This window comes from Primorskyibacter flagellatus (genome assembly GCF_014638275.1).
Lineage (GTDB): Bacteria > Pseudomonadota > Alphaproteobacteria > Rhodobacterales > Rhodobacteraceae > Pseudooceanicola > Pseudooceanicola flagellatus_A.
On record NZ_BMFJ01000002.1, the window covers coordinates 668,141 to 780,515 of the forward strand.

The following is a 112,375-nucleotide window of genomic DNA, read 5'->3' on the forward strand; positions in this document are numbered from 1 at the left end:
TGGAGGTCACGTTCCACCGCTTCAGGTCCAGCGCAATCGACTTGGAAAGCGCCGCGATCCCCAGTTTCGCGGCGGAGTAGTTCGCCTGCGCCAGGTTCCCGATCAGCCCGGAGGTGGAGGTCATGTGGATCAGCGCCCCGCTCTCCTGTTCCCGGAACTGGTCGGCGGCGGCGCGGGAGGTGTTGAAGGACCCGTAAAGATGCACCTTCACCACCGCGTCAAAATCCTCGTAGGTCATCTTGTGGAAGAAACCGTCGCGCAGGATCCCGGCGTTATTGACCACCGCGTCCAGCCGCCCGAAGGCGTCGACCGCGTCGCGGACCATCTGCCGCGCCGCGTCGGGGTCGCTGACCGATCCGCCGTTGGCGATGGCACGCCCGCCCGCCGCCTCGATCTCGGCCACCACCTTGTCCGCGGCTCCGGCGTTTTCGCGGTCGCCCTTCAGGCTCGCGCCCAGGTCGTTGACCACCACCGAAGCCCCCGCCTGTGCCGCCGCCAGCGCGATGTCACGGCCAATGCCGCCCCCCGCGCCCGTCACCAGCATCACCTTGCCGTCAAGCAGTTCTGCCATGTTCTGTGTCCTCACCTAGGTTGCAGTGTCCGGGCCAGTGCCCCGCATGTCCAAAGTCGCCGTGCCCGTCAGCACGGCAGTCTCACCGTCCGCGTAAACCTCGACCGCATACTCCGCCCCCTCCCGCCGCCGGGCAGAGGCAGTCAGCGCCTGGCCCACGAAGGTCGGAGCGGTAAAACGGATGTCCAGTTCCGCGATCCTGAACCCCGCGCGCGCGACTGCCTCGACCAGCAGGTTCAGCGCCATGGTGCCATGGGCGATCGGCTTGCCGAACGGCGTGGCGGCGGCGAAATCGGCGTCCAGATGGATCGGGTTCCAGTCCTGCGTCAGCGCCGCATAGGCCTCTGCCGTCTCGGGGCCGGGGCGGATACTGAGCGGCGGGATCGTATCGGGAAAGCTCATTTGATCTCCTCAGGCGGCCCAGATCGACAGGATTTCGCCGCGCAGCAGGTCGCGCCCGCCGGCCTCCGCACGGATGCCGAAACCGACCCAGTTGCGCCCCCGCTTCTCCTCTGCCGACAGGACAGAGACGTGGTAGACCACCTCCTCCCCGATCCGGCACGCGGCACCGGAGAACGCCAGTTTCTGCGCAGCATGGACATTGCCCTTGGGGCGCGGCTGGATGGCACGGATGTAGGCCTCCATCATCCCCGCCACGATCAGCCCGTCCGGTGCGGCATCGCCCTGCGGCGCGCCATAGATCGCCGCCCAGCCCGCCACCCGTTCCGCATCAAGCGGGATCGTCACGGTGCCGAAGGACTGTCCCGGTTCGAACCGTGCAAAGGTCCACATCTCATCGTTCATCACGCGCCCTCCGCCGGCAGGATCAGCGCGTCCAGCGCCACGGCGCCGTCCTCTCGCGCCAGCAGGGGATTGATCTCGATGCTCTCCACATTCCCGGCATTGGCCGCCGCCAGCACAGACAGGCGGGAAATCACCGCGGCCACCGCGGCCCGGTCCACGCCCAGCCGACCGCGCACCCCGTCGAGGATCCGTGTCCCCCGCAGCCGGTCCAGCATCCCGAGCGCCTGCGCCTCGCTGACCGGAGCATGGGCAAGCACCACATCCTCCAGCACTTCCGTCAGCACGCCACCGAAACCGACCATCACCATCGGGCCCATGGCCGGGTCGCGCTGCGTCCCCACGATCAGTTCCACCCCTTCGCCCGCCATGGGCGAGACGAGAACGCCGCTGATCCGTGCGCCGGGCACCTTCGCCGGGATCTCCGTCAGCATCCGCGCGGCCTCGGCCCGCACGGCCTCTGCCGTGGCCAGGCCAAGGGCCACGCCGCCGACCTCCGTCTTGTGCGCGATGTCGGGCGACACGATCTTCAGGACGACCGGCAGTCCCATCTCTTCCGCCGCCTCCGCCGCCGCCTCTGCCGACTTGACGACCCGCTCCGGCAGCACGGGAATGCCCGCCGCCGCGAGCCGGGCCTTCGCGGTCGCCTCGTCCATCTGCGCCGCCGCGATGACCGGATCGCCGATCACAGGCAAGGCCGCGTCGCCGCCGTGCCCGAACCCGTCTGCCAACCGCGCCATGATCGCCAGCGCAGAGACCGCGCGCGACGGATCCGCAAAGCACAGCACGCCGCGTTCCTCGTATTCCGAGGCCTGTTCGTCGTTGAACAGCCCGATCAGCGCAAATGGCCTGCCCGACCCCTCCAGAGTTTCAAGCAGCACCTTGCGCAGGCGCGGCCCCAGAACCGGAGACGCGGTCCATGAGGTGAAGAACCCGGTATAGGCATCATAGTCCCCGGCGCGCATCATCTCCGCCAGATACTCCGGGATCAGGTCGAAATCGTTCAGCGCATGCGCCGTGATGTCGACCGGATTGCGCGGAGAGGCAAAGGGATTGCGCTCCAGCAGCTTTGTGACTGAAGCTTCCGGCATGGGCGGTACCGTCATGCCGTGCAGCTCTGCCGCGTCGGCCATCAGCACCCCGGCCCCGCCGGACACCGTCAGGATACCGAGCCGCTTTCCCGTCGGCAGCGGTGCGACAGAGGCGGCGTAGAGCGTGTCGAACATCTCTTCCGTCGTCCGCGAGCGTACGGCACCATATTGTTCGATCACCGCCTGGAAGCTCGCGTCAGAACCGGCCAGCGACGCTGTGTGCGACTGGACCGCGACCGCCCCGACCTCCGACGATCCGACCTTGATGATCGCCACCGGCTTGCCCAGCTCCCGCGCCCGCTTTAACGCCCGGATCAGACGGGGCGCATCGTTCACGCCCTCCATGTAGACACCGATGGCCGTGACGTCGGGCTGGTCGACCATGTGTTCGAGACATTCCGCAACCGTCACGTCGGCTTCGTTCCCGGTGGACACCCAGCCCGACACGCCGAGCCGCCGGGTCTTGGCCATGGACAGCAGATGCGTGCCATAGGCCCCGGACTGGGTGATAAGCCCGATCCCGCCCCGCTTGGGCATCCCGCCCTCAAGGCCCGAGGTAAAGGTCGCGCAGGCCCCGCTCGCCCCGGAATAACAGCCAAGGCAGTTCGGACCGAGAATGCGCATCCCGTGCCGCCGCGCGATCTCCAAAAGCCGCGCCTGCGCCGCCGCGCCCTCCGCCCCCACTTCGGAGAATCCGGCGGAAAAGATCACCGCCGCCTTCACGCCCTTCTGCCCGCAGGCCTCCAGCGTCTCCTCCGCCCGGGCCGCCGGAACCGCCAGCACGGCCAGGTCGACCTCTCCCGGTATCGCGTCGATCGACGGCCAGGCCTTCAGCCCCTGGACCGTCTCCCGCGTCGGATTGACCGGGTAGAGCGGCCCCGAGAACCCCGCCGCCTTGCAGAAATCGACCGGCCGTCCGCCGATCCGTACCGGATCGTCCGATGCACCGATCACCGCGATGGAGCGCGGCGCGAAGAAGGCCGCGAGCGGGCCCGAGCTGTCCTGTACCATCTCCTCCCGACTCCCCCTCAGCCGTCCCGTCGTCCAAAGACGTTCAGTTCGATGAACGCCCCCGCCTCCTTCAGTGCCACCGCCGCCTCCCGCAGCGCGGCCTCCTCGATCTGTTCCGCGATGCTGATGGCCGACAGGCCAAGCCGCGGCGCGCCCTCGATGTCGCGGATCACCACGGCGGCAATGCTGAGACCCCGGAACAGGTGCCCGAAATCAAAGGCATAGCCGTCCACGCGCGCCTGCTGCACATCGTCCCAATAGGCGTCGAAACCCGGATCGCATTGCCAGCGCAGCCCTGCATAGGCGTCGCGCAACGTTTCCCGGTCCAGCCCGCGCACCGCCGCCACGCAGCGCCCCACGGCCCCGACAAGATCCGGCAGGCGCGACCCCGGCCGCATGTCCGCCCGCACCACGTCCACCGGCACCACCCGGTCCGACAGCACGATTCGCCCGTTCGGAGTCACCGTCCACAGCGCCACCAGCACAGCGTGCTCCCGCGCGATCCGGTCCATCACCGGTCGGATCATGTCGCCCGGATTGCGCCCCAGCATCGGCGCGGACAGCTCCAGCACACCCATTCCGATGGCATAACCCTTGGTCTGCTCATCGAAGGTGACCAAACCCTCTTTCGCCAGCGTTTTCAGAATATTGTAGGTCGTGGAAACGTTCAGCCCCGTCTCCCGCGCGATGATCGCCACGCCCTCGGGCGCATCGATCTGGGCCAGCCGCCGCAGGATCTTCACCGCGCTCTCCACCGCGCCGACGTATTTCTGGGGGTCCGGGGCCTTCATGTCATTTTTCTCTTGTCCGAATGGCTTTCGTTATAAAGAATGGAACAAACGACGCAAGCCCCCTCGTGACCGGCCCCGGCCGGAGAGAGCGGGGTAAGGCGCTGTTATTGGGAGGAAAATCTGCATGAGACGCGCGCGGCACTGCGCAGAATCGCCTGTCCGGAGATCCGGAGCATGAGCGCCGGCTGCCTGTCGACACAGCGCGAGGGCGTGACCCTTGTCATGCGGATGACGCAGCCCGACCGCCGCAACGCGCTCTCCGACGAGATGCGCGGAATGATGGTAGAGGCCCTGCGCACCGCCCATACCGACACCAGCCTGCGGTCGGTGGTCATAACCGGTTCGGGCGGGTGCTTCTGCGCCGGCGGCGACATCAAGGGCATGGGCCAGCCGGTCGACATCGCGCTCAGACGGCTGGACGTGGTGCATGACCTGATCCGTCTGATCGCGCTTGGCCCCAAGCCGGTGGTCGCGGCGGTCGACGGCGTGGCCTACGGCGGCGGGATGTCGCTTGCCACGGCCTGTGACAGCGTGGTGGCCACCCCCGGCGCGCGGTTCTGTGCCAGTTTCGGACGTGTCGGGCTGGTCCCGGACATGGGCGCCATGTGGTCCGTCCCCCGCCGCATCGGCGCGGCACGGGCGCAGCGGTTCCTTCAGTCGGGCCGCGAAATCCGCGGGGCGGAGGCGGTTTCGGCCGGGCTCGCCGACATCCTGGCCGAGGGCGACGAGGTAGAGGCGGCGCTGGAGGAGGCCGCCGCCCTCGTTCCAGCTGCCCCGCTGCCCGCCGCGCACCTGCGCCCGATCATCGCCCGTTATCACGGCGACCTCGAGGCGGTGCTTGCAGACGAACGCCGCGCCCAGGGCGCGCTGTTCGAAACCGCGGACCATGACGAGGCGCGCCGCGCCTTTCTCGAAAAGAGACCGCCGGACTTTACCGGCCGCTAGGGGAAGAGGACCCCGCCAGACGCGGCCAGCACCAAAGGGAGGAAAGACAATGACGAAACTGAACAGACGCCAGACCATGGCCCTGCTTGGCGCGGCTGCCGCCACGCCCATGGCCCCTGCGATCCTGCGCGCGCAGGACAAGCCCGCGGGCCTGCCCGACACGATGATCTGGAGCACCTATGACGTCGGCTCCACCGGTTACGTTGAGGCCACCGCCATCGCCGACGCCATGATCAAGAACTACGGCACCCGCGTACGCCTGCTGCCGTCGGGCTCGGGCGTCGGCCGGATCATCCCGCTCAAACAGGGACAGGCCAACACCGCCTGGCTGGCGAACGAACTGTTCTTCGCCACCCGCGGCATCTTTGACTTCGCCAATGCCGACTGGGGCCCCCAGAACATGCGCACGATCTGCGGCCGCCCCGCCAGCTTCGGCATCGCCGTCACCGCGGAAAGCGGGATCGAGTCGATCGAACAGCTCAAGGGCAAGCGCTTCGCCTACGCCGCCGCCAACCCGTCGGTCGCGATCAAGGTCGACACCATGCTCGCCTCCAAGGGCCTGTCCCGCGCGGATGTGGAGGTGATCGAATTCCCCTCCTACGGTGACACGCTGAAGTCGCTGAACCAGGGGCAGGCAGATGCCGTCGGTTCCGCCCTCACCTCTGCAGCCCTGACGGAACTTGAGGCAAGTCCGCGCGGCATCAGGTGGCTGCCCTTCGACCCCGACGACGCCCAGGCATGGGAGAATATGAACAAGATCGCGCCGATCTTCTCTCCTTACAAGGAAACCATCGGCGTCGGCGTGACCGGCAAGGATCCGGTCGACGTGGTCGCCTACAAATACCCGATGGTCACGGTGATGCACGACGCGGACCCGGAAATGACCTACGCCTTCCTCAAGGCGCTGGACGAAAGCTATCCGGGCTACAAGGACGCCGCGCCGATCATGGAAAGATGGGGTATCAAGGACTCCGGCTCCACGCCAATGGACGCCCCCCTGCATGAAGGCGCGATCCGCTACCTGCAGGAAATCGGCCAGTGGACGGACAAGCAGCAGGCCTGGAACGACCGCTCCGTGGCCGAGATCGAGGCGCTGGTTGCCGCATGGCCCGACTTCCTCGCCGCGAACAAGGGGCTTGGCGAGGCAGAGTTCGCCGCCGCCTGGGACGAGGCCCGCGCCAAGGCGACGGCCTCTCTCTGACACCACCGCAACGGTCCCGCGCAGCCGTGCGGGACCGTTTTCCTTCCGAAGGACACCGCCCGTGACCACCGCAGACATCACTCCGCCGCAAAGCCCCATGATGCGCCTGTCCCGCATCGTGGTGATTGTCCTGTCCGTGGCGGGCATCGCGATGACCATGCTGCAAACTCTGCCGATCATCGCACCGGGCATGCGGCCGATCACGTCGGCCTTTTATTACGCGCTGCTCGGCATCTTCCTCGCCGTGGTCTTCCTGCGCTTCCCGGCAGATCGCAACGACCGGCCGCTCTGGCTCTGGCTGGCGGACTGGGCGATGGCGATCCTCGCGCTGGTGGTCTGTCTCTACTTCGCCACCGTCGCGCGCAAGATCATGACGGCAGGCTGGTCCTTCAGCGCGCCGTTCTGGCCGACTGTCGGCGCCTCCATCCTATTCGTCCTGTCGATCGAGGCCGTGCGCCGCTGCGCCGGCCTGCTTCTGGCGCTGGTCTGCGCGACCTTCGGGCTCTACCCGCTGATCGCGGATTCCATGCCCGGTGTCCTCTGGGGCAACCAGTTCAACTGGTCCGGCCTCGTCGCCGCGCACGCCATGGGGACGGAATCGATCATCGGCATCCCCTTCCGCGTCGTCGCAGACCTGCTGATCGGCTACATCATCTTCGGCGTCGTGCTTGCCCTGCTCGGCGGCGGCGAATTCTTCATGGCACTCGCGCTGAAACTGCTTGGCCGAACCCGCGGCGGCCCGGCCAAGGTGGCCATCGTGGCGTCGTCGCTCTTCGGCTCGCTCTCCGGCTCCGTCGTGTCCAACATCATCACCACCGGCACCTTCACCATTCCCTCGATGAAGAAGGCCGGCTATTCCCCGCACTACGCCTCTGCCGTCGAGGCCTGCGCGTCGACCGGAGGCACCCTGATGCCCCCGATCATGGGCGCCGCCGCCTTCCTTATGGCGACCTTCCTCGCTGTCCCCTACGGAGACGTCATCGCCGCGGCCATCATTCCCTCCCTCCTGTTCTACGCCGCGCTCCTGCTTCAGGCCGACTGCTATGCCGCAAGCAAAGACCTGCAGGGCGCGGATGAATCCGAAATCCCCTCGGGCCGGTCGGTGCTGAGGCAAAGCTGGATCTTCGTCCTCGCCCTCGCCGTGCTGATCTACGTCCTGCTGGTCCTGCGGCTGGAAAGCTACGCGCCCTGGTACGCCACCGGGATCATGATCGTCGGCGCGCTGATCGATCCGCTCTACCGCCCGCGCGTCCTCGCCGTCGCGAAGATCGTCGAGGACTCCGGCATCGCGCTCGCCCAGCTTATCGGCATCCTCGCCGGCGTCGGGCTGGTGGTCGGCGCGCTGTCCATCACCGGGGTCGGATCGGCCTTTGCCCGCGAACTGGTGCAATACGCCAACGGCAACGTCTACCTCCTGCTGTTCTACGGCGCGCTGACCTCCTTTGTGCTCGGCATGGGAATGACCGTCTCGGCCTGCTACGTCTTCCTCGCGATCATCCTCGCCCCCGCGCTCGTGCAGGCGGGGCTGAACCCGATGGCGAGCCATCTCTACATCCTCTACTGGGGCATGCTGTCCTACATCACCCCGCCCGTCGCGCTGGCCGCGATCACCGCCGCCTCCGTCGGCAAGGCGGATGCGATGAAGACCGGCTTCACCGCGATGCGCCTTGGCCTGATCCTGTTCATCCTGCCGGTGTTCTTCGTGCTGGAGCCCGCGCTGATCGGACAGGGCGACGCACTGCATGTGGCGCAGGCGGTTCTGACGGCGGGCTTCTCCGTCCTGCTGCTGTCGGCGGGACTGTCGGGCTGGCTCTACTTCTCCGGCCGGATCAACATGGCGGAACGCGGCGTGGTGATCGTCGCCGCGCTGCTCTCGCTCTACCCCGAACCCGTGACCGACCTGATCGGCGTGACCGTGGCCGTGGCGCTGTTCGCCCTGCACCGCTTCCGCCGCCCGGCCACAGCCTGAGAGGACCCGTGATGGTTGACGACGACACCTTCCGCCAGCTTCTCGACACCGTGGAGCGTTTCGCGCGCGAACGCCTGATCCCCGCCGAACAGAGGGTCGAGGACGAAGACGACATCCCTGAAGAGATCGTGCAGGAGATGCGCGACCTCGGCCTCTTCGGCATGTCGATCCCGGAGGAGTTCGACGGCCTCGGCCTCACCACCCTTCAGGAATCCCGTCTGGTCGAGGCGCTGTGCTACGCTTCGGTCGCCTTCCGTTCCCTTGTCGGCACCAACGTCGGCATCGGGTCGCAGGGGATCGTCATGGACGGCACGGCCGAGCAGAAGGCGCATTACCTCCCCAAACTGGCCAGCGGAGAGATGATCGCCAGCTTCGCCCTGACCGAACCCGACATCGGATCGGACGCGGCACATCTGAAGACCACAGCCCGCCGCGACGGCAGCGACTTTGTCCTGAACGGCACCAAGCGCTACATCACCAACGCCGTGCGCGCGGGGGTCTTCACCGTTTTTGCCCGCACCGACCCGGACCGCGACGGCGGCGACGGGGTCTCCGCCTTCCTGTTGCCCGCCGACACGCCGGGCATCACCATCGCCAAACCCGACCGAAAGCTTGGCCAGCGCGGAACCAAGACATCCGACGTGATCTTCGACGACGTCCGCCTGCCCGAGTCCGCGATCATCGGCGGCCCCGGCAACCTGAACCGCGGCTTCCGCACCGCGATGAAGGTGCTGGACCGGGGGCGGGTGCATGTGGCCTCCATCGCCGTCGGTACAGCGCAGCGGATGCTCGACGTCGCCACCGCCTACGCCATCGACCGCAAGCAGTTCGGCGTGCCGATTGCAGACCACCAGTTCGTGCAGGGCATGCTGGCCGAGAGCCAGGCCGAACTGCTGGCCGCCCGCCATCTGGTCCGCGCCACCGCCGACACCTACGACCGCGAGGGGCAGGCCGTCATCATGGCGTCCTCGTCGAAATTCTTCGCCTCCGAAATGGCCTTCCGCGTCGCCGACCGCGCGCTGCAGATCCACGGAGGCGCCGGCTACATGGCCGAATACCCGATCGAACGCCTGTTCCGCGATGCCCGCCTGCTGCGCATCTACGAAGGCACCAGCCAGATCCAGCAGGTCATCATCGCCCGCAGGATGGTCAAGGAATTCACCGGCCGCGCCTGACGCGACCGGCCGCGGGAAGAGGAGCCCGCAAACGCCCGCCCCCGGCATTCAAGGGGCATGAGGAGGAGGAACCATGTTGAAGTCATTGAAGATCACCACCGCCGTCGCGCTCACCGCACTGACCCTGCCCGCCTGGGCCGAGGATCACACCATCGGCGCCCTGTTCCCGCTGTCCGGTCCGAACGCCGTCTATGGCGACGTGTTCATGGCCGGATCGGACCTGGCCGTCGAACACATCAACGCCGACGGGATGCTGTCGGGCACCATGTCCATCGCCTACGAGGACAGCCAGGGCCTGCCGCAGCCCGCCGTGGTCGGCATGACCAAGCTCGTCAACGTGACCGGCGTGCCCTATACCCTGTCGGCCTTCACCGGCGTCTCCAAGGCAATCTCCACCATCGGGCAGCGCTCGTCGGTCGTGGCGGTCAACGGCGGCGGCGTCGGCCCCGACCTCGCCGCGCTTGGCGAATACTTCTGGAACGTCATCCCGCTCGTGAACCTCGAGGTTCGCGCGGTGGTCCCCTACCTGACCGGTGAAATGGGCCTGAAGAAGATGGTGCTCGTCTACATCGACGACCCCTTCGGTCAGGCCATCGAATCCGAACTGGAAACCGCCTTCGAAGGCTCCGACGCCGAACTGGCCGAGGTGCTTTCGGTCCCCGTCACCGCGCAGCAGTTCTCGGGCGTGGCCGCCAAGGTCCGCTCGGCCAAGCCCGACGTGGTCTATGTCGCCAGCTACGGCGCGCAGCAGATCCAGATCGTCAAGCAACTGCGTGACAACGGCGTCGACGCGCAGATCGTCAGCTATTCCGGCTACATCACCCCCGACGCTTTGGCCCTGCCGGAATCCGACGGGATGATCGTGACCGGACAGGCCGTCGACTACGCCAGCGAAGACCCGGTGACCAAACGCTTCGTCACCGACTTCAAGGCCAGGTTCGACAAGGACCCGACCGCCTACAACGTGAACTACTACAACGCCACCCTGCTCTACGGCCTGCTTGCGGCAGCGCTGGAGAAGGACGGCACAGAGGTCACGGGTGAAAACCTTCTCGCCAAGCGGCTGGAAATGAAGACCTTCGATCTTGTCGGCGGCACCGTTTCCTTCCAGGACAACGGCACGCTGCTGTCCCCGATCGAGGTCAAGCAGATCAAGGGCGGCGCGACCGAAACGCTCGATACCGTCGAGATCGGCGGGTAACCCCATGCTGGCGATCCAACTGGCCATAACGGGGCTTCAGACGGGGGCGCTCTACGCGCTGACGGCCGTGGGATTTTCGCTGATCTTCGGATCGACGCGGATCTTCCACTTCGCCCATGGCGCGGCCTTCGTCATCGCGGCCTACTTCTTCTACGCCGCCTTCGGGGCGGGCTGGGGCGTGATCCCGGCCATCGGCGTCTCGGCCTTCGGGGCGGTGGCCTTCGGGCTGCTGCTGGACCGTCTGGTCTACGTCCCGATCCAGCGGCATGAAGGGTCGTTCTTCACGGTCTTCGTCGCCTCCTTCGGGGTCGGCATTGCGGTGCAGAACGTCATCGGCATGATTTTCGGACGCGGCTACGTGACGGTGAACACCACCCTGTCGCGCAGCGTCGAGGTCATCCCGGAGGTCTATGTCTCCCCCCTCGCCTGGATCGCCATCGCCTGCGCCGCCGTCTTCCTGGGCGGCCTTGGCTTCTTCCTCAAGCGCACGCACACGGGCATGGCCCTGCGGGCGCTTGCGGACAACCCGGAGCTGGTGCGCACCTTCGGCCTGAACCCGCGCGCCATCCAGGCAGCCGCCTTCGCCATCGGCTCGGTGATCGTCGTTCCGGCGGCGATCATCACCTCGGCCACGACGGGGCTTTCCCCCGCCATCGGGCACCATGTCATGCTGATCTCGCTGGCCGCGACCATCGTGGGCGGCATCGGGTCGATCCCCGGCACCATGCTCGCGGGCGTGATGCTGGGCCTCGCGGAAAGCCTCGCCCTGCTGGTCGTCGACACGCAATGGACCGAGGCCGTGACCTTCGCGATCCTGTTCGCCTTCATCATCATCCGCCCCTCCGGCCTGCTGGGCCGGGCCACGGCGCACTGAGGGAGGGTCGGATGGAAGCCTATATCTACAACCTCGTGAACCTCATCGCGATCTATTCGATCCTCGCGGTCACGCTGAACTTCATCATGGGCTACGCGGGGATCTACTCTCTCGCCCATGCCGTCTTCTTCGGGCTCGGCGCCTATACGTCCGCCTTCGTGGCGCAGAACGTCAGCGCGTCGATCCTCGTCAGCTTCCCCGCGGCGATGCTGGCGGCCGGGGTCGTCTCCCTCGCCCTTGCCCTCCCGGCCCTGCGGGTACGCGGCGAATACTTCGTCGCCGCGTCGCTTGGCCTTCAGGTCCTGTCGGTCACGATCTACTCCGAATGGAAGGGCTTTACCGGCGGCATCGGCGGCGTGCTGGCCATCCCGCCGGTCAACATCCTCGGCATCGACGTGTTCAGACCGGCCGCCTTCGCGATCCTGTCGGTCACGGTGCTGGTGCTCGTCCTGCTCATCGTCAATGCACTGGTACACTCCAGCTTCGGCCGCAACCTGCGCGCCATCCGCGACAGCGAAAGCGCGGCGGCTTCCTTCGGCAAGAACGTCCCCGTCATCAAGACCATCTCCGTGGTGATCTCCGCCGCGCTGGCGGCACTCGCGGGCGCGCTCTATGCCAGCTATCTCAGCTTCATCAACGTGGAAAGCTTTACGCTCGACACCTCCGTCCTTGTCATGGCCATGGTCATCATCGGCGGCACCGGAACCGTGGCCGGCCCGATCGTGGGGGCGGCGATCCTGCTGATCCTGCCCTCCGTCATCTCCTACTTCGACTTCCTGCCGCAGACTGAAATCGGCTCGCTGCAACAGATCATCTACGGGCTCGGCATGACGCTGCTGATGATCTTCCGCCCCGGCGGCATCGTCGGTCGGAGGTCGGGGACATGAGCATGACCCAGCCTCAGCAGGGCGAAACCCTGATGCAGATCCGCAACCTCGACAAGAGCTTCGGGGGGGTGAAGGCCGTGGACGACGTGACCATGGACCTGCGCGCCGGGATCGTGACGACGCTGGTCGGCCCGAACGGGGCCGGCAAGACCACCTTCTTCAACCTCATCACCGGCAACCTGCCCCGCGACGGCGGAGAGGTCACATGGCTTGGCCGCGACATCGCCGGGGTCAAGCCGCACCGCATCGCCCGCGCCGGGATCATGCGGACGTATCAGGACCTGCGCCTGTTCGACGGCATGACGGTCTGGGAAAACGTGCTGAACGCCACCGAATACGGCGCCTTGCCGATCCCGCTCGGCAGCGCCGCCCGCGCAGCCCGCCGCGAGCGCATCGAACGGGTCCTCGAACGCACCGGCCTGGCCGACAAGCGCAACACCCGCGCGCTCGACCTCGCTTATGCCGAACGCAAGTTCCTGTCGATGGCGCGGATCATGGCGACGGAGGCACGGCTCTGGCTGCTGGACGAACCGGCGTCGGGCCTCGACCCCGCCTCCTACGACCGCTTCCTGACGATCCTGCGGGAGGACGTGGCCGGAGGCGTGACCGTCTGCATCATCGAACACAACCTCGACATCGTCATTGGCATCTCCGACCGCATCGCCTTTCTCGACCGGGGCAAGCTGCTGGCCGACGGCGATCCGCAGACGGTGCTGAACGACCCGGAGCTTGCGAAGATCTACTTCGGAGAACGCACATGACCCCCGTTCCTGGAAAACCCGTCCTCCAGACCTCCACCCTCGCCGCGGGCTACGGTGGCCGCCCGGTGATCTCTGGAATCGACCTTTCCCTGATGAAGGGAGAGGTGCTCTGCATGATTGGTCACAACGGCGCAGGTAAGTCGACCCTGCTCAAGACCATGTTCGGTCTGCTCGCCCCGGGCGAAGGCAGCGTCAGCGTCGACGGAACCGACATGACCGGCCGCACGCCGCGCGACATTGCCGACATGGGCGTCGCCATGGTGCCCGAAGGGCGCGGCATCTTCCCCTCTCTCACCGTGACGGAGATCTTCGCGCTCGGGATGCACGCCGCCCGCGTTCCCAAGGAGGAGCGCGCCGAACGCGTCGACTGGGTGCTGAACATCCTGCCGGTGATCCGCGAATTCATGCATCGCCCTGCCTCCACCCTGTCGGGCGGGCAGCAGCAGATGGTCTCCATCGGCCGCGCCCTGCTGTCGCGCCCGCGCATCCTGCTGATGGACGAACCCTCCATCGGCCTCGCGCCCAAGCTGTTCCAGGATCTGCTGGCCCCGATCCGCACCCTGCAACAGCGCGAGGGCCTGTCGATCCTGCTTGTCGAACAGAACGTGAAGGAGGCGCTCAAGATCTCCGACCGCGCCGTGGTCATGAAATCCGGCCAGTTGATCTGGGAGGGCGATCCGGGCGAACTGTCCGACAACGACCGCCTGATGGAGCTTTACTGATGCCCCTCACCTTCGATGCCCTGATCGCCGAGCGCCGCGCCGGACCCGGTGCGGCGCGCCCCGTTATGACCCCCGAAGGCGGCACGCCCCTGTCGCTGGACGCCTTTGACGCGCTTGTCGGCCGCGCCGCCGCATGGCTGCGCGCGCAGGGCATCGAACGGCATGACCGGGTCGCCGTCTGGCTGCCCAACCACCCGCACTGGCTCGCCCTTCTCTTCGGGGCCGCGCGGATCGGCGCGACGGTGGCGGCGGTCAACACACGCTACCGTACGGCGGAGCTGCATCACATCCTCTCCAGCTCCGGCGCAAAGCTGCTGATCTTCGAAAGCGGCGACCGTCACGCGGATTTCCACGCCATGACCGCCGCGCTCGACCTCGCAACCCTGCCCGATCTCAAGGCACTGGCCGCCATCGACTCCGCCGATCTGCCGCCGATCCAGGGCATCCCCGTCACGCATTGCGATTTCGACGGGTTCGACCCCCTGCCGCCGCAGGACGCACAGCCCTCCGACCCGGTGATCCTCTTCACCACCTCCGGCACCACCAGCAAGCCCAAGCTGGTGATGCACACGCAGGAAACCCTGTCACTGCACGCCCGCTACTGCGCGCCCGCCTACGGCTTCGACGCGCCCGACGCCGCCTATCTCGCCGCCATGCCGCTTTGCGGGGTGTTCGGCCTGAACCCCACGCTCGGCGCCTTTGCCGGCGGTGCGCCGATCCACCTGCTGACCGCCTACGCGCTCGCCCCCGCCATCGGTATCGCCAAGGCGCAGGCGATCACCCATTTCTTCGGCTCGGACGAGATGTTCCGCCAGATGTGGGACGCCGACCGCACCGTCTTCTCCCACGCCCGCATCTGCGGCTTCGGCGCCTTCACCCCCGGCATGGGCGCGACGCTGCGCGGCATGGCGGAAGAGGGCCTGCCCCTTTGCGGGGTCTACGGCGCGTCCGAACTGCACGCGATCTTCGCCATCCAGCCGCCGACACACCCGATCGACCAGCGTCTTCAGGGCGGGGGCCGCACCGCCGGGGGCGACACCGTCTCCGTCCGCGTGCGCGATCCGGAGACCGGAGAGCTCTGCGCCCCGGACCAGCCCGGCGTGCTTGAAGTCAAAGGGCCGACCAACTTCACCGGCTATTTCCGGAACCCCGAGGCCACAGCCAAGGCCGTCGACCCAGAAGGCTACTTCCGCAGCGGCGACGCCGGTTACCTGCGCCCCGACGGCACCTTCGTCTACCTCGCCCGCAACGGCGACTTCCTGCGCCTGTCGGGCTTCCTCACCGACCCGGCGGAGATCGAGGAGGTGCTGGAGTCGGCCGACGGAGTCGCCCGCGCGCAGGTCGTCGGCGTGACCCACGAAGGCCGCGCCCGCGCCTTCGCCTTCATCCTGCCCAAACCCGGCGCCTCCCCCGATCCGGAGACCGTGCGCACCCATACCGCCGACCGTCTCGCCCATTACAAGGTGCCACTCCGCGTCGTCCCGATCGAGTCGTTCCCGGCCACCGAAAGCGCCAACGGCCTCAAGATCCAGAAGGCGAAACTCCGCGACATGGCCGAAGCCCATCTGAAGGACCACCCATGAGCCACAGCCTCTATTACAACGATTTCGAACCGGGCCAGACCTTCACCAGCCAGGGCCGTACGATCACCGAAACCGACCTCACCATGTTCTCCATGCTGACAGGTGACTGGAACCCGATCCACAACGATGCGGAATTCGCCGCAAAGGCAAAGTTCGGCCAGCGCCTGATGCACGGGGCGTTCGGGATCGGCCTCGCCCTTGGCCTGATGCACACGCTCGGCATCTTCGAAGACAGCGCCGTCGCCCTGCTCGACGTGCAGGAGTGGAAGTTCGTCGAACCCGTCTTCCTCGGCGACACCCTGCACCTGAACCTGACGATCCTCGACAAGTCCCTCGGCAGGTCCGGCAACACCGGCCGCATCGGCCGCCGGTTCGAGCTGATCAACCAGCACGGCCGCCCCGCCCATCAGGGCCGCGCGGACGTGCTGGTCCGGGTGAACCCGCAGGCCTAGCCCATCACCTCCGGTGCGATTCCCGACTCCGCCAGCGCCGCGATCTCCGCATCCGAAAACCCCGCCTCCCGCAGCACCGCCTCCCGATGCTCCGCGAAGCCGGGCGGGGGCAGGCGGTAGCTCGCCGGTGTGGCAGCGGGTTTCGCAGGTGCCCCCAGCCCCCGGTAATCGCCGACCTCGACCACCATGCCGCGATGCACGGTATGCGGATGCTCCAGCGCCTCCCCGACGCTCTGGATCGGCCCGGCGGGCACCCCGGCGCGGATCAGCCGCTCCCCGATCTCGGCCCCGTCCTTGTCGGCCAGGGCCGCCTCCAGCACCTCGCGCAATGCATCGCGGTTGATGACCCGGTCCGCATTGGTCGCGAAACGCGCGTCCTGCGCGACCTCCGGGATACCAATTTCGGCACAAAGCCGGGAGAACTGCCCGTTGTTGCCGACCGCCAGATAGACCGGCCGCGTCGCGGTGCGATAGGCGGAATAGGGCGAGATATTGGGATGGTCGTTCCCCGTCAGCTTCGGCATCTTGCCCGACCGGAAGAAGTTCGGCGCATGCGGATGCATCAGCGACACCGCGGAGTCATAGAGCGCCGCCTCCACGAACTGCCCCCGCCCCGTCGCACCGCGATGCACCAGCGCCATCATGATCCCGATCACCGCGTTCAGCCCCGTCGCCATATCCACGACCGGAAGGCCGACCCGCGTTGCCCCCGTCTCCTCCGACCCGTTGACGGACATGATCCCGCCCATGGCCTGAAGGATCGCATCGTACCCCGGCAGCGCGCCAAGGGGGCCGTCCGCCCCGAACCCGCTCACCCGGCAATGGATCAGCCGGGGAAACCGCTCCGCCAGCTCCTCTTCATAGCCGAGCCCCCATTTCTCCAGCGTCCCGACCTTGAAGTTTTCCAGCAGCACGTCCGCCCCGTCGAGAAGGCGCAGCAGAACCTCCCGTCCCTCCGCCCGGCCAAGGTCCAGCGCGATCGCCCGCTTGTTGCGGTTCAGGCCTTCGAAATAGGCCGCCGTGCCGTCGTGGAAGGGCGGACCCCAACCCCGCGTCTCATCCCCCGCGGGCGGTTCGACCTTGATGACCTCTGCCCCGTGGTCGCCAAGGATCTGCCCGGCAAACGGACCGCCCAGAACCCGGCTCAGGTCGATCACCTTCAGCCCGGCGAGGGCACCGGTCACGCTCATTCCGCGGCCTCCAGCATCGGCTCCGCCTCCGCCAGCGCCTGCTCAAGCAACGCACCGTCCCCCTCCGCCGCGCCGTCGGCGAGCGGGTCGCGCGGCAGCAGCTTGTGGCGCAGCACCAGCCCCGCCAGCCGCGCCCGTCCGCCCGAGGCGCCCGAGATCCGCGCCTCCTCCCACGCCATGATGACCGCCGAGGCGACGTTGTAGACAGCGCTCGCCGCCGTCCGCACCTCATCCTCCCGCGCCTTGTCCGACGCCACCGCTTCCATCAGGTCGCAGGCCCGCGTCATCGCTCCGGCCAGTCCGTCCGGGACGGAACCACACTCCGCCAGAAGCCCCTCAAGATGCGCCCGCAAAGCCGCCAGGGCCCCCTCGCGCCGCGTCGCCCGGGCCACGTCCAGCGCGACGATGTTGCTCGTCCCTTCCCAGATCGAGCCGAGGTGGGAATCCCGCAGCACCCGCGCGTCCGAGAACTCCTCGATATAGCCGCAGCCGCCGCGCACCTCCATCGCGTCGCCGGCCACCTTGCGCGCATCGCGGCAGGTCCGGAACTTGAGCAGCGGGGTCAGGATCCGCAGCACCTTCGCAGCCTCCGCATCCCCCGCATCGGCCCGCTGCAGCACCCGCGCGGTGTGGAAGACCATCGACCGCCCCTGCTCCGCCGTGACCAGCATCTTGACCAGCTGCCGCCGCATCAGCGGCAGATCCGCCAGCCGCTTGCCAAAGGCCGTCCGGTTGCGCGCGATGAACAGCGCCTCTGCCACCGACCTCCGCATCATGCCCGCGCTGCGCACGCCGTTCGCCAGACGCGACATGTTGATCATGTCGGTCATCTGCTTGAACCCCTGCCCGGGATCGCCGACCAGATGCGCCACCGCACCCTCCAGCATGATCTCGCCCGAGGCCATGGAGCGTGTCCCCATCTTGTCCTTCAGCCGCAGGATCCGGTAGGCGTTGCGGCTGCCATCGGGCAGGCGGCGCGGCAGCAGGAACAGCGACAGAGCCCCCGTGCCCTGTCCCGCCCCCTCGGGCCGCGCAAGCACCATGGCAAGGTCCGCATCCGGGTTGGAACAGAACCACTTGTCGCCATACAGCCGCCAGCTCCCGTCCGCTTCCTGCCGCGCCGTCGTCTCGATCGCACCGACGTCCGACCCGGCGGGCTGTTCGGTCATGAACATTGCGCCCTGAAAGGCGACATCCATGTCCTGACTGGTAAGCTCATCGAAATACTCCGCCACAAGCTCCGGGTCGCCGAACTTCACCAGCGTCCGCGTGAGGCTGTCGGTCATCGACAGCGGACAGCACAGACCGAATTCCTGCTGCACGAACAGATAGACCAGCGCGTATTTCGCCAGCGGGGGCAGCTTGTCGGGACGCCCGAACACCCCGCCCCTGTGCGACATGGCGGCGAGACCGAATTCCCCGAAGGCGATCTCCTCCATCCGCACGTAAGACGGATGCTTCTCCACCCGCTCTTCCGCCGCACCTGTACGGTTGCGTATGTTCAGCACGGGCGGATTCCGGTCCGCTTCCAGCGCCAGCCGCTCCAGTTCACCGCCAGCCAACTCGCCCATGCGATCCAGCTGCGGCAGCAGCGCCGCCAGCGTCTCCGCATCCAGATAGACCTTCAGCAGCTGCCGCATCGCCGGATCGGCACGAAAGGTGTTCAGCCCGGCACTGTCCGGAATGTTTCTGTGTATCGTCGGCATGGTGTCTCCTCCCTCGGGTCAGGCAGCCGTCAGCGCCTGCGCCCCGCATTCCTCTTCGATGCCGCGACGCAGCATCGCGGCAATCTCCTCCATCCTCGGCAGCACCCGTGCCTCCGGCCCTGCGGCGGTCACGGCGAAATGCCGCTCGCCCCGCTTCACCGGCAGGGCCACCCCGCCCAGGTCTGACGAATAGGCCGACGACGACATGAACCATCCCCGCGCCTGCGACTGCGCGATCTGTCCGCGCACCGTCTCTGCATCCATCGGCGTGTTCCGGTTGTAGCGTACGTAGCGAATACGCTTCAGCAGCGCCTCCCGCTCTGCCCCGCTCATGCGCGACATCAGCGCCTGCCCGGACCCGGTCACATGGATCGGCAGCCGCATTCCGGGGCGCGCGGCATAACGGATCAGCTGAGGGCTCTCCCGCACCTCCAGCATCACCACGTCCAGCCCCCCGGCCCCGGCGATCCAGACGGTTTCCCCGATCTCCTCCGCCAGCCGGTCGAGCAGGCGGATCAGCTCCACCGGCACGGGCTCTGCCGCGGCGACGGCCTGCGCCATCACCTGCCAGCGGGCGGTCGGATAATAGGCCCCCCGCGCCCGGGGTTCATACAGATAGCCCCGCTCCACCAGCGTCGCGACCATGTTGAAGGTCGACGACCGCGGCCAGCCGAAATGCGCGGTCATATCCGCAACCGTCGCCGGCCCCTGCCGTTCGGCAAAGAATTCAAGGATAGACAGCACGTTGTCGGCCTGACGGACCAGCATGTATCACCAAAGTCCATAATGATGGACTTAGGAACCACGATTCTGGACTTTGCGCAACCCTCACCCGCCGCACATGACAAAGGGGCGCCCCGCCAGACCGGCAGGACGCCCCCTTTCAAACCGAGGAAGACCTCAGCCCAGCATGCCCTCGATCCGGATCGGGAAGCGCCGCACCCGCCGCCCCGTCGCATGCCGGATCGCGTTGCCGATCGCCCCCACGGTCCCGACGATCCCGATCTCGCCCACGCCCTTCACGCCAAGCGGGTTCACGTGAGGATCGTCCTCATGCACCATGATGACCTCCAGCCCCGGCACGTCGGCATTGACCGGCACGTGATACCCCGCGAAGTCGGCGTTCATGATCCGCCCAGTCCGACGGTCGAACTTCGCCTCCTCGTGCAACGCGAAGGAGACACCCCAGATCATGCCCCCGAACAGTTGGCTCTCGGCCAGTTTGGGATTGATGATCCGCCCCGCGGCAAAGGCCCCGACCAGACGGCTCACCCGGATCTGGCCAAGGTCCGGGTCCACCTTCACCTCCGCGAAGACCGCACCATGGGAATACATTGCATGGGCCGCCGCCGCCTCGGGCGCCCGCGCCCCGCGTCCCGTCCCGGTGAGCGGAGCACCCCCCGCACGGACGAGGATATCCGCCAGCGCATCGCTCCGGCCCTCGTCGCCCTCGACGAACAGCCGCCCGTCCCGCGCGACGAATTGCGCATTGCCCGCGCCATGCAGGGGTGACTCCGGATCCGCGGCCGCGATCTCTCCCAACTGGCGCACCACGTCCAGACCGGCCGCATGCAGCGCCCCGCCCGCCGTGGCCGTATGGCCCGACCCGCCCGCGACGCCGCCATCGGGCAGCGAAGAATGCCCGGCCCGGAACTCAACCGCATCCAGCGGCAGCCCCAGACTGTCCGCCGCGATCTGCGCCAGCGCCGTCCAGGCCCCCTGCCCCATGTCCGCGGCAGAGGTTTCGACCAGCGCGGTCCCGTCCGCCTTCAGCGTCGCCCGCGCCTGCGCGGCGAACATCGGGGCCGGGAACAGCGCCGTCCCCATGCCCCAGCCCGTCAGCAGTCCCGAAGCGTCGCGCATCGTACCGGGCGCAGAGGGACGCCCGGACCAGCCGAACCGCTCCGCCCCCTGCAAATAGCAGTCGCGCAGGGCCTTTGACGAATAGGGCCTGCCCGTCCCCGGCTCCGTCTCCGCGTAATTGCGCAACCGGAACTCCAGCGGATCGATGCCGGAGGCCTCCGCCAGTTCGTCCATCGCGCATTCCAGCGCGGCGGATCCGGACGCCTCTCCCGGTGCCCGCATCGGCCCCGGCGTCCCGACATCCAGCCGCACCGCCCGGTGCCGCGACCGAAGCGCCCCCGCCGCATAAAGCCCCTGCGACGCATTCGCCGCCGGTTCGACAAAATCGTCGAAGGTCGAGGTCTCCGCCACGTTATCGTGGTCGATCACGCTCAGCCGTCCCTCGCCATCCGCGCCGATCCGCAGCCGCTGCTCCGTCGCGCCGCGATGCCCGACCGGGCCGAACATCTGTTTCCGGGTCAGCGCAAGCTTCACCGGCCGCCCCACGTCCCGCGCCGCCAGCACCGCCAGCACCAGCGGACCCGCCGGGATCGCCTTGGACCCGAAGCCGCCGCCAAGATAGGGGCACCGGATCGTCACGTTCTCCGCCGGGATCCCGAAGTAGCGCGCATACCCCGCGCAGGACAGGGCGAAGGCCTGGGTCGGCACGTCCAGCGACAGGTGATCCCCCTCCCACTGCGCGACGATTGCATGCGGTTCCATCGCGTTGTGATACTGCGCCGCCGTCGTATAGGTCACGTCCACGGACCGCGCCGCCGCCGCATGTCCCGCGTCCACGTCGCCATGCGTGGTATCCGCCGGCTGGCCAAAGCCCTGCCCGGCAACCGGTTCGGACTCCGCATCCGCCAGCGTGACGCGCGGCACCTCGACCGCATACTGCGGGTCCAGCAGCCGCGCGCCTTCCGTCGCCGCCTCCAGCGTCTCCGCCAGAACCAGCGCCACCGGCTGACCGGCATAACGCACCGTATCGTCCTGCAGCACCTCGATCCGGAAGGTGAACATCACCGACTTGTCCGCCGGATCGCCCTGCAACGCGGGACGGTTTGCCGGGGTGATGACCCGGACGACACCGGGATGCGCCTCTGCCGCGACGGTGTTCATTGCGGTGACCCGCCCCCGCGCGATCGCGGCAGGGGCATAGACCGCATGCAGCATCCCCGAGGGACTGTGATCGGCGGCATAGTCCGCGTCCCCGGTCACCTTGGCGATCCCGTCCCGCCGCGTCACCGGCTGGCCGGAGCTCGATCCGAAACGCATGGGTTGAGCAAGTGTATCAGGCATGGACTTTTTCTCCGGCAGGCTCTGCAAAGACAGAGGCGGGAAGCGCGGGCATCCGCGCAGGTGTTCCGGCAGCGGCAAGGCACAGCGCCCGCACCGCCGTCTTCCGGGCAAGGTCGATCTTCCAGGCCAGGTCATCCCCCGGCTCCGCCCCCGCCATGGCAATCGTGGCGGCCCGGTCGAACAGGTCGGCATCCGGCGTCTGGCCGATCAGCACCGCCTCCGCCTCTGCCACCCGCCAGGGTTTTGCGGCGACCGCGCCAAGCGCCAGCCGCGCCTCCGCGATCCGCCCGTGCTCCATCCGCAGCCCCGCCGCGGCCGAGGCCGTGGCAAAGGCAAAGGACGTCCGATCGCGCACCTTCAGGTATCGGGAATGCCCCGCGAACCCGTCCGCCCCGGCGGGCAGGCGCAGGGCGACGATCAGTTCTCCCGGCGCCAGCGCGGTCACCCTGTCCGGCGTATCGCCCGGCAACAAATGGAAATCGGCCATGGCGATCTCCCGGCCACCCTCCGGCCCCTGCACCTCGACCACCGCGTCCAGCGCGGCGAGCGGCACGCAGAAATCCGACGGGTTCACCGCGATGCAGGCCGGGCTTGCGCCCAGCACCGCCACGCCGCCACCGACCCCGCCCTGCGCATCGCAGCCCGCCCCCGGATCGCGCCGGTTGCAGGCTGCACCCGCATCCTGAAAGTACGCGCAGCGGGTATGCTGCATCAGGTTGCCCGCAACCGTCGCCGCGTTCCGCAGCTGGCCCGACGCACCGGAGAGCAGCGCCTCCGCAACCATCGGGAAGCGCGCCGCAAACGCTGCATCGCGGGTCAGATCGGCATTGCTCACCAGCGCGCCGATGCGCACCGCGCCGTCTCCCTGAACGTCAACCGACCGCATCCCCGCGACCCGACCAAGATCAATCACCACGTCCGGCTGCGCGACACCAAGCTTCATCAGGTCGATCAGGCTTGTTCCGCCGCCCAGCCAGACCGCACCGGGACCCCAGGCCGCCAGCGCCTCCGCCACCGTCCGGGGCTGCACGAAGTCAAAACTCTTCATGCCGCGTCCTCCTGGCCGTCCGCCGCCATGCGACGCGCCGCTTCCTGCACCGCCAGCGTGATCCCGTGATAGGCCCCGCAACGGCAGATGTTGCCACTCATCCCCTCGCGGATCCGCTCCGGGTCCTCGGCATCCAGCCCTTCGGAGATCAGCCCGGCCGCGCTCATGATCTGACCCGGCGTGCAATATCCGCACTGGAATCCGTCATGTTCGATGAAGGCTGCCTGCACCGGATGCAGCGCAGCCGCCGTGCCCAGCCCTTCGATCGTCGTCACCTCTGCCCCGTCCAACGTTGCCGCCAGCGTCAGGCAGGAATTCACCCGCCGCCCGTTCACCAGCACCGTACAGGCGCCGCACTGGCCACGGTCGCAGCCCTTCTTCGTTCCGGTCAGGTCGAGCCGCTCGCGCAGCAGGTCCAGAAGCGTCACGCGCGGATCGTCAAGCACGACGTCGCGCGCTGCCCCGTTCAGGGTCAGTGTCATCGAGAGTGGCATGTGCCCCCCTTCCATATCTTTTCGGATGTTCCCCCGCCGCCGCGGCGGGAGACGGTTTGCAAAGGTCCGCCCGGCAGGCGCGCCGGGTCTCATTCCAAGATTGGCGCCCGGCTCTCGCGCCGGGAGAGTTTTTCGGATTGACGCCCGGCCCTCGCGCCGGGACGATGAAATTCGTATGATTGCATCCGGGCACCGATCCGGTGACCGTGACTCAGTTATACGGAGGATGCCTCCGTTTATCAAGGGGGACATGCCGCCTTGGCGGAAACACGCGCCAGAAAACCACGCGCCGACGCCCTGAAGAACCGCGCCCTGCTAATAGACGCAGCGAAGGAAGTGCTGGGAAAAGGTGGCCCGAACGCCAGTCTCGAAGCGGTTGCGCAACGGGCGGGCGTCGGTATCGGCACGCTCTACCGCCACTTTCCGACGCGCGAGGATCTCTTCCACACCGTCTTCCGGCAGGAGATGGAGGAGCTCGCCGACATCGCCGATTCCCTGCGCGGGTCACCCGATCCGTTAGAGGCGATCCGCCACTGGCTGCACAGCAACGTCGCCTTTGTCGAAACCAAGCGCGGGATGCTCGGCGCGCTGTCCATCGTGATGACGGACGAATCCAAGCGGACCTATGCCGACCTGTCCGGCCGCGTCACCTCTGCCGTCAACGACATCCTCGCCAGGGGCCGCGCCTCCGGGCAGATCCGCGACGGCATCACCGCCGAGGACCTGCTCCAGACCATGTACGCGCTCTGCTACGCCCGCCAGCCGGGGCCGGACTGGAAATCACAGGTGCTGCGCCTGCTCGACATCTTCGTCGACGGGCTCGCTCCGACCGCTCAGCCCACGAACGGGTCGAACCCGGCGCGCGCATAGGCCGGGCGCGCGGTCAGCGCCGCCCACCATCCCGCGCATTTCGGCCGGCTCAGCAGGGCATCCGGCGCGATCTCCTCCTCGATCCGCCGCACGAAGGGGGCCGTGGCGATATCGGCCAGCCCATAGCGTCCGCCGATCAGCCCGTCGCCCGCGATCATCCCCTCCATCCGGTCGAGCATCGCCAGCAGGTTGCCCCGCGCCTCGTCCAGCTCCGTCTCCGTGTAGGGATTGCGGGCGGCGCGCCGCCAGGCTTCCTTGCGCTCCTCGCTCGGCACGTTCTTCAGCATCGCCTCGAACTCCGCCTCCGACATCTTCGCCGCCTTCGCCGCCATGCCGTGCCGCCAGTTGAACCGGATCAGGTTGGTGATCAGCCCGTCGACATAGCGGATCCAGTTGCGCATCACCGCCAGATCATAGGGATCCTCCGGGCAGAGCGGAGGCTCGGGAAAGACAGCGTCGATATATTCGCACATCACGCTGCTTTCATGCAGCGGCCGTCCGTCGTGCAGCATGCAGGGCACCACGCCAAGCGGGTTGATCTTCAGGTAAGCCTCCGAATGCTGCTCCTGCGCGGACAGGTCGATCACATGCCCCTCATAGGCGATCCCCTTCTCCTCCAGACACAGCCGCACCCGGCGCGAGGCGCTGGACTTCGGCGAATGATACAGGACGATCCCCATCATCTGCCCTCGAACACGGGCGCGCGTTTCTCGCGGAAGGCATCCCGGCCCTCCCGGAAATCGCGGCTGTTGCGGCATTCCAGACCGATCGCGGCGATCCGCTCCGGGTCCCGCGCGCTCTCGTCCCGCAGCAGGTCCGCCACCGTCTCCTTCGTCGCCCGGACCGACAGGGGCGCGTTCCCGGCGATCACCCGGGCCATCTCCATCGCCGCGGGCCAAAGCGCGTCTTCCGCATAGACATGTTCCACCAGCCCCCAGACCAGCGCCGTCTGCGCATCCACCCGGTCACCCACGTAGAGGATCCGCTTGGTCCGTGCCGGCCCGACAGTCTCTACAAGGCCCCTTAGACCCTGATCTCCGTAGGACAGCCCCAGCTTCGCCGCCGGCACGCCAAAGGTCGAATCCTCCGACGCCAGCCGGAAGTCGCAGTTCAGCGCGGTCATCAGACCACCACCGATGCAGAAACCTTTGATCACTGCGATCGTCGGGATCGGGCAGGCCGCCAGCACCCTCTGCCGGTCGACGAAATCCGTCCCCGTCGGCCGCGGCCCCTCGAACCCGCCAAGGTCCGCGCCCGAAATGAAGGCGCGGCCCCCGGTCCCGGTGAACAGCAGCACCCGCGCGCCCTCCGCCACCGCCGCCTCAAGCGCGGCGACCATCCCGGCGGTGGCCTTTTCGTCCAGCGCGTTGCGCTTCTCGGGGATCTGGATCGCCAGAACGGCGATGCGATCGGCCAGGGAATAGCCGACACGGCCATCGCCAAAGCTCCGGTCCGGGGTCCAGCCGGGGGGGAATGCGGTTTCGCTCATCAGGCTCTCCATCAGGGTTTGAGGACGATCGGCGCGGTGGTCTCGCGCCCTTCCAGACGCCGGTGCGCCTCTGCCGCCTCGGCCAGCGGCAGCACCGCTCCGATCGGCGTGTCGATGTCGTCGGAGGTGAGCGCGGCAAAGGTCGCCACCGCCGCCGCCCGCGCCTCCTCCGGATCGGCGATCCAGCTGCGCAGGGTCGGGCGGGTCACGATGATCGATTTGGAATGCAGCAGCTGCAGGTCGAACTCCCCCACGTTGCCCGACGCCGTGCCATAGCTGATGACCATCCCGCGCGGCCGGATGCAGTCCAGCGACTTGCGGAAGGCCGCCTTGCCGATCCCGTCATAAATCACTTCCGCCCCGACACCGCCGGTCAGCTCCATGACCTGCGGGGCGAAATCCCCGGCGCTGTAGTCGATCGTGGACTCATATCCGAAGGTCTTCGCCAGCGCGGCCTTCTCCGGCGACCCGACCGTCCCGATCATCCGTGCGCCAAGCGCCTTTCCCCATTGTCCCAGCAACAGCCCCATGCCGCCCGCCGCCGCATGCACCACCGCCACTTTGCCCGGCCCAAGCGGATAAAGCCGCCGGACCAGATACTCCGCCGTCAGCCCGCGCAGCAGGTAGCCCCCCGCGACCTCGTCGCTCAGCGCATCCGGTAAAGGAAACAGCCGCGCCGCCGGCACCAGCGTATGCCCGGCGTAGGAATTCCCCCCGATGTATCCGACCCGCGTCCCGGCCCCCGGACCGTCCGCGCCGGGCGTTTCGACCACGCCGACCGCCATATGGCCCATGGTGACCGGAAACGGCTTGGCCGAATGCGGCCCGCCGTGGTCGCCCTCGCGCTCGTAGATGTCGGCGTAGTTCACCCCGATGGCCGTGTTGCGCACCAGTGCTTCGCCCGGTCCGGGGGCGGGAATCTCCACCTCGTCGAGACTCAGAACCTCGGGCCCGCCATGGGCGTGGATACGAATTGCTTGTGTTTTCAAAGTCTTCCTCCCGGGCGTCTCCGTCCGCGCCCGACAAAACCATAGAATCCATTAATGTTCATTTACAAGGTCTTTACGTATACGCAGAATCGCGTAATGAATACATAAAGTGAGGAGGCGAAAGTGGCCAAGGCAAGCGATACCGTCCGGGTGCGTCTGGAACGCGAGATCAGTTCCGGAGAGCTGCGCCCCGGCGATTCCATCGACGAAAAGTCACTTGCCGAACGCTTCGCCATCTCCCGCACCCCCGCGCGGGAGGCGATCATGCAGCTTGCCGCCTCCGGCCTCGTCGAAATCCGCCCGCGACACGGCGCCGTGGTGCTTGGCCTTTCGGCGGACGAGGCCGTCGCGATGATGGAGACCCTCGCCCTGCTGGAAGCCGAGGCCGCCGCACTTGCCGCGCAACGCATGCCCGAGGACGAGGTCGCGAAAATGATCGCGATCTACGAGGAGAGCCGCGACAGCGCCACCCTGCTCGATACCGCGACCTACATCCGGCTCAACACCCGCTTTCACCGCACGATCTATGACGGGGCGCGAAACGAATACCTGAACCGGCTGATCCGACAGACCCGCAAGCGGATGGAGTTCTATCACTCCTCGAGCCTCAACCAGAAATCGCGGCTGGAACGGTCCTGGCACGAACACGGCCGCGTGGTCGAAGCGATCCGCAATGCCGATGTCGACGCCGCGCGCGAAACCATGCGCGACCACATCCTGTCCGGCGGGCGGGTCTATGCCGACCTCGTCGCCGCGCTCAGGACAACCGGGCGGACGAAGGAGGAGACCTGACACCCGCACCACAGCACTCCCCGCCACACGGGCAGGGGCAATAAGCATCATCTAGGGAGGAGACCCAGACCATGAAACGCAGAACGTTTCTGATGACCACAGCAGCCGCGGCCGCGCTGCTGCCGCTCGCGGCCAATGCCGCCAGCCACATGGACGAAAAGATCGCCCCGCTTTACGAGGCCGCGAAGCCCGAAGGCGAAATCACCTGGTACGTTGTCCCGATGGACAGCGAGACCGCCGAACGTGTCGGCCAGAAGTTCACGGAGCTCTATCCGGGCATCAAGGTGAACGTCGTCCGCTCCACCGCGACGGTGGCCTTCCAGAAGCTGAACCAGGACATCGACTCCGGCGTGGCGAACTGCGACGTGCTGACCACCTCGAACGTGGCCCATGCCGAAGACCTGAAGTCCCGCGACCTGCTGCTGAAATATGCCCCGATGCGCAAGGGCGAGGCCCTGGCAGCCTTCCAGGGTGCCGATCCGGACGATTTCTACCACATCACCACCGCCGGCCCCATGGGCATCGTCTACAACACCGACCTCGTCTCCGAAGCCGAGGCGCCGAAGAACTGGCCCGACCTGCTCGACCCGAAGTGGAAGGGCAAGCTGGCGATCGGCCACCCCGGCTTCTCCGGCTACGTCGGCATCTGGGCGGTGAAGATGGAGGAACTCTACGGCTGGGACTACTTCGACAAGCTGCTTGAGCAGGACCCCTACATCGGCCGCTCCTCCATCGACGTGGTGACCACCACCGCCGCCGGGGAAACCGCCGTCGGCGCGGGCCCGATGACCTCCGCCCTGATCTCTGCCGAAAAGGGCAACCCGATGGCCACCATCGTGCCGACCGACGGCATGGTCATCATCACCTCGCCCTCCTGCATCCTGAAGAACGCCCCGCACCCCGAGGCGGCCAAGCTCTTCATGGAATTCCTGCTCGGCAAGGAGATCGCGGAACTGACGGTCGACCAGTTCTCCACCCCGATCCGCGGCGACGTGACCCCGCGCGAAGGCGTGGCGCCGCTGACCGAAGACAACGTCATCACCGCCACCAAGGAACAGATCATCGACGGTGTGTCAGTCACCGCCGAGAAGTTCCGCGACACCTTCGGCATCTGATGACCGAACAGGCGACAACCATTCCGGGGGAGCGCACCAGGCGGCGCGCCCCCCGTTTCGACTGGACCTTCGTGGTCTTTGCCCTGCTGGCCCTGCTGCTGGTGGTCCTTGTGGTCAGCCCCCTGTCGCGGCTGGTCATCGAAAGCTTTACCCATCCGAAGGAAGGCGGCTTCACGCTGCAGAACTTCGTCGATGTCTTCACCCGCCAGCGTTACCTGACCGCCTACTGGCACACGCTCCAGCTGGCCGGGGTCACCGTGGCGATGTCGGTCTTCATGGCCCTGCCCATGGCCTTTGCCGTGTCGCGCACAGACACGCCGGGCCGCGGCATGATGTTCTTCGCCGTGCTCGGCGCCTTCATCATTCCCCCCTTCCTCGGCGCGATCGGATGGATCCTGCTGGCCGGTCCGAACGCGGGCTGGATCAACCGCCTGTGGGAAGGCCTGACGGGATACGAGGAACCGCTGGTCAACATCTTCTCCATGTGGGGCCTGGCCTTCGTCATCGCCCTGAACGTGTTTCCGCTGATCTTCATCTTCGCCACCTCCGCCTTCGACCTCATCTCGTCCGAGATGGAGGAAGCCGCGGCGATCCACGGCGCAGGTCCCCTGCGCACCACATGGCTCATCACCCTGCCACTGGCCCTGCCCGCGGTTCTGGGCGCCTGCATGCTGGTCTTCCTCGAAACCATCGCGCTCTACGGTACCCCGGCGCTCATCGCCATTCCCGCCCGCTTCAACGTGGCGACGACGCAGCTCACAACCTTCTTCGAATACCCGGCGCGCATCGAACTCGCGATGGCCTTCTCCGTCCCGCTGGTGCTTGTCACCATCGTCCTGCTCGCCGCACAGCGCCTGATGCTGCGCGGGGGCACGGTGGCCGTTTCGGGCAAGGGCGGCGCACGCGAACCGATGAAGATCGGCCGCTGGCGCTATGTCCTGCTGGCCCACGGCATCCTGGTGATGCTGCTGGCGGTGGTCCTGCCCGCCGTGATCCTGGTCACGACCTCCTTCTCCGTCGCCTGGGCGAAACCCTTCACCTTCGACAACATGACGCTGCAGAACTTCCACGAGATCCTGTTCGAACAGCAGACGGTGCGCGACGCGATCTGGAACACCTACAAGGTGGCCTTCTCGGGCGCGACGATCTGCACGGTTCTGGGCTTCATGATTGCCTACATGGTGATCCGCAAGATGGTGCCTATGGCGTCGATCCTCGCCTTCCTCACCGTGTCGCCGGTCGCCGTGCCCGGCATCGTGCTGGCGATTTGCTTCTACGCCGCCTACGCGGGCCCGCCGCTGTCGATGTACGGCTCGTCGTTGCTGCTGATCGTCGCCTTCGTCACCCGTTTCCTGCCGATCGCCTTCGTCTCGCTCTCCTCCGGGGTCCGCTCCATGAACCCCGAACTCGAGGAAGCCGTCCGCATCCACGGAGGAGGCCGCTTCCGCGCCCTCACCGAAGTGGTCGCGCCGGTGCTGAAGAAGAACCTGCTCGGCGTCTGGATCCTCGTTTTCGTGATCTGTTCGCGCGAACTCTCGACGGCGATCTTCCTGTCCTCCCACAACAACCGCGTGATCTCGATCCTCACGCTCGATCTGAGCGAACAGGGCGAATACGAGAATCTGGCCGCCATGGGCGTGCTGCTGCTGGTCATCACCACTGCGGTGGTCGCCATCGGCATGCGCTTCCTCGGCCGTGACTTCATGCTGCGAAGGAACTGACACATGACGACCCTGCAACTCCGCGGGCTGACCAAAGCCTATGGCGCGTTCAAGGCGGTCGACGACCTGTCCCTGACCCTGCGCGACGGCGAATTCCTGTCCCTGCTCGGCCCCTCGGGCTGCGGCAAGACGACGACGCTGCGCATGATCGCGGGCTTCATCACCCCGACCGAAGGAACCATCCTGCTGGACGGAGAGGAGATCTCCTCCCCCTCCGGCGTGGTCCCGCCCGAACGCCGCCAGATGTCGATGATCTTCCAGAGCTATGCGATCTGGCCCAACATGACCGTCGCCCAGAACGTCGGCTTCGGGCTCAGGATGAAGAAGCTCCCCAAGGACGAAATCGCCCGCCAGACGGCCGAGGTGCTGCGCGTCGTGCAACTGGATCACCTCGCCGGGCGCTATCCGGCGGAACTCTCGGGCGGCCAGCAGCAGCGCGTCGCGCTCGCCCGTGCCGTGGCGCTCCAGCCCAAGGTGATGCTGCTGGACGAACCGCTCTCAAACCTCGACGCCAACCTGCGAGAGGACATGCGGAGCGAGATCAAGCGCATGCACACCGAATTCGGCATCACCACCGTCTACGTCACCCACGATCAGGCCGAGGCGATGGCGATCTCCGACCGCATCGCCGTCATCAATGCCGGACGTATCGAACAGCTGGACACGCCGCACCGGCTCTATTCCCGGCCGACGACCCGCTTTGCCGCCGAATTCATCGGCCGCACCAACCTGCTCGAAGGCCGCCGCCAGTCCGGCCGCATGGTGTTCGACGGGTTCGACGTTCCCAGTTCGGGCGGGGCGGACGGGGCGCTTCTGGCCTCAGTCAGGCCCCAGAACCTGCGGCTCCTCCCGCGCCGCGACGGGGCTGTTCCGTCCGAACCCGGCATGCTGTTCCTGCCCGGCCGCGTCACCGAACGCATCTTCCTGGGCGAAAGGTGGGACTACGGCCTGACCCTGGCCTCCGGCACCGGCCTGCGCGCCGCCGGCCCGCCCGAGGAGGACTTTGCGACCGGGTCCGAGGTCTGGATCGCCGTCCCCGAAGCGGCCATCATCCCGGTGGAGGATGAACCGATGCGCGAGGCCGCCGAATGACCCAACTTCCCCTCGACCGTTTCAAGGTGCTGGACCTGACCCGGATCCGCTCCGGCCCGACCTGCGTCAAGCAGTTCGCCGACTGGGGCGCCGACGTCATAAAGATCGAACCGCCCGAGGACGCGGCGGGATACGGCAACCGCGACAGCTCCGACTTCCAGAACCTGCACCGCAACAAGCGCTCCCTCACGCTCGACCTCAAGACGCCCGAGGGGCAGGAGGTGCTGGGCAGGCTGATCGACACCGCCGACGTGCTGGTCGAAAACTTCCGCCCCGGCGTGAAGGAACGGCTCGGGCTCGACTGGGACACCCTGCATGCCCGCAATCCCCGGCTCGTGCTCGGCTCCATCTCCGGCTTCGGCCAGACCGGCCCCTATGCGCATCGCCCCGGTTTCGACCAGGTGGCGCAGGGCATGGGCGGGCTGATGTCCATCACCGGCATGCCCGGTCAGGGCCCGGTGCGCGTCGGCATTCCGGTCGCCGACCTCTCCGCCGGTCTCTTCGTCGCCATGGGTATCCTGATGGCCCTGCTCGACCGCGAACGCACCGGCGAGGGACGATGGATCCACTCCTCCCTCCTCCAGGCCCAGATCGCCATGCTCGACTTTCAGGCCGTGCGCTGGCTGATCGACGGGGTCGTCCCGCCGCAGGCCGGCAACGACCACCCGACCGCCGTGCCCATGGGCGTCTACCCGACCTCGGACGGGATGATGAACATCGCAGTGAACGGCGCGCGCATGTGGAAGGACTTCTGCGACGTGATCGACCGCCCCGATCTGGTCGACCACCCCGACTACTGCGGCCCGCGCGAACGCCAGGCCAACCGCGCCCAGCTGAACGCGATCCTCTACGAGATCACCAAGCAATGGACCGCCCACGACCTGACCGAGGCGCTGCTGGCCACCGGCATCCCCTGCGGTCCGATCAACGCCATGGATCAGGTTTTTGCCGACCCGCAGGTCAACCACCTGCCAATCGTGGCCGAGGTCGACCACCCGTCCCGCGGACGGCAGCGCCTGCTTGGCCAGGCCTTCCAGGTCGAAGGCCTCTCGCCGGTCATGCGCTCGGCCACGCCGGACTGCGGCCAGCACACGGATGAAGTCCTGTCGGAACTCGGCTATTCTGCCGACGACATCGCAACTCTGAAGTCCCGAGGCATCGCATGAGCAAACTGGAAACCATCCCGCCCGAACCCGAAGCCGACGGCTACACCCCGCATATCCGGACCGAAATCAGGAACGGCATCGGCTGGATGGTCTTCGCCAACCCCAAGCGTCGCAACGCCATGACCTACACCATGTGGCGCCAGGTGCCCGCCGCGCTCGACGACCTCGCCGCCGACGACAGCGTGCGCGTCGTCGCCCTGCGGGGGGAGGGCACGGAGTCCTTCATCTCCGGCGCCGACATCTCCGAATTCGCAACCCGCCGCTCCACCCCCGAACAGGTCGCCGAATACGACCGCGTCGGGACGGAGGCGAATGCCGCCATCGTCGCCTTCCCCAAGCCGACCGTCGCCGTCGCGCGCACCTGGTGCGTCGGCGGGGGCGTCGCGACCGCGCTTGGCTGCGACCTGCGCATCTGCTCCGCCGACACCCGCTTTGCCGTGCCCGCCGCGCGGCTTGGCCTTGGCTACCGCTACTCCGGCATCAAGGCGCTGGTGGATGTCGTCGGCCCCGCCAACGCGCGTGAGATCTTCTTCACCGCCCGCAAGTATTCGGCGGAGGAGGCGCTCTCCATGGGCCTCATCAACCGCATCCTCCCGGTCGAGGACTTTGACGCCGCCGCCGAAGCCTACCTCTCCGACATTGCCGGCAACGCCCCCCTGACGATGAACGCCGCCAAGCTGGCGATCCGCGCCGTCACCCAGGACCCCGGCCAGCGCGACATCGACGCGATCAATGCCGCCGTGCAGGCCTGTTTCGACAGCGAGGACTACATCGAAGGCCGCGCCGCCTTCGCCGAAAAGCGCGCGCCGGTGTTCAGGGGGCGGTGAACCGGTCACCGACATCTGTCTGACTGGCTGCTGCAAAACGATCCTCTCCCGGCTGCCCCTGCGCGTTTCCGGGAGACTGTTCCTGTCGTTTCCGTTCGAACCCAGACGGTAAGGCCGCGCCCTCCCGGGGGGAGAGTCGGGCGCGGCCCGGGCTTGCAGCCCGCGCCATGGCCGGTGGTTTGCGTTGCGAGGAACAATCATCCGGTCTCAACGCTGCTAACCGAGGACGACTCGGTACTGCCGCTCGCCGGCGTTTGAGGGGCGGTGAAAATCTAACGTCCCACGCAAAGATCAAAGCACCCGCCCGGCGGCACGCCGGGCAGCGCCCGACCGCCCCCCTGGGCGGGCGCTTCGCTTCCGCCCGCGGTCGGCCGCTGCCCTTCGACTTGACCACTGACCTGTTGCCGGTGGACCCCGCCGCAGACCCACCCTTTACCCCCGCCCCCGCCGCCACTATCACCGCCCTGCACCAGCAGCAGGACCGCCCCATGACCAGACGCAGACTCAAGGTGATCGGCATCGGGGCCGGCAATCCCGAATACATCACCATCCAGGCGGTGAAGGCCCTGCAACAGGTCACCACCTTCTTCATCCCGCTCAAGGGCGACGACAAGGCCGACCTCCACCTGCTGAGGCGCGAGATCTGCGAACGCTACATCGACCACGACCGCTACCGCATGGTCGACTTCGACATTCCCGACCGCGCCCGCGACGGCGCCTACCGCAGCGATGTCTCGGACTGGCGCGCCGCCGTCCGCGCGATCTACCTCCGCCTGCTGACCGAGGAACTGGGCGAAACCGACCTCGGCGCCTTCCTCGTCTGGGGCGACCCGTCCCTCTACGACGGCACCATCGGCATTATCGAGGACCTGCGCGCCGCCGGGATGGAGATCGAGTACGAGGTCATTCCCGGCATCAGCTCCGTCTCCGCCCTCGCCGCCCGCCACCGTGTCGCGCTGAACCGGATCGGTCAGCCCTTCACGGTCATGTCCGCCCGCCAGCTTGAAAAGGGCCTGCCGGAGGAGGGCAACGTCGTCGTCATGCTCGACACCCGCGACGCCTACCGCGATCTCGACGCCGATCTCGACATCCACTGGGGCGCCTATGTCGGGACGGAGGATGAGATCCTGCGCGCCGGACGGCTCTCCGACCTGCAGGACGAAATCACCGATCTCCGCAAGAAGGCGCGCGCCGAAAAGGGCTGGATCATGGACAGCTACCTGCTGTCCCGCCGGTCAGACCCCAAGGACTGACCCTCAAGACTGGCCCTCAGAAATCCAGATCGGCGTAATGCGCGGGGGGCGGGAACCCCGCGACCACATCCGCAAGGATCGACCGGAAGGCCGGGCGCGACTTGATCTTCGCGTACCAGTCCTTCACGTTCTCCGACCGGTTCCAGTCCACGTCCGAGATATAGTCGAGCGAAGACAGATGCGCCGCCGCCGCGAAATCCGCCAGCGTCATCACGTTCCCCGCCAGCCAGCGCCGGTGATCCAGCAGCCAGGCCATGTAGTCGAGGTGGAACTTGATCTTCTGCGCCCCGGCCTTGATGTTCTTGCTCTCGGGATAGCCCTGCTTCATCAGCTTCTTGTTGACGCGCTCGAACAGAAGGTTCGAGGTGACCTCCTTGTGAAACTTGTCGTCGAACCAGCTGACCAGCCGCCGCACCTCCGCCCGCTCTGCCGGGGTGGTCGGCATCAGCGGCGGATCGGGATAGACCTCCTCGATCCATTCGCAGATCGCGGCGCTCTCCGCCATGAAGACCCCGTCCACCTTCAGCACCGGCACCTTCCCCGCCGGGTTGCGGCGCAGGAAATCCGGGTCGCGTTCCCAGTAGCGTTCCTCGACCAGCTGGCATTCGATCCGCTTCTCGGCCAGCGACAGGCGGACCTTGCGGCTATAGGGGGACAGCGGGAAATGGTAGAGGGTCAGCATGTTGGCTCAATATATATGGCTTCACCAGTCTCTGCCCGCTCGGGGCGGGAAATTCAATCCTCGAAGCAGGCGGCACGCCCGTCGGCGCGGATGGTTGCCGCACCGTCCCGGATCGACGCCGCCCTGCGGTTGACGAACTCTGTCGGCCTGCTGGCCGAACGCTGCTTGGGCGAAGGCAGCACCGCCGCCAGCAGCGCCGCCTGCCGGTCGCTCAGCTTGCCGGGCGTGGTGCCGAAATAGTGATGCGCCGCCGCCTCCACGCCGAAGACGCCCTCGTCGAACTCCGCCATGTTCAGATAGACCTCCAGGATGCGCCGCTTGGTCCAGACGGTTTCCAGCACCGGGGTGATCAGCGCCTCCAGCGCCTTCCGGACCCAGCTCCGCCCGTGCCAGAGATAGACGTTCTTCACCACCTGCTGCGACAGGGTCGATGCGCCGCGGTTGCTGCCCGCGTCGATCGCCTTGCGGATCGCGTCCATGTCGAACCCCCAGTGCGCGCAGAAATTGGCATCCTCCGCCGCGACGACAGACCGCGCCATCACCGGGGCGATCCGGTCGAAATCCACCCACTGCCGGTCGATGGAGCCAAGCCGCAGCTGTTCCTGCTTCATGTAGATGCCGGTCTGCGGATTGACGATGGCATAGAACCCCACGCCGAACAGGATCACGCCCACGGACAGCAGCACGACGCGCAGCATCCAGCGGCGCAGCCAGCGCATCGGCTGGAAGCGTGGCTCCTGCTTCTTTTTCCTGCTCCGGGAGCCGGGCTTGTACCGCGGCGCTGCCTGTTTCGCCATGCGCGCAGTCTACGCGACCGCAGGGTCCAAGTGAATCGCTAATCGCGGCGCGGCAGTCCCGCCCGGTCGAGCGCCCGGAACATCGCCCGCACCCGCCCCTTGCCCGCCAGTTCCACCGCATCCCCGTTGCGCAGCCTCAGGCGTGGCGCCCCGCCCTCTCCGGTCTCGACGTGATGGATCATCCGCACCGGGATCCGCCGGTACGGCCCCTGCGGGTCGATGATGATCTCCGCCTCGGTGATCCAGAGATGCACCCGCGGCCGCATCAGCAGCAACAGCGCCCCGCCGATCTGAAGCGTCGCCGCCACGATCCACAGCACCCAGAGCTGCCACCCCGGCAATCCCGGCTCCTGCGCAAGCCACGCCGTCAGCCCCGCCCCGCCCGCGATCAGGGCGAGCTTCGGCGGCGTCCGCAGGGCCGAGCGGTGTTCGTAAAGGAGTCGCATCGCGGCGGACAGTAACGGGCACGGGGGGAGGACGTCGAGACGGAGCCGGGCACCCCCCGCCGGACGGACGCCAACCTCACGACTTCACCGGGGTCAGCGTGATGACCTCGCTGTTGCTGCGGCAGGAATTCGGCGCCCCGTCGACGCAGCCCGTGGTGGTCTGTTCAAGCCGGTAGACCTTTCCCTCCTGCTCCGTCAGCGTATAACTCCCGGTTCCTGTCCCGCTGAACCCGCCGCCCGAAAACGTATAGCTCACCGTGCCAGCCAGCGGCCCGCTTGGCGCATAACTGAACACGACATTGGCCCCCGGAAACACCCCGTCCAGCAGGAACGGAGAGTCGATCCTCGCCACATGCCCGCTCACCGTCATGTAGGCCCCGCCGCCGCTTGCCTCCCATCCGGGCGGGCAGGCGGCATCCATCATCTCCCGCGCGATGATCCCGGAGGCATCCCAGAAATCCTTGATCGGCACGCTGCCCTCACTGACCGCCAGCACGTTGCCCGAGGCCCGGTCGCGCATCGTCATCCTCCAAGAAAACGCATCCGGCGTGTCGCTGACCGTGCCCTCGATCAGCGCGGTTGGTTCCGGCGGCATCCTGTGCATGGTGACCGTGGCCGGGTCGATATAGCGGCTCTGTTGCAGCTGGAATTCCTTCAGGATGTCGGCCCGCCGCCGCCATTCCAGGATCCCCATGTCGCAGTCCGCATACGTCGGATCCTCGTAGAGCATCTGCACCATGTCCGTGATGATCAGGTCGCCGATCCCGCGCCCGAAATGGAACATGTCCGGGCTGCCGGTGCCGCTCGTCTCACCGACGGACACGCGGAAGGTCTTCGGCGTCAGGGGACGCAACCCCTGCGCCAGCGACGCCCCCGCCAGAACCGCGACGATCAGGCCAGGGCCGATCCGCCGCGCGCATGTCTTCCACCCCATGGCCGACTCCCCCAAGGCTGACCGCGTGGGCTCAGGTTACCGCGTCGCTCTGCATCGGCGCGTCCCGCCGCGACATCGGTGTCGTAATCCGCGTGACCGGAACGGCACGAAAAAGCCCCGCACGATGGCGGGGCTGTTCCGTGGTTCGGCCGCAGGATCACTCCGCCGGCATGGCCTTTTCCTCGACCGTAAGCGGATGCGGAATATGGATCAGCATCTCCTTCGGGCAGATCTGGAGGAAGTGGTCCTTCTCCAGATCCCAGTTCTGGATCAGGTCGGCGGCCTTGCGGCTGCCCGTTTCCGCCGCATGGCGTTCGATCAGCCCTTTCAGCTGCGTCTCCCAATGCGGCACCGTGACCGGGCAGGTCACAAGCGTCTCGGGGTTGAGCATGTCATGGGCCTTGCCCTCCGGATCGTAGAGATAGGCCATCCCGCCCGTCATCCCCGCCCCGAAGTTCGGCCCGATGGAACCGAGGATCACCGCAACCCCGCCGGTCATGTATTCACACCCGTTCGACCCGCAGCCCTCGATCACCACCTTCGCGCCGGAGTTGCGGACGGCGAACCGCTCGCCCGCCCGACCCGCGGCAAACAGGTGGCCGTCGGTCGCACCATACAGCACCGTATTGCCGATGATGGTGTTTTCCGACGCGACCAGCGGGCTTTCCATCGGCGGACGTACTACGATGGTGCCGCCCGAGAGACCCTTGCCGACATAGTCGTTGGCCTCTCCCATCACCTCGATCTTCAGGCCGGGCGCGGCGAAGGCGCCAAGCGATTGCCCGGCAGAACCCGACAGCTTCACCGTCAGGTGATCCGGTTGCAGCGCGTTCTTCATGCCGAAGTTCCGCACGATATGCGACGAGGTCCGCGTGCCGACCGACCGGTGCGTGTTCTGCACCGCGTAGGACAGCTGCATCTTCTCCCCGTCCTTGAGGAAGCGGGCGGCGTCGCGCACGATCTCCTCGTCCAGCGTGTCAGGCACCGGGTTGCGCGGCTTTTCGCGGTTGTAGACGATGTTCTTCGATCCATCGACCGTGATCAGCAGCGGGTTGAGGTCGAGGTCGTCAAGGTGGTCGGCCCCGCGGGAGACCTGGCTCAGCAGGTCGGCGCGGCCGATCACCTGATCCAGCGACTTCGCCCCGATGGAGGCGAGGATTTCCCGCACCTCGGTGGCGTAGAAGGTGATGAGGTTCACCACCTTGTCCGCCGTCCCGGTGAACTTCGCCCGCAGCGATTCATCCTGCGTGCAGACACCGACGGGGCAGGTGTTGGACTGGCACTGGCGCACCATGATGCAGCCCATGGCGATCAAGGCGGCAGTGCCGATGCCGTATTCCTCGGCCCCCATCATCGCGGCCATGACGATGTCGCGGCCCGTGCGCAGCCCGCCGTCCGTGCGCAGCGTCACGCGGGAGCGGAGGTTGTTCATCGCAAGGACCTGATGCGCCTCGGTCAGGCCCATCTCCCACGGCAGACCGGCGAATTTGATCGAGGTGCCGGGGGACGCCCCGGTGCCGCCGTTGTGGCCCGAGATCAGGATGATGTCGGCCTTCGCCTTCGCCACGCCCGCCGCAATCGTTCCGACGCCCGAAGACGCGACGAGCTTCACCGTCACCTTCACCGTCGGGTTGATCTGCTTGAGGTCGTAGATCAGCTGCGCAAGGTCTTCGATCGAATAGATGTCGTGATGCGGTGGCGGAGAGATCAGCGTGACCCCTTCGGTCGAATGCCGCAGCCGCGCGATCAGTTTCGTGACCTTCATGCCCGGAAGCTGGCCGCCCTCGCCGGGCTTGGCGCCCTGGGCGACCTTGATCTCAAGCTCCTCGCACTGGTTGAGGTATTCCGCCGTCACGCCAAAGCGCCCGGAGGCCACCTGCTTGATCTTGGCCGAAGGGTTGTCGCCGTTCGGTTCGGGCGTGAAATGCGCCGGGTCCTCGCCGCCCTCGCCGGAGTCCGACTTGGCGCCGATCCGGTTCATCGCGACGTTCAGCAGCTTGTGCGCTTCGGGCGACAGCGCGCCGAGCGACATGCCGGGGGTGACAAAACGCTTCCGTATGGAGGTGATCGATTCCACCTCTTCCAGCGGGATGGCGGGGCCGAGCGGCTTGATCGCCAGCAGGTCGCGCAGGTGGATCGGCGGGTTGGCGGCCATGCGGGCGGAGTACTGCTTCCAGATCTCGTAGGACGCGCGGTTGCAGGCGGATTGCAGCATGTGCATCGTCTGCGCTTCCCATGCGTGCGTCTCGCCGGACTTGCGCGCCTTGTAGAACCCGCCGATCGGCAGCACGTCGAGGCCGGAGAGCCAGCCCTTCTGGTGAATGCCCGCCGCCTTCTTCTGGATGCCCGACACCCCGATGCCGGAGATGCGGGAGGTCATGCCGGGGAAGAATTCCGCGCACATGGCGCGCGACAGGCCGACGGCTTCGAAGTTCAGGCCGCCGCGGTAGGACGACACGACCGAAATCCCCATCTTCGACATGATCTTGAGCATGCCCTGATCGATCGCCTCGCGATACTGCGCGACGGCCTCGGTCAGGGTCATGTCGAGCAGGCCGCGCTTGATGCGGTCGGCCAGCGTGTCTTCGGCCAGGTAGGGGTTCACGATGGTCGCGCCGCAGCCGATCAGGACAGCGAAGTAATGCGGGTCGATGCATTCCGCCGTGCGCACGCCAAGGGAACAGAAGGTGCGCAGGCCCTTCTGGGTCAGCCAACTGTGCACCGCCGAGGTGGCGAGGATCATCGGCATGGCGACGCGGTCCTCACCCTGCGTGTGGTCGGTCAGGATGATGTGACCGCCGCCGGAGCGCACGGCCTCCTCCGCTTCGGCGCGGATGCGGTTCAGGCCGCGGCGCAGCGCGTCCGGCCCTTCCTCCACCCCGAAGGTGCAGTCGATTTCCGACAGGCCCGCGTTGAAGTGGGTCTTCATCTCCTCGAACTGGGCGTTGGCGACGAAGGGGCTGTCCAGCACGAAGATCTCCGTCTGGGATGAGCTTTCGTCGAGCACGTTCTTCAGGTTGCCGAACCGGGTCTTGAGCGACATGACGCGGAATTCGCGAAGCGAGTCGATCGGCGGGTTCGTCACCTGAGAAAAGTTCTGCCGGAAGAAATGCGACAGCGGGCGGTACTTGTTGGACAGCACGGCAGAGGGCGTGTCGTCGCCCATGGAGGCCAGCGCCTCTTTCCCGTCCTCGGCCATCGGGATCAGGACCTGCTCCACCTCTTCGATGGTATAGCCTGCCGCGATCTGCCGCTTGCGAAGGTCCGCGCCCTCGTACATCGGCTTTTCGACGACGTTGGCGAGCTCCTCGTCCAGATCGGTGATCTTGCCGACCCATTCCCCGAAGGGCTGGGAGGCGGCGAGTTTGTCCTTGATCTCCTCGTCGTGGTAGAGCTTGCCGGACTTCATGTCGACGGCGATCATCTGCCCCGGTCCAAGTGCGCCCTTCTCGCGCACCGTGCCTTCGTTCGACGGCACCATCCCGGCCTCGGACCCGGCGATCAGCAGGCCGTCACCCGTCACGACATAGCGCATCGGACGCAGCCCATTGCGGTCGAGCCCGCCGCAGACCCAGCGACCGTCGGTCATGGCGAGCGCGGCGGGGCCGTCCCACGGCTCCATCACGCCGTTGCAGTAGGAATACATGTCGCGCCACGCCTGCGGCAGTTCGATGGCCTGCTTGGACCACGATTCCGGCACCAGCATGGTCTTGGCCATGGGGGCGGAACGACCTGCGCGCACCAGAACCTCGAACACCGCATCCAGCGCGGCGGAGTCCGACGACCCCGAGGGGATGATCGGCTTGATGTCTTCCGCCAGCTCACCGAACGTGCCGGAGGCCATGCGGATTTCGTGGCTTTTCATCCAATTGACGTTGCCCTTGATGGTGTTGATCTCACCGTTGTGGGCAAGCATGCGGAAGGGCTGGGCGAGCCACCACTGCGGGAAAGTGTTGGTGGAATAGCGCTGGTGATAGACCGCGAAGGCGGATTCGAAGCGCGCGTCCATCAGGTCGGGGTAGAAGACGGCGACCTGTTCGGCCAGCATCATGCCCTTGTATATGATCGACCGGCAGGACAGCGACGCGATGTAGAGCCCTTCGATATGGGCCGCGGCCGCCGCCTTTTCGATCCGGCGCCGGATCACGTAAAGCTCGCGTTCGAACTGTTCCTCGTCCACGCCCTTGGAGTTGGAGATGAGGATCTGCTCGATCTCGGGCCGGGTCGCGTTGGCCTTTTCGCCAAGGCATTCGATATCGACCGGGACGTGCCGCCAGCCGTAGATGTAATAGCCCATCCGAAGCACCTCGGCCTCGACGATGGTCCGGCAGGATTCCTGCGCGCCAAAGTCGGTGCGGGGCAGGAAGACCTGCCCGACGGCGATCATCTCGTCCGCGCGCGGTTCGTGGCCGGTGCGCTTGATCTGGTCGTGGAAGAAGGGCACCGGGATCTGGACGTGGATGCCCGCGCCATCCCCGGTCTTGCCATCCGCATCGACCGCGCCGCGATGCCAGATCGCCTTGAGCGCCTTGATCCCGGCCTCGACCACCTTGCGGCTTTTCTTCCCGTCGATGGAAACGACAAGCCCGACGCCGCAGGAGGAATGCTCCTCTGCCTCGGAATACAGGCCGTTCTCGGCCATCCACTTGCGCTTGGCTTCTTCGGCGCGGGCCCAGTCTGCGTCGTAGGTGGTCATCTGGGAAATCCTCCATGAGGGTGAAACGGGGATGTCGGGCGGGAGACGCGGGTCATGTCACGGCTCCGGCGAATTGGGGGTCTGCGGGCGGGCGGCGGTAGGCCTCGAGACCCGCCAGCGCCAGCCGGAAGCGGCGCGGACGGTTGAGGAAGGCCTGTTCGACGACCTCCTCGAGAATGCCGGCCCCGCGCAGTTTCTGCGGCACGTTATGCACGGTGCGCGGCAGGATCAGATGAACGAGGTTGTCGGCCCGCGGAAACCGGTCGCGCTGCGGTGCCTCGCGCGAATGGCGGCCGTGAACGGCGTAATAGGCGGTGCCGGGGACCAGCGTTTCCGACAGGTCGCGGATGACGAATTCCTCGATCCGGCTGCGGTAGTCCATCCAGCGCGGATCGTCGCCGACCACCTCCGGATGCACGGAGACCTGCGGGGCAAGGCCCACGGCACAGCTGACGGGGACGTATTTCGGCATGGCCAGCGCGGCGAACCCGCCCATGGAATGGCCAAGCGTCATCACCTCGCGCGCGCCGGTTTCCAGCCGGGAGGCTTCGATCCACTGGGCGATTTCGTCGATCAGGCCGGGCGCGTTCAGCCAGCTGCGGGACTTGTCCGCGATGAACAGCGCGTGGTCCCGGCCCGACTGCGTGGCGGTTCGGGCGAATTCATAGCCAAGGTCCTGCCCTTCGACCCCGATGCCGGTGAAGGACACGGTCAGACGGTCGCCGGTCCCCTGATGGAACCAGACACGCAGCGTGTCGCCGTCATGCAGCAGTCGTATGTCGAGCCGGTCGGTCACAGATCGACCCCGTATTTCGCCATGACCTCGGCTCGGGTCAGCCGCTCTCTCTCACCGGCATAGGAAAAGCTGTCGGGCTTGCAGTCGATGAAGATCTCGTTGGAAAAGGTGAAGCCGTCCGGATCGTCGAAAATGCCGAGCGGCATCGTCATGGTTCCGGCGCCCGGCCCGCTGTCGCCGGTGAGCCGATAGTAGAGCCCGGTGCCACAGCGCTGGCACCAGGCGCGTTCCGCCCAGTCCGAGCTTTGCAGCGTGCGGATATGCGCCTCCCCCGCAAAGGTGACGTCTGCGGCTTTCACGGTCAGCGCCAGCAGCGCGGACCCGGACCAGCGGCGGCACATCTCGCAATGGCAGGCCCCGAATTCGGACGGCACGTCGGCCGCGGTGAAGCTCACCGCGCCGCACATGCACTGTCCTGTCATCTCTCGTGCCATTGTCTCGGGCCTTCTGGTTAAGCCGGTGTTTACCACGGCCTGACCGGGTGTTGCGCGACTCCGCGCCTGAGCGTTCGGTGCCGATTTCAGGGTTGCCACTGAAATCGTTGAATTATTACTCTGCCGCGACGGCCTTGGCCGCCATCAGGTCGTCGAGAATCGCCGCCGCGCAGTCTCGTCCGTCACGAATCGCCCAGACCACAAGCGAGGCGCCGCGCACGATGTCGCCAACCGCATAGACCCCGTCGAGGCTGGTCTTGCCGGTGCCGAATTCCGCGCGGATCGTGCCCCATCTGGTCACGGCGAGTTCGGGCTGGTCCCAGAGCGTCGGCAGGTCCTCGGGTTCGAAACCAAGGGCCTTGATGACCAGATCGCAGTCCTCCGCGTAGTCCGACCCTTCGATCAGCTCCGGCGACTGGCGGCCCGAGGCGTCCGGCGCGCCGAGGCGCATCCGCTGGATCGTCATCGAGGACACCGCGTCCCCGGTGAAGTCGAGCGGGTTGGAGAGCCAGACGAATTCGACACCCTCCTCCTCCGCGTTCTGCACCTCGCGCTGGCTGCCGGGCATGTTGGCGCGGTCGCGGCGGTAAAGACATTTGACCGAGGTCGCGCCCTGCCGGATGGCGGTGCGCACGCAGTCCATCGCCGTATCGCCACCGCCGACGACCACGACCTTCTTGCCCTTGGCGTTCAGCGCACCCGACTCGAACTCCGGCACCGTGTCGCCGAAGTTGGAGGCGCGGTTGGAGGCGGTCAGGTAGTCGATGGCGCGCACGATGCCGCCGGCCTCACAGCCGGGCTGGGTCAGTTCGCGCGTCTTGTAGACGCCGGTGGCGATGATGACGCGGTCATGCTTGGCGCGGATGTCGGCAAAGGAGATGTCTTCCCCGACAGCCGTGTTCATGACGAAGGTGACGCCGGATTTCTCAAGCTGGTCGATGCGGCGCATGACGACATCCTTCTCCAGCTTGAAGCCGGGAATGCCGTAGGTCAGCAGCCCGCCGCCCCGGTCATAGCGGTCGTAGACCGTGACCTGCACGCCCGCGCGCCGCAGCATGTCCGCCGCAGCCAGCCCGCCGGGGCCCGCACCGATGACACCGACAGACTCCTTGCGTTCGACCGCCGGGGTCACCGGCTTCACCCAGCCTTTTTCCCAGGCGGTGTCGGTAATGTACTTTTCGACCGCGCCGATGGTCACGGTGCCGTGGCCGGAGGATTCGATGACGCAGTTGCCCTCGCACAGGCGGTCCTGCGGACAGATCCTCCCGCAGATCTCCGGGAAGGTATTGGTCGCCTGGGAGACCTGGTACGCCTCCTCCAGCCGGTGCGTCGCGGTCAGGCGCAGCCAGTCGGGGATGTTGTTGTGCAGCGGGCAGTGGCTCTGGCAATAGGGAACGCCGCACTGGGAACAGCGCGAGGCCTGCTCTTCGGCCTTGGCGGCGGCATATTCGGCATAGATCTCGTCGAAATCCTTGTTCCGAACCTCCGCGTCACGCTTTTCGGGCATGTCGCGCGGAGTGGTCACGAATTTCAGCATCGGTTGCTTGGCCACGCGGGATCCTCTCGCTCACGTCTTTTGCTGGAAATTCTCATAAGGGAAAGCGGCGGCAATGAAAAGTCACTAATGCTGACCTTTATTCAGGTCAAAAAGAGGCAGGAGGCGGATCGGCACGGCGGCGCGCCCTATAATAGGTCCGAAGTTATACCTATCAACGCCCTTCCCTTATTTCATCAAAGGCTTAAACCAGTGCAAAAGCCCGAGGTGAGCGATGCCCCTGTTCCAACTGATTTTGCTGGCGGTCATTCAGGGCGTCACGGAATTCCTTCCGATCTCCTCCTCCGGGCACCTGATTCTGCTGCCTCAGCTTACTTCATTGGCAGATCAGGGTCAGGCGTTGGATGTCTCCGTTCATCTCGGCACGCTTGGCGCGGTGATTCTTTACTTCTGGCGCGACGTGTCCGAAGCCGTGGCGGGCCTGCCCCGTCTGGTCACCGGCAGACTGGACACGCCCGGCGCGCGGCTGGCCTTCCTGCTGATCGTCGCGACCATCCCGGCGATCGTGATCGGCTTCATCCTCAAGGTGACGGGGCTGGAGGAGATGATGCGGTCGGCCTTCCTGATCGGCTGGACGATGCTGGTCTTCGGCGTCGTGCTGTGGTGGGCCGATCAGAAGGGGCCTGAGGTGAAGGAGGCGCGCGACTGGACCCTTCGCGAGGCCTGGCTTCTGGGGCTGTGGCAGGCGGTGGCGCTGATCCCGGGGACATCGCGGTCGGGCATCACCATCACTGGCGCTCGGTTCATGGGGTATCAGCGCAAGGACGCGGCCAAGATCTCCATGCTGATGTCGATCCCGGTGATCCTGGCCAGCGCGGTTCTTCTGGGCGCGGAGGTCGTCGTCGACGGGGATATCGGCGCATTGCGCGACGTCGGGATTGCCACGGCGCTGGCCTTCGTGTCGGCCCTGCTGGCGCTGGTGCTGATGATGCGGCTGCTGCGGACGGTGAGCTTCACGCCCTACGTCATCTATCGCGTCGTGCTTGGGATCGGTCTGATCTGGTGGGCCTGGCCGGGCGCAGGCGTCTGACGGCCGGCGGAATACCCGTCCAGCCGCGGGCCGTCCCGCCCCTCAGACCTTCAGGTTCTTCGCCGAGTCCTTGATCGCCGCGTACTGCCCCGACGGCCGGAACCGCCAGAGATAGCCCGGCAGGACCACTTCGGTTGCGGTCGGCACAATCCCGAGGTCGTCGAACCCCTTGTGATCCCCCGACACCACGTTGTCCTTCTGCAGGTTCACGATCTGGTCGGCGGTCAGCACCTCGTTCCGGAACAGCCCGGCGGTGAGGAACTGCGCCGCCGTCAGCCCAGCCGCCATCAGTTTCGCCACGAAGATCGGCAGGTCGATCAGCGCGCGGCGGCGCTGGATCACCGACAGCATTTCCTGCATCAGCTCGCGGAAGCTGCGCACATCCGGCCCGCCGAGTTCATAGATCCCGCCCGGCGCCGCGCCCAGGGCGCCCATCTCTGCCGCGGCGGCCACGTCGTCGACATAGACCGGCTGGAACCGGGTCGACCCGCCCACCATCGGCAGGACCGGACCGAATTTCGTCATGTTGGCGAAGCGGTTGAAGAATTCGTCCTCTGCCCCGAACATGATCGAGGGGCGCAGGATTATCGCGCCGGGCATATGTGCCAGAACGGCGGCCTCGCCCTCCGCCTTGGTGCGGGCATAGTCGCTCTCCGCCTCCGCATCGGCGCCGATGGCCGAGATATGCACCATCCGGGCGACACCCGTTTCGGCGGCGATCCGCGCGATCCGCCCCGGCCCTTCGGCCTGCACCGCGTCAAAGCTGTTGCGCCCCTTCTCCGTCAGGATACCGGCGCAGTTCACCACGGCCTCCGCCCCAGCCATCGCGGCGGCAACCGAGGCATCGTCGCGGATGTTGCAGAACACGGGTTCGACCTGGCCGACGTTGCCGTAGGTGCGCACGAACATCGCATCGTTCGGCCGCCGCGTCGCCACCCGGACCCGCCAGCCCTGTTTCGCCATGCGCCGGGCGACATACCGCCCCAGGAAACCCGATCCGCCGTAGATGGTGACAAGCTTGGACATGCGCAAACCTCTGCAATCCTTCGTCTGAAGTTGTTCCTACCGCCCGCGGGGTCACCGGGCAAGGCGATATGGCGCCGCAGAGGAAAATGCCGCAAATCGCCGTTGACACCACCCCGCATGACGTCTAAATCGCGGCCTCACGCAATCTGTGCCCAGATGGCGGAATGGTAGACGCGCTGGCTTCAGGTGCCAGTGGCCGCAAGGCCGTGGAGGTTCGAGTCCTCTTCTGGGCACCACTTCCCTTTCCGTAGGAAAGTGGGCGACTTCCAAACAGCAGACTTGAGCAGCAGCGGTTTCGCCGAAACCGAGGGAACCCGTCCGCGTCGCATCCTGTCCGTCATGGCGCGCCGATCTGGCGGGATCGTTGCGATAAACGGCGGGAAACCGGCTCGACGGGATCTGTCACTCCGACGATGGTTTGGCATGTTTCAAACCAGACCCGAGGTCACAGCTATGTCCGAACCCTCCGCCCCTGCCGCCACGCCTGCCGCCGCCTCTGCCGAGGCGCTGCGCCATTTCGAGGCGCGCCTGACCTTCGAGACCGACTGCTGGGACACCCATGACGGCCTGTCCCGGGGCGCGACGGATTTTGTCCTGCTCGACGTGCGCAGCCCGCAACTTTATGCCGAAGGCCACGTGCCGGGCGCGATCAACCTGCCGCATGGCAAGATCACCGAACGCAGGATGGCGGAATGGGCGGGCGACACGCTGTTCGTCGTCTACTGCGCCGGTCCGCATTGCAACGGGGCGAACAAGGCCGCCGTGCGTCTGGCGAGGCTGGGCCGTCCGGTGAAGGAGATGATCGGCGGCGTGACCGGGTGGATCGACGAAGGCTTCGGACTGGCGACCGGGCCGGAGCCTGACACGGTCGCGAATGTCGAACGGGCCTGAGCGGTTTTATCGCAGGAAACGGAAAGGCGCCTTTCGGGGCGCCTTTCGTCTACCGGTAATTCGCCCGGTAGTCGCGCGGAGAGACACCGACCTCCGCCCGGAACTGCTGCCGGAACCCCGAAGCCGTGCCGAAGCCGAGATCGGCGGCGATGGCTTCGACCGGGGTATCCGTCGTCTCCAGCGCCTGCCGCGCGAGATCGAGCCGGATCAGGCGCAGCCACTCCTGCGGGGAGGTGCCGGTCGCATCGCGGAACCGGCGCAGGAACGTCCGTTCACTCATCGACGCGGCATCGGCCATGTCCGCCAGTGTCCAGCGCCGGGAGGGGTCGGCCCGGATCGTGTCGAACAGGGCCGAGAATCGCGTCTCGCGGGCCAGGGGAACGGGGCGTTCGACATACTGGGCCTGCCCGCCGTTCCGATGCGCCGGGACGACCAGCCGCCGCGCGACCGAATTGGCGGCGTCGGCGCCGAAATCCGAGCGTACGATATGCAGCATCAGGTCGATGCCCGCCGCACTGCCGGCAGAGGTGAAGATGCGGTCATCCTCCGTATAGAGCACGTCGGCATCGACGGTGGTCTCCGGGCAAAGCTCTGCCAGATGCGCGGCGTAGCGCCAGTGCGTTGCCGCGCGACGACCCGCCAGCAACCCGGACCCGGCAAGGGCGAAGGCGCCGGAACAGATCGACGCGATCCGTGCGCCGCGCATCCATGCATCGCGGAGGGACTGGGCGAGGGCCTCCGGAACCGGCACGTCCCGGCCTTTCCAGCCGGGGATCACGATCAGGTCGGCCCCGGCCAGAAGCTCCAGCCCGCCGTCGGTGTGGAACCGCAGACCGCCATGCGCCCGCATCTCCCCGGTATCGACGGCAGCCACCGCGAAACGATACCAGTCCGGGCCCATCTCGGGGCGGTCGAGGCCGAAGATCTCGGCGGTGATGCCGAACTCGAAGGTGCAGAGACCGTCGTAGACCAGCGCGACGACCTGGGGCGCGCGGGCGGATTGCAAGGTCTGAATCTGGTTCATGTCGGGTTCGCGGCAGGGGGAGGGTCAGCCGGGCCATGATGACCGCAAGGACGACAGATTGCCATCGGTTCGGTGCCCCGCGATCGCGCGACGGTCGGAGCCAGAGAAAACGCCGGGCAAGGAGCCCGCTTCGGCTCACCTCTGGTCGAAATCGGGATAGTCGAACCCTTCCCGGCTCAGCACGACAGAGGTGCGCACCAGCCCGAACCGCGCGACCGCATCCACGACCTGCTCAAGCTCCCGCGTGTTGCGCAGGGTGACGCGGATGTGCAGGCAGTCTTCGCCGGTCGTGCGCAGGATTTCGGTCACACCCCGCAGGCTGCGCAGTTTCTCCATGCACGGATTGATCCGGCTGTGATCCGTCGCAAGCCGGATGATTGCCGTCAGACCCAGCCCGATGCGGTCGAGGTCGACGATCACGCGATAGCCCGCAATGATCCCGCGATCCTCCAGCCGCTTGACCCGTTCGGACATGGCGGGCTGCGACAGGCCGACCCGACGGCCGATTTCGGCAAAGGGCATCCGGGCGTTGACGGCAAGCTCCGACAGGATGGCAAGGTCGGTGGCGTCGAGATCGGGTTTCGGCAGGGCAAGGGTCATGTCGGGTCGCCTACATCGGGTCGGATCCGGTCGGGTTGCCCGACATGCTGCCGGATGTCCGCGAGGCTGGCAACGGTCAGGGTCGGCGAGATGCCCCAGGCGTCGAAGGGACGGGCCGGATCGCGCTGCACCCAGAGCGTGTTCCACCCTGCGCGGGCGGCACCAAGAATGTCGAAGGGATTGCCGGAGACGAGCCAGGTGCGGTCGGGCGGCGACCCGATCCGTGCAAGGCAATGGGCATAGACCTGCGGGTCCGGCTTGAACGACCTTACGGGCGCGGCACTGACCACGGTGTTAAGCAGGTTGCCAAGGCCGCTGGCGCGCAGCAGGACGTCGAGGTCGTCCGGGTCGCCGTTGGAAAAGGCATGACAGGACAGACCCGCCGACCGGAGCGCGCGCAACGCGTCCACCGCATCGTCGAAGGCCGGGAGGGACAGATAGGCCGTGAGGATCGCATCCTCTGCCCCGCGCGGTAACGGCGCGGGTTCCGTATAGGCCCAGGCGGTGCGCAGGGCCTGCCGCGTGATCTCCGCAAACGGCACCCAGTCCCGCATCAGGGCGCGGCGGAAGCTGAAGTCGAGCTGCAGCTGCCGCCAGAGGGCAGAGACCCCCGCGCCGTCCGTGCTGCCGAGAGACCCGAGATGCCCGACCAGCCCGTGAGGGTCGACAAGCGTTCCGTAGACGTCGAAGGCCAGCTTATGATCCGGCCGGATCATCCCGCAACCGCGCCTTCGCTCAGGATCACCAGCGGACGGCCCGCCGCCCCGTCGGTGAGACACGCCGCAAGGCCCGCCGCCCCCGAAGGCGTCGTCGGCAGACCGGTGGCGGTGAATCGGGTGGCGGCTTCCTCTGCCTGCGCATCGGTGACCGTGACAAAGCGGTCCGCGGCGGTGCGCAGGATGTCGAAGGCCAGCATCGACGGCTCCTTGCAGTCGAGCCGCCCCATGGAGGAAACCGGACCCCGCGCGGTCACAAGGCGTCCGGCGGCGTGGCTCCGGGCAAGGCAGGCGGCGGCGTCGGGTTCCACCACCGTGATGCGGGGCTGAACGCTCCAGCGGGTACGGATCTGCCGTGCCACCGCAGCGGCCAGTCCCCCGACCCCGGCCTGCAGATAGACGTGATCGGGCCAGTCGCCGGAAGCGTCGAACCGGACCTGCATTTCGTCGGCGAGCACGGCGTAACCTTCCATCACCAGCCGGGGCGGTTCGGTGTAGCCGGGCCACGAACTGTCGGCGAGGTGGATTGCGCCCGACTGCTCCGCGAAGGCGATCGCGCTGGCGACACTGTCCTCGTAGGTCGCGCCCCGGCGCAGCACTTCGGCCCCCCGCGCGCGCAGGCGGTCCGCGAAGGCTTCGGGCACAGCATCCGAAAGCACGACGGTGGCAGCGGCACCGAACAGCCGCGCACCGGTCGCGACGGCCAGCCCGTGATTTCCGGCGGAGGCACAGACAAAGGCTTGGTCCGCAGCCGACCCCCGCATCCGGTCGAGTGCTGCGGCGGAGTCCAGCATGACCCCGGTGGCCTGTTCCAGCAACCGCGCGACAGCGTAGATGCCGCCGAGCGCCTTGAAGGACCCCAGCCCCATGCGGGCGCTTTCGTCCTTCACCAGCACCCGGCGTCCGTCGAACACGACCTCGCGCAGCGGCGTCTCCGCGTACCGGGGGCAGAGCGCCAGCAGATCGGCCGCACCCGTCATGCGGGCAGCGCCTTTTCGACCAGCGACACCCAGTAGGCGACACCGTCCGGGATGATCGCGTCGTTGAAGTCATAACCCGCGTTGTGCAGCATGATCCCTCCCCTCCCGTCAGCGCCGCGGTTGCCTATGAAGGCGTAACAGCCCGGACGCGCCCGCAGCATGGCACCGAAATCCTCGGACGCCATCATCGGCGGAGTGTCGGCGGCGACGTTGCCGGCACCGAGGGCAGAGGCGGCAGCGGTCGCGGCAAGCGCCGCCTCTGCCGGAGAGTTGACGGTAGAGGGGAAGACCCGGTCATAGGTGAACTCCAGCTCAGCCCCGTGCGCATCGCAGAGGCCCTTCGCGATCCGGTGCATCCGCTCCTCGATCAGCTGCGACACCTCGGGCAGGAAACTGCGGGTATCGCCCTTGATCGTCACCTCGGTCGGGATCACGTTCACCGCCCCGTCGGTCAGGAATTCGGTGCAGGACACGACCGCCCCCTGAAGCGGGTCGACGTTGCGCGCGACGATGGTCTGAAGTTCGCATACGACGGAGGCTGCGATAGTCATTGGGTCCCTGGTCCGGTGCGGCATGGCGGCGTGACCGCCCTGTCCCCGGATGCGGATGACGAAGTTGTCCTCCGCCCCCATGATCGGGCCGGGGTTCAGCGCAATCTTTCCGGCGTCGAGCCAGGGCATGTTGTGCAGGCCATAGACCGCATCCATCGGGAAGCGGTCGAACAGTCCGTCCTGCATCATGGCGATGGCACCTTTGCCGTGCTCCTCGGCCGGCTGGAAGATGAACTGCACGGTGCCGTCGAAATCGGTGCCCAGAAGCGCGCGGATCGCGCCAAGCAGCATGGTGGTGTGGCCGTCGTGACCGCAGGCATGCATCCGGCCTTCATGGGTGGAGCGATAGGGCAGGTTCGTCGCCTCCCGTATCGGCAGGGCGTCGATGTCGGCCCGCAACCCGATAGAGCGTGTCGACGTGCCCTTACGCAGCGTGGCGACGATGCCGGTGCCACCGATGCCGCGAACGTACGGAACACCCATGTCGTCCAGCGTCCGGCAAATCAGGTCCGAGGTCTTCACCTCCTCGAACCCCATTTCGGGAATGGCGTGGAACTGCCGGCGCAGGGCGGTGAGGGCGGTGAGGGCGTCGTGTGACAGGGATGGCATGGGCGTGTCCGTGTGGGTCTGGCTACCCGCAGCCTAGCCCCGTTCCCGGTCGGGCCGACATGGCAAATCATCGGCCCGGACCCCGTTCTTCCTTCAATTCATCGCAATAGCCCGCGCACGGACGCCGCGACCCTACCCAAGGGCGCCAAGCCCCAGTTGCGCGAACAGCGCGTGGTATCGCCGGACATAATCGTCGTTTCCGGCACCCTGCGTCGCCGCGTCCGGTCCGATCATCGTGACGGCATCGACCGGGCCGTGCTGGCCCGGACCGGTGACCGTGACGGGCCGTTCGGTGTAGTCCGGCAGATCGGCGTAAAGCGCCGCGAGGTCGCTGCGCGGCAGGAAGGCCAGCACTCCCGGCGACCTCGCGCCGGGCTCCGGCGCCAGAACGGCCTTCGCGCCCAGGACGACCCGATGGTCCGCGGCCAACGCCGGTCCCGCTGAGACGCAGCGCAGCCCGCGGGCGGACAGGGCGGGGATGTCCATGTGCAGGCGGTAGAAGAAGACCGGGAGCCAGCCGTCCTCCCCTCCGCCGGTTTTGAGCGGCGGGGACAGTGGCGCGGTTTCGCCCGAGACGCGTACGGCAGAGCCGCGTTCCGGTCCGAAGCTGGCGGCGATGCGGGACGGCCGGCCGAAATCCGCGCCCTGTATCGTTTCGAACGCCCCGTCGCAGGGCCACGAAATATCCCGCAGGTATCCCCCGAGGGCGGCGGCGGCCGCTCCGGTCGCCGGGTCTTCGTAGACACCGCCGACGGCGAAGGGATCGCGCGCGTGGAACAGGACGGGGGTTTCGCTATGGACGACATGGATGGTCGCGAAGCCGTCGCGCTGCTGGATCGCCCGCCCCCGGTCAAAAGCGTAGCCGAGTTGCGACAGCCGGTCCCGCCTGCGCAGCGCAATCAGGGGATGGGTGGCCCCGGCATGGATCAGGGCCGGAGGCAGCCGGGGGTCGAGGTCATCGTCGTCCAGACCGAACAGGGCCAAAAGCTCTGCCAGCAGGCCGGGCGGCATGGCACGGGACCAGGTCGGAGGGGAGCGGAAGGCGGCGGACCATCCGTCCGTCGTCGCGGCGGTCTCCACCTCCACCGTGTCGCCACCGGCGAGGATCAGCCGGTAGACCCCGGCGCCGAAGGTTGCGCCCAGATGCGCGCCGGTGGCGATGGTCGCGTGGCCGCAGAAGGGGATCTCCGTCTCGGGCGCGAAGTAGCGGATGCGCCAGGAATCGCCCTCCGGACAGAGGAAGGCGGTCTCCGAATAGCCGACCTCGGCAGCGGTGCGCAGCATGTCAGCGGCCGCCGCGGGTCCGTCGAGCAGCGCGACACCGGCGGGATTTCCCCCGGCGCCCCCCTGTGTGAAGGCAGAGATGCGGTGAACGATCATCGGGACCTCAAGGAATGGCGTTGCGGCAATGCGACCGGAAACCGGGGCGATCCGCCATGCGCGACATCCAGGCAGAGACGGCGGGCAGGTCGGGACGTTCCATCGGAGTCATCTCCCATCGGTTGACCGAGACGGCGAGCACGATGTCGGCAAGGGTGAACTGCGGTCCGGTCACGTAGGCACCCGTGGCCACGAGGCGGGTGTCGAGAAGGGTCATCAGCCGGTTCCACTCCGCAACGCTCGCCGCCTGCGCCTCGGCGTCGGAAAAGGCGGGATGTTTGCGGACGCGGCCCATGAAGACGTACCGCCACGCGCTGTTCAACTCTGTCGCCTGCCAGTCCATCCAGCTTTCCACGCCGGCCCGTCCGGCGGGATCGGCGGGCAGCAGATCCGCCCGCCCTTCGCGCGCCACGAGGTAACGGCAGATGCTGTTGGATTCGGTAAGGACGAGATCCCCGTCGACGAGGACGGGCACGAGTCCCTTGGGGTTGATCGCCAGGAACGCCGGGTCCAGTGTCGACGCCGTTCCGCCCCCCCGGTCTTCGGTTTCCGGCGTAAGGCCGAGTTCGGCACAGGTCCACAGGACCTTGCGGGTGTTGATCGTGGACGGATGTCCGAGGAGTTTCATTCCGACGCACGCTCCCCGCCCGCGTCGCCCGCGTGCCGCCGGATCAGCATGGCGGCATAGCGGGGGATCACGTCGGGCATGATCGTCCGGCCCGCGCCGGGGCGATCCACGCCGAAAACGAAACCGGGGAAATCCAAACCCTTCTGGATCGCCCAGATCTCCTCGTGCCGGTCCGGCGGCAGGATCTGCGCGGGGTCGCCGACGGCAATCCAGCCAAGCGGGACCATCGCGCCCTCGGCCAGCCGGGTCCGCAGGTGCACGATGGCGTTGATCCGCACCTCTGCCCGGGCCCCGATCACCGCGCCGTTGAAGATCGTCGCACCGGTGGCGATGAAGGCCTCTGCCCCGACCTCGCAGCCGTTGAGTACCGCGCGCGGTCCGACCAGCACGTTTTCCCCCAGGGTCAGCGGGCAGCCACGGAGGCCGCGCAGGATCGCGCCGTCCATGATGACCGCCTTGCCGGCGATGCGCACGGGTCCGGATTCCGCGGTGATGACCACGCCGAACCCGACCGATACGTCCGGCCCGATCTCGACGTCACCGCTGATGACGGCGGTTGGCGCGATGCGGGCAGAGGGGTGGATCTTGGGCCGCAGGGGGCCGTCAGGCAGGATCATCTGCGTCTCCTTCAGAGGTCTGGCACGAAAGCGACCGGGCCTTTTCGCCGACCGGGCAGGCGGGTCCGTTGCACAGGGCATGATCGCAGAACCGGCACATGTGCCGCGCGTCCTCCGCCGAGGTGGTGAGGGCGGCCAGCATCCGTTCCAGCAGCGGGGCCAACGTCGCCTGTTCGTCAGCGGACAGGGCCGTCGTCGCCTGCCGCAGGACCCGGTCCCGCAGGGCGACCAGCGCCTCCGCCCGGTCGCGCCCCTCTCCGGTCAGCGACACCGGACGCGACCGGCCCTGCGCGTCCCATGTCACAAGCCCCTGCCGCCGCAGCTTGTCGAGCGCGCGCTGCGCCGACGGCTGTGCAAGCCCGGCGATGGCGGCGAGGCTGGTGGCGGGCATCGGCCCCCGGAAGTACAGCGATTCAAGCAGGGCGCGCGAACTGTCCGACAGCGGAGCGGTCACGGAAAGGCGGTCCGTCAGGCAGACGGCGAGGGCACCGAGGTGATTGGCGATCAGCGACTCATTCATGCACTATGTATGCATGTAACATACGCCGAATTCAAATGATTCCCTTGGCATCCCCGCGCCCTGCCGGGGAAACCGGATCTCCCCTTGCCCCGCCCGGGCCCATGCCACACCCTGCGCCCGGACAACCGCATGGCACAAATGAACCAGTTGAAACCCCGTCTCGTCGCGCAGGCCGCAGCCGAAGGCTTCGACGCCTGCCGCATCTGCCGCCCCGGCGACATCCCGCAGGTCCCCGACCGGCTGGCGGCCTTCGTGCAGCAGGGTCATCACGGCCAGATGCGCTGGATGGAGGAACGCATGGCCTGGCGCGGCAATCCGGCCGCGCTCTGGCCCGAGGCACGGTCTGTCATCATGCTGGCCGAGAACTACGGCCCCGCCACCGACCCCCTCGCCGCGCTGGAAAACCGCGACCGCGCCGCCATCTCGGTCTACGCGCATAACCGGGATTACCATGACGTCGTAAAGAAACGGCTGAAGCGGCTGGCGCGCTGGCTGGTGACAGAATCGGGGGCGGAGGTGAAGGTCTTTGTCGACACCGCGCCGGTGGCCGAAAAGCCGCTGGCGCAGGCGGCCGGGCTGGGCTGGCAGGGCAAGCACACCAATCTGGTGTGCCGTGATCTGGGCAGCTGGGCCTTCCTCGGCTCCGTCTTCACCACGGCAGAGCTGGAACCCGATGCGCCCGAAGCCGACCACTGCGGCAGCTGCCGCGCCTGTCTCGACATCTGTCCGACCGACGCCTTTCCCGCGCCATACCAACTGGATGCGCGGCGCTGTATTTCCTACCTCACCATCGAACACCACGGGCCGGTCGACCCGGCGCTGCGCCCCCTGCTCGGCAACCGGATCTATGGCTGCGACGACTGCCTCGCCGTCTGCCCCTGGAACAAGTTTGCGCAGGTCGCCTCGGAAACAAAGTATCACGCCCGCGACGACCTGACCGGGCCGCGCCTCGCCGACCTTGCCGCACTGGACGACGCGGGGTTCCGCGCGCTGTTCTCCGGCTCTCCGGTCAAGCGGATCGGGCGCGACCGTTTCGTGCGAAACGTGCTCTACGCGATCGGAAATTCCGCCGACCCCGCGTTGCGGCCCGTTGCGCAGGCCCTGACCGGCGACCCCGACCCGACCGTTGCAGAGGCCGCGCAATGGGCGGCCGCACGGCTGTGATCCGGCCCGGATCTGCGCCTGCGATCAAACAACCGTCAACGCGCTGTAGCATCCGTTGGACCGCGCCGCCGCACCGCCATATGATGCGCACAACCATCCGGAGGACCGCATGACCGCCTACACCAAGGATCCCGACGCCATCGCCCGCCTGACGCCGGAACAGTACTGGGTCACCCAGGAAAGCGGCACCGAACGCCCGGGCACCGGCGAACTGCTGAACGAAAAGCGCCCCGGCATTTTCGTCGACATCGTTTCCGGCGAACCGCTCTTCGCGTCGTCCGACAAGTACGAAAGCGGCTGCGGCTGGCCCAGTTTCACCAAGCCGATCGAACCCGCCCACGTCACGGAACTGCGTGACACGTCGCACGGGATGATCCGGGTCGAAGTCCGGTCCTCCCACGGCGACAGCCATCTCGGCCACGTCTTCCCGGACGGACCTGTCGACCGGGGCGGCCTGCGCTACTGCATCAACTCGGCCTCGCTCCGCTTCGTCCCGAAGGCTGAGATGGAGGCCGAAGGCTACGCCGACTACATCAACCAGGTGGAGGATATCCGATGACCGAACACCGCGCCGTCCTGGCCGGAGGCTGCTTCTGGGGCATGCAGGACCTGATCCGCAAGCTGCCGGGGGTCACGAGAACCCGCGTCGGTTATACCGGCGGGGACGTGGAGCACGCGACCTACCGCAACCACGGCACCCATGCCGAGGGGATCGAGATCATGTTCGACCCTGCGCGCATCACCTACCGGCAGCTGCTGGAGTTCTTCTTCCAGATCCACGACCCGACCACGCTGAACCGGCAGGGCAACGACATCGGCCTGTCCTATCGTTCCGCCATCTACTACGTGGACGAGGACCAGAAGGCCGTGGCCGAGGACACGATCGCCGACGTCAACGCCTCTGGCATATGGCCGGGCCGCGTGGTGACGGAGCTTGAGCCGGTCGGCGCCTTCTGGGAGGCAGAGCCGGAGCATCAGGATTATCTTGAGCGGATCCCGAACGGCTACACCTGCCACTTCCCGCGCCCCGACTGGGTCCTGCCGAAACGCGCGGCGGAATAGGTCCGATCCAGGCACACGAGAGGTCGCAACCGGGAAGAGACCGGCTGCGGCCCCCTACCCGGGCGACACGCCGCACAGCGCCGCCAGAGCATCCGCATCGACCACCGCCCAGGCCCCGGCTGCGCGGAGACGGGTGGCGAAGCCCGGGCCCTCGCCGGTGGCGAACCGGCCGAACGGGCCTGACCCGACCCCGATGGCCCGACCGCCCGCCCGTTCCACGATGGGCAGCGAGTCGCGCCAAGGCGGCGTCAGCACCAGCAAGACCCCGTCGCCCGCCACCGGAAGGTTGACCAGCGACAGCAGCGGCGAGCCGAGCGCCAGCCCGCCGACCAGACCCATTGCGACAACCAGACGGACCTCTGCCATGGCACCATCCTGTCAGCAGGGTCCTGACGAACCGTGAACGACCGGGATTTTCCGGATGGCCGCCCGCGCCAGACGTGCTACCCCGTCCCCGACCAGACCGGAGACGACGCCATGCCCTTCACCCTCGCCACCTGGAACATCAACTCCGTCCGCCTGCGCGAACCGCTTGTCGTGCGGATGCTGGAGGAGGAGAGCCCGGACGTGCTCTGCCTGCAGGAGTGCAAATCGCCCGTCGACAGGATCCCGGTCGAGAAGTTCCGCGACCTCGGCTACACTCACATGATCGCGCGCGGCCAGAAAGGCTACAACGGCGTCGCGATCCTGTCCAAGCTGCCGATCGAGGACGTGGGCGACCGGGATTTCGCCTCGCTCGGCCATGCCCGCCACATTGCCGGGCGGCTGGAGAACGGCGTCACGATCCATAACTTCTACGTCCCCGCCGGCGGCGACGTGCCCGACCGGGAGGTCAACGTGAAGTTCGGCCAGAAGCTCGACTACCTGACGGAGATGCGGGACTGGTTCCACGCCGAACGCCCCGAAAAGGCGATCCTCGTCGGTGACCTGAACATCGCTCCGCGCGAGGATGACGTCTGGAACCACAAGCAGCTGCTGAAGATCGTCAGCCACACGCCGGTGGAGGTCGACCACCTGGGCGCCGCGCAGGACGCGGGCAAATGGGTCGACATCACCCGGCAGGACATCCCCGACGGCAATCTTTATTCCTGGTGGTCCTACCGCTCGTCGGACTGGGACGCGGCGGACAAGGGGCGGCGGCTGGATCACGTCTGGGCCACGCCCGACATCTCGAACGCCGGGCACGGGTCGCGGGTGCTTCGGCACATCCGGGGCTACGAGAAACCCTCGGACCACGCACCGGTTCTGGCGACCTTCGACCTCTGATCGCCGCGCAGGCGGGGGCCGCGGAGGCCTCCGGCGGGGATATTTTTGGCGAGATGAAGCCGGGGGAGCGCTTGGATTGTCCCGGCGGGAGGTCCATATTGGGGCTGACCACGGCGGGCGCGGCCTGCCGGACAAGGATATGAGGACGCAATGATCGAACTGGGCGCACAGCCGCAAGCCCCCGCCGCCGGAGACCTCGTCAAGGACGTCACCGAACAGACCTTCATGGCCGACGTCATCGACGCCTCCATGGACGTGCCGGTGATCGTCGACTTCTGGGCCACCTGGTGCGGACCGTGCAAGACGCTTGGCCCGATGCTGGAAACCGCCGTCGCCAAGGCGAAGGGCGCGGTCCGGATGGCCAAGATCGACGTCGACCAGAACCAGCGGCTGGCCCAGGCGCTGGCGCAGCAGGGACTGCCGCTCCAGTCGATTCCGACCGTCGTCGCCTTCGTGAAGGGGCGGCCCGTGGACATGTTCCAAGGCGCGGTGCCTGCGTCTGAAATCGACGCCTTCATCAAGCGCGCGGTCGAAGCCGGGGGCGGCGATGCCTCGGGCGGGCTGGACGATGCGGTTCTGGCCGCAGAGGAGATGCTGGAACAGGGCGAGGTGCAGGACGCCGCCGACACCTTCGCCGCGATCCTGCAGGAGGACCCGCTGCATGCCAAGGCCTATGCCGGGCTGGTGCGCTGCTACCTCGCGCTCGACCGGATCGACGAGGCGGAGGCGACGCTGAACGGCGCCCCCGCCGAGATCAGCAAGACGCCGGAGCTTGAGGCCTGCCACGCGCAGATCGCGCTTGCCCGGCAGGCGGCGGAGGCCGGTCCGGTGGCAGAACTTCAGGCCAAGGTCGATGCCGATCCCGACGATCTTCAGGCGCGCTTCGACCTGGCCAAGGCCATGCACGCGCATCGCGATGTCGAAGGCGCGGTGACCCAGCTTCTCGACCTGTTCCGCAGGGACCGGGAGTGGAACGAGGGCGCGGCCAAGGCACAGCTGCTGACGATCTTCGAGGCGCTGGATCCCAAGGATCCGGTCGCGCTGGCGGGTCGGCGGAAACTCTCCTCGATGATATTTGCCTGAGCCGCGCGCCGCGCTAGCTCAGCCCCATGATGCGCGCCGCCGATCTGCCCGAGGTGATCCCCGTCTTCCCCCTGCCCGGGGCGCTGCTTCTGCCGCGCACCCGGCTGCCGCTGCATATCTTCGAACCGCGCTATCTGGCGATGCTGGATGACGTGCTCAAGACATCGCACCGGCTGATCGGCATGGTGCAACCTGACCCCAATCCCAAGGCGCAGGCCCCCGATGGCGGCCCGCCGCTGCACGTGATTGGCTGTGCCGGGCGGCTGACCCAGTTCTCCGAGACCTCCGACGGGCGGTACATGGTGACGCTGGCCGGAATCTCCCGCTTCCGGGTGGCGGAGGAGGTGACGGGCTTTACCCCCTATCGCCGGGCGCGGGTGACCTGGACCGGGTTCGACCGCGATCTGGGCGACTGCGACAAGGATCCCGCCTTCGACCGGCCGAAGTTCCTGTCCCTGCTCAAACGCTACATGTCCGCACGCGCGCTGGACACCGACTGGGACACGATGAAGGAGGCGGAGGACGAACTTCTCATCAACTCCCTCTCCATGCTGCTGTCCTTCGATCCGGAGGACAAGCAGGCCCTGCTCGAGGCACCGTCGCTGTCGACGCGGCGCGAGACTCTGGTGACCCTGATCGAATACGCGCTAAGAGGGGGCGGAGACACCGGAGTGATGCAATGACCGAAGACACCGGACACCTGTTCGACCGCCGTATGCTTGAGACGCTGATCTGCCCGCAGACCCACACCACGCTGAGCTATGACGCGGAGGCGCAGGAACTGGTGTCCAAGGCCGCCGGTCTGGCCTTTCCGATCCGCAACGGGATCCCGATCATGCTGGTGGACGAGGCACGGGTTCTCGACGCCTGATGTCGGTTCGGATGTGGCGGAGGCCCGCCCTACGGGTCCGCGCGACGATGGATCCATGCGCAGGCCGGGCTCAAGCCCGGCACCTGCCTAACGCATCAATTCCGGCAGCTCTCCGGTCAGCCCCGCCGCTTCCCGGATAAACCCGCGCCGTGCCTGCGGCAGCGCATTCACCAGACCCAGACCGACATCCCGCACCGCCCTGAGCAGCGGATTGTCGGTCGAGAACAGCCGGTTCGTCATATCCGTCGCCAGCGCGAGCGCCGCCGTGTCGAACCGCCGCCACTCCTGATACCGGCGCAGCACGTCGATGGCGGCGAAGTCCTCACCCCGCGCCCTCGCCTCGCCCAGCACCTGCGCAAGCGCGCCGATGTCGCGCAGACCGGCGTTCAGCCCCTGCCCCGCGATCGGATGCATCCCGTGCGCGGCATCCCCGACCAGCGCGACACGATCCGCCACGAAGCTGTTGGCCAGCGACAGGCTGAGCGGATAGGTAAATCGTTTCCCCGCCAAAGAAATCTCCCCGAGGAAATCGCCGAAACGCGGGCGGAGCACCTCGAGATACCCGGCGTCGTCCAAGGCCTGGATCGCGGCAGCGCGCTGCGCCGTCTCGCTCCACACGATGGAGCTCCGATTGCCCGGCAGCGGCAGGATGGCGAGCGGTCCGGGCGGCAGGAACAGCTGATGCGCAACGCCGCCGTGCGGCTTCTCGTGCGCGATGGCGCAGACCAGCGCCGTCTGGCCGTAGCCCCACCCCGTCCGCCGGATCCCGGCGCGGGCCGCGGTGCCGCTGGCGCGCCCGTCGCAGCCAATCAGCAACCCCCCCGTGAGCGTCCGCCCCGAACCGAGCGTCACCGTCACGCCACCCGGCTGGACCGATTGGTCGACCACCGTCTCGTTGTTGTGCAGGGTGATGCGGCTTTCAGCGGCCAGCGCATCGGACAGCGTATGGCGGAGGTAGCGATCCTCGACCATGTGGCCCATGGGGCCTTCTTCGATCTCGGCATGATCAAAGTGCAGGAAGAAGGGCGAGGGTGCTTCTCCGGCGCGGCCATCGGTGACCTTGATCTCAAGCATCGGCTGACTGTTGTCCGCCACACGGTCCCACACCCCGATCCGACGCAGCAGCCGGACGGAGGCGAGCGCCAGAGCATAGCCCCGCCCGTCAAAGCCCGCGTCGCCCCGGACGTCGCCCGGCAGCGCGTCGATCACCGTCACCGAGAACCCGGCGCGGGCCAGGGCAAGCGCGGTGGCCGGGCCGTTCAGCCCGCCGCCGGTGATCAGGATATCGCTGTCATGGTCCATGCCGGGAATATGACCCCTTCGCCGGGATTGTCCATGCGCCGCGCTGCCGCTACCGTCGCGGCAAATCGCGGAGGGCGGAAGATGGATGAATGGCGGTGGATGAGCGCGGCTGACCTTGGCCGGGGCATCGGCGCGGGGGGCATCGACCCGGTGGACCTGACAGAGGTCTTTCTTGACGCCATCGACGCCCACAAGCACCGCGACCGCATCTATGCCCGCGTCACCCCCGACCGCGCGCGGTCTGAGGCGAAGGCGGCCTCCATCCGCGCCACCGCCGGCACGCGCAAGTCGCTGCTGGACGGCGTGCCGATCTCTTGGAAGGATCTGTTCGACACGGCGGGCACAGCGACGGAGGCTGGCTCCGCCCTGCTGCGCGGCCGCACGCCCGACACCGACGCCCGCGTTCTGGCCAATGCCAGCGCCGCCGGGCTGGTCTGCCTGGGCAAGACGCATATGTCCGAACTCGCCTTTTCCGGCATCGGCATCAACCCGGTGACCGCCACGCCGCCGAACCGGCACGACGCGGACCTGGTGCCGGGTGGGTCGTCTTCCGGTGCCGCGGCCTCGGTCGCCTTCGGGCTGGCGGCGGCCGGAATCGGCTCTGACACGGGCGGATCGGTGCGCATCCCCTCGGCCTGGAACGACCTTGTCGGGCTTAAGACCACTTCCGGCAAACTGACGCTGGAAGGGACCGTACCGCTCTGCCTGAAGTTCGACACCATCGGCCCGCTCTGCCGTACCGTCGAGGACGCCGCCCTTCTGACCGCGCTGATGGAAAACGCAGCCGCCCCGGACCTGCGCGGCGCCTCGGTCGAGGGGATGCGCTTTGCGACGCTTCAGACCTCTGTCCTTGACCAGATCCGCGACGAACCGCGCGATGCCTACCTTGCCGCCGTCGAAAAGCTGAAGGCGGCGGGCGCGGAAATCGAACCGCTCGACGCGCCAGAGGTGGCGGAATCGCTCGCCACCTCGGGCGTGGTCTTCGCCGGTGAGGCCTATGGCCTGTGGCGCGACGTGATCGAGGCGCATCCGGAGAAGATGTTCCCGGAGATCCTCGAACGCTTCCGTTCCGGCGCGAAACACTCCGCCCCCGACTACACCGCCGCATGGGCCGTCATCGACAAGGCGCGCAGGACCTGGAACGCCCGCGTCGCGCGATACGATGCCGTGCTCGCCCCGACCTCGCCCATCCTGCCGCCGCAGACCGCGCGGATGATGTCGGACCACGATTACTACGTGACCGAGAACCTGCTGGCCCTGCGCAACACGCGTGTCGGCAACATGCTCGGCCTTGCCGCGCTGACCCTGCCGACCGGCGTGCATCACTGCGGGATCATGTTCCTCGGCAAACCCATGGGTGAGGACGCGCTGCTCAGGATCGGAGCGGCGGCGGAAATCGCCCTGTCCTAAATGCCACAAAGCCCCCTTTGGATGGTCGCGGCGCTGGACGCGGCCACAAGATTTGGGTAACTTCATGGCAAACGGGGCGAAAACGATCCCGATCCTGAGGCAGTATTGATGTTCCCCGAGCGGTTTTCGAACCTTCCGGCTTATGCGTTCCCGCGCCTTCGTGCGCTGCTGGATGCGCATGCCCCCGGCGGACCGGTCGTGAACATGACGATCGGAGAGCCGAAGCACGCCTTCCCCGACTGGGTGCCGCAGGTGCTGGCCGAAAACGTCGGCGGCTTCTCCGTCTACCCCCCGAACGAAGGCACGCCGGAGCTGCTGCAGAACATTTCGGACTGGATCGCGCGGCGCTATGACGTGAGCGTCGGGCCGGACCGGATCATGACGCTGAACGGTTCGCGCGAAGGGCTCTACAATGCCGCCATGGCGCTGCTGCCCGAGACGAAATCAGGCAAGACGCCCACGATCCTGATCCCCAACCCCTTCTATCAGGTCTACATGATCGGCGCGCTTTCCGTCGCGGCCGAACCGGTGTTCGTCCCCGCCACCCGGCAGAACGGGTTCCTGCCCGACTACGGATCGCTGCCGGCCGAGATGCTGGACCGCGCCACCGCCGCCTATATCTGTTCCCCCGCCAACCCGCAGGGGTCCGTGGCGGATCGCGGCTACTGGAAAGACCTGCTGGCGCTCGCTGAAAAGCACGATTTCACCGTGTTCAGTGATGAATGCTATTCGGAGATCTACCGCAAGGATCCGCCCGTCGGCATCCTTGAGGTGGCCGACGAGATGGGCGTCGATCCCGAGCGCGTGGTGATCTTCCAGTCCCTGTCCAAACGGTCGAACCTGCCCGGCCTGCGCTCGGGCTTCCTGGCCGCCGGGCCGGAGAGCATCAAGCGCCTGCGCCAGCACCGCGCCTATTCCGGTGCGCCGCTGCCCCTGCCGCTGCAGAAGGTCGCGGAACGCGCCTGGGCCGACGAAACCCACGTGGTCGCGAACCGCGCCCTCTATCAGGAGAAATTCGCCGAGGCCGATCGTATTTTCGACGGCGTGCCCGGCTATCAGGGCCCCGAGGGGGGCTTCTTCCTCTGGCTTCCGGTCGAAGACGGCGAAAAGGCCGCGCTGGAGCTGTGGAAAAAAACCGGCGTCCGGGTCCTGCCCGGCGCCTATCTGAGCCGGGATGTCGACGGCGAAATCCCCGGAAAACCCTATATCAGGGTCGCAATGGTGACCCCAAAAGACGAGATGGCGCAGGCGCTGATCACCCTGCGGAACCATCTCTACCAATAAGGACGAGGCGAGTATGGCATTTCAGACACGTGGCGGAGATCCCCTTTTCGACAGCGACATGCAGGCGTCCATTGAACGACGCGGCAAGGAACTGGCCGGGCTGCTTCTGATCCTGGCGGGCGTGCTGATGGTGATGCTGACCGCCTCCTACACGCCCGACGACCCGTCCTGGCTGTCCGCGCATGACGCACCTGCGAAGAACTGGCTGGGCCGCTACGGCGCCGCCATCGCCGCGCCCATGTACATGGTCATCGGCGGCGGAAGCTGGGGCGTCGCCATCGTGATCCTGGCCTGGGGTCTGCGCCTGGCCCTGCACCAGGGGGCGGACCGCGCCGTCGGACGCCTGATCTTTGCCCCGATCTGGATTGCACTGCTGGCGATCTATGCCTCCACCATGGTGCCCGATCAGGACTGGTCGCACCGCTTCGGCATGGGCGGTCTGTTCGGCGATACCGTGCTTGGCACCGTTCTGGGCATCGCCCCGGTCGGTCCCAGCTTTGCGCTGAAACTGGTCGCCCTGCTGCTTGGCGCGCCGGTCATCGCGCTTGGCCTGTTCGTCACCGGGTTCTCCGCTCTGGAACTGCGCTGGATCGGGCGATACCTGCTGGTCGGGATCGTGATGATCTATGCCCTGCTGGTCCGGCTGGCCGGAAAGGGCGCGCTTGGCACCCTGCAGACCGCGCAGACGCTGCGTACCATTCAGCGCAACCGCCGCGACCGGAAACAGGCGCGCGCGGAATCCGCCTCTTACGGCAGCTATGACGAGCCGCGCGAATGGACCGACGCGGACGAGGAGCATTGGAGCGTGGCCGAACCTACAATCTCTGCCCCCGCGCGGGGTGGCCTGATGGCGCGGATTCCGTCTCTGAAACGCCGTGCAGAGCCTGAAACGATGCCGGAACCGGAGCTCGTCGAACCCGAGCCCCACGCCTATGTGTTGGACGCCCCCGGCGACGACCGCATCCGTGCGCGGATTGCGGAAATCGTCCGGTCCCGCTCCGGTCCCGAGCCTGTCGCCCCCGCCGCGCCTCCGGCGGACAAGCCGCTCACCCGTGGCCGCGGCCACGGCCCGCAGCCCCTGCTGGTCCAGCCCAAGGCCCGGCCGGAGCCGCCGCTGACCGCCCCCCCTGCCCCGCGCATTCCGGCCGAACCGCCGCTGACCGCCGCGCCCGCCTTCCGGTCCACCGTGCCGGCCGCGCCCAAGCCGACGCTTTCCAGCGCCCCGCAACAGCCGGCCCAACCCGCACCGCAGCCGGTGCAGCAGCGCCTGCCCGAACCGGCGATGCCGGAACCTGCCGTGCAGGACGAGGACGATTACGACGACGAAGCCAACATCTTCTTCGACGACTACGCCCAGCCCGACCCGATGCCGCAGCGCCCCGCGCCCCTGCCGCAGGCCCCGCGCAAGCAGGTCGTGCAGCACGCCCCGCGCAAGGCGATCACCCCGTCGACCCGCGCGCAGCTTGAAGCGCAGCCCGCGCTGCAGTTCGAAGACAACCAGGTCGATTACGAACTGCCCCCGCTGAACCTGCTGTCGGACCCCAAGCATGTGGAACGCCACCACCTCTCTGACGAGGCGCTGGAGGAAAACGCGCGGATGCTGGAAAACGTGCTCGACGACTACGGCGTGAAGGGGGAAATCGTCTCGGTCCGCCCCGGCCCTGTCGTCACCATGTACGAACTGGAACCGGCACCGGGGCTCAAGGCATCGCGTGTGATCGGCCTGGCCGACGACATCGCGCGGTCGATGGCCGCGCTGTCGGCCCGTGTCTCCACCGTGCCGGGCCGGTCGGTCATCGGTATCGAACTGCCGAACGAGAACCGCGAGATGGTGAGCTTCCGCGAGATCCTGTCCGCCCGTGCCTATGGCGACGGCAACCAGAAACTGCCCCTCGCCCTTGGCAAGGACATCGGCGGCGACCCGGTTGTCGCCAACCTTGCCAAGATGCCGCACCTGCTGATCGCGGGCACCACCGGTTCGGGCAAGTCCGTGGCGATCAACACCATGATCCTGTCGCTGCTCTACAAGCTGACTCCGGATGACCTGCGGCTGGTCATGATCGACCCGAAGATGCTGGAACTGAGCGTCTATGACGGCATTCCGCACCTCCTCTCCCCCGTCGTGACGGACCCCAAGAAGGCCGTCGTGGCCCTGAAATGGGTCGTCGGAGAGATGGAGGAGCGTTACCGCAAGATGTCCAAGATGGGCGTGCGCAACATCGACGGCTACAACTCCCGCGTGGCGGACGCCCAGTCGCGGGGCGAGATGTTCTCGCGCACCGTTCAGACGGGCTTTGACGACGACACCGGCGATCCCGTCTTCGAGACCGAGGAATTCGCGCCCCAGAAGATGCCCTACATCGTCGTCATCGTCGACGAGATGGCCGACCTGATGATGGTCGCGGGCAAGGAAATCGAAGCCTGCATCCAGCGTCTTGCGCAGATGGCGCGGGCCTCCGGCATTCACCTCATCATGGCAACGCAGCGTCCCTCGGTCGACGTCATCACCGGCACGATCAAGGCCAACTTCCCGACCCGGATTTCCTTCCAGGTGACCTCCAAGATCGACAGCCGCACCATCCTTGGCGAAATGGGGGCGGAGCAGCTGCTTGGCATGGGCGACATGCTCTACATGGCCGGGGGCGCCAAGATCTCCCGCTGCCACGGTCCCTTCGTGTCGGATGAAGAGGTCGAGGAGGTCGTCAACCATCTCAAGGCCTACGGTCCCCCCTCCTACGTCGGCGGTGTCATCGAGGGCCCGGACGACGAAAAGGCCGACGACATCGACCTGGTGCTTGGCCTCAACACCGGCGGCAATACCGACGGCGACGATGCGCTTTACGATCAGGCGGTCGCGATCGTGGCGAAGGACCGCAAGTGCTCCACCTCCTACATCCAGCGCAAGCTTGGCATCGGCTACAACAAGGCCGCCCGCCTTGTGGAGCAGATGGAGGAAAACGGCCTCGTCACCCCCGCCAACCATGTCGGCAAGCGCGAGATCCTCGTCCCCGAACAGTAACCGGCGCTGTGTTACGGAACGTTGGCGCGAACGTGAGAGTTAGGCTCTGGAACGGAAACGATCCAGAGCCTAACTATTTTCCATGACCCTGTTGCGCACCCTCGCCGTCTCGGCGCTCGCCCTTGCCCTCGCCACCCCGGCCTGGGCGCAGAAACTGCCGCTGGCGGACCTGTCCGCCTATCTGAACGGCATCAAGACGGCGCAGGCCAAGTTCACCCAGATCGCCGATGACGGCACCGTGTCGACCGGGACGCTCTACCTGAACCGGCCCGGAAAGATGCGCTTCGAATACGACCCGCCGAACAAGTCCTTCGTGATCGCCGCCAGCAACGCGGTTGGGATATTCGACGAGAAGGGCGACCAGACCGTCGAAACCTATCCGCTGAACCGCACGCCGCTGAACATCATCCTCGCGCCGAACGTGAACCTCGGTCAGGCGCGCATGGTGACCGGCCACCGCGAGGACGGCCCCTCCACCATCGTGCAGGCGCAGGACCCGGAGCATCCGGAGTACGGTCATATCGAAATGGTGTTCACCGCCAATCCGGTGCAGCTGCGCCAGTGGGTCGTGCATGACGACGCCGGCGGCCAGACCACGGTGGTGCTGGGCGACCTGCAGACCGGCGTGAACCTGTCCAGCAAGCTGTTCCGCTTTGACAACGGCCGCCTGAACGACCGCTGACCCTTTGCTAGGCGCCCCTTAGCGGTGACGGCAGTTCGACAGCTGGATGTTGTAGATCTCTGCCCGCCGCGCGACCTTCTGGGCCACGTCGACCAGCCAGGCCTTGCTCTTGTAGCTGCCACGGGCATAGCCCGCGCGGCCGTCATGATAAGCGAGGTACTGGTTGTAGGTGTCCGACAGCGGGATCCCCAGCCTGTCGCGGGTTTCGGTCATGTACCAGCCCATGAAATCGGTGGCGTCGTCGATATCCGTGCGCCGCGCCCCGCGCTTACCGGTCTTCTGAAGATATTCCTCCCAGGTGCCATCCAGCGCCTGGCTGTAACCGTATGCCGAGGACTGCCGCCCCATGGGGATCACCCCGAGCGCATAGCGATGCGGCGTGCGCGCGGCCCCGTCGAACTTGGACTCCTGATGGATCATCGCCATCATCACGGCCGTCGGCACGCCGTATTTGCGCTCCACGTTGCGGAAGGCGCGGGCATAGGGCTTGCGTTCGGCCAGCAGCAGGCAGGCGTTGTCAAGGTTTTGCGGGGACCCCTTCGGTCCGCCACAGGAAGCCACGATCATAAGGATCAGGACGGCGCCGAGCGCTCGTTTCATCTGCCAATTGCCTCGTTCTGGTGTGTCTGACGCACTTTTGCCGGACATTACCAAATTCGCCCTGCCGGGTGAACTCACAATTTGGCCAGATCAGATCAGAACCGCGAGGATCACGGGGATCGCAACCACCGACATGAGCGTCGAAACGACGACAAGTCCCGCCACCGCCTGCCCGTCCGCGCCGTATTTTTCAGCAAGCAGGTAAGAGGTCACCGCAACCGGGGTCGCCACCTGCAGCACCAGAACCGCAAAGGCCGTGTCATCCAGCTGAAAGAACCGCCCGACGGCCCAGGCGACCGCGATGCAGATCACCAGCTTTGCCGCCGACATGACCACCGCCACCGCCATCCGCCCCGGCGTCAGCCGGGCCACGGCCACCCCAAGCGTGATGAGCATCAGCGGAATCGCCATCTGCCCGATCAACTCTAGCGTGTTCGTCAGGAAGACCGGCGTCTGCCAGCCCTGCCACAGGAACAACCCGCCCAGCACCGTGCCCCAGACCAGCGGTTCCTTCACCGCCTTCATCATCGACCCGCCGCCGGAAACGATCCAGATACCGTAGGTGAAGGACCAGATCGCCATGACAGCAAAGACCACGACGGCGTAGCTGAGCCCCGTTTCCCCATAGGCGAACAGCGCCAGCGGTAGCCCGAGGTTCCCGGTGTTGCCGAAGACCAGCGGCCCCTGGTACGTCCTCTGACTGTACTTCCCGAGCCAGAGCACCAGCGCCACCACCACCGTCAGTATCGCGTAGGACACAACCGAAGCGAGAGAGAGAGCGGTCAGCGCCGACGGCTCGATTTTCGCTTTCATCAGTGCTACAAAGATCAGGCAGGGAACGGAGAGCGTCATCGCGAGCCGCGTCACGAACTCGACCCGATATTCGAATCCCGCCTTCACCCAGGCAAAGCCGATCGCCGCCAGAAGGAAGACGGGAGCTACTATTTCAAGCACTGTAAAGGCAAGGTTCACAGATTGTTTCCTTAATTTTCCGCGACATAGTTGGACATGCCGCGGGTCTTATTGCTAGGTGTGGCGTAAGGGGGCCGCAAGCCGATGTTGAAGACACGCGCCAAATATTATCTGGGCCAGGTTGTCCGCCACAAGAAGCACCCCTTCCGGGGCGTGGTGTTTGACGTCGACCCGGAATTCTCCAACACCGAGGAATGGTACGACGCCATTCCCGAGGAAAGCCGCCCCTCGCGCGAACAGCCGTTCTACCACCTGCTCGCCGAAAACGACCAGAGCTACTACGTCGCCTACGTCTCCGAACAGAACCTGGTGGCCGACTATTCCGGCGAACCCGTCGATCACCCCGACATCCCGGACCTGTTTGGCCCCTTTCAGGACGGCGCCTATCCGCTGCATTTCCAGCTGAACTGACGACCGCCCCTTTCATCTTGCCGAAAATATCCCCGCCGGAGGCTCCCGCCCCCGGCCAGTGACGCCGTCAGTAGCCGATCGCGCAGCCATCCTTGCGCGGGTCAGACCCGGCTTCGAGGAAGCCGTTTTCGTGGATGCGTATCGCCTGGCTGCCGCCGATGGCCGTGGCCGGCACCTCGACCCTGTGGCCCATGTCGGACAGCGCCTGATGCACCTCCGGCCCATAGCCACGTTCGACCGTCAGCACTTCGCCCTCAGGGAACAGGCGCGGGCAGTCCATCGCCTCCTGCGGGTCCATGCCGAAATCGACGAGGTTTGACAGGAACCGCACATGCCCGCAGGCCTGATAGGCCCCGCCCATGACACCGAAGGGCATGACGACCTTCCCGTCCTGCTTCAGCATGCCGGGAATGATCGTGTGCATCGGCCGCTTGCCCGGCGCCATCTCGTTCACATGCCCCGGCTCCAGGCAGAACCCGGCTCCGCGGTTCTGCAGCATCACGCCGAACTTCTCCGAACAGATGCCCGAGCCAAAACCATGGAACAGCGAATAGATCAGCGACACAGCCATCCGGTCACGGTCCACCACGGTGATATAGACAGTGTCCTTGTGCACCGCCCCCGCCGTGTCGCCGATCCGCGCGGTGGCGCGTTTCGGGTCGATCAGCGCGGCCAGCTTCCGCCCTGTGTCGCGATCCAGCATATGCTCCAGCCGCGCCATGTGATCCGGGTCCGCCACGAACCGGTTGCGCGCGTCGTAGGCCAGACGCGTCGCCTCTGCCTCGATATGCGCCCGCTCCACGCCGCGCGGGTCCATGCCGGCGATGTCGAAGCAGCTGAGGATATTGGCCAGCAGGATCGCGGTCGCACCCTGCCCGTTCGGCGGATGCTCCCACAGCTCCATGCCGTGATAGTCGCCATGGATCGGATCGGTCTGCATCCCCTCATGTCCGGCCAGGTCCCCGGCCTCATGCGGTCCGCCCGCGGCCTTCAGCGCGGCGACGATGTCCTCTGCAACCTCGCCCTCGTAGAACGCCTTCGCACCGTCGTTTGCCAGCCGCCGCAGCACCTCGGCCTGTCCCGGCAGGGTCAGACGGTCACCGGGTTTCGGCGCGCGCCCCCATGGCAGGAAATGCGTCGCCGCCGCGCCCTTCAGCTTGCCCGCGAGCCCCGCATAGTCGTTCGTCACACGCGGCGCCATCGCCACCCCGGTCTCGAAATAGGAGATCGCGGGCGCGAGGATCGCGTCCATCCCCTTCCGCCCCCAGAGCGCGTTCATCCGGAAGAACCCGTCCACGGCGCCTGGCACCGTCACGGCCAGCGGATCGGTCAGCGGCACCGCGTCCAGACCCCGGTCGCGCAGCGCCTGCGGGTCCGCCCCGGCCACCGCCCGGCCCGATCCGTTGAAGGCCAGGACCTCCTCCGATCCCGCGGGGGACACCAATGCAAAGCAGTCCCCGCCGATCCCGCACATCGGCGGTTCGGTGATCCCCAGCACAAGGGCCCCGGCCATCGCCGCGTCGAGCGCATTGCCGCCGTCCTTGAGCATCTGAACCGCCGCCTCGGCCGCGATCGGGGACGAGGTCGCGCAGATCCCGCTCTCCGCCCAGACAGGCGACCGCCCTGGTAGATGAAAATCGCGCATGATCCCTCCCGTTGCCTGTATCGTTCGACCGGCATCATAGGCATTTGGGGATCGGGGGGAAGCTGTAGACCTCGGCGCCGCGCACTGGGTGGGGGCTGTAAACACGCGACGCCGAGGGAAGCCATGCAGCTACCCTTACTGTATCGCCTTCGTTTCGGGCGGCGATTGGGAACCATCGGGGCCTTTTCAGGACCTTTCCGCGGTCGCCCTGCCCAGTCTGCCACATTTTAGGGGATTGAATCCATTGGCGAAACATTTGTCGCCGGATCGCAGACAATCTTTGGGAAGCGCCCCTATTGTCCCCACGTTCGGCGTCACAACGCCCAACGGCCTCAGCGAATCCCCACGGCCAGCCGGAAGGTCAGTACATTCTGCCCCCGGTCGCGGCGATATACGATGTTGCGCGCCAGTCCAGAAATCAGGAACCAGCCGAACCCCCCCTCCGGCACCAGCGACAGGTGATCCCAGGTGCCGGGGGTGCCGCCGACCGGAAGCCGCCCGTCCGGCATCGGGCTGCCATCGTCGGTGATCCGCAGGTGCAGCCCCGTCGCACCCGCAGTCCAGTAGAGGCGGACATCCCCGGCCCGCTGACCACCGTAGGCATGTTCCACGATGTTGTTGAGCGCCTCAGCCACCACCAGTTCGACGGTGCCGAGTTCTTCCGGGTCCAGCGGCAGAGTCTCCAGCTGGCAGACAAGTTCCTGCAGCGCACCGCGAACGGCCATAGGCTCTGCCCGCAGCAGGACATTCGCGGCACCCTCACCGCCCCGCGCCATCCGGGCCTGGGGTCCCGCGACGCCGCCCATCCGGCTTAGTCGCCCCGGCCGGCGTCCGCGCCGGTTGCTTCATGAATACGGAACACCGAATCCATCCGCGTCAGCCGGAACACCCGGTCCACATTCGGCGTCAGCGCCGCCAGTTCCAGCGCGCGGCCCTCCGGCATCAGCTTCAGCGCCGCGACAATCGCGCCGAGCCCGCTCGAATCAATGAAATCCACCTGTCCGAGGTCGAGGATCACCGGCCCGGCCGCCCCGTCGGTCAGCGCCCGCATCTCGTCCTTGAACCGGATTGCCACCGCCGCGTCGATCCTGGGCTCGTCCACCGTGATGACGGTCACGCCGTCCCGTGTCCCCGATGTCAGCTTCATGTGCCCCTCCGGCATCCTGTGCAAATCCATGCCTAGACGCCAAAGGTTACCATCCGGTATTCAGACCCCCGACCAACCTCTTCGGTCTGAGAAATATCCTCGGGGGTCCGGGGGTGGAAAACCCCCGGACCCGCCGCATCCACGGGCGGACAATGATCAGCTACGACTCCCTCTCCAAGACCGCCGCCGCCCTGACAGAGGGCGAAACCGATCCGGTTGCGCTCATGGCCACGCTGGCCTGCGAAATCCACCACGCCGATGACCGGTTCGACTGGACCGGCTTCTATCGCGTGACTGAACCGGGCCTGTTGAGGATCGGGCCCTATCAGGGCGGGCACGGCTGTCTCGTCATTCCCTTCGACCGGGGCGTGTGTGGCGCCGCCGCCCGCACCGGCGAAACCCAGCTTGTCCCGGACGTAGACGCCTTTCCCGGCCATATCGCCTGCGCCTCCTCCACAAGGTCCGAACTGGTGATCCCCGTGCGCAACGCCGGCGGAGAGATCATCGCCGTGCTCGACATCGACTCTGACCAGCCGGACGCCTTTGACGAGAACGACGCGCGGGAACTGGCCGCGATCCTCGCCGCGACCTTCGGGCGGATCTAGGATGCTGACCGGATCCTGCCTCTGCGGTGCCTGCACCTTCACTGTCACCGCGCCCGCGCAGGGCGCCTCGGTCTGCCACTGCACCCAGTGCCGCAAGATGTCGGGCTATGCCTGGTCCTCTGCATGGGTAGAGGAATCCGCCATCGCGATCGCCGGTCCGGTGCGGTGGTACGACGCCTCCGTCAGGGCGAAACGCGGCTTCTGTCCGGATTGCGGCGCCTTCTTGTTCTGGAAGGCCCATGACGAAACGACGATGTCCTTCGCGCTCGGCGCGCTGGACGGTCCGACGGGGCTGCGGATCGAAAAGCACATCTTCACAGCCGACAAGGGCGACTACTACGACATCCCCGCGGACCTCCCCCAGAGGCCATGACCGAATACGCCCCGCCCGATACCCCGCTGTCCGTCATCCACGCGGATCACGAGATCCTGCTGGTGGACAAGCCCTCCGGCCTGCTGTCCGTACCGGGGAAGGGAGAACACCTTGCCGACTGCCTGCTGACCCGCGTGCAGGCCGCCTTTCCGACCGCGCTGCTGGTGCACCGGCTGGACCGCGACACCTCGGGCATCATGGTCTTTGCCCTGACACCGCATGCGCAGCGCCATCTCGGGCTGCAGTTCGAACACCGCCGTACGAAAAAGACCTACGTGGCCCGTGTCGCCGGCCGGCTTGAACCGAAGACCGGCACTGTCGACCTGCCGTTGGCGGTCGACTGGCCCAACCGGCCGCGTCAGAGGGTAGATCATGAGAACGGCCGCCCCGCGCAGACCGACTGGCGCGTCCAGCGGCATGGCGACGGAGAGACCCGCGTGCGCCTGATGCCGAAGACCGGACGCTCACATCAGTTGCGCGTGCATATGCTGGCGCTTGGCCACCCGATCCTTGGCGATCCCTTCTACGCGGAGGGTCCGGCGCGCGACCATCCCCGCCTGATGCTGCATTCGGAGGAACTGCGCCTGCTTCACCCGGACGGCGGCATGGGCCTCAGCTTCAAGGCCCCGGCCCCCTTTTAGGCGCACCGTGATCAAACTTTCAGGGGAGCTAAGGGGAAGGTCACACCGCGAAGGTGCCCCCTCAGCAGCCCTTGCGGATTTCCCGGTCCAGCAGCCCGGTCTCCACCAGCATGCAGCGGTCCCGCGCGTCGTAGTAATAGCCGCGCGCGTAGTACCCGACCGCCGCCCCTTCGTCCCCGTCCGACAGAAGCCAGGCACCGCGCAGGTACTTCACCGCCCAGGTCAGGTTGGTTTCCGCATCCAGCAACTGATGCGCGTCGCCCTGGAACCCCATGCCCCGCGCAGTCGCCGGAAGGATCTGCATCAGCCCGAAGTACGGCCCGTTGCGTGCCTCTGCCCGGTAGTCGCTTTCCCGCTGGATCACACGATGCACGAGGGACCGCGGCACCTCGTAATGGTCGGCGTACTTGTTCACCAGAACCCGCATCTCGGCGGTTTCTCCGGGGTTGAGCGGCGCGGCGCGCGACACCTCCGGTTCCGGCTTGTCGGTCATGGCGCAGGCGGACAGCAGTCCCCCGAGGCAAAAGGAAAGCAACACCCTCAGCATTCAGCTTGGCTCACATCTGTTTCACGCCAGTGTTAGGCGACAGGACAGGGTGTCCGGGCAAGTGTCACGAAAGGATATGCGCGGATATCCGCGCGACGGAAGACCCGAAGAAGAACGGGCGCAGCCGACGCCACGCCCGTTCCAGTCTTTTGCTCGGGTCTCGATCAGGCCCGGATCAGGCCGTCTTTGCGTCCCAGCCGGAGACCGCCTTGACCTCCATGAAGTCCTCCAGACCCCAGACGCCGCCTTCGCGCCCCTTGCCCGACGCCTTCATGCCGCCGAACGGAGCTCCGGCACCACGTGCCTGACCGTTCATCTCGACCATGCCGGACCGCAGGGCCAGCGCCATGCGGTTGGCCTTTTCCCCGTCCGTGGTCTGGACATAGTTCGTCAGGCCATAGGGCGTGTCGTTGGCGATCTCGATCGCCTCTTCCTCGGTGTCGAAGGGCATGATCGTCAGCACCGGGCCGAAAATTTCCTCGCGCGCGATGGTCATCTGGTTGTTGGCGTCGGCAAAGACCGTCGGCTTGACGAAGAACCCGCGGTTCAGTCCGTCCGGCCGGCCCGTGCCACCGGCGACGAGCCGCGCGCCTTCGTCGATCCCCTTCTGGATCAGCGCCTGGATTTTGTTGAACTGCACCTCGTTCACCACCGGACCGATATGCCGCCCTTCCTCATGTGCCGAACCCACGGTCACGGAATTGGCAACCGCGGCCGCCTCTTCTACCGCCGCGTCGTAGCGTTCGCGCTGCACCAGCATCCGCGAGGGCGCGTTGCAGGATTGGCCCGAGTTGTTCATCATGTGCAGCACACCGCGCTTCACCGCCTTGTCGTCGGCATCGGCGAAGATCACGTTGGCACCCTTGCCACCCAGTTCAAGATGCACCTTCTTCAGGGTCTGCGCCGCGTTCTGCGAAATCGCGATGCCTGCGCGGGTGGATCCGGTGAAGCTCACCATGTCGACGTCCTTGTGGCCGGTCAGAGCCGTTCCGACACCGGCGCCGTCGCCGTTGATCAGGTTGAAGACCCCGGCGGGGATTCCGGCCTCGTGGATCATTTCGGCAAAGAGCAGCGCGTTCAGCGGGCTCTCCTCGGACGGCTTGAGCACCATGGTGCAACCGGCGATCAGGCCGGCGATAACCTTCAGCGTTACCTGGTTCATCGGCCAGTTCCACGGCGTGATCATCGCGCAGACACCGAAGCCTTCATAGACGATGCGGGTGTTGGGCGCGTGGTCGCCGAGCGGGCGGATGAACTTGAACTCCTTCGCCGCCTTGATGAAATCCTTGGTGTGCCCGAAGCCGGCACCCCACTGCTGCGCCTTGGACATGTCGATCGGCGCGCCCATCTCCATGGAGATGGCCTTGCCCATCTCTTCCTGCTTGGTCTTGTAGATCTCCAGAAACTTCTCGACATAGGCGATCCGCTCTTCCGGAGACCGCTTCATCCAGGCCGGGAAGGCGGCCTTGGCGGCGGCCACGGCCTTGTCCACGTCGGCGGCAGAGCCGAGCGAGATCACCGCGCAGGGTTCCTCCGTCGAGGGGTCGATGACGTTGTGGTCGTTTGCGGTGACGGGATCCACCCACTCACCGTTGATGTAGAACTGGCGCTTCTCGATCATGTGTCTCTCCCAAAACTGGCTCGAAATAGGGGGCTGCTTTCCGCATTGCGGAGACCGGTCCCGCAGAATCCGCGCCACTCTGTCACCCTGCCTGCGGGCTTGCAAGGCAGGGGGGTGCAAATGGCGCTGCCGGTATCTAGATAAGGTCGGACAGAGCCCGAGCCAAACGGAGGACCCAATGGCATTGCGCATCAACGAAACCATCCCGAACCTGACGGTCGAAACCGATCAGGGCTCCTTCGCCCTGCATGACTTCGTCGGCGACAGCTGGGCGATCCTGTTCTCTCATCCCAAGGACTTCACCCCCGTCTGCACCACCGAATTCGGTGCCGTCGCGCAGCTGGCCGACGAATGGGAAAAGCGCGGCACCAAGGTCATCGGCATCTCCGTCGACGGGGTCGAGGAACACAAGCGCTGGAAGGGGGACATCGAATCCTTCGCCGGGGCCAAGGCCGGCTTCCCGATCATTGCCGACAAGGGGCTGGAGGTGGCGAAAGCCTTCGACATGCTCCCGGCCGAGGCCTACCTGCCCGACAACCCGACGCCTGCGGACTCCGCCACAGTGCGGTCGGTCTTCATCATCGGTCCGGACAAGAAGCTGAAGCTGATGATGACCTACCCCATGACGATCGGCCGCAACTTCGCCGAGGTCGTGCGCGCGCTCGACGCGCTGCAGGCGACCTACAATGTGCCGCTGGCCGCGCCTGCGAACTGGGTGCCGGGCGATGACGTCATCGTCGCGCTGTCCCTGAACGACGAGCAGGCAGAGGAAAAATACGGCACGCTCGACAAGAAACTGCCCTACCTGCGGTTCGCCAAAGCCCCGAAATAGGGCCTGACAACGGGGCGGGTGCCATGCGCCCGCCCCTGGTCCGGGGCCGGGCCATCGACAGCGCCGCGTCATCCTCGGACTTGATCCGGGGTCTCTCCCCCTACCCGAAGCAAGACCCTCGCCACCCGGCGCACCACATGCCCTCCCCCCGCAAGGGAAGGGCATGGGAGGGGGTCGTTGCCAGCGTATTCCGCGCCTCTACCCCCAGAGCCGCTCCACCCGGAACGCCTCCGGCACCCCGTCCCGCCCGTCCAGAACCAGATCGGCCATGACCTCGGCCACCTTAGGCGCCATGCCGAAACCGATCTTGAACCCGCCGTTCGCCACGAAATGCCCCGCCCGTCCCGGCCACGCGCCAAGCACCGGCGCGCGGCTGCGGGCGCGGGGGCGCACACCGGCCCAGGTTTCGACCACCTCGGCATCTCGCAGGACGGGCACAGCCGTACGCGCCGCCGAAATCACCTCAGACAGAGCCTCATCCACGCTGTCCGGCACGTCATAGTCACGCTCGCTCGTCGACCCGATGGCCACCGTTCCGTCGGCATGGGGCACGACATGCACCCCCCCGGCAAAGACCTGCGGCAGGTTCGGCGCGTCGAACTTCAGCACGGCCGCCTGTCCCTTGACCCCCGTTCCGGCCGCTCGCCCGTCTTTGGTCAGCGCGGCCAGGCCGGCGACTCCGGTGGCGTGGATCACGGCACCCTCTTCCGGACCCTCCGCGACGATCTCTCCGCCCCGCGCCCGGATCGCCCCGGCAAGCGCAAAACAGGCCTTGCGCGGATGAATGCGGGCGCTCAGCGTGTCGCGCACGAACAGGCCCGTGGGGCTGACGGGGGGGAGCGCACCGCCCTGCTCCGTAACGAACCAGACCGCCGCGCCCTGCCACAGTCCTGCTGCGGAAACCGACCGGTCCCGCGCCAGCGCGACAGCCCTGTCATCGGCCAGCGGCTGGATCCTGCCAAGTCGCGCGTAACCCGGCGAAAGCCCTGAAACAGTCTCGATTTCCTGCCACCAATCCGGCGCCATCAGCAGGCTGTCGAGCTGAAACGCCTTCTTCTCGTTCCACTGTTCGGGCACATGCGGTGCCAGCGCCCCGACCACCCCGCCCGAGGCCCCGGCGGCCACGCCGAACGGATCGATCACCCGCACCTGCGCGCCGCGCCGCTGGCACGCCCAGGCGCAGGAAAGCCCGAAGACCCCGGCTCCCCGGACCGTCACCTCTGTCCTTGTCATCCCCACGCCTCCGCTGCATGGTGCCGCCGCACCGCCTGTCCGGCGGGTTCTAGAGGATCCCTGCATGTCCGGCCAGAGTCGGGGCCAGAGCGACGGCCATCCCCTCGGCACCGCAGCCGACCTGACCTGGCGCGATGATCGCACGCCGGTATCGACACGCTTTGACGATCCCTATTTCAGTCTCGAAAACGGACTGGCCGAAACGGAATACGTCTTCCTCACCGGCAATGACCTGCCTTCCCGTTTCCGCCCCGGCTTCCATATCGCCGAGCTCGGCTTCGGCACCGGTCTCAACCTTCTCGCCGCGCTGAAACTGTGGCGCGCGGCGGGTATCGACGGTCCCCTGCGTTTCACCACGTTCGAGGCCTGGCCCATGGCCCCGGCAGACATGGTCCGCGCCCACGCCGCCTTTCCCGAGGTCGCCGCCATCGCCGCCGATCTGGCGCCCCACTGGGGCACCGCCGAAATCGCCCTGCCCGACCTGCACCTGACCATCGTCACCGGCGACGCCCGCGCCACCTTGCCGGACTGGGACGGATTGGCGGACGCATGGTTCCTCGACGGGTTCGCGCCGGCCAGGAACCCCGAACTCTGGGACCCGGCGCTGATGCAGGCGGTCTTCGACCACACTGCCCCCCAAGGCACCGCCGCCACCTATACCGCCGCCGGGCACGTCCGGCGCACGCTGGCCGGGGCCGGGTTCGACGTGACCCGTGAAACCGGCTACGGCCGCAAGAGACACATGACGAAAGCCGCAAGTCCGTGACCGAACAGAACACCCGCCTCGGCATCCTGTTGATGATCGCCACCACACTGGTCTTTGCGGCGCAGGATGGAATCTCCCGCCTGCTGGCCGCCGATTATCCGGTGCTGATGATCGTGATGATCCGCTACTGGTTCTTCTCCGCCTTCGTCATGGTTCTGGCCGCACGCAAGGCCGGGGGCATTGCCAATGCCGCGCGCACCGCACAGCCATTGGTGCAGATCGGGCGCGGGGTCCTGCTGGCCGCAGAGATTTGCGTGATGGTGGTCGCCTTCCACCGCCTTGGCCTGGTCGAAACCCACGCGGTCTTTGTGTCCTACCCGCTGCTCGTCGCCGCGCTTTCAGGCCCTATCCTTGGCGAATCCGTCGGCTGGCGGCGGTGGAGCGCCATCGGCATCGGCTTCGTCGGCGTGCTGATCGTGCTGCGCCCCGGCTTCGGCGTCTTCTCCGTCGACGCGCTGATCCCGCTCACCGCCGCGCTGATGTTTGCGGTCTACGGTCTGCTCACCCGCTACGCGTCCCGCCGCGACAGCGCCGCCACCTCCTTCTTCTGGATCGGCATCACGGGGGGCGTGCTGATGACCGCCGTCGGGATCTGGAGCTGGACGCCGATGACGCCCGAAGCCTCCGTCTGGATGGGGTGCCTCTGCCTGACGGGGGCGCTTGGCCACTACCTGCTGATCCGGGCCTACGAGGTGGCAGAGGCTTCCGCCGTGCAGCCCTTCGCCTATTTCCAGCTGATGTTCGTCGCGGTCATCGGCATGATCTTCTTCAACGAGACCGTCCGCCTGAACGTCGCGATCGGCGCAGCCATCGTGGTGGCGGCCGGCCTATTCACCCTTTGGCGGGAACGTCGCAAGCGTTGACCCGGAGAGTTCGGTGCTGAACGGCACAGGAAGCGGCGGCCGGCCCAGGCGCGCCCGGTAGATCGGCAGGCTTTCGGCCACCCGCTGCACGTAGTTCCGCGTCTCGCGGAAGGGGATATGTTCCACCCAGTCCACCGGATCGACGGTTTCGAACCGCGGATCGCCGAACAGGCCGGACCACGACACCGCCCGCGACGGTCCCGCATTATAGCCGACCGAGACGAGCATGACGTTGCCCCCGAAGTCCTCTGCAAGCTTGGCCAGATAGGCTGAGCCGAGTTTCACGTTGTAGGCCCAGTAGCCAAGCCGCCCGGTCACGTCATCCGTATCCCCGACCTGCCGCGCCATGGCCATCGCCGTTGGCGGCATCAGCTGCATCAGCCCGCGCGCCCCGACCTGGCTGGTGACGGAAGGGTCGAATTCGCTTTCCCGACGGGCAATCGCCAGCGCCATCTCCATCGACACCGGCAGGTCCATCTTCGCCATCGGATGCAGCGCGTAATAGTGCCGGGGAATGACGATGCCGCGTCCCGCCGCCTCCTTGCCCAGCATGATCTCAAGATGCGGGTCGCCCGCCTCTTCCACCATGCGCCCCAGGGACTTCAGCTCCGCATCGCTCGCGGTTTCGGCCATGTGCTTGAGAAAGCGTTCCGCGTCGAAGTCCTGCCCCGCCGCATGCAGCAGCATGACCGCCTCGCGGAGGTCGCTTCTCGCCAGCGTGGTTTCCTGCCAGGGCCGCCCCTGTTCTGTCCCGGCAAGCGATGCGTCGAAGGGCATGCCCGCCTTCTCGGCCGCGAGCAGCCCGTAGAAAGTCGTCTGCTGTTCGCCCCCCTTGCGATAGGCCTCGAGCGCGCGCGCCTGTTCGCCCATGGCCTCGAGCGCGCGACCCCGCCAGTATCCGGCCCGGCCAAGGGAAATCGGAGTCTGCACCCCTTCTTCCAGCCGGTTGAAATGGCGAAGCGCCACCTCGGGCTGTCTGAGATAGCGCAGCGCCACATAACCGGCGAGCCATTCCAGATCCGCGAAATTCCCGCCCTCGGTCAGCTGATGCGTCGAGGCCAGCTTGTAGGCCAGTTCCGCATTGCCGTTGCGCATCTCGTCGCGGGCGTAGGACCGACGGTTGTTCGCCCACTTGTCCGGAAAGCCGAGGCCCCCCGGAATCAGGCTCTGTTCCAGCAGAAGCTGCTTGGCATCGTCGTTCAGACCCTTGCGCACGCGCCAGCGGAACCGGTCATAGGCCAGCCCCGGATCCCGTCGCAGCTTTTCCGGCACCGCGTCGATCAGCGCGTTCACGTTCGCCGCATTGCCCTGCAGGCCAAGCCGTGCCTTCGCCAGCGTCACCTGTTCGGCACTGACCAGATCAAGCATCCTTTGCGTATCGCCGTCGCGGTCTTCCCAGATCGCCTGCGACAGACGCGCGGCGTGATGCGGAGTCAGCAGGTCGACGTAGCGGGCGCGGAACCGGTCATGTGCGGCGGCGTCGAGATCGAGCGTGCGCCAGGCCAGAACGACGGTCGCCTCCGCCTCTCCGGTCTGGCCGTTGTTTTCAAGCGCCTCGGCATAGCGCAGCGCGCCCGGTCCGGTGCGCGGAGTGTGGTCCCGGAAGAAGGCAATGACCTCTGCATGCGTGGCGGCGGCAAGGTTGTCCTCGTTCCGCTGGCGCAGGTAGTCGAGTCCGGGCCAGTGCCCGTGTGTCTCGAGGAACGCCAGCACCTCCGCACCCGTGCCCCGGCCCGACCGCAGGCGCAGCCATTCGACGTAGGACTCTGCCACCGGCCCGTCGCGCTCCGCCAGCGCTCGCGCCTTGGCCCAGTTGCCGTCCCGCACCGCATCCAGCGCAGAGGCCAGCGGGCGCGGCTCCATCTGTGAAATCGGGCTTTCCGTCGCGCGCACGACGGATCCCGGCGCACCAAGCGCCAAGGCCAGCCCCAGACCAAGGACCAGCCCACACCGCCGCAGGACTACTTGCATTTCTTCTGCCGAACCCGGATAGACACGGAACGACATTAGTCGAGCCCCGCACGCGCTCAAGACACAAGGGCGTCAGCGGCGGGGATCCGCAACCGGGATGGCCTCAGCCTGCCCGCCAAAAGAAAGGAGCGTGTCATGTTTCACGGGTCTCTGCCCGCCCTCGTCACGCCGTTCCAGAACGGCGAGTTGGATCTTGAGTGCCTCAAGAAACTTGTCGACTGGCATGTCGAACAGGGCTCGAACGGCCTTGTCCCCGTCGGCACCACAGGTGAATCGCCGACCCTGTCCCTGCGCGAACACGAGATCGTCGTCGAAAAGGTCGTCGAATTCGCCGCTGGCCGCATTCCGGTGATCGCAGGCGCGGGCGCCAACAACACCGCCGAGGGCATCCGCCTCATCAAGCACGCCGCTGACGTTGGCGCGGACGGGGCGCTGGTCGTCACGCCCTATTACAACAAGCCGACGCAGCGCGGTCTGATCGCGCATTTCACCGCAATGCACGACGCCTGCGACCTGCCGATCATCATCTACAACATCCCCCCGCGCTCGGTCATCGACATGACGCCCGAGACCATGGGCGAACTGGCGAAGCTGCCGCGCATCATCGGCGTCAAGGACGCGACCGCCAAGCTGGACCGCGTCGCTCTGCAGCGCATGACCTGCGGGGCGAAATTCGTGCAGCTGTCCGGCGAGGACGCCACCGCCGTCGGCTTCAATGCCATGGGCGGGGTCGGCTGCATTTCCGTGACAGCCAATGTTGCGCCGAAACTCTGCGCCGAGATGCAGGCGGCCTGCCTTGCCGGCGACTACGCGAAGGCGCTGACCTACCAGGACCGGCTGATGCCGCTGCACGAGGCGGTGTTCACGGAGCCGGGGCTGTGCGGGGTGAAGTTCGCCATGTCCGAACTGGGGCTGTGTTCGGACGAGGTCCGCCTCCCGCTGATGACGGTGACGGACGACACCAAGGACAAGCTGCGCGCCGGTCTGCGCCACGCCGGTCTGCTGAACTGATCTTTACTGACGGACAGGCGTCATCCTCCGGCCTGACCGGAGGATCTCCTGTCGTCTGTCGCGCCTTTGACCTGAGATCCTCGGGTCGAGCCCGAGGATGACTCGCGGAGGGGTGGCTGCAGAAGTGTTCGAGGGCAGCGCCCGACTTGGGGACATCCTGAGCCTGCGCATCTGCTACGGGCGGGTGCGAAACCAGACCGGATACACCGTACCCCGCCCGATACGGCCGCAAGGCGGCCCGGCCAGCGGCCGACCGCCCCACGGGCGGCCGCTTCGTCACCGAAAGCGCGACGATTGACCTGACGGCTATCACGGGACCATCAAGCGACAACCACCGCCGGTAGAGCGGCACCCCCGCGGTCGGCCCCTGCCCTCTGTCGTGCCTCACACCCCCGACGGGTTGCTCAGACCCCTGAGCAGGTCGTCCTTGGAGAGCTGTCCGATCACCGCGCCGTTCTCCGTCACGCCGATTGGCCCGTCGGACCCGATCATCCGTTCCATCTCGTCCCGGATCAGCTGGTCCGCGTCGATCGTCACGGATGGCGTCCCGGCCAGCGGCCGCATCAGATCCCGCGCCCGCAGAACGCCGAGCGGGTTCATGTGCTGCACGAATTCCTTGACGTAGTCGTTCTTCGGATCGCGGAAGATGTCCTGCGGGGTGCCCATCTGTACGATCCGCCCGCCCTCCATGATCGCGATCTTGTTGCCAAGCTTGAACGCCTCGTCCAGATCGTGGGACACGAAGATCAGCGTGCGCTTCAGCTTCTGCTGCAACTCCAGCAGTTCGTCCTGCAGCTTCGTCCGGATCAGCGGGTCCAGGGCGGAGAAGGGTTCGTCCATCAGCAGAATCGGTGCCTGCGTGACAAACGCCCGTGCCAGCCCGACGCGCTGCTGCATGCCGCCCGACAGCTCTCCGACCTTGCGCTCGGCCCAGTCCGACAGGCTGACGAGCGCCAGCTGTTCGTCGATCTTGGCGTTGGCCTCCTTCGATCCCATGCCCGCCAGTTCCAGCGGCAGGCCGACGTTTTCGCGCACTGTGCGCCAGGGCAGCAGTCCGAACTGCTGGAAGACCATGGCGATCTGGTGCATCCGCATCCGCCGCAGCGTTGCCGGATCCGCATGGGTCACATCGACCATGCCGTTTCCGTCATGCACCTTCACCGCCCCGCGCACCACCGGGTTCAGCCCGTTCACGGCGCGCAGCAGGGTCGACTTGCCCGAACCCGACAGGCCCATGAGGACGAGGATCTCCCCCTCCTCCACCTGCAGTGTGCAGTTGTGCACCCCCAGCACCTGACCCGTGGCAGACTGGATTTCCCCGCGCTCCTGCCCCTTGTCCATCAGCGGCAGCGCCCGGTCCGGGTCCTGCCCGAACACGATGGAGACGTTGTCTATGTCGACGGCGACGGTCATTTGCGGCCTCCCACGTTCAGGATGCGGTCCAGCATGATGGCGACCACGACGATAACGAAACCGGATTCGAACCCGAGCGCCGTGTTCACCTGGTTGAGTGCGCGCACCACCGGCACGCCCAGCCCGTTCGCCCCGACCAGCGCGGCGACCACCACCATGGACAGGGACAGCATGATCGTCTGGTTCAGTCCGGCCATGATCTGCGGCAGCGCATAGGGCAGTTCCACCTTGTAGAGCGTCTGGCGCGGGGTCGCGCCAAAGGCCCGCGCGGCCTCGAGCAGCGCCTGCGGGGTCGAGGACACCCCAAGATGCGTCATCCGGATCGGCGCCGGAATCACGAAGATCACCGTGGCGATCAGGCCCGGCACCATGCCGATGCCGAAGAACACGATGGCCGGGATCAGGTAGACGAAGGTCGGCAGCGTCTGCATCAGGTCCAGGATCGGACGGATATAGGCATAGGCCTTGGGCCGGTGCGCGGTGAAGATGCCGATCGGCACCCCGATCGCCATGCAGACAACGCAGGCCGACAGCACCAGCGTCAGGCTCTGCGTGGTTTCCTTCCAGTACCCCTGGTTGAGGATGAACAGAAAGCCGAGCGCGACGAAGGCGCAGACCTTCCAGTTCCGCTGGATCAGCCAGGTCAGACCGACGAAAACGGCGACCACGATCAGCGGGTGCGGGGTCTGGAGCACCCAGAGAATCCCCTCGATCAACGTCTCCATCACCACGGAGAGGAAGTTCAGGAACCACTCCCCGTTGTCGCGCACCCACTCGAAGATGGCCGATGCCACCTTGCCGACAGGTATCTTGTTATCCGTGAGCCATTCCACTGGCCATTCCCCCGTAGCCTGGACCCTCTTCAAGGGGTCTCGATACGCATTTGCCCCCGTGTCAGGGACGGAAACGGAAACCCCGCCGGCCTTTCGGCGGCGGGGTTCCTGTCAGGCTCAGAGCCCGAGCTTTTCTTTCACCGCGGCCGCGCCGTCACCGCCATCCGCGGTGGTCACACCGTCGACCCAGGCCATGACGGCATCCGGGTTGGCCTTGATCCATTCCATCGTGGCCTTGTCCGGATCCGCGCCGTCGTCGAGGATCTGCCCCATGATCCCGTTCTCCATCTCGAGCGTGAAGGACATCTGGCCGAACAGCTTGCCGAGGTTCGGGCATTCTTCCGCGAACCCCTTGCGGGTCACGGTATGAACGGTGCCTTCGCCGCCGAAGAAATCCTCGCCCCCGGTCAGGTACTTGAGCGAGAAGTTGGCGTTCATCGGATGCGGTTCCCAGCCGAGGAAGACGACGGGTTCCTCTTTCTTGTAGATCCGCGCGACCTGCGCCAGCATCCCCTGTTCAGAAGATTCAACAACCTCGAACCCGGCGAGATCGAACTTGTTCTCCTCGGTCAGCGAAACGAGGTAGGCGTTGCCTTCGTTGCCCGGCTCGATCCCGTAGATCTTCGAATCCAGCTCATCCTTGAATTTGTGGATGTCGGCATAGGTCTTGAGCCCTGCCTCGTAGGCGTAGGTCGGAACCGCCAGCGTGTACTTGGTGCCTTCGAGGTTGGTCGCCAGCGTCTCGATCTCGCCGGACTCCAAGTACGGCCCGATCGCGCCGGACTGCGCCGGCATCCAGTTGCCGAGGAACACGTCCACGTCGTCCGATTCCAGCGAAGCGAAGGTCACCGGCACGGACAGGATCTTCACGTCCACTTCGTAGCCGAGCGCCTCGAGCACATGCTTCGCGGCAGAGGTCGTCGTGGTGATGTCGGTCCAGCCCACATCGGACATCGCGACCGACCCGCAATCCGCCTGCGCGGCGGTGGCAAGGCCAAGGGCCAGTGCGGAAACAGTTGTCAGAAATCGCATGATTACTCCCCTTCAGTTTTGTTGGCAGGTTTTTTGATTGACCAGTCAATCAGTCCACGGCTACCAGATTATTGCAACCTTTTTCTACGCCAGGGGGCGCGGCATGGCCACAATGTCCGATAGAAGGCAGCAGCTTGTCGAAGCTGCCATTCACGAGATCGGCACAACCGGGTCCCTGAACGTGACCGTGGGCCAGATCGCCAAGCGGGCCGGGGTTTCCGCCGCCCTGGCCTTCCATTACTTCGGCGACAAGGACCGGCTGTTCCTGTCCGCCATGCGCTATGTCCTCACGATCTATGGCGCGGAAGTGAGGGGCGCGCTGGCCGCCGCCACGGACCCCCGCGCCCGGATCGACGGCGTGATTCGCGCCAACTTCAGCGCGACCAACTTCCGGGGCGAGATCATTTCCGCCTGGCTCAACTTCTATGTGCTTGCGCAGCGCTCGGACGAAGCGCGGCGGCTGCTCTCGGTCTATCACCGGCGGTTGCAATCGAACCTGACCCACGACCTGCGCCAGATCGCCGGCGACCGGGCGCCCGCCATCGCCGAACGCATCGGCGGCATGATCGACGGCTTCTACCTGCGCTACGCTCTCTATCCCGGCCAGACCAACGGCAAGCGCGCCGCCGCCCAGGTGCTGACCGCACTCGACACCGAACTGAAAGCCCTGTCATGACCCAGCCCAATATCCTCATCCTGATGGTCGACCAGCTGAACGGGACGCTCTTCCCCGACGGCCCGGCAGACTGGCTTCACGCCCCGAACCTCAAGAAGCTGGCCGCGCGGTCGGCCCGGTTCAGTCACTGTTACACGGCGTCGCCGCTCTGCGCGCCCGGTCGGGCGTCCTTCATGTCGGGCCAGCTCCCCTCCGTCACCGGGGTCTACGACAACGCGGCCGAATTCCCTTCCGACCTGCCCACCTACGCGCACCACCTGCGCCGCGCGGGATACCAGACCTGCCTGTCGGGCAAGATGCATTTCGTCGGCCCCGACCAGATGCACGGGTTTGAAGAACGACTGACCACCGACATCTACCCCGCCGACTTCGGCTGGACCCCGGACTACCGCAAGCCGGGTGAGCGCATCGACTGGTGGTATCACAACATGGGGTCCGTCACCGGCGCGGGCGTGGCCGAGATCACCAACCAGATGGAATACGATGACGAGGTCGCCTATCACGCCACCCGCAAGCTCTACGATCTGGCGCGCGGTCACGACAAACGCCCCTGGTGCCTGACCGTCAGCTTCACCCACCCCCACGACCCCTACGTCGCCCGTAAGGAATTCTGGGACCTCTACGAGGACTGTGACCACCTGCTGCCGACGATGCCGGCGATCCCCTACGAGGATCAGGATCCCCATTCGAAACGCATCTTCGATGCCAACGACTGGCGCAATTTCGACATCACCGAAGAAGACATCCGCAAGTCCCGCCGCGCCTACTTCGCCAACATCACCTATCTCGACAGCAAGGTCGGAGAGATCCTCGACGTGCTCGAGCGCACCCGGCAGGACGCCGCGATCCTCTTTGTCTCCGATCACGGAGACATGCTGGGTGAGCGGGGTCTGTGGTTCAAGATGAACTTCTACGAAGGCTCGGCCCGCGTGCCGATGATGCTGTCGGCCCCAGGCATTGCCCCCGGTCTGGTCGCTGACCCCGTCTCCAACATCGACGTCTGCCCGACGCTCTGTGGGCTCGCCGGGATCTCCATGGACGAGGTCGCGCCCTGGACAGCCGGAGAGTCCGTCATCCCCTTCGCAAACGGCACCCCGCGCGAAACGCCTGTGCGGATGGAATACGCGGCGGAGGCCTCTTACGCCCCGATGGTTTCCCTTGTTCAGGGCCGCATGAAGTTCAACCGCTGTACGCTCGACCCCGACCAGTTGTTCGACCTCGACGCCGATCCGCATGAGCTGACGAATCTCGCCGCCGATCCGGCCCATGCCGACACGCTGGCCCAATTCGCGGCCATGGCAGACCACCACTGGGACCTCGCGCGCTTCGACGCGGATGTACGCAAATCCCAGGCCCGCCGCTGGATCGTCTACGAAGCCCTGCGCAACGGATCCTACTATCCGTGGGAGTTCCAGCCGCTCCAGAAAGCCTCCGAACGCTACATGCGCAACCACATGGACCTGAACGTGGTCGAGGAAAACCAGCGGTTCCCGCGCGGAGAATGACATGACCTATCCCACTCAGCCAACCGCCAGCCACTACATCAACGGCCAGTATGTCGAGGACACGGCCGGCGCGGAGATCCCGGTGATCTACCCCGCAACCGGAGAGGTCATCGCCACGGTTCACGCCGGAACAGAGACTGTCGTCGACAAGGCCCTTGCCGCCGCGAAGGCCGCGCAACCCGCCTGGGCCGCCATGACCGGGCGCGAACGGGGCCGCATCCTGACCCGCGCCGCCCAGATCATCCGCGAACGCAATTACGACCTTTCCGTGCTGGAAACCTGGGACACCGGAAAGCCCCTGCAGGAAACCCTTGTCGCTGACGCCACATCCGCCGCCGATGCGCTGGAATATTTCGGCGGTCTGGCGGGCAGCCTGACCGGGGAACACATCCCCCTGGGCGAAAACTGGGCCTATACGGTGCGCGAGGCGCTTGGCGTCTGCGTCGGTATCGGCGCCTGGAACTACCCGACCCAGATCGCCTGCTGGAAGGCCTCCCCCGCGCTCGCCTGCGGCAATACGATGGTCTTCAAGCCGTCCGAGACGACCCCCCTCTGCGCCCTGAAGATCGCGGAAATCCTCACGGAGGCCGGAGCCCCCCCGGGCGTCTTCAACGTGGTGCAGGGCATGGGCGAGACCGGCGCGCAACTGGTCACCGATCCGCGCGTCGCCAAGGTGTCGCTCACCGGCTCCGTCCCGACCGGAAAGCGGGTCTATTCCGCCGCGGCGAGCCACATGAAGCACGTCACGATGGAGCTGGGCGGCAAGTCCCCCCTGATCGTTTTCGAGGACGCCGACATCGACAACGCGGTCGGCGGCGCGATCCTCGGCAACTTCTATTCCTCGGGTCAGGTCTGTTCGAACGGGACGCGGGTCTTCGTGCATTCGGCGATCAAGGAGCAGTTCCTCACCCGCCTCGCCGAACGACTGAAAGGCGCGGTAATCGGCGACCCGATGGACGAGGCGACCTCTTTCGGGCCCATGGTGTCCGAGCGGCAGTTGGAGATCGTGCTCGGCTACATCGCCAAGGGCAAGGCGGAGGGTGCGCGGCTCATCACCGGCGGAAACAGGCTCGAAACCGGGGGATTCTTCATCGAACCGACCGTTTTCGCCGATGTGACCGACGAGATGACAATTGCGCGGGAAGAGATCTTCGGCCCCGTCATGGCGGTGCTCGACTTCACCGACGAGGACGAGGTGATCGAGCGCGCCAACGCCACCGACTTCGGCCTCTCCGCCGGCGTCTTCACCCGCGACCTGTCCCGCGCGCACCGCGTGATCGGAAAACTTCAGGCCGGCGCCTGCTTCATCAACTCTTACAACGACGCACCCGTAGAGGCACCGTTCGGCGGCGTGAAGGCCTCTGGCGTGGGCCGCGAAAATGCGAAGGCGGCGATCGAACACTACAGCCAGTTGAAAACGGTTTTCGTCCGGATGGGCGATGTGGAGGCACCCTACTGATGCTGACGATCTACGGTCGCGCGAATTCCTCCAACGTTTCGGTCGCCATGTGGGCCATCGGAGAGCTTGGCCTGCCGCACCGGCGCCTGGACTACGGGCGGGGCTATGCCACGACGCATACGCCGGACTATCTGGCGATGAACCCGACCGGACTGGTGCCGACGCTGGATGACGGCGGGGTCGTGCTGTTCGAAAGCGGTGCGATTCTCCGTTATTTAGGGTCGAAATACGGCGACGCCACCTTCTGGCCCACTGACCCCGCGATCCGTGGCCCTCTCGACAGCTGGGCCGAATGGGGCAAGAACGCTTTCGTCGCCGGCGCGGCCGAGATCTTTTACGAGGTTGTCCGCCGAAAGCCCGAAAACAAGTCGCCCGAAGGGATGCGCCGCGCCGTCGCCGCCGTGACCCCGCTGGCCACCATGTTGAACGCACGCCTGACCAGCCGCACCTGGATCGGGGGAGAGGACTTCACCTTCGCGGATGTTGCGGTCGGCCATCAGCTCTACCGCTATTTCACCATATCCTGGGACCGCCCCGACCTGCCCGCGCTGGCCGCCTATTACGACCGTCTGACCGGACGCCCGGCGTTTCGCGAGCATGTCATGGTGTCCTACGACGCCCATTGGAACACCATGTGATGCAGGCAGACTACGTCATCGTCGGCGCCGGGTCGGCCGGCTGCGCCATGGCCTACCGGCTGGCGGAGGCCGGGCGCTCCGTTCTGGTGATCGAGCATGGCGGGACCGACGCGGGCCCCTTCATCCAGATGCCGGGGGCGCTGTCCTACCCGATGAACATGCGCCGCTATGACTGGGGCTATCAGACCGAGCCCGAGCCGCACCTGGGCGGACGGGTCCTTGCCACCCCGCGCGGGAAGGTGATCGGCGGATCCTCCTCCATCAACGGCATGATCTACGTGCGCGGCCACGCCCGCGATTTCGACACCTGGGCCGAGATGGGCGCGGATGGCTGGGGCTACGCCGACGTCCTGCCCTATTACAAGCGGCTGGAGGACTGGCACGACGGGGGGCACGGCGGCGTTGCGTCGTGGCGGGGCCGGGGCGGTCCCCTTCACGTGACACGCGGCAGCCGGGTCAACCCCCTCACCCGCGCTTTCGTCGAGGCCGGGCGCCAGGCGGGCTATCCGGTGACCGGCGATTACAACGGTGAGCAGCAGGAAGGCTTCGGCCCCTTCGACATGACCGTGTGGAAAGGGCAGCGCTGGTCGGCGGCGAATGCCTACCTGAAACCGGCTCTGAAACGGGAAAATTGTGACCTGATCCGCGCCTTCGCCCGCCGCGTCGTGATCGAGGAGGGGCGCGCGGTCGGCGTGGAAATCTCGCGCGGGGGTCGTATCGAAACCATCCGGGCGGAGCGCGAGGTGATCCTCGCCGCCTCCTCGCTCAACTCGCCCAAGCTGCTGATGCTGTCGGGTGTCGGACCCGCCGCGCATCTGGCGGAACACGGCATCCCGGTCGTCGCCGACCGCGCAGGTGTCGGCCAGAACCTCCAGGACCATCTGGAGCTGTACATCCAGGCCGCCGCTTCCCGGCCCGTCAGTCTCTATTCCTACTGGAACCTGTTCGGAAAGGCCTATGTCGGCGCGCGCTGGCTGCTGACCCGAACCGGCCCGGGCGCATCGAACCAGTTCGAAAGCGCGGCCTTCATCCGGTCTGCCGCCGGGGTCGATTATCCTGACATCCAGTATCATTTCCTGCCGATCGCGATCCGCTACGACGGCAAGGCCAGTGCGGAGGGCCACGGTTTCCAGGCCCACACCGGCCCGATGCGCAGCCCCTCGCGCGGGTCGGTCACGCTGCGCTCCGCCAATCCGGAGGACGCGCCGGTGATCCGGTTCAACTACATGGCGCACGAAAAGGACTGGGCCGATTTCCGTACCGCCATCCGCCTGACGCGCGAGATCTTCGCGCAGAAGGCCTTCGCGCCGTTCTACAAGCATGAAATCCAGCCGGGGAAGGACGTGCGGACGGATGATGAGCTGAACGGCTTCATCCGCGAACACGTCGAATCCGCCTATCACCCCTGCGGTACAGCGAAGATGGGCCGCCGCACCGATCCGCACGCCGTGGTCGATCCGGAGGCGCGGGTGATCGGCGTCGACAACCTCCGCCTCGCCGACAGTTCGGTGTTTCCGCAGATCACCAACGGCAACCTCAACGCGCCCTCGATCATGGTCGGAGAGAAAGCCGCCGATCACATCCTTGGCCGCGCGCCGCTGCCGCCGGAAAACTCGGAACCCTGGATCCATCCGGACTGGCGCGGATCCCAGAGATAGGACGGGGGGCTGTCTGCCCCCCGGCTGTCTTTCAGACAGCGCCCCCCGAGGATATTTCGGGCAAGGCGAAACTCAGGGGTAGACGGTTATCACCGTGCCATCGCGGACCATCGCATAGATGTCTTCCATCTCGCGGTTCTTCACCGCGATGCAGCCGGCGGTCCAGTCCCGCTTGCTGACCTTCTTGAACCGGTTGGGTTCGCCGTGGATGAAGATGTCACCGCCCGCCCGTTTTCCCTGTGACGCCGCAAAGGCCACGTCGTTCACATTCGGATAGTTCATTCCGACGGAGAGGTGGAATTCGCTGTTCGGATTGCGCCGGTCGATCCGGTAGGTGCCTTCCGGAGTCTTGCCGTCCCCTTCGAACTGCTTGTGCCCGACCGGGGTGAAACCGAGGTCGATGTTGTAGCTTTCCAGCACCTTGTTGTGGTGCATGAGATACATCTTGCGGTCGGCCTTGTAGACGACGATCTGCGTCACCTCTGGCCCGCGGTAGGTCTTGAATTTTGTCGGAGCACAGGCCGAAAGGCCAAGCCCCAGTGCGATCACCAGGATCAGGGAAAGAAAACGCATCACTGCCGCCCACTTGTTTTTTCGGGAGATATACCCGATTTCGCCTTACCCGAGAAGGGGCGCGACGGCATTCACGATGATGTGAGACGAAACCCCGCCACCAGTTCGACATGCGCCGACCAGCGGAACTGATCGACCACCGTGACCGGCCCCATCGCATAGCCCTCCGCTATCAGCTGCGCCGCGTCCCGGGCAAAGGTGACGGGGTTGCACGACACGTGCGCCACCACGGGCACCCGTGCGCGGGCGATTTCGGCCACCTGTGCCTCTGCCCCGGCGCGGGGCGGGTCGATGACCACGGCGTCGACCTTTCTGAACTCGTCCGGCAGCAGCGGGTTGCGGAACAGGTCGCGGGTCAGCGTGCGGACCTGCTTGAGCCCCTGCGCCTCCCGCCAGCCCCGGTCGAGCGCGGCGGTCATCGCCGCGTCGCCCTCGACCGCCAGCACCTCCGCCCGCCGGGCGAGTGGCAGGGCAAAGGTGCCGACCCCGGCGAAAAGGTCCGCGATCCGCGCCGCGCCCCCGGTGATGCGTTCCACCTCGGCCAGCAGCGCCGCCTCCCCCTCCCGGGTCGCCTGCAGGAAGGCCCCGGGCGGCGGCGTCACGCGCGCCGGGCCGAAGACCTGCAGGGGCGGTCGGCGCATGGCGTGGGTCTCGCCGTCCCATGTCAGCCGCGCCAGGTCGTGCCGTTCGGCCAGGTCCGCCAGCGTGACCTCAAGCTCCCGGTCCATCGGTTTGCCGCCGGTGACCGCAATGTCCAGACCCGAATCCGACAGCGTCGCGGTGACCGAAAGCTCTCCCTTGCGCGATCCTCCGGTGACGGCCAGATCCTCTGCCACCCCGAGCGCCGGCATCAGGTTGGGGTGCAGCAACTGGCAGGCCGGGATTTCGACGATGGTGCCCGAGGCGCGGCCGTGGAACCCCGCCAGCGCGCCCTTCTTGGTGCGCCGCGCCGACAGCGTCGCCCGGCGGCGGGACCGGGGCGGAGAGGTTTCGATCCCCGCGACCTCCGACTCTATCCCCTGCGCCAGAAGCGCCTGACGCACAACATCCGCCTTCCATCCCGCAACGAACCCGTCCGAGGCATGCTGCAACTGGCATCCCCCGCAGCTGCGGAAATGCCGGCAGGGGGCGGAAACGCGGTCGGCAGAGGGCCGGACGATGCGGATATCCTCTAGCCGGTCGCCGTCGACGGTTCCGGTGACGACCTCTCCGGGCAGGGTCATGGGGGCATAGACGGGGCCCGGCGCGATGCCGTCGCCGTGGTGGCCAAGCCGCTGAATGGTGAATTCGCTCATCCCCTGCCGATAGCCTGTCCGGGCGCGGCGGGCAAAGCCTATTCGGCGGCGTCGCGCGCCCCGAGGAACCCGCCGGACTGCCGCGACCAGTAGCGCGCGTAGAGCCCGTCCAGCGCCAGCAGTTCCTCGTGAGAGCCGAGTTCGACCACCCGCCCCTCGTCCAGGACCGCGATCCGGTCCATGTGGGAAATGGTCGACAGCCGGTGCGCGACGGCCAGCACCGTCTTGCCTTCCATCACCCGCTCCAGCGCGGTCTGGATAGAGGCCTCGACCTCTGAGTCGAGCGCGGAGGTCGCCTCGTCGAGCACCAGGATCGGTGCGTCCTTCAGGATGGCCCGCGCCAGCGCGATACGCTGACGCTGCCCGCCCGACAACTTCACGCCCCGTTCACCGAGCCGCGCGTCGTATCCTTCGTTGCCCAAATGATCGGCCAGCGTGCGGATGAACAGGTCGGCCTCGGCGCGGGAGGCGGCGTTGAACACCTCCTCCTCCGTCGCCTCGGGGTGGCCGTAGCGGATGTTGTCCATGGCCGACCGGTTGAACATCGCGGTTTCCTGCGTGACCATCCCTATCCGCCGGCGCAGGGAGTCCTGCGTGACCCCGGCGATGTCCTGCCCGTCGATCAGGATTCGACCCGATTCCGGCGCGTAGAGCCGCATGAGCAGCGCCACCAGCGTGGACTTCCCGGCACCGGAAGCCCCGACGATTCCCAGTTTCTCGCCCGGCCGGATGTCCAGCGTGATCCCCCGGATCCCGCCGACGTCGCGCCCGTAGGCGAAGGTCAGGTTGTCGAACTGAACCCGGCCTTCGGGCACGGCAAGCTCCGTCGCATCGGGCCGGTCGTCCAGCCGGACCGGACGGGCGAGCGTGCGCATTCCGTCCTCGATTTCCCCGACGTTGGCCGAGATTCCCATGAGCGAGAAGCTGACCCATCCCGTCATCTGCGCCAGCCGGATCGACACGGTCCCGGCGGCAACCACCCCGCCGATGGTGGCGGTGCCCGAGGACCAGAGCCAGAGGGCCCCGCCGACCAGCAGCACCGGCAGCACTCCTGCCAGCGTGAACAGGATGACCCGGAAACTGACCGCGACCCTGGCAAAGTCATAGGCCCGCTGGCGGAACTGCTCGATCGCCTTCAGGGCCACGCGGTCCTCGTGATCGGCATGGGCGAAAAGCTTCACCGTCTTGATGTTGGTAATCGTGTCTACCACCTGCCCCGACACCATAGCCCGCGCGGCCGCCCGCGCCTTGGACCGGGCGCGGACACGGGGCAGGTAGTAGCGGATCAGCAGGACATAGGCGGTCATCCAGACCAGGAAGACCGCGACCAGCACCGGGTGAATGGTAAAGATCAGCGCCGCTGCGCCGAGGATGGAGGCGAAAGCGAAGACGATGGAGTTGATCGATTCCATCGCAACTTCGGTCATGGCCGAAGCGCTCTGCATCTGCTTTTGCGCAATCCGCCCGGCGAAGTCGTTGTCGAAATAGGTGACGGACTGACCAAGCGTCCAGCGATGCAGCCGGCTCAGCGTGAGGGAAAAGACGTTCGGCATGATGAACAGCGTGTTGGTCGCCGAGCTCAGCCCCATCATCACGGGCCGCGCGATCACGAAGAAGGCAAAGGCCAGCAGGATCATGCTCAGGCTTTCGCCGGTAAAGGCGTTCTCGGGTCCCGCGGCGGTGGCCTTGTCGACCACGGCACCGAGGACCCAGGCCGATCCGATCTCGGCCACCCCGGCGATGACCGACAGGATGCAGGCGGCGGAAATCACCGGCCAACCGCCGCGCAGAAGCCATCCGATATACGGCACGAGCGTCACCGGCGGCGGTCCGTCGGCGGGCTTGAAGGGGTCGATGAAGCGTCTTGTGTCGAAAGGCATGGGGGACTCGCGGTCGGGCTCCGCAGAACCTAGCGCGGAACCGGGGCCTTCAACCATCCCCCTCGCCGCACAGCTGATCCCGCGTCAGTGCAAAGCCCGATGCAATCCAGCGGGTTTCCAGATGTCGGAGGCGTTCGCCAAGGTGCGCGCCCTTGTAGCGCGGCATCAGGTCCTTCGGTCTGACGGGAAAGCGGGCGCGGGCCCCCTTGGTAGCCAAGTCGAAATCCCGCACGGTCGGCGGCGTTTTCAGAAGCGCACCCCGCAGGAGGAGAATGTCACCCGCCACCTCCGCTCCGACCCGGTAGCCAAGCTCACCCGGACTCATGCCGTTGCCGACACCGTCGATGAGCGTGTCGAGCGCCTTCGCCTCCGCCCTGGACAGCCGCAGCGCATCGGCAACCCCCGGGCCGCCCAGTACGGCGAGCCGGCGGATCCAGCTGACGGGCCGGTCGCCTTCCAGATGCACCAGCGGGGCGAGGGCACGGTCGTCAGCGCCCGGAAGAAGCTGCATCAACGCCCCGGTGGACCGCATCGCCGCCACGGCAGGCGCGGGATCGGGGGCGGAGAGCAGTTTGCGCATCTCTGCCCCGATGCGTTCGCGCGACAGGCGGGACAAACCGTCGGACCCGGCGGCGATGGCGGCCAGCGCCTCCGCATCCATGCCCGCCGCGGGATCGCCGTACCAGGCATGAAACCGGAAGAAACGCAGGATCCGCAGGTGGTCCTCCGCGATCCGGGCCGCCGGGTCGCCGACAAACCGGACCCGCCGGGCGCGCAGGTCAGACAGCCCGCCAAGCGGATCGACCACCTCCCCTTCCGGTGTGGCGTACAGCGCATTCATGGTGAAATCCCGCCGCGCCGCATCCGTCGCCACGTCGTCCGAAAACCGCACGACCGCATGCCGCCCGTCGGTTTCCACATCGGCGCGGAATGTCGTCACCTCATGGGCAAGGTCATGGGCGATGAGAGTCACTGTCCCGTGGTCGATGCCCGTCGGAACGGCGCGGATCCCCGCCTTCCGCGACAGGGCCACCACACGTTCGGGCCGTGCATCGGTGGCGATGTCGATATCCCCGACCGGACGGTCCAGAAGGGAATCCCGCACGCAACCCCCCACGAAAAGCGCCCGGTGGCCTGCACCGGTCAGCATCCCGCAGACAGCGCGCGTCCCCGGATGATCCAGCCAGCCGCCCGTGATCTGCATCAGCCGAGCCGTCCGGCCAGCACCCGGCAGATACGCGCAGTGGCGCCCCATATGTAGTAGGGGCCCCAGGGCACCGTGAAATAGTGCCTGATCCGTCCCTGCCAGCGCCGCCCCTGGACCGAATAGTTCGCAGGGTCGAGAAGGTGGGACAGCGGCACTTCGAACACCTCTTCCACCTCGCCCGGTTCCGGCACCTTCACGAAGTCGCCTGTGATCCGCGCCACCACGGGCACCACCCGGAACACACTGACCGTCTCATGCGCGGGCAGAGTGCCCAGCACCTCGACCAGACCGCGTGGCAGGCCGATCTCCTCTTCCGCTTCGCGGATCGCGGCGGCGGTTTCGTCCGCGTCGCCGGGATCGACCTTGCCTCCGGGAAAGGCGATCTGGCCCGGATGGTGGGTCAGGTGAGACGTCCGCTTTGTCAGCACGACATGGATCTCTCCGCCCCGCTCCACCAGCGGAACCAGCACCCCGGCGGGTCGAAGCTGATCGGGCGGCAGGATCCCCTGCCGCCCGTTCAGGTCGAAATCCGACGACCCCTCGCCCGGACCGGCAAGGGCCGCACGGATCCGGTCATAGCTCTCGGGCTCAGCTTTCACCCGGGTCCTCCGCCTCGAACCCGACGGTTTTCGGATCCATGACGTAATGCGCGCCGCAGTACTGACAGTCCGCCGTCACGGTGCCTTCGTCCGTCGTCATCTTCTCGATGTCCTTGGCCGAGTAGATCGACAGCGACTGCCGCACCTTGTCCTCGGAACAGGAACAGCCGAAACGCACGGGCTGCGCATCGAACACCCGCGGCTGTTCCTCGTGGAACAGGCGCACCAGAAGGTCGGTCGGCGCAACGCTCGGCCCGATCAGTTCAAGCGCCTCCACCGTATCGAGGTGGAAGTTCACGCGGTTCCAGTTCTCTTCCTCGTCCCCCTGCACGAGGTCCGAGGCGGCGAGCAGTCCGCCTTCGCCCGACCCGCCCTCACCGGTGACATGCGGGCTGGCCTTGGGCATGACCTGAAGCATGACGCCCCCTGCGCGCCAGTGCTCCACGCCCCCGGCCTCCGTCGACTTGCCGAAGGACAGGGAAAACCGGGTCGGCAGCTGTTCGGACTGCGCGAAATAGGCCTCTGCACAGGACATCAGCGACCCGCCGGTCAGCGGCGTGATCCCCTGGTAGGGCTGCGTCCCCTGCCCCTGGTCGAGCATGATGGCAAAATACCCCTCGCCGACCTGATCCATCGGTGCCCCGTCGGTCAGCCGGTCGCGGTCAAAGCTGGCATAGGCGCGGATGCGTGCCGGTTCGCCGTCTTTCTCGGGTCCGTAGTAATCCGTCGCGATCATCCGCACCGGCCCCTTGGACTGCACCTGAAGCTGCAGCTTCCAGCGCAGCTTGATCGTCTGTCCGATGAGAGCGGTCAGCAGCGCCATCTCCGCGACCAACGCCTCGACCTGTGCCGGATAGTCGTGCTGCGACAGGATCCCTTGGAGCACGCCGTCCAGCCGGGCCACCCGCCCGCGCACGTCCGACATGTCGAGCTGGAACGGCAGGACGGTATCGTCCCAGGCCAGTTTCGATCCTAGAGTCATGGGGTTTCCTTCCGCGCCTGTACTTGGCATATCTTGGCCGTCACCTATGGGCAAGAACGCCGGGATACAAGGCAGGGGTCAGGATGAGACGCTACGGAGACAGCCCCGACCCCGCCCGCCGCTACGAAACCCGGCACGGAGTCTACGCGATCCTGCCGCGCGACGGCGCGCTTCTCCTGACCCATCAGAGCGAGCCGGAGCCGGAATTCCAGCTGCCCGGCGGCGGTATCGATCCCGGTGAATCCCCCCTGCGCGCCCTGCATCGCGAGGTGTTCGAGGAAACCGGATGGGCCATCGCCGCCCCGCGCCGCATCGCCGTCTTCCGCCGCTTCACCTACATGCCGGAATACGACAAGTGGGCCGACAAGATCTGCGCGATGTACCTCGCCCGCCCCGTCCGCCCGCACGGCCCGCCGCGCGAACCGGGACATGCCGCGATCTGGACCCCGGCCGACCTCGCCGCAGACCTGATCGCCGATCCCGGCAGCGTCGGAGTCCTCCGCCAGCTGACCGGCTGAGCGCTATCCGGGATACTCCAGCAGGATCGCGGAAATGTCGTCGTCGAACCGCGCCTCCCCCCGGCGCTGCGACAGGCTCCAGACCAGCGACTCGAGAAACCCGGTCCCCTCAGATCCCCGCAGGTCGGCGATCAGGCGGATCACCTCTTCCTCCGTCATCATGGTGCCGCTTTCGTCCAGGCATTCGGTCACCCCGTCCGACATCAGCAGCAGCCGGTCCCCGGGGTTGAGCCGGTCTTCCACAAGGTCGAACTGCGCCTGTTCGACCAGACCGACAGGAAACCCGCCCCCGCCGATGACGTCGATCCCCCCCGTCGACCGCTGGATCATCGGATGCGGATGCCCCGCCTGGACCAGCCGGACATGTCCCGACCGGAAATCGACCTCTGCGAGGGCGAGGGTGAAGTAATGCGTGCTGCCCAGATCCCGCAGCACGATGTCGTTCAGCTGCGCGGCGATCCGGTCCGGCGGCACGGCGGCGTGAAAGGCCCCGCCCCGGCTGATCAGCCCGATGTTCTGGTTGGGAACGGAGGAGGACAGGAACCCCGCCAGCCGCGCCGTCATCAACGCGGAGCTGATGCCATGCCCCGACACGTCGAGAGAAAAGATCGCGATCCGGTCCGGACCCACCCGGTAATGCCCCACGAGGTCCCCGCCGACACGGTTGGCGGACTTGAGGATCTGGGACACCTGCGCCGGTCCGAAGTCCACCCGCCTTTCGCGGATCAGGGATTGCTGCAGCTTCTTCGCCTCGACCAGATCCGCGTCGATGGAATCGTACAGCCCCTGCAATTCACCAAGGGTTTCCTCGATCACGCGGTTTTTGAGCGTCAGCTCACGGTGCATGTCGTGGATGCGTTCGCCCGCAGTCAGCCGCGCGCGCAGTTCACCGCTGTTCACCGGCTTGGTCAGGAAATCGTCCGCCCCGCTGCCGAGGCCAAGCGCCACGTCCACCTTGTCCGCCTTCGACGTCAGCAGGATGAAATAGCCGTACTGCGCCTTTGGCATGTCCCGAAAGACGCGGCAGAATTCCGGCCCGCTCATCCCCGGCATCATCCAGTCGGAAATGACAATGTCGGGCGGTGCGGTCTGGCAGATCGTCAGCGCAGCCTCGGCCGATTCGGCTTCGGTCACGTCGTAGTCCCAGCGGGACAGCGTGGCGGCCAGGACCCGGCGCTGCATCGCGCTGTCATCGACGACCAGCACGCGCGGACGGACATGGCTGTCCCTGCCGGGGTCGGGCCCCTGCCTGTCTGTCTGCATCGCGCGGGTCATCTGCCTGCCTGTTCCGGATACCCCTCGCTACCCGACACCGGTCTAACAGCGCGTTAACCGCACCCCGGAGTCCGATTCAGATTTCCGAAATTCGTTCACGTTATGGTCCCGTCACGGCGGAGGCGCGAAACGCATGATCGACTGGACCAAGGTGACGGAACTGGCTGACGACATCGGCCACGACAGCCTGGAGGAGGTGCTGGACCTGTTCCTTCAGGATGTCGAAACCGCGATGCAGACCATCGCTCTGGCCGAAGATCTCGAAGCCGCGCTGCACTTCGTGAAGGGCTGCGCGCTGAATCTGGGCTTCGCCGCCTTCGCCGACCTCTGTTCGGAGGGTGAGGCGCGCGCCGCCCGTGGCGATCCCGACAGCGTGGACATCGCCGGGCTCGCTCGGGCCTATCGCGAAAGCCGCGACCTGTTCCTGTCCGAATACCGCGCTCGGCTGGCCGCGTGAAACGGCCTAGATAAGGAATTCCGCAAGAATGGTGTCCTGGGTAATGTCGCGATACACGAACCCGTTCTCGTCCAGCCGCTGCCTGAGCCCGTCGAAATCGCTGGCCTTCCCCGCCTCGATCCCGATCAGAACCGACCCGAAGTTGCGCGCGGATTTCTTGAGGTATTCGAACCGCGCGATGTCATCCTCCGGCCCTAGCAGGTTGAGGAACTCCTTCAGCGCGCCAGGCCGCTGCGGCAGCCTCAGGATGAAATATTTCTTCACCCCGGAATAACGCTGCGCCCGCTCCTTCACCTCCGGCAGGCGTTCGAAATCGAAATTGCCGCCGGACGTGATGCAGATCACCCGCTTGCCCCGGATCTCGTCGCGCAGCGCGCCGAGCGCGTCGACCGCCAGCGCCCCCGCCGGTTCCAGAACGATGCCCTCGATGTTCAGCATCTCCAGCATGGTGATGCAGATCCGGTCCTCCGGCGCCGAAAGCACGTCGTCCCGCGCGATCCCCTCCAGCCGCGCCCAGGGCCGCGCGCCGATCCGCGCCACCGCCGCCCCGTCGACAAAGCTGTCCACCTTGTTCAGCGTCACCGGCGATCCGTTGTCCACCGCCGCCGCCAGCGACATGCCCCCCGCCGGCTCCACGAATTTCAGACCCTGTTGCGGGCCGAAATAGCTCCGGATCCCTGCCGACAGCCCGCCGCCGCCGACCGGCAGCACGATCAGGTCCGCGCCCTCCGGCATCTCCGCCTCGATCTCCGCGCCGATGCTGGCCTGGCCAAGTATGACGTCCTCGTCGTCGAACGGGGCAAGGAAATGCCCGCCCGCTTCGGCACAGAAGGTCTGCGCCTCGGCCAGCGTGTCGTCGAAATAGTCGCCGATCAGCCGGATCTCCACGAAATCCGCACCGAAGATCCGCGTCTTCTCGATCTTCTGCTGCGGCGTCGTAACCGGCATGAAGATCACGCCCTTCACGCCGAAATGCCGGCACATGTAGGCCACGCCCTGCGCATGGTTGCCCGCGCTCGCACAGACGAACAGCTCCGCCCCCTGCGCCCGCCGCATCGCATTGAACGCGCCGCGCAGCTTGTAGGACCGGACCGGGGACAGATCCTCCCGCTTCAGCCAGATGTCCGCACCGTACATCTTGCTCAGATGATCGTTGCGCATCAGAGGTGTGGCCGGAAACACCGCCCGCATCGCCACCATCGCCGCACGGGCCCGGTCCCGGAAGTCTTCGAGTTCGCTCATCCCCCGTCTCTGCCCCGCGCCGCGCCTGCGGGCAAGGGGGCGCGACCTTGTATGGACGCGAAAAACCCGCTATCGCCTCGCCCGACTGCTAAGAGGGATCACCACATGAGCGCGCCGAAGAAAGTCGTCCTGGCCTATTCCGGGGGTCTCGACACCTCGATCATCCTGAAGTGGCTGCAGACCGAATACGGCTGCGAGGTGGTGACCTTCACCGCCGATCTCGGCCAGGGAGAGGAGCTGGAGCCGGCGCGCAAGAAAGCGGAACTTCTCGGGATCAAGCCCGAGAACATCCACATCGAGGACGTCCGCGAGGAGTTCGTGCGCGATTTCGTCTTCCCGATGTTCCGCGCCAATGCGCTCTACGAAGGGCTCTACCTGCTCGGTACCTCCATCGCCCGCCCGCTGATCTCCAAGCGGCTGGTGGAGATCGCGGCGGAATGCGGTGCCGATGCCGTCGCCCATGGCGCGACCGGCAAGGGCAACGATCAGGTGCGGTTCGAACTTTCCGCCTATGCCCTGAACCCCGACATCAAGGTGATCGCGCCCTGGCGGGAATGGTCCCTGTCTTCGCGAACCAAGCTGCTTGCCTTTGCCGAGGAGAACCAGATCCCGATCGCCAAGGACAAGCGCGGCGAAGCGCCCTTCTCCGTCGACGCGAACCTGCTGCACACCTCCTCCGAAGGCAAGGTGCTGGAAAATCCCGGTGAGGAGGCGCCCGATTACGTGCTTCAGCGCATCACCCGCCCCGAGGACGCGCCGGATCAGCCCGAGATGGTGGAGATCACCTTCGAAAAGGGCGACGCCGTGGCGATCAATGGCGAGGCGATGTCGCCTGCCTCGATCCTCACGAAGCTCAACGAACTGGGCGGAAAGCACGGTGTCGGCATCCTCGACCTCGTGGAGAACCGCTTCGTCGGCATGAAATCCCGCGGCGTCTACGAGACCCCCGGCGGCACCATCCTTCTCGAGGCGCATCGCGGCATCGAACAGATCACGCTCGACAGCGGCGCGGGCCACCTCAAGGATTCGATCATGCCCCGCTATGCGGAGCTGATCTACAACGGCTTCTGGTTCTCCCCCGAACGCGAGATGCTGCAGGCCCTGATCGACAAGAGCCAGGAACACGTCTCCGGCACTGTCCGGGTCAAACTCTACAAGGGCTCCGCCCGCACTGTCGCCCGCTGGTCCGACCACTCGCTCTATTCCGAAGCGCACGTGACCTTCGAGGAGGACGCCGGCGCCTACGATCAGAAGGACGCAGCCGGCTTCATCCGGCTGAACGCCCTGCGCCTGAAACTGCTCGCCACCCGCAAGCGCCGCCTCGGCCGCTGATTTCAACTTGCCGAAAGTATCCCGGGGGTCTGGGGGCAAGGCCCCCGGTCCGCGCTGTCAGACCAGGGAGCGCAGGAAGGAATAGAACCGGCTGTCCTGCACCCGGCTCCAGTTGACCCGCATCGACGGGCGGTGCCTGCCCGGATCGACCCGGAACAGGCTGCCGGGCGCCAGCAGGATCCCCTGCTGCGCCGCTTCGGACGACACCGCCATGTCGTCCAGCCCCTCTGGTAGCATGACCATCCCGTACAGCCCGTTGTCCGGCGGCGCGAACAGGTCGAACCCCAGGCGGTGCAGGCGGTCGATCCCCTCAGCCCGCGCCTGGTCGAGACGGCGGCGCAGTCCCGTGCGCACCTTCTCGAACCGGCGCGACAGGATCGCATCGGCAATCAGCCGTTCGGTATAGTTCGAGGAGTTCACCGACAGGATCATCTTGAGTTCAGCCAGGCTGGCCGCGATCCCCGGCTCCGCGATCAGGAAGCCTGAGCGGAGCGAAGGCGAGAGGATCTTGGAATAGCTCCCGATCTGGATCACCCGGCGGAACTGGTCCAGCGCCGCCAGCCGCATCCCCGTCACGCCCGGCAGGTCGATGAAGGGGTCGTCGTCGATCACCAGCATGTCCCGCCGGTCCGCGACCTTCAGGATCGCGTGCGCTGTCGGCAGGTCGATCGAACAGCCCGTCGGGTTCTGCACCAGCGACTGCGTGAAGAAAAGCCGCGCGCGATGCCTTTCGGCCAGCACCTCCAGCGCCTCCGGGTCGGGGCCGCGCGGGGTGCGGGGCACGCCGACGAAATTGACCTCCGACAGTTTCAGTTTGGAAAACAGTGGGTAGTAGCCCGGATCGTCCACCAGAACCGTATCGCCGGGCCGGGTGAAGCGGCGGATCACGAGGTCCAGCGCGTTGTTGGCGCCGAAGGTGGTCACGATCTGCGCCGGAGTCGCCACCAGCCCGGCGGCGATCTGCGCGGCGGCGATGCATTCGCGCAGGGTGAGCAACCCGTGCGGAGAGCCGTAGCCGCCTTCGCCCGCGGGCAGGGACACGGCGGGCAGGCTGGTCATCAGCCAGGCCTCCGGCGGGCGGCCGTCCCCTGCCAGCACCTTGTAGGGCCGGTCAAGCTGGACGTGCAGCAGGGATACGGTATCCGACGCCTCCCGCAGGTTGGTGGGTGCGGCGATGGCCGGGGCGACGCGGGCGACGTAAAAACCGGACCCCTGCCGCGACACCGCGAGGCCGTGCGCCACCAGCCGGTCATAGGCCGTCACGATCACGTTCTTGGAGGCGCCGAACTGCTCTGCCGCTTGCCTGAGGGACATCAGCTTGGTCCCTTCCGGCAGGTCGCCGCTGTCGATACGCTGCCGCAGGGTTTCGAAAATCCGGTCGGTCTTGCTCTGACTCATGGAATATCTGTATCCAGTCTCACATAGGTACAGTAGGGAAAAATTTCCTTAACTGTACCAATACATCAATCGACATTTCGCCGATGGTCCCCGCCAAGACGGAGGAGATTTCATGTCACAGGCAGCACAGGGCGGCACCCCCGCCGTCAATTCCCGCATCGAGGGTCTTCGCGACATGGAGCCGGTGGACCGCCGCCGCGCCATCGCCGCCGCCGCCGGCATGGACCAGGCCGGAGAGGCCGCCCTGTCCGGTGAAGGGGCGCTCGCCCTTTCAGTCGCGAACGGCATGATCGAGAACGTGATCGGAAAGTTCGAGATGCCGCTCGGCGTTGCCGCGAACTTCCTCGTCAACGGGCGCGACTACCTCGTTCCCATGGCGGTGGAGGAGCCCTCCGTTGTCGCCGCGGCCTCGTACATGGCCAAGCTGGCGCGCCAGGGCGGCGGGTTCACCGTCAGCTGCACCGCGCCGATCATGCGCGCGCAGATCCAGGTCATCGGCATCTCCGACCCCTATGGCACCCGTGCCGCGATCCTCGCCCACGAAGAGGAGCTGATCGAACAGGCCAATTCCCGCGACGTCGTGCTGGTGAGCCTTGGCGGCGGCTGCAAGGGGATCGAGGTCGAGGTCTTCCCGGAAAGCGCCATCGGTCCGATGGTCGTGCTTCATCTGCTGGTCGACGTGCGTGATGCCATGGGCGCGAACGCCGTCAACTCCATGGCCGAAATGCTTGCCCCCCGGGTCGAGGAGATCACTGGCGGAAAAGTCCGCCTGCGCATCCTGTCGAACCTCGCTGACCGCCGCATCGTGACCGCCAGCGTGCGGATCCCGCCCTCTGCGCTTGATACCAAAACGCTCAAGGGGGCCGAGGTCGCACAGGGCATGGTCGAGGCCTGTACCCTCGCCATGATCGACCCGTACCGCGCTGCCACCCACAACAAGGGCATCATGAACGGCATCGACCCCGTCGTCGTCGCCACCGGCAACGACTGGCGCGCGATCGAGGCCGGGGCCCATGCCTATGCCGCCCGCTCGGGTCGCTACTCTTCGCTCACCACATGGGAAATCGCGAAGGACGGCACGCTGGTCGGCACGCTGGAAATGCCGATGGCGCTTGGCATCGTCGGCGGCGCGACCCGGACCCATCCGACCGCGCAGGCGTCGCTCAGACTGATGCGGATCACCACCGCGCGCGAACTGGCGGGAATCACCGCCGCCGTCGGGCTGGCCCAGAACATGGCCGCCCTGCGCGCCCTGTCGACCGAAGGCATCCAGCGCGGCCACATGGCGCTGCATGCCCGCAACATCGCGATCACGGCAGGTGCGGTCGGCGCAGACATCGACAGGGTGGCCAAGGCCATCGTGGCGGCGGGCGACGTCAGCGTCGGCCGCGCAAAGCAGGAGCTGGAAAGCACCTGAAAGCAATCCAAGGGAGGAGACTGACATGACCATCACCAACCGGCGCGGGATGCTGCGCCACACCGCGGCCGGCCTGCTGGCCGCCCCGGCCATCGTCGCCGCAAGCTCAGTGCGCGCACAGGGCGTGACGAAATGGCGGATGCAGGCGCTCTGGGGCGGCGGCACCACCCCGCAGCTGTACGAAGAGAAGTTCTGCGAGCGGGTAAAACAGCTTACCGGCGGCAGCCTGGAAATCACGCCCTTCGCAGGCGGACAGATCGTGCCCGCCGCACAGGCCTTCGACGCCGTCCGTGGCGGCGCTTTCGAGATGATGAAAACCTTCGACGGCTACACTGCAGGCAAGATCCCCGCGCACGGCTTTTCCTCCACCGTTCCCTTCGGTTTCCCCGAAGCGGACCAGTACGAGGCCTGGTTCTATGAGCGCGACGGCCTTGCCATGGCGAAGGAAAGCTATGAAGCCGCGGGCCTGACCTATGTCGCGCCGACCGTCTACGGAGAGGAGCCAATCCACTCCAAGGTCGAAATTCGCAAGATTGCCGACATGAACGGTCTCAAGGGCCGCTTCGTTGGCCTGGCCTCCGCGGTGATGGCCGACTTCGGCGTCTCCGTCTCTCCGCTGCCGACGTCCGAGGTCTACTCCGCGCTCGACAAGGGGCTTGTCGACTTCGCCGACCGCGGCGACATCAAGGCGAACTACGAGGAAGGTCTGCAGGAAGTCGCGAAGTTCCTCATCCTGCCCGGCGTGCATCAGCCGTCGACCGCCACCGCCTATGTTGCCAATACGGCAGCGTACGGCCGGCTGGACGATCAGCAGAAGGCAGCGCTCGAGGTCGCGGCCCGCGAGGTGTCCGGCGCCCTGCGGCAGAACATCATCGTGGACAACGGCGAATACCTCAGGAAATACGAGGAAGCCGGGGTCGAGATCATCGACCTTGACGCCGACGACGTGGCCGAGGCCCGTGCCAGGGCGGTCGAGTCCTGGAAGAAAGCCGCGGGCGAAGATGATCTTGCCAAGCGGATGATGGAAAGCCAGATGTCGCTGATGCAGGAACTGCGCCTGCTCTGACGGAATACGCGCCGTGCCCGTCCGGGGCGCGGCGCGACCACGACCCGGAGACCCAGAATGACCGCCATCGCCCGGAGCGTGACCGCGCTGAACCGGCTGCTGTTTGCACTGGCCAAATGGCTGGTCTACGCCATTGTTCTGCTTATGCTCTGGGAGGTGCTGTCGCGCTATATGCTTGCGTCGCCGACCTCCTGGGCCCCCGAACTCGCCATGCTGATCTTCGGGCCCTTCTTCCTGCTTGGCGGTCCCTACCTTCTGCACCTCGGCGGTCACGTCGCCGTGGACATCCTGTCGGAAAAGGCGACCGGTCGCTTCGCCACGGTGCTGGCCCTCATCGGCTACGTGCTGGCCGCCGTCTTCGGCGCGATCCTGCTGTGGTTCAGCGTGCCGCTCGCCATGCAGTCCTACAGTTACGGTGAGACGAGCTATTCCGCCTGGAACCCGGTGATCTGGCCCGCCAAGGCTTTCCTGCCGCTGGCCTCCTTTCTGCTCATGCTTCAGGCGCTGGCCGAAATCGTGCTGGCCCTGCGCGGGGAGAAAGTCTGATGGAAAGCTCTCTGATCCTTCTCTTCATGTTCACCTCGCTGGTGGTGTTCATGCTCTCCGGGGCCGGGCTGGCCTTCGTGCTGGGTGCCATCGCGTTCATCTCGACGATCCTGCTCTGGGGCCCCTCCGCCCTGATCGTCGCCGTCCTGAACACGTTTGAAACGATGACCTCGGAATCGCTCATGGCGATCCCGCTCTACGTGCTCATGGCCTCGATCCTGCAGAAATCCGCGATCATCGACGCGCTCTACGACGCGATGGAGACGTGGTTCTCCAACGTGAACGGTGGCCTCGCCGTCGGCACCATCGCCATCTGCACCATTCTCGCCGCCATGACGGGTGTCGTCGGCGCGGCGGTCGCGGCTATGGGGATCCTCGCACTGCCGTCGATGCTGTCGCGGGGCTATCACCCGCCTCTGGCGCTTGGCGCGATCTGCGCGGGGGGCACGCTTGGCATCCTGATTCCGCCTTCGGTCGTGACCATCGTCTACGCGATCACCGCGCAAATCTCGATCGGCAAGATGTTTGCCGCCGGGATCGTGCCGGGGCTGATCCTCGCCGCCAGCTATTCGGCCTATATCCTCGTCCGCACCTGGCTGAACCCGTCGCTCGCGCCCAAGCCGGAACAGGCCGTGACCGTTCCCCTGTCGGTCAAACTGTCCAAGCTGAAGGCGCTGATCCTGCCCGGCCTCGTGGTGATCGGCGTGCTCGGATCCATCTACGCCGGCATCGCCACCCCGACGGAGGCCGCCGCCGTCGGGGTTCTGGGCGCCGCCGCCTCGGCGATCGTCACCCGCCGCCTGTCCGTCCCCATGCTGTCCGAAGCGGCCACCGACACCCTGCGCGTCACCGCCATGATCCTCTGGATCACCATTGGTGCGCGCGCCTTCATCTCGGTCTTCGTCGCCACCGGAGGCGCGGATTCCCTGCTGAACTTCGTGGAGACGCTGGAGGCGTCGCGCTGGATCGTTCTGGGCGCGATGGTGCTGATCCTGATCTTCCTCGGCCTGTTCCTGGACGAGATCGGCATCATCCTGCTCTGTGTGCCGGTCTTTTTGCCGATCGTGTCGGCGCTGGAATTCGACCCGCTCTGGTTCGGCGTGCTCTTCATGATCACCGCGCAGATGGCCTATATCACCCCGCCCTTCGGCTACACACTGTTCTACCTCAAGGGCGTGCTGCCCCCCGGCATCGGCATCGGCCAGGTCTATCGCGGGGTCATCCCCTTCTTCCTGATCCAGGTCGCGGTGCTGATCCTGTTTGCGCTCTTCCCCGGTCTCGTCACCTGGCTTCCCGAGATGATGATGTCCAACGCGAAACCCTAGCGCCAGCCGAAGAACACTTCGGGATTATCCAGCACCGCCATGCGCCGCGTCGCGAGGTCGAGCCAGCCGAGCACGGTGTCCAGCAGCACACCGTCATCCGGGTATTCTGCGGTCGTCCTGGCAAGGTTGTGCGGCCAGTTGGTCCCCCAGAGCAGCCGGTCCGGTGCATGCCCGGCAATCGCGCGGGTGTTGGCGGCGATGTCGTCGAAACCGGGCGCGCCGGTCTTTGAACTCTCATAGCACCCGGCAAGCTTGAACCAGCAGTTCCCGCCGTCGATCAGACGCTTCACGGCAGCGATCTCCGGCCCGTCGGGTGCGGCACCACGGAAGAACTTCCCGTGGTGATCCAGGACCCAGTTGCTTTTCAGCGCGGCCAGCCGGGCTTCGTGATCCAGAATGTCGGAGCCGTCGAACTGTACCGCGAGCACCCAGCCCCGGTCCGCCGCCTTCGCATCCACCGCCTCGAGCGCGTCGAGCCCCACGGCCCCGCCCGGCAGGTCCATGATCCGCGCCCCCACGATCCCCGCATCGGCCAGCCGGTCCAGCTCCGCCTCCGGCGTTTCGGCGTCGATCACCGCCATGCCCTTCGCGATGTCCCCAAGCTCTGCGAGACATGCCAGCAGGCAGGAATTGTCCCGCTGCTGCGCATTGCCCTGCGTCACCACCACCCGACCGATGCCAAGCCACCGCGCCATCTCAAGATACATCGACGGAGTCGGCAGCGGGTCCGGCGGATTGCCCGGACCACCGGGCAGCGCGGGATAGCCGGGCAGGTAGATGTGGCACTGCGCGTCGATCGCCCCCTCGGGCAGGGAAATCGCCGGCGCGGCGCCGGTCAGCTTGCGGTCGATCATGCTCATGCCTCCTCGGGGGCGAAGTCCTTCAGCGCCTGCCGGTTGATCTCAACCCCCAGGCCAGGGCCGTCGGGGATCGCCACGACCCCGTCGACATGGTCGATCGGCGCCGTCAGCACCGCTTGCCGGAACGGGTTCTCCGTCCGGTCGAATTCCAGGATCGGCTCGACCGGGTTCACCCGCACGGGGTTCGGCACCATCGCCGCCATGAACTGGAGCGAGGCCGCGATCTGCACCGCCGTGCCCCAGACATGCGGAACGACCCGGATGTTGTGCAAAGCCGCCAGATCGGCGATGCGCTTCATTTCCGTGAATCCGCCGCAGCCGCAGAGGTCGGGCTGAAGGATGTCGACCGCCCGCGTTTCGACCGGTTCGCGCATGCCCCATCTGGTGTGCCAGGTCTCGCCCCCCGCAACCGGGATCGGCTGCTGCGCCCGGATTTCGCGATAGGCGGACAGGTGCTCCGGCGTCACCGGCTCCTCGAACCAGTCGACACCGTATTCGGCGGCGGCCCTGCCGACGCGGATCGCTTCTACCGTATCATAGCCGTGATTGCCGTCGATCATCAGCCTCATGTCCGGACCCATGGCATCGCGGACGGCGCGGATCACGGCCATATCCTCGTCGAAACCGAAACCGATCTTGATCTTCATCGCGTGGAAGCCCGCCGCGCGATGCCGCGCCGCCTCTTCCGCGTTGTCCGTCACCCGGTCGACCCCGTCGCGCTTGAAGGCACCGGTCGCATAGGCGCGCACCGACTCGCGGAACCGCCCGCCGAGAAGAACGGAGACCGGCACACCGAAATGCCTGCCCTTGATGTCCCACAGCGCCACGTCGATCCCGGACAGCGCCGTCACCGTCAGGCCGCGCTGCCCCTGATCGCGCAGCGCGTTGTACAGCACGGCCCAGATCTTCTCTGTCTCCAACGGGTTCATGCCGATGAGCCAGCCTGCATAGGTTTCCACCACTGC

General features: G+C 66.7%; 109 protein-coding genes and 1 tRNA gene (2 of these 110 cut by a window edge). 53 read left to right on the forward strand and 57 right to left on the reverse strand.

What is annotated here, in order from left to right; all coding sequences use genetic code 11:
* The 5 genes in view from IEV87_RS17580 to IEV87_RS17600 are tightly spaced (at most 17 nt apart) and all read right to left on the reverse strand, a layout consistent with a single transcriptional unit that may run on beyond the window.
* Positions 1–571 carry the 5' portion of an SDR family NAD(P)-dependent oxidoreductase gene (locus IEV87_RS17580; RefSeq protein ID WP_188479116.1) on the reverse strand. The gene continues 344 nt to the left of window position 1, outside the view, so 571 of the gene's 915 nt are visible here — the first part of the coding sequence; the start codon lies at positions 569–571; its stop codon lies beyond the left edge, outside the window.
* 15 nt (positions 572–586) lie between these two features.
* On the reverse strand, positions 587–973 hold the full coding sequence (locus IEV87_RS17585; RefSeq protein ID WP_188479117.1) for a MaoC family dehydratase: 387 nt from the start codon (positions 971–973) through the stop codon (positions 587–589).
* 9 nt (positions 974–982) lie between these two features.
* Positions 983–1,375, reverse strand: a complete 393-nt coding sequence (locus tag IEV87_RS17590) for a hypothetical protein (protein ID WP_188479118.1) — start codon at positions 1,373–1,375, stop codon at positions 983–985.
* Positions 1,375–3,474: an acetate--CoA ligase family protein gene (locus tag IEV87_RS17595; protein WP_188479119.1), complete on the reverse strand. Its 2,100-nt coding sequence runs from the start codon at positions 3,472–3,474 to the stop codon at positions 1,375–1,377. The genes IEV87_RS17590 and IEV87_RS17595 overlap by 1 nt, the downstream gene beginning before the upstream one ends.
* 17 nt (positions 3,475–3,491) lie before the next feature.
* Positions 3,492–4,265, reverse strand: coding sequence for an IclR family transcriptional regulator (locus IEV87_RS17600; RefSeq protein WP_188479120.1), 774 nt, complete (start codon positions 4,263–4,265; stop codon positions 3,492–3,494).
* A gap of 174 nt (positions 4,266–4,439) precedes the next feature.
* Here IEV87_RS17600 and IEV87_RS17605 point away from each other — a divergent pair, with 174 nt between their 5' ends.
* The 11 genes from IEV87_RS17605 (at position 4,440) to IEV87_RS17655 (ending at position 16,035) form a co-directional block, all read left to right on the forward strand.
* Positions 4,440–5,210, forward strand: coding sequence for an enoyl-CoA hydratase/isomerase family protein (locus tag IEV87_RS17605; protein WP_188479121.1), 771 nt, complete (start codon positions 4,440–4,442; stop codon positions 5,208–5,210).
* Between the two features lie 49 nt (positions 5,211–5,259).
* Entirely contained in the window at positions 5,260–6,411 is a 1,152-nt protein-coding gene (locus tag IEV87_RS17610) for a TAXI family TRAP transporter solute-binding subunit (protein WP_188479122.1), read from the forward strand.
* Between the two features lie 61 nt (positions 6,412–6,472).
* Positions 6,473–8,380: a TRAP transporter permease gene (locus IEV87_RS17615; RefSeq protein WP_229737684.1), complete on the forward strand. Its 1,908-nt coding sequence runs from the start codon at positions 6,473–6,475 to the stop codon at positions 8,378–8,380.
* A gap of 11 nt (positions 8,381–8,391) precedes the next feature.
* Complete coding sequence (locus IEV87_RS17620; RefSeq protein WP_229737686.1) at positions 8,392–9,555, forward strand: acyl-CoA dehydrogenase family protein; 1,164 nt, start codon at positions 8,392–8,394, stop codon at positions 9,553–9,555.
* 73 nt (positions 9,556–9,628) lie between these two features.
* Entirely contained in the window at positions 9,629–10,756 is a 1,128-nt protein-coding gene (locus IEV87_RS17625; protein ID WP_188479124.1) for an ABC transporter substrate-binding protein, read from the forward strand.
* A gap of 4 nt (positions 10,757–10,760) precedes the next feature.
* On the forward strand, positions 10,761–11,630 hold the full coding sequence (locus tag IEV87_RS17630; RefSeq protein ID WP_188479125.1) for a branched-chain amino acid ABC transporter permease: 870 nt from the start codon (positions 10,761–10,763) through the stop codon (positions 11,628–11,630).
* An 11-nt stretch (positions 11,631–11,641) separates the two neighbouring features.
* Complete coding sequence (locus IEV87_RS17635) at positions 11,642–12,517, forward strand: branched-chain amino acid ABC transporter permease (protein WP_188479126.1); 876 nt, start codon at positions 11,642–11,644, stop codon at positions 12,515–12,517.
* Between the two features lie 2 nt (positions 12,518–12,519).
* Positions 12,520–13,278, forward strand: a complete 759-nt coding sequence (locus IEV87_RS17640; RefSeq protein WP_229737688.1) for an ABC transporter ATP-binding protein — start codon at positions 12,520–12,522, stop codon at positions 13,276–13,278.
* Positions 13,275–14,000 (forward strand): ABC transporter ATP-binding protein, encoded by a 726-nt coding sequence (locus IEV87_RS17645; protein WP_188479128.1) that lies wholly within the window; start codon positions 13,275–13,277, stop codon positions 13,998–14,000. The genes IEV87_RS17640 and IEV87_RS17645 overlap by 4 nt, the downstream gene beginning before the upstream one ends.
* A complete protein-coding gene (locus IEV87_RS17650) occupies positions 14,000–15,583 on the forward strand; it encodes an AMP-binding protein (protein WP_188479129.1) in 1,584 nt (527 codons plus the stop codon). The genes IEV87_RS17645 and IEV87_RS17650 overlap by 1 nt, the downstream gene beginning before the upstream one ends.
* Positions 15,580–16,035: a MaoC/PaaZ C-terminal domain-containing protein gene (locus IEV87_RS17655; RefSeq protein ID WP_188479130.1), complete on the forward strand. Its 456-nt coding sequence runs from the start codon at positions 15,580–15,582 to the stop codon at positions 16,033–16,035. Before IEV87_RS17650 ends, IEV87_RS17655 begins: the two co-directional genes overlap by 4 nt.
* Here the strand turns inward: IEV87_RS17655 and IEV87_RS17660 are convergent.
* The 6 genes from IEV87_RS17660 to IEV87_RS17685 all read right to left on the reverse strand — a co-directional run bounded on the left by IEV87_RS17660 (position 16,032) and on the right by IEV87_RS17685 (position 23,617).
* Positions 16,032–17,225, reverse strand: a complete 1,194-nt coding sequence (locus IEV87_RS17660) for a CaiB/BaiF CoA transferase family protein (protein WP_188479131.1) — start codon at positions 17,223–17,225, stop codon at positions 16,032–16,034. The two genes, IEV87_RS17655 and IEV87_RS17660, sit on opposite strands and share 4 nt — an antisense overlap.
* Positions 17,222–18,931: an acyl-CoA dehydrogenase family protein gene (locus tag IEV87_RS17665; protein WP_188479132.1), complete on the reverse strand. Its 1,710-nt coding sequence runs from the start codon at positions 18,929–18,931 to the stop codon at positions 17,222–17,224. The genes IEV87_RS17660 and IEV87_RS17665 overlap by 4 nt, the downstream gene beginning before the upstream one ends.
* 18 nt (positions 18,932–18,949) lie before the next feature.
* Positions 18,950–19,699, reverse strand: coding sequence for an IclR family transcriptional regulator (locus tag IEV87_RS17670; RefSeq protein ID WP_188479133.1), 750 nt, complete (start codon positions 19,697–19,699; stop codon positions 18,950–18,952).
* 132 nt (positions 19,700–19,831) lie between these two features.
* Complete coding sequence (locus IEV87_RS17675; RefSeq protein ID WP_188479134.1) at positions 19,832–22,075, reverse strand: xanthine dehydrogenase family protein molybdopterin-binding subunit; 2,244 nt, start codon at positions 22,073–22,075, stop codon at positions 19,832–19,834.
* The gene (locus IEV87_RS17680; protein ID WP_188479135.1) at positions 22,068–23,123 is read right to left on the reverse strand and encodes an FAD binding domain-containing protein; all 1,056 of its coding nucleotides are present in this window, start codon (positions 23,121–23,123) and stop codon (positions 22,068–22,070) included. Before IEV87_RS17680 ends, IEV87_RS17675 begins: the two co-directional genes overlap by 8 nt.
* Entirely contained in the window at positions 23,120–23,617 is a 498-nt protein-coding gene (locus IEV87_RS17685; RefSeq protein ID WP_188479136.1) for a (2Fe-2S)-binding protein, read from the reverse strand. Before IEV87_RS17685 ends, IEV87_RS17680 begins: the two co-directional genes overlap by 4 nt.
* A gap of 258 nt (positions 23,618–23,875) precedes the next feature.
* Between IEV87_RS17685 and IEV87_RS17690 the strand changes: the two genes are divergently transcribed.
* Complete coding sequence (locus IEV87_RS17690) at positions 23,876–24,487, forward strand: TetR/AcrR family transcriptional regulator (protein ID WP_188479137.1); 612 nt, start codon at positions 23,876–23,878, stop codon at positions 24,485–24,487.
* Here IEV87_RS17690 and IEV87_RS17695 read toward each other — a convergent pair.
* From IEV87_RS17695 to IEV87_RS17705, 3 genes are read right to left on the reverse strand one after another with little or no spacing between them, the layout of a single operon-like run.
* A complete protein-coding gene (locus tag IEV87_RS17695; protein ID WP_229737691.1) occupies positions 24,451–25,170 on the reverse strand; it encodes a glutathione S-transferase family protein in 720 nt (239 codons plus the stop codon). The two genes, IEV87_RS17690 and IEV87_RS17695, sit on opposite strands and share 37 nt — an antisense overlap.
* Positions 25,167–25,976 carry an enoyl-CoA hydratase-related protein gene (locus IEV87_RS17700; protein WP_188479138.1) on the reverse strand — a complete coding sequence of 270 codons (810 nt, stop codon included), beginning with the start codon at positions 25,974–25,976 and terminating at the stop codon, positions 25,167–25,169. Before IEV87_RS17700 ends, IEV87_RS17695 begins: the two co-directional genes overlap by 4 nt.
* An 11-nt stretch (positions 25,977–25,987) precedes the next feature.
* Positions 25,988–26,965, reverse strand: coding sequence for a quinone oxidoreductase family protein (locus tag IEV87_RS17705; protein WP_188479139.1), 978 nt, complete (start codon positions 26,963–26,965; stop codon positions 25,988–25,990).
* A gap of 123 nt (positions 26,966–27,088) precedes the next feature.
* Between IEV87_RS17705 and IEV87_RS17710 the strand changes: the two genes are divergently transcribed.
* From IEV87_RS17710 to cobF, 7 genes are all read left to right on the forward strand, one after another.
* Complete coding sequence (locus tag IEV87_RS17710; protein ID WP_188479140.1) at positions 27,089–27,757, forward strand: GntR family transcriptional regulator; 669 nt, start codon at positions 27,089–27,091, stop codon at positions 27,755–27,757.
* Between the two features lie 71 nt (positions 27,758–27,828).
* A complete protein-coding gene (locus IEV87_RS17715; protein ID WP_188479141.1) occupies positions 27,829–28,872 on the forward strand; it encodes an ABC transporter substrate-binding protein in 1,044 nt (347 codons plus the stop codon).
* Positions 28,872–30,593 (forward strand): ABC transporter permease, encoded by a 1,722-nt coding sequence (locus tag IEV87_RS17720; protein WP_188479142.1) that lies wholly within the window; start codon positions 28,872–28,874, stop codon positions 30,591–30,593. The genes IEV87_RS17715 and IEV87_RS17720 overlap by 1 nt, the downstream gene beginning before the upstream one ends.
* Before the next feature lie 3 nt (positions 30,594–30,596).
* Positions 30,597–31,685 carry an ABC transporter ATP-binding protein gene (locus IEV87_RS17725; protein ID WP_188479143.1) on the forward strand — a complete coding sequence of 363 codons (1,089 nt, stop codon included), beginning with the start codon at positions 30,597–30,599 and terminating at the stop codon, positions 31,683–31,685.
* On the forward strand, positions 31,682–32,851 hold the full coding sequence (locus IEV87_RS17730; RefSeq protein WP_188479144.1) for a CaiB/BaiF CoA transferase family protein: 1,170 nt from the start codon (positions 31,682–31,684) through the stop codon (positions 32,849–32,851). The genes IEV87_RS17725 and IEV87_RS17730 overlap by 4 nt, the downstream gene beginning before the upstream one ends.
* Positions 32,848–33,678: an enoyl-CoA hydratase gene (locus tag IEV87_RS17735; RefSeq protein WP_188479145.1), complete on the forward strand. Its 831-nt coding sequence runs from the start codon at positions 32,848–32,850 to the stop codon at positions 33,676–33,678. The genes IEV87_RS17730 and IEV87_RS17735 overlap by 4 nt, the downstream gene beginning before the upstream one ends.
* A 488-nt stretch (positions 33,679–34,166) precedes the next feature.
* Entirely contained in the window at positions 34,167–34,931 is a 765-nt protein-coding gene (gene cobF, locus IEV87_RS17740) for a precorrin-6A synthase (deacetylating) (RefSeq protein ID WP_188479146.1), read from the forward strand.
* 16 nt (positions 34,932–34,947) lie between these two features.
* Here the strand turns inward: cobF and fzlA are convergent, their stop codons facing one another.
* From fzlA to IEV87_RS17780, 8 genes are all read right to left on the reverse strand, one after another.
* Positions 34,948–35,613, reverse strand: coding sequence for an FtsZ-binding protein FzlA (gene fzlA, locus IEV87_RS17745; RefSeq protein WP_188479147.1), 666 nt, complete (start codon positions 35,611–35,613; stop codon positions 34,948–34,950).
* 53 nt (positions 35,614–35,666) lie between these two features.
* Positions 35,667–36,410, reverse strand: a complete 744-nt coding sequence (gene mtgA, locus IEV87_RS17750) for a monofunctional biosynthetic peptidoglycan transglycosylase (protein ID WP_188479148.1) — start codon at positions 36,408–36,410, stop codon at positions 35,667–35,669.
* Between the two features lie 38 nt (positions 36,411–36,448).
* Positions 36,449–36,856, reverse strand: coding sequence for a hypothetical protein (locus IEV87_RS17755; RefSeq protein WP_188479149.1), 408 nt, complete (start codon positions 36,854–36,856; stop codon positions 36,449–36,451).
* A gap of 76 nt (positions 36,857–36,932) precedes the next feature.
* Positions 36,933–37,790, reverse strand: coding sequence for a hypothetical protein (locus tag IEV87_RS17760; protein WP_188479150.1), 858 nt, complete (start codon positions 37,788–37,790; stop codon positions 36,933–36,935).
* 157 nt (positions 37,791–37,947) lie between these two features.
* Complete coding sequence (gene gltB / locus IEV87_RS17765) at positions 37,948–42,486, reverse strand: glutamate synthase large subunit (RefSeq protein ID WP_188479151.1); 4,539 nt, start codon at positions 42,484–42,486, stop codon at positions 37,948–37,950.
* 52 nt (positions 42,487–42,538) lie between these two features.
* On the reverse strand, positions 42,539–43,282 hold the full coding sequence (locus IEV87_RS17770; RefSeq protein WP_188479152.1) for a hypothetical protein: 744 nt from the start codon (positions 43,280–43,282) through the stop codon (positions 42,539–42,541).
* Complete coding sequence (locus tag IEV87_RS17775) at positions 43,279–43,716, reverse strand: GFA family protein (protein WP_229737693.1); 438 nt, start codon at positions 43,714–43,716, stop codon at positions 43,279–43,281. The genes IEV87_RS17770 and IEV87_RS17775 overlap by 4 nt, the downstream gene beginning before the upstream one ends.
* Before the next feature lie 115 nt (positions 43,717–43,831).
* Positions 43,832–45,268: an NAD(P)-dependent oxidoreductase gene (locus IEV87_RS17780; RefSeq protein ID WP_188479153.1), complete on the reverse strand. Its 1,437-nt coding sequence runs from the start codon at positions 45,266–45,268 to the stop codon at positions 43,832–43,834.
* A 217-nt stretch (positions 45,269–45,485) separates the two neighbouring features.
* Between IEV87_RS17780 and IEV87_RS17785 the strand changes: the two genes are divergently transcribed.
* Positions 45,486–46,301: an undecaprenyl-diphosphate phosphatase gene (locus IEV87_RS17785; protein ID WP_188479154.1), complete on the forward strand. Its 816-nt coding sequence runs from the start codon at positions 45,486–45,488 to the stop codon at positions 46,299–46,301.
* Positions 46,302–46,343: 42 nt separating this feature from the next.
* Here IEV87_RS17785 and IEV87_RS17790 read toward each other — a convergent pair whose 3' ends face one another.
* A complete protein-coding gene (locus IEV87_RS17790) occupies positions 46,344–47,327 on the reverse strand; it encodes a complex I NDUFA9 subunit family protein (RefSeq protein ID WP_188479155.1) in 984 nt (327 codons plus the stop codon).
* Between the two features lie 150 nt (positions 47,328–47,477).
* On the opposite strand from IEV87_RS17790, the gene IEV87_RS17795 reads away from it, so the two are divergent.
* Both IEV87_RS17795 and IEV87_RS17800 read left to right on the forward strand, forming a co-directional pair.
* Positions 47,478–47,563 (forward strand) — tRNA-Leu (locus tag IEV87_RS17795).
* A gap of 217 nt (positions 47,564–47,780) precedes the next feature.
* Complete coding sequence (locus IEV87_RS17800) at positions 47,781–48,218, forward strand: rhodanese-like domain-containing protein (RefSeq protein WP_188479156.1); 438 nt, start codon at positions 47,781–47,783, stop codon at positions 48,216–48,218.
* A gap of 49 nt (positions 48,219–48,267) precedes the next feature.
* Here IEV87_RS17800 and ftrA read toward each other — a convergent pair whose 3' ends face one another.
* The 9 genes from ftrA to IEV87_RS17845 form a co-directional block, all read right to left on the reverse strand.
* Positions 48,268–49,242 (reverse strand): transcriptional regulator FtrA, encoded by a 975-nt coding sequence (gene ftrA / locus IEV87_RS17805; protein WP_188479157.1) that lies wholly within the window; start codon positions 49,240–49,242, stop codon positions 48,268–48,270.
* Positions 49,243–49,377: 135 nt separating this feature from the next.
* Entirely contained in the window at positions 49,378–49,842 is a 465-nt protein-coding gene (locus IEV87_RS17810) for an Lrp/AsnC family transcriptional regulator (protein ID WP_188479158.1), read from the reverse strand.
* On the reverse strand, positions 49,839–50,558 hold the full coding sequence (locus tag IEV87_RS17815) for a haloacid dehalogenase type II (protein WP_188479159.1): 720 nt from the start codon (positions 50,556–50,558) through the stop codon (positions 49,839–49,841). The genes IEV87_RS17810 and IEV87_RS17815 overlap by 4 nt, the downstream gene beginning before the upstream one ends.
* Complete coding sequence (locus IEV87_RS17820; RefSeq protein WP_188479160.1) at positions 50,555–51,538, reverse strand: pyridoxal-phosphate dependent enzyme; 984 nt, start codon at positions 51,536–51,538, stop codon at positions 50,555–50,557. Before IEV87_RS17820 ends, IEV87_RS17815 begins: the two co-directional genes overlap by 4 nt.
* Positions 51,535–52,698: a M20 aminoacylase family protein gene (locus IEV87_RS17825; RefSeq protein WP_188479161.1), complete on the reverse strand. Its 1,164-nt coding sequence runs from the start codon at positions 52,696–52,698 to the stop codon at positions 51,535–51,537. Before IEV87_RS17825 ends, IEV87_RS17820 begins: the two co-directional genes overlap by 4 nt.
* Positions 52,699–52,830: 132 nt before the next feature.
* The gene (locus IEV87_RS17830) at positions 52,831–54,078 is read right to left on the reverse strand and encodes a PhzF family phenazine biosynthesis protein (protein WP_188479162.1); all 1,248 of its coding nucleotides are present in this window, start codon (positions 54,076–54,078) and stop codon (positions 52,831–52,833) included.
* Positions 54,079–54,085: 7 nt separating this feature from the next.
* Entirely contained in the window at positions 54,086–54,706 is a 621-nt protein-coding gene (locus tag IEV87_RS17835) for a glutathione S-transferase family protein (protein ID WP_188479163.1), read from the reverse strand.
* Positions 54,703–55,323 carry a gamma carbonic anhydrase family protein gene (locus IEV87_RS17840; RefSeq protein ID WP_188479164.1) on the reverse strand — a complete coding sequence of 207 codons (621 nt, stop codon included), beginning with the start codon at positions 55,321–55,323 and terminating at the stop codon, positions 54,703–54,705. The genes IEV87_RS17835 and IEV87_RS17840 overlap by 4 nt, the downstream gene beginning before the upstream one ends.
* A complete protein-coding gene (locus IEV87_RS17845) occupies positions 55,310–55,843 on the reverse strand; it encodes a MarR family winged helix-turn-helix transcriptional regulator (protein WP_188479165.1) in 534 nt (177 codons plus the stop codon). The genes IEV87_RS17840 and IEV87_RS17845 overlap by 14 nt, the downstream gene beginning before the upstream one ends.
* Positions 55,844–55,981: 138 nt before the next feature.
* On the opposite strand from IEV87_RS17845, the gene queG reads away from it, so the two are divergent.
* The 3 genes from queG (at position 55,982) to msrA (ending at position 58,069) form a co-directional block, all read left to right on the forward strand.
* Entirely contained in the window at positions 55,982–57,007 is a 1,026-nt protein-coding gene (queG, locus tag IEV87_RS17850) for a tRNA epoxyqueuosine(34) reductase QueG (protein ID WP_188479517.1), read from the forward strand.
* A gap of 109 nt (positions 57,008–57,116) precedes the next feature.
* Positions 57,117–57,566 (forward strand): peptide-methionine (R)-S-oxide reductase MsrB, encoded by a 450-nt coding sequence (msrB, locus tag IEV87_RS17855; RefSeq protein ID WP_188479166.1) that lies wholly within the window; start codon positions 57,117–57,119, stop codon positions 57,564–57,566.
* Positions 57,563–58,069 (forward strand): peptide-methionine (S)-S-oxide reductase MsrA, encoded by a 507-nt coding sequence (msrA, locus tag IEV87_RS17860; protein ID WP_188479167.1) that lies wholly within the window; start codon positions 57,563–57,565, stop codon positions 58,067–58,069. Before msrB ends, msrA begins: the two co-directional genes overlap by 4 nt.
* Positions 58,070–58,123: 54 nt before the next feature.
* Here msrA and IEV87_RS17865 read toward each other — a convergent pair whose 3' ends face one another.
* Positions 58,124–58,435, reverse strand: coding sequence for a hypothetical protein (locus IEV87_RS17865; protein WP_188479168.1), 312 nt, complete (start codon positions 58,433–58,435; stop codon positions 58,124–58,126).
* A 111-nt stretch (positions 58,436–58,546) separates the two neighbouring features.
* On the opposite strand from IEV87_RS17865, the gene IEV87_RS17870 reads away from it, so the two are divergent.
* From IEV87_RS17870 to IEV87_RS17885, 4 genes are all read left to right on the forward strand, one after another.
* Positions 58,547–59,335 carry an exodeoxyribonuclease III gene (locus IEV87_RS17870; RefSeq protein ID WP_188479169.1) on the forward strand — a complete coding sequence of 263 codons (789 nt, stop codon included), beginning with the start codon at positions 58,547–58,549 and terminating at the stop codon, positions 59,333–59,335.
* Positions 59,336–59,485: 150 nt separating this feature from the next.
* Entirely contained in the window at positions 59,486–60,418 is a 933-nt protein-coding gene (locus tag IEV87_RS17875) for a thioredoxin family protein (RefSeq protein WP_188479170.1), read from the forward strand.
* Between the two features lie 26 nt (positions 60,419–60,444).
* Positions 60,445–61,101: an LON peptidase substrate-binding domain-containing protein gene (locus IEV87_RS17880; RefSeq protein ID WP_188479171.1), complete on the forward strand. Its 657-nt coding sequence runs from the start codon at positions 60,445–60,447 to the stop codon at positions 61,099–61,101.
* On the forward strand, positions 61,098–61,289 hold the full coding sequence (locus IEV87_RS17885) for a Trm112 family protein (RefSeq protein WP_188479172.1): 192 nt from the start codon (positions 61,098–61,100) through the stop codon (positions 61,287–61,289). Before IEV87_RS17880 ends, IEV87_RS17885 begins: the two co-directional genes overlap by 4 nt.
* Positions 61,290–61,376: 87 nt before the next feature.
* Here the strand turns inward: IEV87_RS17885 and IEV87_RS17890 are convergent, their stop codons facing one another.
* Positions 61,377–62,591, reverse strand: coding sequence for an FAD-dependent monooxygenase (locus tag IEV87_RS17890; RefSeq protein ID WP_188479173.1), 1,215 nt, complete (start codon positions 62,589–62,591; stop codon positions 61,377–61,379).
* 81 nt (positions 62,592–62,672) lie between these two features.
* Here IEV87_RS17890 and IEV87_RS17895 point away from each other — a divergent pair, with 81 nt between their 5' ends.
* The 4 genes from IEV87_RS17895 (at position 62,673) to IEV87_RS17910 (ending at position 68,986) form a co-directional block, all read left to right on the forward strand.
* On the forward strand, positions 62,673–64,001 hold the full coding sequence (locus tag IEV87_RS17895) for an amidase (protein ID WP_188479174.1): 1,329 nt from the start codon (positions 62,673–62,675) through the stop codon (positions 63,999–64,001).
* 105 nt (positions 64,002–64,106) lie between these two features.
* Positions 64,107–65,285 carry an aminotransferase class I/II-fold pyridoxal phosphate-dependent enzyme gene (locus tag IEV87_RS17900; RefSeq protein ID WP_229737694.1) on the forward strand — a complete coding sequence of 393 codons (1,179 nt, stop codon included), beginning with the start codon at positions 64,107–64,109 and terminating at the stop codon, positions 65,283–65,285.
* A gap of 13 nt (positions 65,286–65,298) precedes the next feature.
* A complete protein-coding gene (locus IEV87_RS17905; protein WP_188479176.1) occupies positions 65,299–68,304 on the forward strand; it encodes a DNA translocase FtsK in 3,006 nt (1,001 codons plus the stop codon).
* 82 nt (positions 68,305–68,386) lie between these two features.
* Complete coding sequence (locus IEV87_RS17910; RefSeq protein WP_188479177.1) at positions 68,387–68,986, forward strand: LolA family protein; 600 nt, start codon at positions 68,387–68,389, stop codon at positions 68,984–68,986.
* An 18-nt stretch (positions 68,987–69,004) separates the two neighbouring features.
* Here the strand turns inward: IEV87_RS17910 and IEV87_RS17915 are convergent, their stop codons facing one another.
* Together IEV87_RS17915 and IEV87_RS17920 are read right to left on the reverse strand one after the other, a co-directional pair.
* Positions 69,005–69,586 carry a transglycosylase SLT domain-containing protein gene (locus IEV87_RS17915; protein WP_188479178.1) on the reverse strand — a complete coding sequence of 194 codons (582 nt, stop codon included), beginning with the start codon at positions 69,584–69,586 and terminating at the stop codon, positions 69,005–69,007.
* 90 nt (positions 69,587–69,676) lie between these two features.
* Entirely contained in the window at positions 69,677–70,558 is an 882-nt protein-coding gene (locus IEV87_RS17920) for an AEC family transporter (RefSeq protein ID WP_188479179.1), read from the reverse strand.
* Between the two features lie 84 nt (positions 70,559–70,642).
* Between IEV87_RS17920 and hspQ the strand changes: the two genes are divergently transcribed.
* A complete protein-coding gene (gene hspQ / locus IEV87_RS17925) occupies positions 70,643–70,969 on the forward strand; it encodes a heat shock protein HspQ (RefSeq protein WP_188479180.1) in 327 nt (108 codons plus the stop codon).
* Between the two features lie 67 nt (positions 70,970–71,036).
* Here hspQ and IEV87_RS17930 read toward each other — a convergent pair whose 3' ends face one another.
* From IEV87_RS17930 to IEV87_RS17940, 3 genes are all read right to left on the reverse strand, one after another.
* Complete coding sequence (locus IEV87_RS17930; RefSeq protein ID WP_188479181.1) at positions 71,037–72,614, reverse strand: gamma-glutamyltransferase family protein; 1,578 nt, start codon at positions 72,612–72,614, stop codon at positions 71,037–71,039.
* A 332-nt stretch (positions 72,615–72,946) separates the two neighbouring features.
* Positions 72,947–73,420 (reverse strand): ATP-binding protein, encoded by a 474-nt coding sequence (locus IEV87_RS17935; RefSeq protein ID WP_229737695.1) that lies wholly within the window; start codon positions 73,418–73,420, stop codon positions 72,947–72,949.
* Between the two features lie 5 nt (positions 73,421–73,425).
* Positions 73,426–73,761: an STAS domain-containing protein gene (locus tag IEV87_RS17940; protein WP_188479182.1), complete on the reverse strand. Its 336-nt coding sequence runs from the start codon at positions 73,759–73,761 to the stop codon at positions 73,426–73,428.
* Between the two features lie 152 nt (positions 73,762–73,913).
* Between IEV87_RS17940 and IEV87_RS17945 the strand changes: the two genes are divergently transcribed.
* The 3 genes from IEV87_RS17945 to IEV87_RS17955 are packed head-to-tail and all read left to right on the forward strand — an operon-like array spanning position 73,914 to position 75,380.
* Positions 73,914–74,366 carry a GAF domain-containing protein gene (locus IEV87_RS17945; RefSeq protein ID WP_188479183.1) on the forward strand — a complete coding sequence of 151 codons (453 nt, stop codon included), beginning with the start codon at positions 73,914–73,916 and terminating at the stop codon, positions 74,364–74,366.
* A gap of 1 nt (position 74,367) precedes the next feature.
* Positions 74,368–74,739, forward strand: a complete 372-nt coding sequence (locus IEV87_RS17950) for a GFA family protein (RefSeq protein ID WP_188479184.1) — start codon at positions 74,368–74,370, stop codon at positions 74,737–74,739.
* Entirely contained in the window at positions 74,736–75,380 is a 645-nt protein-coding gene (locus tag IEV87_RS17955) for a pseudouridine synthase (protein ID WP_188479185.1), read from the forward strand. Before IEV87_RS17950 ends, IEV87_RS17955 begins: the two co-directional genes overlap by 4 nt.
* 61 nt (positions 75,381–75,441) lie before the next feature.
* On the opposite strand, the gene IEV87_RS17960 is transcribed toward IEV87_RS17955, so the two are convergent.
* Both IEV87_RS17960 and IEV87_RS17965 read right to left on the reverse strand, forming a co-directional pair.
* Positions 75,442–75,927, reverse strand: a complete 486-nt coding sequence (locus tag IEV87_RS17960; protein WP_188479186.1) for a lytic transglycosylase domain-containing protein — start codon at positions 75,925–75,927, stop codon at positions 75,442–75,444.
* A gap of 175 nt (positions 75,928–76,102) precedes the next feature.
* Complete coding sequence (locus IEV87_RS17965; protein WP_188479187.1) at positions 76,103–77,548, reverse strand: aldehyde dehydrogenase family protein; 1,446 nt, start codon at positions 77,546–77,548, stop codon at positions 76,103–76,105.
* Positions 77,549–77,726: 178 nt separating this feature from the next.
* Between IEV87_RS17965 and IEV87_RS17970 the strand changes: the two genes are divergently transcribed.
* Positions 77,727–78,380 carry a peroxiredoxin gene (locus tag IEV87_RS17970; RefSeq protein WP_188479188.1) on the forward strand — a complete coding sequence of 218 codons (654 nt, stop codon included), beginning with the start codon at positions 77,727–77,729 and terminating at the stop codon, positions 78,378–78,380.
* A 198-nt stretch (positions 78,381–78,578) separates the two neighbouring features.
* On the opposite strand, the gene IEV87_RS17975 is transcribed toward IEV87_RS17970, so the two are convergent.
* Positions 78,579–79,613 carry an NAD(P)/FAD-dependent oxidoreductase gene (locus IEV87_RS17975; protein WP_188479189.1) on the reverse strand — a complete coding sequence of 345 codons (1,035 nt, stop codon included), beginning with the start codon at positions 79,611–79,613 and terminating at the stop codon, positions 78,579–78,581.
* A gap of 64 nt (positions 79,614–79,677) precedes the next feature.
* On the opposite strand from IEV87_RS17975, the gene mnmD reads away from it, so the two are divergent.
* Positions 79,678–80,379, forward strand: a complete 702-nt coding sequence (gene mnmD / locus IEV87_RS17980; RefSeq protein ID WP_188479190.1) for a tRNA (5-methylaminomethyl-2-thiouridine)(34)-methyltransferase MnmD — start codon at positions 79,678–79,680, stop codon at positions 80,377–80,379.
* Complete coding sequence (locus tag IEV87_RS17985) at positions 80,376–81,242, forward strand: DMT family transporter (protein WP_188479191.1); 867 nt, start codon at positions 80,376–80,378, stop codon at positions 81,240–81,242. Before mnmD ends, IEV87_RS17985 begins: the two co-directional genes overlap by 4 nt.
* Here the strand turns inward: IEV87_RS17985 and IEV87_RS17990 are convergent.
* Positions 81,207–83,213 (reverse strand): transglycosylase SLT domain-containing protein, encoded by a 2,007-nt coding sequence (locus IEV87_RS17990; RefSeq protein ID WP_188479192.1) that lies wholly within the window; start codon positions 83,211–83,213, stop codon positions 81,207–81,209. The genes IEV87_RS17985 and IEV87_RS17990 overlap by 36 nt on opposite strands.
* A 135-nt stretch (positions 83,214–83,348) precedes the next feature.
* On the opposite strand from IEV87_RS17990, the gene dapA reads away from it, so the two are divergent.
* Positions 83,349–84,224, forward strand: coding sequence for a 4-hydroxy-tetrahydrodipicolinate synthase (dapA, locus tag IEV87_RS17995; protein WP_188479193.1), 876 nt, complete (start codon positions 83,349–83,351; stop codon positions 84,222–84,224).
* 384 nt (positions 84,225–84,608) lie between these two features.
* Here dapA and choV read toward each other — a convergent pair whose 3' ends face one another.
* From choV to choX, 3 genes are all read right to left on the reverse strand, one after another.
* A complete protein-coding gene (gene choV / locus IEV87_RS18000; RefSeq protein ID WP_188479194.1) occupies positions 84,609–85,637 on the reverse strand; it encodes a choline ABC transporter ATP-binding protein in 1,029 nt (342 codons plus the stop codon).
* Positions 85,634–86,470, reverse strand: coding sequence for a choline ABC transporter permease subunit (gene choW, locus IEV87_RS18005; protein ID WP_188479195.1), 837 nt, complete (start codon positions 86,468–86,470; stop codon positions 85,634–85,636). Before choW ends, choV begins: the two co-directional genes overlap by 4 nt.
* A 117-nt stretch (positions 86,471–86,587) precedes the next feature.
* Positions 86,588–87,502 (reverse strand): choline ABC transporter substrate-binding protein, encoded by a 915-nt coding sequence (choX, locus tag IEV87_RS18010; protein WP_188479196.1) that lies wholly within the window; start codon positions 87,500–87,502, stop codon positions 86,588–86,590.
* Between the two features lie 103 nt (positions 87,503–87,605).
* On the opposite strand from choX, the gene betI reads away from it, so the two are divergent.
* The 5 genes from betI to betA are packed head-to-tail and all read left to right on the forward strand — an operon-like array spanning position 87,606 to position 93,438.
* Positions 87,606–88,178, forward strand: a complete 573-nt coding sequence (gene betI, locus IEV87_RS18015) for a choline-binding transcriptional repressor BetI (RefSeq protein ID WP_188479197.1) — start codon at positions 87,606–87,608, stop codon at positions 88,176–88,178.
* Complete coding sequence (gene betC / locus IEV87_RS18020) at positions 88,175–89,683, forward strand: choline-sulfatase (RefSeq protein WP_188479198.1); 1,509 nt, start codon at positions 88,175–88,177, stop codon at positions 89,681–89,683. Before betI ends, betC begins: the two co-directional genes overlap by 4 nt.
* Before the next feature lies 1 nt (position 89,684).
* Positions 89,685–91,142 (forward strand): betaine-aldehyde dehydrogenase, encoded by a 1,458-nt coding sequence (betB, locus tag IEV87_RS18025; RefSeq protein WP_188479199.1) that lies wholly within the window; start codon positions 89,685–89,687, stop codon positions 91,140–91,142.
* Positions 91,142–91,780, forward strand: a complete 639-nt coding sequence (locus IEV87_RS18030; RefSeq protein ID WP_188479200.1) for a glutathione S-transferase family protein — start codon at positions 91,142–91,144, stop codon at positions 91,778–91,780. Before betB ends, IEV87_RS18030 begins: the two co-directional genes overlap by 1 nt.
* Positions 91,780–93,438 carry a choline dehydrogenase gene (betA, locus tag IEV87_RS18035; RefSeq protein WP_229737696.1) on the forward strand — a complete coding sequence of 553 codons (1,659 nt, stop codon included), beginning with the start codon at positions 91,780–91,782 and terminating at the stop codon, positions 93,436–93,438. The genes IEV87_RS18030 and betA overlap by 1 nt, the downstream gene beginning before the upstream one ends.
* Positions 93,439–93,510: 72 nt before the next feature.
* Here the strand turns inward: betA and IEV87_RS18040 are convergent, their stop codons facing one another.
* From IEV87_RS18040 to hslO, 6 genes are all read right to left on the reverse strand, one after another.
* Positions 93,511–94,011 (reverse strand): L,D-transpeptidase family protein, encoded by a 501-nt coding sequence (locus IEV87_RS18040; RefSeq protein ID WP_188479201.1) that lies wholly within the window; start codon positions 94,009–94,011, stop codon positions 93,511–93,513.
* Positions 94,012–94,082: 71 nt separating this feature from the next.
* The gene (locus IEV87_RS18045) at positions 94,083–95,306 is read right to left on the reverse strand and encodes a class I SAM-dependent RNA methyltransferase (protein ID WP_188479202.1); all 1,224 of its coding nucleotides are present in this window, start codon (positions 95,304–95,306) and stop codon (positions 94,083–94,085) included.
* A 38-nt stretch (positions 95,307–95,344) separates the two neighbouring features.
* On the reverse strand, positions 95,345–97,186 hold the full coding sequence (locus tag IEV87_RS18050) for an ABC transporter ATP-binding protein (RefSeq protein ID WP_188479203.1): 1,842 nt from the start codon (positions 97,184–97,186) through the stop codon (positions 95,345–95,347).
* Positions 97,187–97,235: 49 nt separating this feature from the next.
* Complete coding sequence (locus IEV87_RS18055) at positions 97,236–98,390, reverse strand: CCA tRNA nucleotidyltransferase (RefSeq protein ID WP_188479204.1); 1,155 nt, start codon at positions 98,388–98,390, stop codon at positions 97,236–97,238.
* Positions 98,390–98,992: a CoA pyrophosphatase gene (locus IEV87_RS18060; protein ID WP_188479205.1), complete on the reverse strand. Its 603-nt coding sequence runs from the start codon at positions 98,990–98,992 to the stop codon at positions 98,390–98,392. The genes IEV87_RS18055 and IEV87_RS18060 overlap by 1 nt, the downstream gene beginning before the upstream one ends.
* Entirely contained in the window at positions 98,982–99,974 is a 993-nt protein-coding gene (hslO, locus tag IEV87_RS18065) for an Hsp33 family molecular chaperone HslO (RefSeq protein ID WP_188479206.1), read from the reverse strand. The genes IEV87_RS18060 and hslO overlap by 11 nt, the downstream gene beginning before the upstream one ends.
* An 83-nt stretch (positions 99,975–100,057) precedes the next feature.
* Here hslO and IEV87_RS18070 point away from each other — a divergent pair, with 83 nt between their 5' ends.
* The gene (locus tag IEV87_RS18070; RefSeq protein WP_188479207.1) at positions 100,058–100,492 is read left to right on the forward strand and encodes an NUDIX domain-containing protein; all 435 of its coding nucleotides are present in this window, start codon (positions 100,058–100,060) and stop codon (positions 100,490–100,492) included.
* A 3-nt stretch (positions 100,493–100,495) separates the two neighbouring features.
* Here the strand turns inward: IEV87_RS18070 and IEV87_RS18075 are convergent, their stop codons facing one another.
* The gene (locus tag IEV87_RS18075) at positions 100,496–101,755 is read right to left on the reverse strand and encodes a PP2C family protein-serine/threonine phosphatase (protein WP_188479208.1); all 1,260 of its coding nucleotides are present in this window, start codon (positions 101,753–101,755) and stop codon (positions 100,496–100,498) included.
* A 145-nt stretch (positions 101,756–101,900) separates the two neighbouring features.
* Between IEV87_RS18075 and IEV87_RS18080 the strand changes: the two genes are divergently transcribed.
* On the forward strand, positions 101,901–102,224 hold the full coding sequence (locus tag IEV87_RS18080) for an Hpt domain-containing protein (RefSeq protein WP_188479209.1): 324 nt from the start codon (positions 101,901–101,903) through the stop codon (positions 102,222–102,224).
* A gap of 6 nt (positions 102,225–102,230) precedes the next feature.
* On the opposite strand, the gene ilvA is transcribed toward IEV87_RS18080, so the two are convergent.
* A complete protein-coding gene (ilvA, locus tag IEV87_RS18085; protein ID WP_188479210.1) occupies positions 102,231–103,466 on the reverse strand; it encodes a threonine ammonia-lyase IlvA in 1,236 nt (411 codons plus the stop codon).
* A gap of 105 nt (positions 103,467–103,571) precedes the next feature.
* Between ilvA and IEV87_RS18090 the strand changes: the two genes are divergently transcribed.
* A complete protein-coding gene (locus tag IEV87_RS18090; RefSeq protein ID WP_188479211.1) occupies positions 103,572–104,798 on the forward strand; it encodes an argininosuccinate synthase in 1,227 nt (408 codons plus the stop codon).
* A gap of 57 nt (positions 104,799–104,855) precedes the next feature.
* On the opposite strand, the gene IEV87_RS18095 is transcribed toward IEV87_RS18090, so the two are convergent.
* Complete coding sequence (locus IEV87_RS18095) at positions 104,856–106,196, reverse strand: aminotransferase-like domain-containing protein (RefSeq protein ID WP_188479212.1); 1,341 nt, start codon at positions 106,194–106,196, stop codon at positions 104,856–104,858.
* 112 nt (positions 106,197–106,308) lie between these two features.
* Between IEV87_RS18095 and IEV87_RS18100 the strand changes: the two genes are divergently transcribed.
* Genes IEV87_RS18100 through IEV87_RS18115 form a run of 4 tightly spaced genes read left to right on the forward strand, consistent with a single transcriptional unit; the run spans position 106,309 to position 110,550 of the window.
* Complete coding sequence (locus IEV87_RS18100; RefSeq protein WP_188479213.1) at positions 106,309–107,613, forward strand: hydroxymethylglutaryl-CoA reductase, degradative; 1,305 nt, start codon at positions 106,309–106,311, stop codon at positions 107,611–107,613.
* A gap of 25 nt (positions 107,614–107,638) precedes the next feature.
* Positions 107,639–108,679 carry a TRAP transporter substrate-binding protein DctP gene (gene dctP / locus IEV87_RS18105; protein WP_188479214.1) on the forward strand — a complete coding sequence of 347 codons (1,041 nt, stop codon included), beginning with the start codon at positions 107,639–107,641 and terminating at the stop codon, positions 108,677–108,679.
* A 57-nt stretch (positions 108,680–108,736) separates the two neighbouring features.
* A complete protein-coding gene (locus IEV87_RS18110; protein WP_188479215.1) occupies positions 108,737–109,225 on the forward strand; it encodes a TRAP transporter small permease subunit in 489 nt (162 codons plus the stop codon).
* A complete protein-coding gene (locus IEV87_RS18115) occupies positions 109,225–110,550 on the forward strand; it encodes a TRAP transporter large permease (RefSeq protein ID WP_188479216.1) in 1,326 nt (441 codons plus the stop codon). Before IEV87_RS18110 ends, IEV87_RS18115 begins: the two co-directional genes overlap by 1 nt.
* On the opposite strand, the gene IEV87_RS18120 is transcribed toward IEV87_RS18115, so the two are convergent.
* Both IEV87_RS18120 and IEV87_RS18125 read right to left on the reverse strand, forming a co-directional pair.
* A complete protein-coding gene (locus tag IEV87_RS18120; protein WP_269902655.1) occupies positions 110,547–111,404 on the reverse strand; it encodes an amidohydrolase family protein in 858 nt (285 codons plus the stop codon). The two genes, IEV87_RS18115 and IEV87_RS18120, sit on opposite strands and share 4 nt — an antisense overlap.
* A 2-nt stretch (positions 111,405–111,406) precedes the next feature.
* Positions 111,407–112,375 carry the 3' portion of a mandelate racemase/muconate lactonizing enzyme family protein gene (locus IEV87_RS18125; protein WP_188479218.1) on the reverse strand. 168 nt of this gene lie beyond the right edge of the window, so the window shows 969 of its 1,137 coding nt (coding positions 169–1,137); its start codon lies beyond the right edge, outside the window; it ends in the stop codon at positions 111,407–111,409.

Excerpts from the sequence above, each read along its gene's own strand:
- IEV87_RS17595 (WP_188479119.1), bottom strand. The coding sequence starts at position 3,474 with ATGGTACAGGACAGCTCGGGCCCGCTCGCGGCCTTCTTCGCGCCGCGC.
- IEV87_RS17625 (WP_188479124.1), top strand. The coding sequence starts at position 9,629 with ATGTTGAAGTCATTGAAGATCACCACCGCCGTCGCGCTCACCGCACTG.
- IEV87_RS17775 (WP_229737693.1), bottom strand. The coding sequence starts at position 43,716 with ATGGCACGAGAGATGACAGGACAGTGCATGTGCGGCGCGGTGAGCTTC.
- betA (WP_229737696.1), top strand. The coding sequence starts at position 91,780 with ATGCAGGCAGACTACGTCATCGTCGGCGCCGGGTCGGCCGGCTGCGCC.
- IEV87_RS17680 (WP_188479135.1), bottom strand. The coding sequence starts at position 23,123 with ATGAAGAGTTTTGACTTCGTGCAGCCCCGGACGGTGGCGGAGGCGCTG.
- dctP (WP_188479214.1), top strand. The coding sequence starts at position 107,639 with ATGACCATCACCAACCGGCGCGGGATGCTGCGCCACACCGCGGCCGGC.
- IEV87_RS17960 (WP_188479186.1), bottom strand. The coding sequence starts at position 75,927 with ATGCTGAGGGTGTTGCTTTCCTTTTGCCTCGGGGGACTGCTGTCCGCC.
- IEV87_RS18100 (WP_188479213.1), top strand. The coding sequence starts at position 106,309 with ATGTCACAGGCAGCACAGGGCGGCACCCCCGCCGTCAATTCCCGCATC.
- IEV87_RS17840 (WP_188479164.1), bottom strand. The coding sequence starts at position 55,323 with ATGATCCTGCCTGACGGCCCCCTGCGGCCCAAGATCCACCCCTCTGCC.
- IEV87_RS17660 (WP_188479131.1), bottom strand. The coding sequence starts at position 17,225 with ATGAGCGTGACCGGTGCCCTCGCCGGGCTGAAGGTGATCGACCTGAGC.
- IEV87_RS17630 (WP_188479125.1), top strand. The coding sequence starts at position 10,761 with ATGCTGGCGATCCAACTGGCCATAACGGGGCTTCAGACGGGGGCGCTC.
- IEV87_RS17600 (WP_188479120.1), bottom strand. The coding sequence starts at position 4,265 with ATGAAGGCCCCGGACCCCCAGAAATACGTCGGCGCGGTGGAGAGCGCG.
- IEV87_RS18080 (WP_188479209.1), top strand. The coding sequence starts at position 101,901 with ATGATCGACTGGACCAAGGTGACGGAACTGGCTGACGACATCGGCCAC.
- IEV87_RS17815 (WP_188479159.1), bottom strand. The coding sequence starts at position 50,558 with ATGATCCGGCCGGATCATAAGCTGGCCTTCGACGTCTACGGAACGCTT.
- IEV87_RS17955 (WP_188479185.1), top strand. The coding sequence starts at position 74,736 with ATGACCGAATACGCCCCGCCCGATACCCCGCTGTCCGTCATCCACGCG.
- queG (WP_188479517.1), top strand. The coding sequence starts at position 55,982 with ATGAACCAGTTGAAACCCCGTCTCGTCGCGCAGGCCGCAGCCGAAGGC.
- IEV87_RS17730 (WP_188479144.1), top strand. The coding sequence starts at position 31,682 with ATGACCCAACTTCCCCTCGACCGTTTCAAGGTGCTGGACCTGACCCGG.
- IEV87_RS17720 (WP_188479142.1), top strand. The coding sequence starts at position 28,872 with ATGACCGAACAGGCGACAACCATTCCGGGGGAGCGCACCAGGCGGCGC.
- IEV87_RS17605 (WP_188479121.1), top strand. The coding sequence starts at position 4,440 with ATGAGCGCCGGCTGCCTGTCGACACAGCGCGAGGGCGTGACCCTTGTC.
- hslO (WP_188479206.1), bottom strand. The coding sequence starts at position 99,974 with ATGACTCTAGGATCGAAACTGGCCTGGGACGATACCGTCCTGCCGTTC.
- mnmD (WP_188479190.1), top strand. The coding sequence starts at position 79,678 with ATGTCCGGCCAGAGTCGGGGCCAGAGCGACGGCCATCCCCTCGGCACC.
- IEV87_RS17810 (WP_188479158.1), bottom strand. The coding sequence starts at position 49,842 with ATGACCCTTGCCCTGCCGAAACCCGATCTCGACGCCACCGACCTTGCC.
- IEV87_RS17905 (WP_188479176.1), top strand. The coding sequence starts at position 65,299 with ATGGCATTTCAGACACGTGGCGGAGATCCCCTTTTCGACAGCGACATG.
- IEV87_RS17970 (WP_188479188.1), top strand. The coding sequence starts at position 77,727 with ATGGCATTGCGCATCAACGAAACCATCCCGAACCTGACGGTCGAAACC.
- IEV87_RS17735 (WP_188479145.1), top strand. The coding sequence starts at position 32,848 with ATGAGCAAACTGGAAACCATCCCGCCCGAACCCGAAGCCGACGGCTAC.
- IEV87_RS18120 (WP_269902655.1), bottom strand. The coding sequence starts at position 111,404 with ATGATCGACCGCAAGCTGACCGGCGCCGCGCCGGCGATTTCCCTGCCC.
- ilvA (WP_188479210.1), bottom strand. The coding sequence starts at position 103,466 with ATGAGCGAACTCGAAGACTTCCGGGACCGGGCCCGTGCGGCGATGGTG.
- dapA (WP_188479193.1), top strand. The coding sequence starts at position 83,349 with ATGTTTCACGGGTCTCTGCCCGCCCTCGTCACGCCGTTCCAGAACGGC.
- IEV87_RS17665 (WP_188479132.1), bottom strand. The coding sequence starts at position 18,931 with ATGCCGACGATACACAGAAACATTCCGGACAGTGCCGGGCTGAACACC.
- ftrA (WP_188479157.1), bottom strand. The coding sequence starts at position 49,242 with ATGAACCAGATTCAGACCTTGCAATCCGCCCGCGCGCCCCAGGTCGTC.
- IEV87_RS17830 (WP_188479162.1), bottom strand. The coding sequence starts at position 54,078 with ATGATCGTTCACCGCATCTCTGCCTTCACACAGGGGGGCGCCGGGGGA.
- IEV87_RS17785 (WP_188479154.1), top strand. The coding sequence starts at position 45,486 with ATGCCCCTGTTCCAACTGATTTTGCTGGCGGTCATTCAGGGCGTCACG.
- betI (WP_188479197.1), top strand. The coding sequence starts at position 87,606 with ATGGCCACAATGTCCGATAGAAGGCAGCAGCTTGTCGAAGCTGCCATT.
- IEV87_RS17885 (WP_188479172.1), top strand. The coding sequence starts at position 61,098 with ATGACCGAAGACACCGGACACCTGTTCGACCGCCGTATGCTTGAGACG.
- IEV87_RS17755 (WP_188479149.1), bottom strand. The coding sequence starts at position 36,856 with ATGCGACTCCTTTACGAACACCGCTCGGCCCTGCGGACGCCGCCGAAG.
- IEV87_RS17880 (WP_188479171.1), top strand. The coding sequence starts at position 60,445 with ATGATGCGCGCCGCCGATCTGCCCGAGGTGATCCCCGTCTTCCCCCTG.
- IEV87_RS17670 (WP_188479133.1), bottom strand. The coding sequence starts at position 19,699 with ATGCTGGTCCGTCAGGCCGACAACGTGCTGTCTATCCTTGAATTCTTT.
- IEV87_RS18075 (WP_188479208.1), bottom strand. The coding sequence starts at position 101,755 with ATGCAGACAGACAGGCAGGGGCCCGACCCCGGCAGGGACAGCCATGTC.
- IEV87_RS17845 (WP_188479165.1), bottom strand. The coding sequence starts at position 55,843 with ATGAATGAGTCGCTGATCGCCAATCACCTCGGTGCCCTCGCCGTCTGC.
- IEV87_RS17695 (WP_229737691.1), bottom strand. The coding sequence starts at position 25,170 with ATGATGGGGATCGTCCTGTATCATTCGCCGAAGTCCAGCGCCTCGCGC.
- IEV87_RS17655 (WP_188479130.1), top strand. The coding sequence starts at position 15,580 with ATGAGCCACAGCCTCTATTACAACGATTTCGAACCGGGCCAGACCTTC.
- IEV87_RS17975 (WP_188479189.1), bottom strand. The coding sequence starts at position 79,613 with ATGACAAGGACAGAGGTGACGGTCCGGGGAGCCGGGGTCTTCGGGCTT.
- IEV87_RS17675 (WP_188479134.1), bottom strand. The coding sequence starts at position 22,075 with ATGCCTGATACACTTGCTCAACCCATGCGTTTCGGATCGAGCTCCGGC.
- IEV87_RS18040 (WP_188479201.1), bottom strand. The coding sequence starts at position 94,011 with ATGCGTTTTCTTTCCCTGATCCTGGTGATCGCACTGGGGCTTGGCCTT.
- IEV87_RS18095 (WP_188479212.1), bottom strand. The coding sequence starts at position 106,196 with ATGAGTCAGAGCAAGACCGACCGGATTTTCGAAACCCTGCGGCAGCGT.
- fzlA (WP_188479147.1), bottom strand. The coding sequence starts at position 35,613 with ATGCTGACCCTCTACCATTTCCCGCTGTCCCCCTATAGCCGCAAGGTC.
- IEV87_RS18110 (WP_188479215.1), top strand. The coding sequence starts at position 108,737 with ATGACCGCCATCGCCCGGAGCGTGACCGCGCTGAACCGGCTGCTGTTT.
- msrB (WP_188479166.1), top strand. The coding sequence starts at position 57,117 with ATGACCGCCTACACCAAGGATCCCGACGCCATCGCCCGCCTGACGCCG.
- IEV87_RS17945 (WP_188479183.1), top strand. The coding sequence starts at position 73,914 with ATGATCAGCTACGACTCCCTCTCCAAGACCGCCGCCGCCCTGACAGAG.
- IEV87_RS17700 (WP_188479138.1), bottom strand. The coding sequence starts at position 25,976 with ATGAGCGAAACCGCATTCCCCCCCGGCTGGACCCCGGACCGGAGCTTT.
- IEV87_RS17865 (WP_188479168.1), bottom strand. The coding sequence starts at position 58,435 with ATGGCAGAGGTCCGTCTGGTTGTCGCAATGGGTCTGGTCGGCGGGCTG.
- IEV87_RS17930 (WP_188479181.1), bottom strand. The coding sequence starts at position 72,614 with ATGCGCGATTTTCATCTACCAGGGCGGTCGCCTGTCTGGGCGGAGAGC.
- mtgA (WP_188479148.1), bottom strand. The coding sequence starts at position 36,410 with ATGGCGAAACAGGCAGCGCCGCGGTACAAGCCCGGCTCCCGGAGCAGG.
- gltB (WP_188479151.1), bottom strand. The coding sequence starts at position 42,486 with ATGACCACCTACGACGCAGACTGGGCCCGCGCCGAAGAAGCCAAGCGC.
- IEV87_RS18050 (WP_188479203.1), bottom strand. The coding sequence starts at position 97,186 with ATGCCTTTCGACACAAGACGCTTCATCGACCCCTTCAAGCCCGCCGAC.
- IEV87_RS17875 (WP_188479170.1), top strand. The coding sequence starts at position 59,486 with ATGATCGAACTGGGCGCACAGCCGCAAGCCCCCGCCGCCGGAGACCTC.
- IEV87_RS17645 (WP_188479128.1), top strand. The coding sequence starts at position 13,275 with ATGACCCCCGTTCCTGGAAAACCCGTCCTCCAGACCTCCACCCTCGCC.
- IEV87_RS17635 (WP_188479126.1), top strand. The coding sequence starts at position 11,642 with ATGGAAGCCTATATCTACAACCTCGTGAACCTCATCGCGATCTATTCG.
- IEV87_RS17825 (WP_188479161.1), bottom strand. The coding sequence starts at position 52,698 with ATGCCATCCCTGTCACACGACGCCCTCACCGCCCTCACCGCCCTGCGC.
- IEV87_RS18030 (WP_188479200.1), top strand. The coding sequence starts at position 91,142 with ATGCTGACGATCTACGGTCGCGCGAATTCCTCCAACGTTTCGGTCGCC.
- IEV87_RS18055 (WP_188479204.1), bottom strand. The coding sequence starts at position 98,390 with ATGCAGATCACGGGCGGCTGGCTGGATCATCCGGGGACGCGCGCTGTC.
- IEV87_RS17935 (WP_229737695.1), bottom strand. The coding sequence starts at position 73,420 with ATGGGCGGCGTCGCGGGACCCCAGGCCCGGATGGCGCGGGGCGGTGAG.
- IEV87_RS17835 (WP_188479163.1), bottom strand. The coding sequence starts at position 54,706 with ATGAAACTCCTCGGACATCCGTCCACGATCAACACCCGCAAGGTCCTG.
- IEV87_RS17725 (WP_188479143.1), top strand. The coding sequence starts at position 30,597 with ATGACGACCCTGCAACTCCGCGGGCTGACCAAAGCCTATGGCGCGTTC.
- betC (WP_188479198.1), top strand. The coding sequence starts at position 88,175 with ATGACCCAGCCCAATATCCTCATCCTGATGGTCGACCAGCTGAACGGG.
- choV (WP_188479194.1), bottom strand. The coding sequence starts at position 85,637 with ATGACCGTCGCCGTCGACATAGACAACGTCTCCATCGTGTTCGGGCAG.
- IEV87_RS17610 (WP_188479122.1), top strand. The coding sequence starts at position 5,260 with ATGACGAAACTGAACAGACGCCAGACCATGGCCCTGCTTGGCGCGGCT.
- IEV87_RS17590 (WP_188479118.1), bottom strand. The coding sequence starts at position 1,375 with ATGAACGATGAGATGTGGACCTTTGCACGGTTCGAACCGGGACAGTCC.
- msrA (WP_188479167.1), top strand. The coding sequence starts at position 57,563 with ATGACCGAACACCGCGCCGTCCTGGCCGGAGGCTGCTTCTGGGGCATG.
- IEV87_RS18115 (WP_188479216.1), top strand. The coding sequence starts at position 109,225 with ATGGAAAGCTCTCTGATCCTTCTCTTCATGTTCACCTCGCTGGTGGTG.
- IEV87_RS17990 (WP_188479192.1), bottom strand. The coding sequence starts at position 83,213 with ATGCAAGTAGTCCTGCGGCGGTGTGGGCTGGTCCTTGGTCTGGGGCTG.
- IEV87_RS17940 (WP_188479182.1), bottom strand. The coding sequence starts at position 73,761 with ATGAAGCTGACATCGGGGACACGGGACGGCGTGACCGTCATCACGGTG.
- IEV87_RS17685 (WP_188479136.1), bottom strand. The coding sequence starts at position 23,617 with ATGCCACTCTCGATGACACTGACCCTGAACGGGGCAGCGCGCGACGTC.
- IEV87_RS17800 (WP_188479156.1), top strand. The coding sequence starts at position 47,781 with ATGTCCGAACCCTCCGCCCCTGCCGCCACGCCTGCCGCCGCCTCTGCC.
- IEV87_RS17640 (WP_229737688.1), top strand. The coding sequence starts at position 12,520 with ATGACCCAGCCTCAGCAGGGCGAAACCCTGATGCAGATCCGCAACCTC.
- choX (WP_188479196.1), bottom strand. The coding sequence starts at position 87,502 with ATGCGATTTCTGACAACTGTTTCCGCACTGGCCCTTGGCCTTGCCACC.
- IEV87_RS17870 (WP_188479169.1), top strand. The coding sequence starts at position 58,547 with ATGCCCTTCACCCTCGCCACCTGGAACATCAACTCCGTCCGCCTGCGC.
- IEV87_RS17895 (WP_188479174.1), top strand. The coding sequence starts at position 62,673 with ATGGATGAATGGCGGTGGATGAGCGCGGCTGACCTTGGCCGGGGCATC.
- IEV87_RS17915 (WP_188479178.1), bottom strand. The coding sequence starts at position 69,586 with ATGAAACGAGCGCTCGGCGCCGTCCTGATCCTTATGATCGTGGCTTCC.
- IEV87_RS18090 (WP_188479211.1), top strand. The coding sequence starts at position 103,572 with ATGAGCGCGCCGAAGAAAGTCGTCCTGGCCTATTCCGGGGGTCTCGAC.
- IEV87_RS18045 (WP_188479202.1), bottom strand. The coding sequence starts at position 95,306 with ATGAGCGAATTCACCATTCAGCGGCTTGGCCACCACGGCGACGGCATC.
- IEV87_RS17585 (WP_188479117.1), bottom strand. The coding sequence starts at position 973 with ATGAGCTTTCCCGATACGATCCCGCCGCTCAGTATCCGCCCCGGCCCC.
- betB (WP_188479199.1), top strand. The coding sequence starts at position 89,685 with ATGACCTATCCCACTCAGCCAACCGCCAGCCACTACATCAACGGCCAG.
- hspQ (WP_188479180.1), top strand. The coding sequence starts at position 70,643 with ATGTTGAAGACACGCGCCAAATATTATCTGGGCCAGGTTGTCCGCCAC.
- IEV87_RS17715 (WP_188479141.1), top strand. The coding sequence starts at position 27,829 with ATGAAACGCAGAACGTTTCTGATGACCACAGCAGCCGCGGCCGCGCTG.
- IEV87_RS17650 (WP_188479129.1), top strand. The coding sequence starts at position 14,000 with ATGCCCCTCACCTTCGATGCCCTGATCGCCGAGCGCCGCGCCGGACCC.
- cobF (WP_188479146.1), top strand. The coding sequence starts at position 34,167 with ATGACCAGACGCAGACTCAAGGTGATCGGCATCGGGGCCGGCAATCCC.
- IEV87_RS17890 (WP_188479173.1), bottom strand. The coding sequence starts at position 62,591 with ATGGACCATGACAGCGATATCCTGATCACCGGCGGCGGGCTGAACGGC.
- IEV87_RS17820 (WP_188479160.1), bottom strand. The coding sequence starts at position 51,538 with ATGACGGGTGCGGCCGATCTGCTGGCGCTCTGCCCCCGGTACGCGGAG.
- IEV87_RS17760 (WP_188479150.1), bottom strand. The coding sequence starts at position 37,790 with ATGGGGTGGAAGACATGCGCGCGGCGGATCGGCCCTGGCCTGATCGTC.
- IEV87_RS17790 (WP_188479155.1), bottom strand. The coding sequence starts at position 47,327 with ATGTCCAAGCTTGTCACCATCTACGGCGGATCGGGTTTCCTGGGGCGG.
- IEV87_RS17910 (WP_188479177.1), top strand. The coding sequence starts at position 68,387 with ATGACCCTGTTGCGCACCCTCGCCGTCTCGGCGCTCGCCCTTGCCCTC.
- IEV87_RS17620 (WP_229737686.1), top strand. The coding sequence starts at position 8,392 with ATGGTTGACGACGACACCTTCCGCCAGCTTCTCGACACCGTGGAGCGT.
- IEV87_RS18070 (WP_188479207.1), top strand. The coding sequence starts at position 100,058 with ATGAGACGCTACGGAGACAGCCCCGACCCCGCCCGCCGCTACGAAACC.
- IEV87_RS17950 (WP_188479184.1), top strand. The coding sequence starts at position 74,368 with ATGCTGACCGGATCCTGCCTCTGCGGTGCCTGCACCTTCACTGTCACC.
- IEV87_RS17965 (WP_188479187.1), bottom strand. The coding sequence starts at position 77,548 with ATGATCGAGAAGCGCCAGTTCTACATCAACGGTGAGTGGGTGGATCCC.